Below are 103,804 nucleotides of genomic sequence, written 5' to 3'. Positions count from 1 at the left end.
TCTCTTTTCAGTACACTGAAGAAGTTCTCCATAGGTGCGTTGTCATAACAATTGCCTTTTCTCGACATGCTTTGAAAGATGTGATGTTCTTCCAGCATGGCTTGGTAGGCGGTCATTTGGTAGCCCCACCCGCGATCGGAGTGGAAGGTGCGGCGGTAGGGGCAGGTATCGGTGCGCTCGATGGCTTCTTCCAAGCTTCGTAGCATGGTGACCCCGTTGGGCTGATCGGAGAGGACGTAGCTTATGATTTCAGGATTGTACAGGTCCATGTATGGATCGAGATAGAGTTTCTTTGTTTGAAGTTTTCCCGTTTGATCTTCTTCGTAGTATTTGAATTCTGTGGTGTCGGTGGTTATTTTTTGGTAGGGGATGGAGGTATTGAAGCGTCGGTTGATTCGATTTTTCTTGATGTGACCGACAACGCCTTTGTACGAGTTGTATTTCTTGTATTTTCTTCCATAGGAGAGAACTTGAAGGCCCATAACTTGAATCAGTCGCGGAACTTTCTTTTTGTTCACGGACCAACCTCGATTCTTCAGCTCCAAGTGGATCCTTCGGTAGCCGTAGTCTTTGTGTTCATGCCGAATGGAGAGAATTTCATCTTTCAAGGCTTGGTCTTTGTCTTTTTCGCTCCACTTTTTCTGCCAGTACATAAAGGTGGATTTTGGAAAGTTGATGGCGGCAAGAATCTTGGTCAGTTGGAATTGTTCTCGGAGTTTGGCGACGATCCTCGCCTTTTGTTCATTGTTTCTTCCCTTTCCAAACTCCTTAACTGTTCCCAGAACATCTTTTGAATGGTGAGCTTTTCATTCTCTGCCTCTAGTTCTTTGATGCGGTTTTCTAATGCCTCCCGTGTGGATGCATCAAGAGGCTCCTTCTTAGTTGCAGACTTCGGTGGTTGATTACAGGCGTTTTTCTTTGTCACAGGTCTACCTCACTTATATGATCGCAGCCCCTCAATGCCCCTCTCTCGGTACTGCTTTCGCCAGTTGACGATCATGGACGGATTCGTCATACCGAGTTCAAAGGCCAATTATTGGTAGCTGCATTCGCTCGTTTCGTAGCGTGTAATGGCTTCTAACTCAAACTCTACACTGTACTCACGTTTATTTCTAGAGCGCATTAAACCTTCATCACCAAAATGCTTGTAATTGTTGACCCATTTCAAAATTTGTGAATTTTCGACATGGTACTTTGATTCTAAGGCATGGTAACTTGTCTTCCCGGACAAGTATTCCTCGACAATTTTCTTCTTCAATTCGTAACTGTATTTTGCCATTAAAAGACCCCCAAAGGTTGGATTTTTTGGTCCAACTTTCGGGGGTCAGTGCATTCGGGCCGTTTTTTTTTAAACATTTTGGGGAGGAGTTCACTATATTGAAAGAATAAAAAAGTTCTGTATTTGTCGAATCTATCCATGTATTTTCATGTTAAAAAAGAATGCCTAATTCATCAGGTTTAAATTTTTGAATATTTAGATTTTCGATAATAATAAGTTTGCTATTGATTAAACGATCACGATCAATTATAATATATTTAAAGATTGATCGTCGTCTACATGCTAGAATAGACAAATCATTGTAAAAAGTAAATTAGAAGCACTACGGTATAGTGCACGGAGGTTTTTTATGGATGGCACGAACGGCAAGAAAAAAGTGAAAGCAATAGGGCTTGAAACTTTCGTATTCCTCGTCATATTCATCGGTGGATTTGCCTTGATCGGTCGCAAAATGGGCGTCGGCATGATGTTCAAAACGATGATGGCAACGGCACACGATCTGCTACTATCGACTGTATTTTTAATTATGGCCATGGCGGTTTTAGCCGGCGCTATAAGCGGGGTTTTATCGGAGTTCGGCGCAATTGCTCTTATTAACAAGATCTTTGCTCCCCTCATGAAACCGATTTGGGGTCTGCCCGGCGCAAGTATTACCGGGGCAGTAGCGACATATTTATCGGATAATCCGGCGATCATATCTTTTGCTAAGGACAAGACGTTTACTCAGTACTTTAAGAAATACCAAGTACCGGCGCTCTGTAATTTAGGTACATCATTCGGGATGGGGCTTATCGTTACCACCTTTATGATTGCCCAAGGCACGGAATTTATCGTTCCCGCTATTATTGGGAATGTGGGCGCCATTATCGGCTCCGTCGTCAGTGTGCGTTTAATGATGGCGCAAACGAAAAAATACTACGGCGACAAAGCCGAAGAGCCTTATGATGAAAACATGGACGTGGATGATTTGGATTCCAAGAGCGAATTCCGTTACATCCGCGAAGGTAATCTTTTCCAAAGAACATTGGATGCTCTCCTCGAAGGGGGCAAGAACGGCGTTGAAATGGGTATGTCCATTATCCCCGGCGTTCTCATCGTATGTACTTTCGTCATGATGATTACCTTTGGCCCGGGCGAAAACGGCCAATATACGGGCGCCGCTTACGAAGGCGTTAAGTTCTTACCTTTTGTAGGTCAAAAGCTACAATTTATCTTCGAACCCTTATTCGGTTTCCATTCTCCCGAAGCCATTGCATTCCCCATTACGGCATTAGGTGCTGTTGGCGCAGCTATTTCCCTCGTTCCGAACTTTATCGAAACGGGCGCCGCACTTCCCAATGATATCGCCGTCTTTACGGCTATGGGTATGTGCTGGTCGGGCTACCTCAGTACCCACATCGGTATGATGGATGCTTTGGAATCTCGCCCCTTGGCAGGTAAAGCCATTTTATCTCACACCATCGGCGGTTTAATCGCAGGTGTATCGGCTCACTTGCTCTTTATGTTAATAGGATAAGAAAAGCGCAGCGAAGGCTGCGTTTTTTTATTGCCTCAGAATGGGAATGTGATAAACTTTCAGTAAACACATTTTATTTTTAGGAGGCTCCGTGAAATCATTACATCTTTTAAAATTACGTTCGTATCTCCTCGTCGCCCTCATCGCCCTTAGTCTTCGCCAAGTGGCAGGGCTCGCAGGCCTCGTCGGCGAGGTCACCGATTGGCAACAAGTGGCGGGAAGCGCCATTGCCGTCATCGGTTTTATCCTCTATCGCTACGAAATTCGAAAAGGCTATACGTACCAAAACAAAGGACCGGTCGGTTTGGGCGGGGTCATGGTAAACGGCGCAAGCGTCGTCGGTTTGTCCCTTCTTTTTTTCGGCGTCAGCTTTTTAAAGGGAATGTTCGTCATCGCTATTTTCGCCGTGGTGCTTTTTCTCTTACACGCTCTTATACGGGAAAAACGGGAAAAATAAAATGACCTTTTACAAGAAAGCTTCGTTCGTCGAGGCTTTTTTTATTCCGCGGAAATGTGCAAATGATAGCGAGGAATCTTAGGTCATGGTATAGTTAAGGTAATCACTTAACTTATGGAATTAGAAAGGATGCACCATGCACTATACAGGACAGACATTTCGCCCTCCCCGAGAGGCTTACAGCCCCTTGCTCGAGGTAACGGTGGGTTGTTCCCACAATAAATGTACCTATTGCTCGATGTATAAAGATGTATCGTTTCGCCGGGCGCCGAAAGAACAAATTCTCGCCGATCTTCAGGAGCTTTCTCAATTCAGCGATCGCATCGATCGGATTTTTCTCTTAAATGGCGACCCTTTTATTTTAGACACGAAGTATCTCTTACAGCTCGCCGATTGGATTCACGATTACTTGCCGCTCGTGGAAACCATTACGTGTTACGCGTCGATTTTCGATATTAAGGGCAAAAGTGTGGAGGATTTAAAGCGCCTTCGAAAAGCGGGGTATGATCAGCTTTACATCGGCATCGAAACGGCCCACGATCCGACATTAAAGCGCATTAAAAAGGGCTGTACTCAAGAAGACGAATACCGGGAACTGGCCAAGTTGGAAGAAGCCGACATTGATTGGATCTGCATGGTTATGACGGGTATTGCGGGGAAAGAATACAGCATGATTCACGCCGAAGAGACGGCGGCGCTTTTAAATAAACATCAGCCGCGAAGTGTGGCACCTCTTACTACATCCGTTCATCCGGGTACGGAATTGGAGCTGGAAATGATTCGCGGGGATTATATTCCCTTGACGGAAGGGGAAATTCTTCTGGAGGAAATTCACCTTTTGGAGCATTTGGAATTAAATGATCGGGCGCTTTTCTTCGGCGGCCACGCCTACAATATGGCGCCGGTGATCGGGCGTTTTTCGGAAAAAGAGGAGATGCTCGAAAAACTCCGCGCCGTCTATAACAGTATGAGCGAAGGGCAACGAAATGCGCGCTTACGCCGCACGGGGTATTAATGTGAAGCGACCACTTTTTGAACGGCTCACATCTTTTCGAGGGGATGCCAATTTCGCCATGCCCGGCCATAAAAATCGGGTGACCTTCGATTTCGATTGGCGAGAGGATTTGACGGAAATCGTCGGCGCCGACAATCTCCTGAACCCGGAGGATTGCATTAAAGCATCTCAGGAAGAGATGGCGAAAGCTTACGGCGTGGCGCAGACGGTGATGGTGCCGGCAGGCTCCACCACCGCCATTAAAATCGCCCTTTTCCTCGCTACGAATCCGGGGGATTGCGTACTCGTTCAGCGCAACAGCCATCTCTCCCTCTTTCACGGGGCGGTCAGTTTGGATTTGAAGCTTTCTTATTTAGACGGGGAAGTGGACGAGGCGACCGGGCTGTTTGCAGGTATTACGCCGGAATCCGTGGAAGAAGCCCTCGATAAAAACCCTCACGTCACCGCCGTGTTCTTGACGAGCCCCGATTATTTCGGCGGCATTTTGCCATTAAAGGCCATCGCCGACATTGTGGGGAAAAGAGGGAAGAAGTTAATCGTCGACGAGGCACACGGCGCCCATTTGCCATTCAGTGAACTTAGGGCGTTTTCCGCCGTGCACTATGCGGATTACATGGTGCAATCTCTCCACAAGACGGCGCCTGCTCTTACGGGAGCCGCCCTTCTCCATTTGAAAGAGGAAGAAAATAACCGACGTCTTTTAAAGGGGATGCAGCATTTTCTCTCCACATCGCCCTCTTATTTAACCATGCTGTCCTCGGAATTTGCCGTCGCCGCCATGGAAGGGGGCTACGACGATGAAAGGGTAAATCGTTGGCGGGAGGAGATTATCCAAAACGTCTCCGATCTTTACGTGCCGAATCGTAAGAGCGATGGATTGATAGCTCACGATCCCGGTAAACTTCTCTTTCATATGGCGGGGAGACGAGGGGATGAGGTCGTGGAATCGCTGGCGAAGAGAGGCGTTCACTTGGAAATGGGCGACCGCTACTACGCCCTCGCTATTCTATCGCCCTACAATACGGACGAGGATTTTCGAAAGCTCATGGGGAAATTAAAAGATTTGCCGACGGGTAAGGTGGAAAGTTTCCACATGAAGAAAATGCCTAAAGGGGAAGTCGTACTTTCACCGAGGGAGGCTTTTTTCAGCCCGACACGTTCTGTTTCCGTAAAAGAAAGTGTGGGATGTATTGCCGCCGACACGATTACGCCCTATCCGCCGGGCATACCTATTATTACCTATGGCGAGCGGATCACCTGCGACATTGCAGATTACATCGCCGACCATCCGGACGCCATAGGGATTTCCGACGGCATGATTACCGTCGTAAAGGAGGAATTATGAAGTATTACGTCATAGAAGGTAAGTTTAAGAATTTCCAATTTTCCCTGGAAGAGGAAGAAAACAAAGAATTGCGCACTGCATTTGAATCCTTTGTAAAAAAGGGAATGGATGAGGGGCATATTCTCATGATGGGCGGCCGCGCCCACGGCATTTTGGGCATTGGAAAAGGGGAACATCTGGACGATATGCTCCAAAAATTTGAAGGTGATCCTCTAACCCTTGCCGACGTCATCGAGTATCGCATGGTGGAAATGGAAGAGCCTGCCATTAGCGAGACGGCGGAAGAATTTTTCAAATAAAAAAGAGCGGATGTCCGCTCTTTTTTTGTGTGCTGTTAGTTGAATAATTCCTCCGCGTATCGTACCGATGCCATGGCATCTTTGCAGTAGCGATCGGCTTCGATTTCGTCGGCGTATTCCTTTGTGAGTACGGCGCCGCCAACCATAATTTTCGTATCCGGCGATTTTTCGTGAATCAAGCGGATGGTGGCTTCCATAAAGGGCACCGTCGTTGTCATAAGAGCCGAAAGGCCTACGAGTTTAACATCGTATTCGATGACTTTTTCCGCCACCGTATCGGGGCGCACATCTTTTCCCAAATCGATAATATCGAATCCGTAATTTTCCAGGAGGGCCTTGACGATGTTTTTGCCGATATCGTGAATATCGCCTTTTACCGTAGCGACGATGATACGGCCTTTATTTTCCGCGGCAGTTCCCTTTTCATCCATTCGCTTGCGAATGACGGTGAAGGCAGCGGCGGCGGCATCGGCGGCGCGCAAAAGCTGGGGAAGGAAGAGGGTCTTCGCTTCAAATTCTCTGCCCACTTTATCTAACGAGGGCACGAGGAAGTCGTTAATAATGTCGATAGGTTCCCGATGGGCGAGAAGACCGTCGGCGAGATCTTTCGCCTCTTTCGCCAAGCCTTTTTCGATGGCGTAAGAAAGGTCGTGTTCTCCTTCGGCGGCTTTTATTTCCGCTTCCTCTTCGGCGAAGGCTTGAATAAAATCGTTAAAATCGGGATCGTGTTCCAGAAGCGCCATGGACGATTTATAGGCTCGCTGCATGGCGGTGGAAGAGGGGTTGACGATGCCGGCGCTAAGTCCGGCGGCGAGGCACATGGCGTAGAAGTGGCCGTTAATGGCGTCGCGATTCGGGAGGCCGAAGGAAATATTGGAGACGCCCAGTGTGGAGTGAAGGCCCCGTTCTTTTAAACGGCGAAGGGTTTCGAGGACGACCGTAGCCCCGTTTTTTTGGCTGGAGATGGTCATGGCCAGGGGATCGAATAAGAAGTGTTCCTTGCTTAACCCGTAGCGCGCCCCTTCTTTTAAAATGGCGTCGACGATTTCCATACGCTTATCTACGGTCTTCGGGATGCCGTCATCGTCGAGCAAAAGGGCGACGCAGAGGGCGCCGTATTTTTTCGCAATGGGAAAGATGGCGTCCATAACGTCTTTTTTGCCGCTGACGGAATTTAAGAGGGGCCTGCCGTTATAAATTCTCGCGGCTTTTTCCATAGCGTCAACATTGGTGGTGTCGATTTGAAGGGGAAGGGATGTCACCCCCTGCAATTCGCGAATAAGATTGGGCAGCACTTCCGCTTCGTCGAGACCGGGGACGCCTACGTTGACGTCGAGAATGTGGGCGCCGTCTTCTTCCTCTTCCAAGGCGATGGCGAGGACGGCGGATGTGTGGCGATCTTTAAGGGCTTGTTGTAAGTATTTTTTTCCCGTAGGATTCAGTCGCTCGCCGATCATATAGGGCTTTTCGCCGATATCCACGATATGGGTGTAAGAAGAGGGCGCCGTGCGCAATCGGCCGCGAGGAGATGCAATGGGCATGTCTTTCGTTCGCTCCACGGTTTTTTCAATATAAGAGGGGAAAGTGCCGCAGCAACCGCCGATGATTTGCACGCCCGTTTCGGCGAAGGCGACCATGTACTCGGCGTAATCGTCGTCGTCGATGTCGTAAAAAGTTTTGCCGTCGCGCACGACAGGTAGGCCGGCGTTGGGGTTTGCAATAAGGGGAATGGTGGCGATTTCCGAAAGTTCCTTCATTAAGGGAAGGGTTTCCACCGGGCCGAAACTGCAGTTCATGCCCATGGCATCTGCGCCGAGAGAGGTGACCAGCTCCGCAAAGGCGTCGATGGAAGAGCCGGTGAGCATCCGCCCGTCTTCCTGAAAAGCACCCGTAACGAAAAGGGGAAGGTCGGCGTGTTCCTTGGCAGCCAACATGGCCGCCTTGATTTCGTAAGTATCGGACATGGTTTCGATGGTTATTAGATCGCAACCGGCGTCGCGCCCGGCGATGACGATTTCTTTGAAATAATCGTAGGCTTCTTCAAAAGCCAAATCGCCGACGGGAGCCAAAATTTTTCCGAGAGGGCCGATATCCAGAGAAACGTAGCCGTGGCCTTCCAAGGCGACGGCGCGCTTGGCGTTGTCGACGGCGGCGGTAACCACCTCGTTTACGCTGATGTTTTCGTCTTTAAATTTCAGTCGATTGGCGCCAAAGGTATTGGTCAAAATAATGTCGGCGCCCGCTTTTAAATAGGCGCGGTGCATGTCCACGATGAGATCGGGGGATCGGAGATTGAGCAGTTCGGGAATGTCGCCTGCTTCCAGCCCTTTATTTTGCAAGTACGTGCCGCAGCTGCCGTCGTAATACAGTCGTTTTGTTTTTAAATCCTGAAGTAGCGTCATCTTACCTCCTTTTGTCCAGGCCCATAATCGCCGTAATGGTCTTCGTGGGAATTAACATATTGCCGTCGGTTAAGGCGATGTGGATTTTTTTATCCGCTTTCAGCGTGCGAATCAAAGGCCATTGGTGTTCCAATCCGAAATCCGCAAAGCCGGTGGAAAAGCGGGGGTGCGTCGTCAAATCGTAGGGAGCTGCCGCCTCTTTTATTTCCCGGCAGTAGTCGTTGGCGTAGGACTCCAACATTTCCGTGGCACAAGCGTCGGTCATAAAGGCGTCGGTTTTGGAAAGCACGGTTAGCTTATTAATGAGACGATCCACGGCGGCACCTAATGTAATGGCAAAGAGGACGACGTACTCGCTGGTCTTTAAATTTTCAGCGAGCACCCGGCTTTCCGTTTGAAAACTGCCGAAATGAAGAATATTTCCTTCCCGACGAACGGGGCGAAGCTCCGCCGTCTTGGCAATGCGCGCCGTTTCCATAAGTCGCCGTAAATTTTGCTCCACATCCGCCTTCGTTTCTTCGTCGGGCTCGGAGCCTTCCAATCGTAAATAGCGGTAAATTTCCCGTCGCCTAAAGTCCTCAAAGGGAATGTCCGGCATGTAGTGAATGGCGGGGAAATCCATCATCTGAAGAGACTCCCGATATCATTTACGATGCGTTCGGGAATGGCGGGTTTGTTCATGGTGTAGACGTGGACACCGTCGATGCCGCGGGCGGCGAGATCCGCCATTTGATGTTCGGCAAAGGTAACGCCTGCATCGAACATGGCCTCTTTATTGTCGCCGAAGCGCGCCACCATATCCGTAAGGGTGCGGGGAAGTTTCGCGCCGCTTAAATCGGCGATCCGTCGAATTTGGCCGGCGGCGGTAATGGGCATAATGCCCGCGAGGATGGGCACGTCGATTCCCTTGGCCCTGGCGGCGTCCAAGAAGCGATAAAATACTTCGTTGTCGAAAAACATTTGAGTGGTTAAAAAGTCGGCGCCGGCATCGACTTTCTCCTTTAAGTAATCGAGTTCTTCTTCCATGGAAAGGGCGGGATTATTGCCCTCGGGGAAACAGGCACAGCCGATGGTAAAATCGCCGCGCTCTTTAAAATAGCGCACCATGTCCTTGGCATAGGGAAGGTAGGCGTATTCGCCGAGCTCCCTTTTGGAATCGCCGCCCAGCACCAAAATATTTTGAATGTTGGCCTCTTGAAGTTCCGCCAGGCGATCCTCCAGTTCCGACTTGGGAATGCCGGAGCAGGTTAAGTGAGCGATGGACGGCACGCCCATAATATGGTCGACGGCTTTTGCGATTTGCACCGTCTGATCGCCGCCGCTGCCGTCGGCCTTAAAAGTTACGGACATAAAGTCCGGTTCGTAACCTACCATGCGCGATGCGGCGGCCATAACGGATTTTAGCGTCATCCGCTCGTTGGGCGGGAATATTTCAAAGGATAATTTCGTATGGGAATGATCAAAATAATCTTGTATATGCACAGTTACCTCCATTGTGTCAAAAATAAATAATTTCCATTTTAACATTTTTTATGGGGTAAGTGTAGATTAGAAAAAATATACATGCGCTGAACGATGTAACTGATGACAAAGAGAGTGAGTTCCACAAAAAGTTTGGCAATACTCGGGTAATAGGCTAGGACTTTTCCGTAAAAATAAAGGAGAAGATTGTTCGCCGTTAAAAGAACTGCGACGAGGACGCCGTATTGCAGAGCGTCTCGGCGTAATGAATCTTTGGATTCAAAGACGAAATGGCGATTTAAATAAAAATTAAAACAGCAACTGATGATCCTCGCCGCCACATTGGAAAAGAAGAGGGGAGAAAAGGACGTAAGGGCCTTAATCGAAAAATAAAATAAATTAAAGAGGCCGTAATCCAATACGAAACTTAACATGCCGCTAAGGGCAAATAAAATGGCCTGGCCGTTGTCCAGTAGGGTGCGGAAAATACGCACGGAGTCCAGCACCGTATGGTAGTGGGAAGTGGAATTTTCCTCGTCTCTGTAAATGGTTTCGATGGGCTTTTGTACGATTTCTTTTTTTGCCTTAGCCCAAAGAAGGAGTTGCTTCATTTCGTACTCGTATCGCTCGCCGTCCACCTTCAGCATAAAGGGGATCGACTTGCGGGAAAAGGCGCGAAGGCCCGTCTGCGTATCCTCTAAATTTTTCACTCCCGTGAGGAATGCGAAAAACTTTGCCGTCATGCGGTTGCCGATTTTGGAACGCAGGGGCGTGTTTTCGGGAAAAGAGCGCACGCCTAAAATAAGAGCGTCGGGATGGGAATCCAACCCGTCTAACGTGCCGAGGGTATCGACCACTGTATGTTGGCCGTCGGCATCGGCTGTAACGATGCGCTCCACGTTCACCATGGAATGTAAAATGTAATCCATGGCGAATTTCATGGCGTAGCCTTTGCCCTGGTTTTCTTTGTAGGAAAGAAGGGTGATGCGAGGATCCAGTGCCTCGAATATGTTTCGGCAGGAGGGGGAAGATCCGTCATCGACGACGAGGACGTGAAGGCCTTCGTCTAAAAGGGATGTGGTAAAGATTAATAAACTTTCGTCAGGTTCAAAAGCGGGGATCATGACCAGATCCCCGTTCCGTGTTTTTTTATTCATAATGTCCTTTCGGAATTTCGGAAAAGTCCATAGGCAGGGTTTTCTTTAAAAAAGCCATGACATCCTCTCGGCGTTTACCCGTCAAGTGGATGGCGAGGCTGCCTGCCCCTTCTCGGCAAATATTTCCGTTTAATTTGCGCATAAGCTGGCGAATAGTGGCGGCGTTTCCGTCCAAAACCTCCACCCCTTTGGGCAGAAGATCTAAAAATAAATCGCGATACCAAATAAAGTGGGTGCATCCCAAGACCACGGCGCCGTAATCGTCGAGATCGAAAGAAGACAAAATAGCTTCTAAATCGGCGCGGACGTCGTCGGTGTCGAATTCCAAGCGCTCGGCGAAATCCACGAGATTGGGAAGGGGCAAAATATCCACGAGATGATCATTGTCGAAACGCTCCACTAGAGAATGAAGGCGCTGAGATCGGCTCGTGCCCTCCGTGGACAGGACGAGGATGCGTTTGTTTTCGCCGTCACGCTCGATGGCGGGTTTTACCGCCGGTTCCATGCCTATAATGGGAAGGCGATAGCGATGGCGCAAATAATCCGCCGCCGTCACCGTCGCCGTATTGCAGGCCAGGAGCACGGCCTTCGGGTGGTAGGGCGCGACAAATTCCATCATGTGATCTAAATAGCTTTTTATAGTATCGGGATCCTTGGGGCCGTAGGGCACGTGCAAGGTGTCGCCGTAATAAATAAAATGTTCGTGGGGCATGGCGTGGATGGCTTCGATAAGTGCTGTAATGCCGCCGAGGCCGGAATCGAAAACAACAATGCTTTCCATGGAAACACTTCCTTTCCGCTTTATTATATCAAAATTAAAATTCCCGGGTTGGCACATGGCCGATAAAGTGAGAAAAAGCAATATCATCGAAACAAATTATCTTGATACCTTGGGTCGCTTCGGACTGAACACCTTTAGGGATGTAACCAGACCAACCATTACCCTTGAAAGTATCCAAGAATATAATTTTTAAAACAAATAAGCCACGTTCTTTAAGAGCGTGGCTACATATTTTAATCATCTTATTAGTCATTGAAAAACATAAATAGACACTATGTATTTTGTGCCATTTACATCTTTAATACCCTTTGCATATCCATACTCATATGCGTTCTCGTCAAGCATATTCTCATTATGTCCCGGGGAAGACCTCCAACCATCAAAATCTTTTCCTTTATATTCTATCCATCCTTTGTAACGCATTAAGTTTTCTCCAAGGTTTTCATTAAGGTTTTTATCAGATACATGGTCAGGTTTGATGCCTTTTACATATCCATTTAATTCTTCCCTTACTCTTTCTTTTGCAATTTCATTTAGGCTTTCACTTTCAATTACTGGATTTAATCCCATAGAAACTCTGTAATTATTAAGGTCTACCTTAAATTCTTCTTGAAAACTACGTCTAAATTCAATTCCAAATTTATCTTTATTAGCTCTATCTTCTTTTTTTACCCATTTTGGAGTATTAATTTTTTCTTCTTTTTTATTATTTTCGACTTCTGAGGCTTTAGTCGTATTGGGATTTACATCAGGTTTTTCTAAACCTCTATTGATGATTACTTCATTATTTTTCCAATCAACATTATATCCTGTCGTTTCAGATAAGAATCTAATCGGCACATAAGTCCTACCATCATATACCTGTGAGGATACATCTAGTGAGCCATTTCTAATACCATTATTATCTGAAATAGAATATTTATTACTATTAATCTCTAATAAAACTAAATTCTTACCTGAACCAATTACAACTGCTCCATCTTTATATTTACTTCCCTTTTCAATATAGTTTACAGTATGCCCTAATTTTTCAGATACAAATCTAACAGGTACCATGGTTCTACTGGTTTTTGCATCCACATATGCTTTTCCCATATCTTCAGGAATTGTCTGAAGTTGACCATCTACTCTAATTCCCACATCTGTTCTTCCAATCCCTTTTGGTAACTTACCGGCTGCAAATACTGTATTAGAAATCATCATAGTTCCTAGAATTGAAACTAAGGTCACTTTCTGCAAAATTCTTTTTTTCATGCCTCACACTCCTAAATCTTGGTTTCAATAATCTCATCTTTATATTTTTAATATTACCATATCTTCAAGACTTATCTTAGGCTCTAAATGTAATTTTCAAGCCTAAATTTTTATTAAAATAGCTGAAAATACTCGTGACTTCAGTCGTGAGATGAATTAGATAAGATAGCAAACACATAAGGAAACTTGTATATAAATACGGAGACTTAAATTCCGTATTTATTTTAATGTTCAGTAATTTTTATATGCCATGCAGCCTATATAGGTAGAAAAATCAGTAATAATAGATAGTCTTTTCTCTATTTCTCATAGACAGTGAGGTTAGCCAGGTCATCTGGCAGATAGAAGAAAATTGAGTGTTAGAGAGCTAAGCTACATATATAACCATAACGTATTTAGAAAGGAGGTTGCTTCTCATGAATAAAGCTATTAAATATAGACTTTATTCAACAGCTGAACAAGAAATTATGTTTAATAAAACATTTGGCTGCTGTCGTAAACTTTGAAACTTCATGCTCACAGATAGAATAGAGCCTTCTCAAAAGATAGGTCAAGTTGAAAAGAAAACACCGGCCAAGTATAAAAAAGATTACCCCTTTTTGAAAGAGGTTGACTCTTTTGCACTATCCGAAAGCAAAAAGGGAACAAAAAAAGCCGCCCGTAGGCGGCAATTGTGGTGGAGATGAGGAGGATCGAACTCCTTACCTCTTGAATGCCATTCAAGCGCTCTCCCAAGTGAGCTACACCCCCACAAAATACTCTTCCAGTATATGAAAGTGTAATGGGAATGTCAAGGCATTATTTTATAATGGAGACGAGGGCATTGCTGCCAAAATCGGGCTTGTCCCGTCGATAGGAATGGTAACGGGGATCGGTAAAGGTGTCGGCGATGTTGACGGTGATGTGATCGTCGGGAACGCCCATTTGTTGCAGCATGCGAATATGGGTGAGCTTCATGTCGATATAATCGTGTTCTGCATCGGAATAGCGGATCACTTCCCGGTGAAAGGGGAAGGAGTCGCGCCAAGCTTCGCTCACTTCTTTGCCCACTTGAAAGCTTTCTCTGCCGATACAGGGGCCGATGTAGGCGTAAATATCTTTCGGCAAGGAGCCGTAACGTTCCCTCATCTTGTCGAGGGCAATTTGGGGAAGTTTTTTTACCGTAGGGCGCCAGCCGGAATGAATGCATGCCTGCACGCCTTTTATGGGATCGTAAAGGAGTACCGGCGTGCAATCGGAAATGCGGGAGACGAGGGCGATTCCTTTTTTCGATGTAATGAGGGCATCGGTATCGGGCACGATGGAAAAACCGAAATAATCTTCTTCTGCGTGGTCGTCGTCTAAGACTACGCAGTGATCGGAATGGGTTTGGTTCATAAAATAAACGCGAGAACTTTCTACATTTAAATGGTTTAAAAAGGAGTTTACATTTTCGTTCAGACCTTTTTCTCCCAGCGAGGCGCTGAAGTCATAGGGTCTTTTTGAAATGTCGAAACGTAAAGCCTTAAAATCTCTTATTTTCATGGTAGTTACTGCCTTTCCAACTCCATGTCCTTTCGTTATAATATGACGTGGAGGAATCGAATGAATAAACGCATGAGGAGACTGCTCCTCTTTTTATGTATTATAATCGCTCTGGCTTTCGGAATCAAAAAACTTTCCATTATAAGCTATCGGCCCGTTCTCGTATTCGACGAAAAGACGAAACACGATATTACGGACATGGCCGTTTTAAAGGGCGGAATTTTGGCGACCTTCGACGGCGACGCCTTGATTTTTAATAATGGAAGCGACAAAAAAATCGTAGACCGCATGGGGGAAGGGCAAAAGGCTTTTTTCGGAGAAAAGGATGCCATGCTCTACGACGAGAGTATAAAAAAAGTAACGGTGTTCAGCCCCGACGGAAAAGAACGCCAATCCTATTATATAGAAGGAGAACTTTTCCGCGCCGATGTGCAAAACGGCGTGCGGCTTTTTCATTGCCGCTACGACGATGGGGAAAAGCTCTTTATCGCAACGGACAGCGGAAGTTTAAATTCCGTTTTCGAGACGAAAAATTACATTTTAGATTTTAAATTTAAAGACGAAAAGCACTTTGTTATTACAGAGCTTTCCAATGCGGCCAACGGATACAAGACGACGGTTTATGTGGAAAACGGCAAGCGGGACAAGGAGCGAATGGAAAATACGGAATTTCCCATGGAAGTGGCCATGCGCATCGTGGAAGGTCGCTACCCGGTGATTGTCACGGAAAAGCACCTTTACGGCCTCGGAAAGGAATTGATGACGGAAAAGACGCCCATCCTTTCGGATGTTATTTATCACCGCAACAAGCTTTACACCCTTCACAGCGGCATTTTAAGTCGCCACGGAAGGGATTTAAAAGAAATCGATCGCCGCGTCATGGAAGGCAATGTGGATCACCTGGCATCTGTGGGAGAGGAACTTTTCGCCTACGGCAATCGGGAATTATTGGGTCGGGCGGATTCCGATCACCCTTACCATATTCGCTTCGGCGACAATCAGGAAAAAGTGCAGGTAAAAGACGGCTACATCGCCACTTACGGCCACAAGTATATCGCCCTTTACCAATTAAAACCCCGTCTCTTCCGATCCAAAACCATCGAAACATTAAAGAGTGAGGACTAATTGAGGTGAGGAATTGAAAGACATAAGGCAGCTTATGGAAGCTGTTCACGCTATTTTTTATAAATCAAACGGCAGGCTGAATCTGTTCGGCATGATCGTCGCAGGGATCGTGCTCTTTATTATCGCCCATCTTATTGTAGGCTCCGTGAGCCGCTTCGTGGCGAATTATGTAGAGCGCCACGAAATCAAAAACCCTAAGAATATGAATCAGCGCAGGGTCAAAACCATTACGAATATTTTGGGCAATCTTGCGAAATATGGCGTTTACCTTATCGCCCTCATGATCTTTTTCGATCTGTGCCGCATCAACACATCGACGATTCTCGCCACGGCGGGCATCGGCTCCATCGCCATCGCCATGGGCGCTCAGGTTATGATTCGGGATTTGATTACGGGATTTTTCATTATCTTCGACGACCAATACCGAGTCGGGGAGTACGTGGAGCTGGCGGGAGAAAGCGGTTACGTGGAAGCTTTAAACATTCGAACCACCGTCCTTAAAGATTTCGACGGATCCCGCCACATTATTCCCAATTCGGAAATTCGCATGGTTACCAATCGCGCGCGGGGAGCGAAGCGGGCGAAAGTCGTGGTGCCTGTCAATAAAAACGAAGATCCCGATCAGGTCATCGCCGCTTTTAAAGAGGCGGTTAAAAAAATCAAAGAGATCTACCCGGATTCCCGTACTGAAATTTGGGGAACCACGGATTTTATTCCGGGAGGCTATGAAATTACCGCCATCGCCTGGGGCGAGCCCTCTCTTAAATTCGATATGGAGTACGATCTCAGGAAATGTCTGATTCAGGCGATGAACGAACATAACATTCAAATGCCGTCGGTGCGTTACGAAAACGCACAAAAGGAGGTGGCCAATGGCTAGATTATTTTACGAAAAAGGAGACGTGGTCACCATGAAAAAAGGCCACCCCTGTGGAGAAAATCTATGGGAGATTTTAAGAACGGGCGTGGACATTAAATTGGAATGTACGGGCTGTAACCGCACCATTTGGATGACGCGCTTGGAATTTGAAAAGAGAGTACGTAAAATTCGGGAAGGGGACAAAATGGTATCCATCGTCCACCACAAACCGGAAGAATCCCATAGTCAAGAATAGTTTCAATGAAATAATGGCGATTTATTGCGATTTTTAAAACTATTTGATAAAATAGCAAGTTAGTGAAAGGAACGTGTATACAGATATGTCTCTATTAGATAAAGTGTTTGGCACTTATTCGGATCGCGAAATTAAAAAGATTCGCCCGACCATGGAAAAAGTATTGGCACTGGATGCCGATATGCAAAAATTAACCGACGAACAGTTAAAGAACAAAACAAAAGAATTTCAAGATCGCATCGCCGGCGGCGAATCCTTAGACGATCTATTGCCGGAAGCTTTTGCCGTCGTAAGAGAAGCGGCTTTCCGCGTTCTGGGCATGAAGCACTTCCCGGTGCAAGTTTTAGGTGGTATTATTCTTCACCAAGGCCGTATCGCCGAAATGAAAACCGGTGAAGGTAAAACCCTCGTGGCTACTTTGCCCGCTTATTTAAACGCTCTTGCAGGGAAGGGAACCCACGTCGTTACCGTCAACGATTACTTGGCGGAACGTGATAAATCCTGGATGGGTAAAGTTTATACTTTCTTAGGATTAACCGTAGGATGTATTCTCCACGATATGAGCCCGGAAGAACGTAAAGAAGCCTATGGTGCCGATATTACTTACGGTACCAATAATGAATTCGGTTTCGACTACTTACGGGATAACATGGTAGTTTACCAAGAAAATCAGGTTCAACGAGGCCTTTATTTCTGTATCGTCGACGAAGTGGACTCCATTTTAATCGACGAAGCCCGTACCCCTCTTATTATTTCGGGACAAGGCGATGAATCCACCGAACTCTACACCCAAGCGAAAAACTTCGTCGACACATTGAGCTTTAGAATTAAGGATCAAGCGGAAGAAGCGGAAGATCGCTTTAACCGCGAATTCCGCGACGAAACCGTAGATTATGTTATCGACGAAAAACAAAAGACCGCTACTCTTAGCGAAATCGGTACGAACAAGGCACAACAATATTTCGGTATCGAAAACTTAACGGATACGGACAATACGGAATTACTCCACCACATTCACCAAGCCCTTAAAGCCAAGGGTACCATGCATAAAGACATCGACTACGTTATTGAAGACGGCGAAATTATTATCGTCGACGAATTTACCGGTCGTTTAATGTATGGTCGTCGCTATTCCGACGGCTTGCACCAAGCCATCGAAGCGAAAGAAGGCATCGAAGTGCGCGCCGAATCCAAGACGCTCGCTACGGTAACCTTCCAAAACTTCTTCCGTATGTATAAAAAGCTCGCCGGTATGACCGGTACGGCCATGACGGAAGAATCGGAATTCCGCGAAATCTACAATATCGACGTCGTGGAAATTCCCACGAACAAACCTGTCATTCGTTTCGACGACAACGACGCCATCTACCGCTCGGAAGATGCCAAGTTTAAAGCCGTCGCCGACGAAATCGCCGAACGCCACGCCAAGGGTCAACCGATCCTCGTAGGTACGGTATCCATCGAAAAATCGGAAAAACTGTCTTCCTATTTGAAGAAGCGCGGTATTCCCCATAAGGTATTGAATGCGAAGCGCCACAGACAAGAGTCTGAAATCGTCGCACAAGCCGGCCGCTACGGAGCGGTTACCATCGCCACCAACATGGCAGGTCGTGGTACGGACATCGTCTTAGGCGGTAACCCGGAACACATGGCCAAGGAAAAGATGGAACGGGAAGGCTTTGAGCCGGACATGATCGAAGCGGCGGACAGCTACTACGATACGGACAATGAAGAAATTTTAAACGCGAGAGCTCGCTTTGCCGAACTTCGCGATGAACTTAAAAAAGAAACCGACGAAGAAAAAGTTAAGGTTATCGGCGCAGGCGGCCTCCACATTATCGGTACGGAACGCCACGAATCCCGTCGTATCGACAACCAATTGCGCGGCCGTTCCGGTCGTCAAGGGGACAAAGGTTCTACGAAATTCTATATTTCCGCCGACGACGATTTAATCCGCCTCTTCGCAGGGGATCGCTTTAAAAATGTTATGGAAGGCATCGATGCGCCGGAAGACGAGCCCATCGAAGCCCGCATTTTAACGAAACTTATCGAATCCGCTCAACGTAAGGTGGAAGGTAACAACTTCAGTATTCGTAAAAACGTCTTGCAATATGACGACGTTATGAACAAACAACGTGAAGTTATTTACACCGAACGTGAAAAGGTATTAAAGGGCAGCGATCTCCGTGACGACATTATGTCCATGATCACCGACCTTATCGACGATACCATTAACTTCAATGTTAAGATCGACGAAAAACACAATAAATACATCGATTACGAAGGAATCTACCACTTCGGCCGGGATACTATCGATTTCGATCAAAACTTCTTAGACGGCCACACGTCCGCCGACGCCGAGGAATTAAAACGCTTCATAAAAGAAGAAGCTAAGGCGAAATATGCGGAAAAAGAAGGGGAATTCGGCGACGACGCCTTCCGCGAAGTGGAACGTGTCGTACTCTTGAGAGTAGTTGACCAAAAATGGATGGATCATATCGACGCCATGGATCAATTGCGTCAAGGTATCGGTCTTCGTGCCGTCGGTCAAATCGATCCGGTGCGCGCTTATGCCGAAGAAGGTTTCGATATGTTTGAAGCCATGAACGAAAGCATTCGCGAAGAAACTGTTCGCCTCTTATTCCACGTTCAAAACCCCGAACGTATGGAACGTAAACAAGTGGCGCAAGAAGTACAAACGGTGAACCCGGATTCCGGCGTTCAAGAACCGGTACGTCGCACGAGCAAAAAAGTGGGACGAAACGATCCCTGCCCTTGTGGCAGCGGTAAAAAATACAAACACTGCCACGGGAAAAACGCGTAACCGTTGAGAAAGGATCCCTATGGAACAAAATTTATATTTGGATCGGGGGAGACTTGAAGAGGTCAAGGAACTCGTCCAACGCCTGGCGGAAAGCCTGGATATTGCGAGTTTAAAAGCAAACTATGCGGAGCTTACGGAAAAGACTATGGAGCCCGGTTTTTGGGATAATACGGAATCGGCTCAAAAGACGATCCGCGAGCAAAACAATATAAAATCTAAAACCGACGTCTACGACGAACTCATGGAAGCCATCGAGGAATCGGAAGTGGCGCTGGAACTTATGGAAGAGGAAGAGGACGAGGCTCTTTACGACAATCTGAAAAAGGATTTAGCCGCCATTGAAAAAAAGGCTCAGGAATTTAAAATCCAAACCCTTTTAAACGGCGAGTACGATATGAACAACGCCATCCTTTCCCTTCACGCCGGCGCCGGCGGCACGGAAGCCCAAGATTGGGCGAGCATGCTCCTGCGCATGTACACCCGTTACGCCGAGAGCAAAGGCTATTCCGTGGAAATTGTGGATCTTTTGAACGAAGACGAGGCGGGCATTAAATCGGCGACTATTCGCGTCACCGGTCCTCACGCCTATGGTTACTTGAAATCGGAAAAGGGCGTGCACCGATTGGTGCGTATTTCGCCCTTCGATGCGGCGAAAAAACGCCACACTTCTTTTACGTCGTTGGACGTCTATCCCGAACTGGACGACGATACAGAAGTGGAAATTAATTCCGAGGATATTAAGGTGGACACTTACAGGGCATCCGGTGCCGGCGGTCAACACGTCAACACCACCGATTCCGCCGTAAGAATTACTCATATTCCCACGGGCATCGTCGTGCAGTGTCAAAATGAGCGCAGCCAAATTCAAAATCGCGAACAGGCGATGAAGATGTTGCAGGCAAAACTTGTAGCGCTTAAAGAAGAAGAGAAAAAAGAAAAAATAGAAGACCTTGCAGGCAATTATTCTCAAATTGCCTGGGGATCTCAAATACGTTCCTATGTTTTCCACCCTTACACGATGGTGAAAGATCACAGAACCGGCGCGGAAGTCGGCGATGTCAGTCGCGTCATGGACGGCGACTTGGATCCCTTCATCAACGCGTACCTGGAAGAAAATGCAGAGGCATAATGTAAAAGGAGAGGGAGACCTCTCCTTTTTCGAATGGAGGCTTTATGAACATAGCGCATATCTTATCCCAAGAATTTAATACACCTGTCGATAAAATCGAAGCCACGCTGAAACTCTTGGAAGAAGGTAATACGGTGCCCTTTATTGCGCGGTACCGAAAAGAGGTTACGGGTAATTTGCAAGACGAGGTCTTGCGTAAAATGGAAAGCAGAAAAGGGGATTTGGAAAAGGTCGACGAGCGTCGCCAAACGGTGTTAAACACCATCGAGGGGCAAGGCAAATTAACCGACGAGCTGAAGAAAGAAATCGACAGCGCCGTGGATTTGCAAACCCTGGAAGATTTATATCGACCTTATAAACCGAAACGCCGCACCCGCGCCACGGATGCCGAAGAAAAGGGTTTGCGTCCCTTGGCGGAACAATTTATGGGCGAGGGGACTATGGACGAATTTTTACAAGCCGTAGACGCTTTCGAGGGTTTGCCGAAGGAAGAGATTTTAGAAGGCGTGTCGGACATTGTGGCGGAAGAAATGGCAAACGACGCCGGTGTGCGCAGACTGCTGAAAAGCTATATTCGTCGCCGTGGAAAATTAATTTCCGAAGCGGGGAAGGAGCCTAATCCCGATTACGCCATGTACGAAACTTTTTCCGCCCCCTTTAAGGATGTAAAAAATCACAATGTCCTCGCCATTAATCGGGGAGAAGGGGAAGGCGCTTTAAGGGTTAAAGTGGAATGCGACGAAGATACGCTGGTTTCCATGATGTGCCAAATTTTAAAGCCCGGTGGAGACAAGCGGGAGATGATGGAAGCTATTGCGCAAGATGCACTGACCCGCCTTCTGTTCCCCTCTTTAGAGCGTGAACTTCGCCGCGATTTAAAAGAGCAGGCGGAAGAATCGGCAATCGAGGTCTTTGCGGAGAATTTAAAACCCCTTCTCCTCTTACCGCCTCTCGGCCATAAAGTGGTTCTCGGCATCGACCCGGGCTATCGCACGGGCTGCAAGGTGGCGGTTGTGGACGAAAACGGAAAATTCCTCGACAACAGCGTCATTTATCCCGTGCCGCCGAAGCAACAAATCGCCGAAGCGAAAAAAATCATTACGAACCTCGCCGAAAAATACGGCGTGGAAGTTATCGCCATCGGGAGCGGCACAGCCAGTTACGAAACCGAACAATTCGTGGCGGAGCTTATTGCCGAAAAGCATTTAGATATATCCTACGCCATCGTCAATGAAGACGGCGCCAGCGTCTATTCCGCCTCGCCCTTGGGTATTGAAGAATTCCCGGATCTCGACGTTACGGTACGAGGCGCCATTTCCATCGCTCGCCGTTTACAAGATCCCTTGGCGGAACTCGTCAAAATCGAACCGCGCCACATCGGCGTCGGCCAATACCAACACGATCTCAACAAAAAAGCGTTGGACGATCGCCTGGAAGGTGTGGTAGAAAGCGCCGTAAATGAAGTGGGCGTGGACATTAACCTCGCATCCGTACCCTTGCTTTCCTTCGTCTCCGGCATTGCAAGCAACGTGGCGAAAAACATCGTCAGCTACCGGGAAGAAAACGGCGCCTTTACCGATCGTAAGCAATTTAAAAAAGTAAAGGGCCTCGGCGAAAAAGCCTTTAAGCAATCGGCGGGCTTTTTGCGCATTGCAAGCGGCGATAATGTGTTGGATCAAACCGGCGTTCACCCGGAATCCTATCCCATTGCCGAATTAATTATGCGTGAAGACGAACTTAATGATGACGAACGGAAACAATTGGAAGAAGCGGGAAGCTACACCGTGGAAGATATTCGCAACGAGTTGAAAAAACCGGGGCGCGATATTCGCGGCGGCAGCGACGATGTAGGCCTTCGCCGTACGGCTCTTACAATGGAAGAACTGACGCCGGGTCTGGAATTGGACGGCGTGGTGACCAACGTCGTGGACTTCGGCGCCTTTGTGGATATCGGCGTCAAAAAAGAAGGACTTCTTCACATTTCAAGAATATTAAAGCGCGGTCAGGGTAGTATTTATAATAAGCTGAAAGTCGGCGATCGCCTCAAAGTTCAAATTCTCGAGGTGGATAAAGAGAGAGGACGTATTTCCATCGATTATGCGCCGAAACAATCCTAAGGAGGAGCGATGAAACGGTTTGTAATTGCCTTCGACAATCAAGACCAGGTATACGACGCCTTGGACGCCACGGAAGATTTAGGTACGCGGGTCATTCCCTTGTTGCCTGAAATCCGCGAATCCTGCGGCTTGGCCTTAATGGGTAATATTGACGATGTAGATGAAGCGGTGAAGCGTTTAGACGAAGGTCGCCATCCCTATAACGGCGTCTATTTATATGAAAGGGAAGGCGGAAAACGAAAGGTGGAAGCACTATGATCTATTTAGATAACGGCGCCACGACGGCCATAAAGCCGAAAGCAGTTGCCGATGCTGTTTACCGCGCCATGACCGAAGGGTACGGCAATCCCGGACGGGGCAGCCATGCGTGGGCGCAAAATTCCTATCGCGTCCTTCGAAAGGCGAGAAAAAACATGGCGAAGCTTTTAGGAACGGAAGATTCCATCGCCCTGACAAGCGGCGTAACGGAAAGTTTAAACGTGGCGATTCACGGGCTTATTACGGAGAAGGATCACGTCATTACTTCCGTCGCCGAACACAATTCCGTGTTAAGACCCCTTTACGCTACGGGATGCGCCTTGGATTTTCTTCCATTGGATGAACATCTGGCACCCGACGTACGTCTGCTGGATAAAATGTTGAAGCCCAACACGAAAGCCGTCGTCATTACCCATGCCTCCAACGTGGTGGGGAGCATTACCGACATCGACGCCGTCATGGCTTTTGCAGAAGCCCACGATCTTTACGTCATCATCGACGGCGCGCAAGGGCTCGGACAAGTCCCCGTCAATTTTTCAGGAAGCCCAACGGATAAATTAATTTATTGCTTTGCCGGCCATAAATCCCTTTACGGCCCCATGGGTACCGGCGGATTTTTCTACGGAAAAGACGTTCACCCTGCGCCTCTCAAAGTCGGGGGAAGCGGCATCGAAAGTTTCAATCATCACATGCCCGATGAAAAACCCGTTCTTTGGGAAGCGGGAACGGCCAATGTCCACGGCTTTGCAGGCCTAGCCGCCGGCGCGGAATTCGTCATGGGGAAAGATTACTTCGAAAAGAAAGACCGCATTTTCCAAGCGCTCATCGACGGCTTGAGGAATTTGGAAGGCTATCGCATTTTCTATCCCGAGGAAAAAGGTACGAGCTGCGTGGGCATTTTAAAAGAGGGCATGAGCTCTCAGGAACTCGCCCTTTTATTGGAAGAAGAGGACATCGCCACTCGTCCGGGATACCATTGCGCGCCCCTTTTACACGAATACCTACACACAAAAGAGACGGGCATCTGTCGATTGTCCACCTCTTATTTCAACACGGAAGAGGAAATACAAACTGTGTTGGACGTATTAAAAACAATTGAATAAATGAACAGACTATGTTATACTACTTGTGTTAGAACTATTTATACGGTGGTTACCGTTTTTCGGTAGTTTTTATCTGATGCAGAGTATGCGATGAGTGTTCGAGGAGTGCCTGATGTGGGACATTTCGAGCCGTTAAGCATATTTGTTGGCTCAGAGTTTTTATAAGAAAAAATAATCTAAACAAAAAGCATCGACACCATCCGAAGATTGCGAAGTTAGGAGAACCTAAGACGGCAGTCTTTTTTTGGTTCCCTAATCGCCGATTAGGAGTGAAATCATGCTCAGTCATATGCTGAGACGTTTAGAGCTGACAAAAGAAGAATTTTTCAAGATTGTATTAGGCTGTGCCATTATGGCCTTCGGCGTAATCAATATCCACGAGCCTTCTCGTATTACGGAAGGCGGCGTGCTGGGTCTCGGCCTTTTACTTAAAAAAGTATTCGGCGTAAACCTTGCCTACGCATCGCCCGTGCTCGACGGTTTATGTTACGCCCTCGGATTTTCTATGCTCGGGAAGCGATTCCTGAAAAAATCCGGCGTGGCCACGATCGCCTTTGCCATACTGTACGCGATCTTCGATCGCATCGGTCCGGTCTTGCCGAATTTTTACGACGTGCCCTTTATTGCGGCCATTGCAGGCGGTATTTTTATCGGTTGCGGCTGCGGCATCGCCGTAACGGCAGGGGGATGCGCCGGGGGAGACGACGCCCTCGCCATGGTCATTTCCAAAAAAATGAAGTGGCCCATATCCCGCGCCTATTTGTTTACGGATTTCGTCGTCCTCGGGCTTTCCTTAAGTTATATTGCGCCGAGTCGTTTGATCTTTTCCTTTTTGACGACCATCGTATCGTCTTATTTGGTCGGACAATTCGAGCTCAAGATGAACAAGCCCGCATGGCAAGTAAGCCAAGGCTCAGTTGAAAAAAACGCATAATAATTAAACTAAGAATAGCGACATGAAAGCACAGGCTTTTATGTCGCTATTCTTAGTTTTCGGCAAAAGGAAAGATCCCCGTGAGCGGATCTTTTTTTAATAGGCGAAGGCTTCTTCTTTCGTCATCCAGAAATGAATGCCGCCGGTGGAATCCCTCCAGCGATCGGGATTAAAATTACCCGCATACATCATGGTGCGAGGTTTATAAATAAAATCCTCATCGATAAGGCTTACGGCGTCGCTGAAATGTTCTTTGCCCTCAAAATCTGTAATAGAGACTACATAGGCCTTATCGCAGCGGCAGGAATTCATGGTGGCGGAAGTGCGTGCCGCATCTTCGGGAATATAGAGCGTGACGAGGCGATGATTATAACATCGCTTGTAGCCGATAAAGGCGCCCTTTTCCGGGCAGTGGAGTCTGAAAAATTGCGTGTCCTCGTCAGTGATCACGTCGTCTAAAATCGACTCTTCCATGACCGCGCCGAAGAGATAGGCGCCGGAAAGATCGGCTCCTGTTAAATCGGCGTTCCTAAAATTCGCTTCTTTTAACAACGCGCCATTAAAATTAGCGCCGCGCAGGATGGCGTGATCGAACCATGCGTGGGAAAGATCGCTTCCGGAAAAGTCGGCGCCGGAAAGATCTCGATTGCAAAAATCGGTTCCCGTTAAGATTTGATTCGCGTAATTTTTTTCGTGAACGACCATAGTGATTCCCCCTTATGCTAAGTATACCACGGGCCATTCATTGCGTCAGGTGGGCGGTGATAGTATAATATACAGAAGTAATTACATTGGTCATCCTATATGACCGGGCATATCATCTATATGCGAGGAGGCATACATGTCAAAAAATTTTTACATCACAACACCGATTTATTATCCCAGCGGTAATCTTCATATCGGCCACACCTATTGCACCGTCGCCGTAGACGCCGTCAAACGCTACAAAACCCTACAAGGTTATAATGTTTTATTTACTACCGGCACCGACGAACACGGCCAAAAAATTCAAGATAAGGCCGCCGAAGAAGGAAAACAACCGCTTGAATACATCGACAAAATCGTAGACGATACGAAAGCCCTCTGGAAAACCATGGATATTCGCTACGATTCTTTTGTGCGCTCCACAGACAAAGTTCACGAAAAAAATGTGCAGGAGCTTTTTCAAAAGCTTTACGATAAAGGCGAAATCTACAAAGGGGAATACGAAGGCTATTACTGCAAACCCTGTGAATCTTTCTGGGCGGAATCCCAATTAGATGAAGATCACCATTGCCCCGATTGCGGCAGGGAAACCCATTTGCAACACGAAGAAAGCTACTTCTTCCGCCTTTCCAAATATAGAGATAGACTTCTCCAATATTACGAAGATCATCCGGAATTTATTCAACCGGCTTATCGCAAGAGCGAAATGATCAACTCCTTCCTGAAAGACGGATTGGACGATCTTTCCGTTACCCGCTCCTCTTTTGATTGGGGTGTTCCCGTGCCCTTCGATCCGAAACACATTGTCTATGTTTGGATCGACGCCCTTTCCTGCTACTTAACCGGCGCAGGTTACGGTACGGATATGGAAAAATTCAACGAATTCTGGCCTGCCGACGTCCATTTCGTAGGCAAGGAAATTATGCGTTTCCACACCATTATCTGGCCCGCTATGCTTATGGCATTGGATATGCCGTTGCCGAAACAAATCTTCGGCCACGGTTGGATTTTATTCGACAACGATAAAATGAGTAAATCCAAAGGCAATGTCATCTACCCCGAGCCCATTATCGACCTTTACGGCGTGGACGCATTGAAATACTTCTTACTGAGAGAATTTTCATTTGGCCACGATGGCAGCTTCAATGTTACGAGCTTTATGAAGCGTTTAAACTCCGATCTAGCCAACGACCTGGGAAATCTCGTATCCCGCACCGTGTCCATGATCGAAAAATACAACGACGGCATCGTTCCCGAAGCCAAGACGGAAACCGCCATCGACAAAGAGTTTAAGGCGTTGGCGACGAGTATTTGGGACGACGTGGAAAAGGAAATGGAAGGCTACCAATTCTCCACGGCCCTTCAAGCTATTTGGACGCTTATTCGCCGCTCCAATAAATACGTGGACGAAAACGAACCTTGGGTTCTCGCCAAAGGGGGAGACGAGGATAAAGAACGCCTCAACACCGTGCTTTATAATCTTGCCGAATCCCTTCGCATCGTCTCCATTTTGCTTTCCTTCTTTATGGAAAACACCGCCCTTTCCATTGCCGAACAAATCGGTGCATCGAAGGATTTCAAAGCGGAAGATGCTAAGAAATGGGGACTTTTGGGATCGGGCCACCACGTTGGGGAAAAACAAATTATTTTCCCGCGCCTCGACATTGAAAAAGAAACGGAACGCCTATGGGAAGCTACCGAAGCCTTGATCGCAAGCCGCAGCTCGGAAGCTCACGAAGAGGAAAAGCTCGAGCTGAAACCGGAAATTACCATCGACGACTTCGGCAAGCTGGACATTCGCGTCGCCACGATCGAATCGGTGGAAGATCACCCGAATGCCGATCGCCTCTATGTGCTGCATATTCAAATGGGCACGGAAAAGCGGGTCATCTGCTCGGGCATTAAAGAAAATTACACGAAAGAAGATTTGGAAGGAAAGCAAATCCTCGTCATCGCCAACTTAAAGCCCACGAAACTTCGCGGCGTCCTTTCCGAAGGCATGCTCCTCGCGGCGGAAGACGAAAACGGAAAACTTTCCCTTGCGACCACTATGGAAGAATTAGCTTCCGGCGCAACCATTAGCTAGGAGGATATATGATAGACGCTCACTCCCATTTGGAAAACGAAGCATTCGATGAGGACCGTGAAGCGATTATAGCCCGTATGGAAGACGACGGTCTCGATATCGTCGTCAATGTGGGCAGCGATATGGAAACGAGCCGCAAGGTCGTGGATCTTGCCGAAAACAACGAGCATCTTTACGCCGTCGTCGGCGTGCATCCCCAGGAAGCTGACGGCTACAGCGATGAAGCGGAAGAAGAGCTTATCGTCCTTTCAAAAAAGGACAAGGTCGTGGCCATCGGCGAAATCGGTCTGGATTATTATTACGAAAATTCCCCGAGAGAGGTACAGCGGGCGGTTTTTTTAAAACAAATGGATCTCGCCGTAAAAGTAGATCTTCCCATCGTCATTCACTCGCGGGATGCGGCGGAAGAAACCTACGACATCGTGGCAAACTTTTTGGAAGCGCACCCGAATTATCCCATTTTAATCCACTGTTTTTCCTATTCCTACGAAATGATGGAGCGTTTTATCGCCTTGGGATGTGTGATTTCATTAGGCGGCGTGACCACCTTCAAAAACGCCAAGACGCCGAAGCGCGTGGCGGCAGGCGTCCCCATAGATCACTTGCTTCTGGAGACGGACTGCCCCTATATGACGCCGACGCCTCACAGAGGAAAGCGCAACGAGCCGAAATATGTAAGGCTGGTGGCGGAAAATATCGCCGAGCTTAGGGGAATGGATGTGGAGGAATTAATTCGCCACACCGACGAAAACACGAAACGGTTTTACCGATGGATATGATTAAAGAAGTCATCGTCGTCGAGGGGAAAGACGATATTGCAAGAGTAAAGGCCGCCGTCAACTGCGACGTTATCGCCACGGGGGGCTTCGCCTTCGGTAAAAAGCTTTTAAAGGAACTGAAGGCCATCGAAGAGCGACGAGGCATTATTATCTTCACCGATCCCGATTATATGGGCAAGCAAATACGCCGTCGGTTGACCGAGGCGTTGGAAAGCCCGAAGCAGGCCTATCTTTCCCAGGAGAAGGCGACTCTCAAAGACAATATCGGCATCGAAAACGCCCTCCCCGAGGATATTCAACAAGCACTGGCCAAGGCAAAGCATATGCGCCAAAGCATGAGTACCACCTTTACCAAAGCGGATATGATTCGCTACGGCTTAATGGGTACGGCGGAGGCGGGGGAGAAGCGCGCCAAAATGGGCGAAGCCTTGGGCATCGGCCACGGCAACGGCAAGCAATTTTTGCGTCGCCTCAACAGTTTCAATATATCGGAAGAAGAATTTGAGCAAACTTACCGGGAGGTCTTTGGTGAATAAACGATTGTATAGCCCCGCCGTCATACGGGATATTCAGAAAAAATGGGGATTTCAATTTCAAAAATCACTGGGACAAAACTTTTTAATCGATGGCAACATCGTGCGGGGAATCGGCGATAGCGCCGATGTAAAAGAAGGGGACGTGGTACTTGAAATCGGCGCCGGCATCGGCACCCTTACAGAAGAACTGGCCCTTCGAGGCGCCCACGTCTTCTGCGTGGAAATCGACGAAAATCTCCGCCCCATTTTGGAAGAAACGTTAGCGCCTTACGACAAAGTGGAAATTTTTTATCGCGATGTGCTAAAAACCGATCTGAAAAAGGAACTGAGCGCTCGCTTTCCGGGGAAATCCGTAAAGGTTGTGGCGAATTTACCCTATTATGTGACCACGCCTATTTTAGTTCACCTTTTAGACGGCGAACTTCCCATCGAATCCATGCACATTATGGTACAAAAAGAAATGGCGACCCGCATGGCGGCGCCTCCGGGCAATAAGATGTACGGCTCCATTTCCGTGTTTTTACAAATGCGCGGCGATGTGAAGACCGCTCTCCACGTGCCGCGCACCTGCTTTATGCCTCAGCCTAAAGTCGACAGCGCCGTCCTCGCCGTTACAAACTTTACGGGAGAACACCCCGAAACTTTACGTCAGGCGGAAGCAGTCGTACGCGCCGCCTTTTCCAAACGTCGCAAGACCGTGCTGAACGCCCTTTCCACTTACGGCTTTGAGCTGGAAAAAGAGGACGTTCAAAAAGCACTGGTAGATTCAGGTATCGAGCCGACGCGCCGAGCGGAAACCATAACGGTGGAAGAATTTAGAGTGCTCGCCAAAAACTTTCCGAAAGTCACAAAGGAGCTGAAAGAGAATGACGGAAAACTTTAAAGACTTTGTCGAAAATGAAGCCTTAATCGACAATTTAAGTGGCATCTTCAAAGTCATGGCCGATCCCACTCGGCTAAAAATTCTCTACGCCCTTATGCTGGATACCTGCAATGTTTCAAAACTTGTAGAACTCCTGGGAATGAGCCAATCGTCCATATCCCATCAGCTCATTCTTTTAAAAGATGAGGGATTGATTCGATCTAAAAAAGAAGGACGTAAAGTGTATTATTCTCTGGACGATGAACACGTACGCACTCTTTTTTACATGGGCTACACTCACGCGGAACATAAAATTAATGAACATGATTAATCCGAAATCCGTCGGGTATCATTAGAACAAGAAAATTCACAAACTATTTGGGAGGAATGACAATGTCGAAAGTACAAGTTTATACCAGCAACACCTGCCCTTATTGCACCATGGCAAAAGATTATCTGAAAGATAAGGGCGTAGAATTCGAAGAAAAAAACGTACAAGAAGATCCCCAAGCCAGAGATGAATTGATCTCCAAAGGCTATACCGGCGTACCGGTCATCGTCATCGGCGAAGAAGAAATCGTCGGCTTCGATCCCGGAAAAATTGATGCGGCATTAAACTAAAAATGAGAGGCGCAAGCCTCTTTTTTTGTGTCCTTTTTACAAATGGTGAGGTATAGGAAAAGATAGTTTTACAGAAAAGTAAAATTTATTTTCCGTTTTATGTGAAAATGCCATGAAAAGCATTGAATCTTTTTCGGAAAGGTGTGATAATAATTATCATAGGTGGAATGAACAGATTGGTTTTCTTGTCCATTGCAATGCGTTATCAATTACATGGTAATTCGGAGATGAATTATCATTTAGAGCCTGCAGAAGAAGAGGGATTTCCGAAGGGTTCAAAAGAGCCACGAAGTATAAAAGTATGTAAATAACAAGGATTACAACGTGGCAATCTAAATATAACATCGTTTGGGAAATAAAACCGTGTTATATTTCAAAAACGTATTGATAATGATAAGAAAAAGGCGTATGCTAGATACAGTTAAAGTTTACATTGTTTTTACACGATTTTAAGGAGAGGTGTATAATTATGAACAAAAAATTATTAGGTATTGCAGGCGGAATGTTACTTGGCGTTATCGGAGAAAAGGTTTTAAAATCCGAAACCACGAAAAAAGCAGTTGTCGGTACTGTTTCCGGCGGCTTAAAAGTAAAAGAATGTGTCGACAAGACCATTGAAAAGGCAAAAGAAAACGCTGAAGACATTGTAGTCGAAGCAAAAATCAAAAATGCCGAAGAACAAAAAGCTAAAGAAGAAGCTGAAGCCGAAGTTGAAACAGTAGAAGACTTAGCTGAAGAAGCATCTAAATAAGCATGAAGTTTCAAATTGCCCACAGAGTACTCGGACGGACGCGGTTTTCGTCCGAGTATCGTTTTAATTACGAACGCGCCAACAATCTAAAGTATCTCATTGAATCCATCGACGGCGTTTATTACGCAAAAGTATCCACTTGCTCCGGCAGTGTGATCTTAGAGTACGAAGAGTATGCGCTCCCCTCGGTGTGTAAGTTGTTATTAAATACTACGCTCGTCGCCCTCGACGACGTAGTGATTGAAGATTCTTCCTACATTCCCTTGGAAGAAAGGGAACTTTTCCATATTATTCGCGACGCTTTCCAAGTGCGCTTTATTATGAAAAATTTCCTTCCCTGGCCTTTGGGACCGGCGGTTACCTTGATACGCGCAAGCCGCTTCTTCAAGGCGGGTCTCGTTGCGCTTTATAACCGCAAGCTGAACGTGGAAGTTCTCGATGCGACGGCGATCGGTATTTCCCTCGCCACCAATGACTTTGCAGCGGCATCGTCTATTATGTTCTTATTGAACTTAGGCGAAAAGCTGGAAGACTGGACGCTGAAAAAATCCCAAAGCGATTTGGCACGTACCTTAGAACTTAATATCGACAAAGTATTTGTCGTCGAAGGAAAAGAAAAGGTCCTGAAAGATTTAAGCGACGTCGCCATTGGCGATGTAGTAGAAGTCATGATGGGTACGACGATTCCCGTCGACGGAAAAGTTGTCAAAGGCATGGGCATGGTCAACCAATCCTCCTTTACCGGCGAAAGCGTTCCGGTGAAAAAGGAAGAAGGAAAAACCGTCTTTGCCGGTACAGTGCTTGAAGAGGGCATGATTCTTGTCAAAACCGAAAAGTTATACAATGAATCTCGCCTGAGCCATATTATTGAACTTATCGGCGAAAGCGAAAAGAACAAATCTTTGGCTCAAAAGAAAGCGGAAAACATGGCGGATTCGCTGGTTAAGTATTCTTTCTTAGGCGCCATTGTAAGCTATGCGTTGACACGCTCTATCGACAAGGCGAAGGCTTTCTTAATGGTCGATTTCTCCTGTGCACTCAAGCTGACGATCCCCATTGCGGTTATGAAGGCGATGAGTCAAGCGGGCGAAGAGGACGTCCTCGTTAAAGGCGGCAAGTATTTAGAAAACTTGGCACAAGCCGATACAATCGTCTTCGATAAGACGGGTACGTTGACGAAATCCACGCCGACGGTTGAAAAAGTTATCGCCTTCGACGGCCACACGGAAGACGGATGCTTGCGCATTGCCGCTTGCTTGGAAGAACACTTCCCCCATTCCATCGCCAACGCCGTCGTCGATGCGGCCATTCAAAAAGGTCTGCGTCACGACGAAATGCACTCGGAAACGGAATATATCGTAGCTCACGGTATTAAATCCAAGATTGAAGGCAAAGAAGCCCTCATCGGTTCCGCTCACTTTATTTTTGAAGACGAAGGCGTTCGTATTTCGGAAGAAAAAGAACAGCTCATTGAGGAATTAAAGGAAAATCACTCCTTGCTCTATTTGGCTTATGACAACGAGTTGATTGCCGTTCTCTGCATTAGCGATCCTCTACGGGAAGATGCGAAAGAAACCATCGATGCTCTCCGTGAACTTGGCTTTACCAATATCGCCATGCTCACCGGCGACGCCGAAAATTCCGCGCACTATGTAGCTCAACAATTGGATTTGGATTATTATCAATCTCAAGTTTTGCCGGAAGACAAGGCGAACTACGTAAAGGCGCAAAAAGAATTGGGTCGCAAGGTCGTCATGATCGGCGACGGCATTAACGATTCCGTAGCACTTTCCGGTGCCGATGTGGGAATTGCCATGCATAAAGGCGCCGACGTGGCCCGTGAAATTGCAGATATCGCCATCGGCAGCGACGATTTGCATTCCATCGTAAAAGTGGTACGCATTGCGAAAGAATTAGACGAAAGAGTGAAGACGGATTACCGAAAGATTATTTCTTTCAACTCCCTCTTAATCGCCCTCGGCTATTTCCAAGTCATTACCAATACCACGTCCAGCTTCCTGCACAACGGCTCCACTGTAGCCATTGCCCTGGACAATATGAAAGAATACGCGGTATAGAAAGGGAACTCCTTCGGGAGTTCTTTTTTTGTGCAATGAAACTTGCCGATTCGTGGAAAAATCGATAGAATAAAGTATCTTCGGCGAAAGGAGAAGGTATGGACGAGAAAAACAAAGAGATCGGGAATCAAATGGCCACCGTGTGCTTTGTCATTGGAATCGGTTGCGGTTATATTGCACTCACAATCATCGCTGTTTTAAAGGGGATAGAAAGCGCGCAGTTGGATCTATTATTTTTATGCGGTCTTTTGGGATCGAAAAGTTATCGTTTCAAGGTTAATTTTAATCGACGCAGTGTTTTTAAAAACGTGGGCTACGGCATCGTTATCGTCGCTTTTTTTATTTTATTGATCGCCAATCTTCAGAGTTTTGTGATCTCTTAAAGTTTCAATTACCAAAACTTTCCTAAGCCTCTCTAAAGTATGGTCTTCGATGATGGGCGATTGTCAGGGCTATGTTATAATGGGTTTGTAAAAAATGTAAATTAATTGGGAGGATATTATGAATAAAATGAAACGTTGGGCGACAACCGCCCTTGCTGTGGCCATGGTAGCCATTGCCGCCGTGCCGGTTTTTGCCGACGCGGTGGAAGGGGATGTTATTTTATCCCTGGGACAAAACTTAACGGATTCCCAAAGGGAAGAAATGAAAAAGCGTTTCGGCGCCAAGGAAGGGGATCAAATTATCGAGGTCACCAATGCGGAAGAGCATAAATACCTCGGCGAATTTGTGCCGGAAGCGAAGATCGGTTCCAAGGCTATTTCCAGTGCCAAAATCGAGTATACGAAACCGGGAAGCGGCATTCACGTAGAAACATCGGAACGCATTAAGTTCATTACCGACGATATGTATCGCCAAGCTTTGGAAACTGCAGGGGTTAAGGATGCGGATATTACAGTGGATTCTCCTGTGAATGTATCCGGTACGGCTGCTCTTACGGGCATTATGAAAGCCTACGAAGTTACCAGCGGCAAAAAAATAAGCGACTCCGTAAAAAAAGTCGCCAATCAGGAAATGGTCGTTACTTCGGATCTCGCCAACGATGTAGGGGCTGAAAAGGCCGCCGGCTTTGTCAAAGAAGTGAAAGAACAAGTCGCCGCCAATGCGCCGAAATCGCGGGAAGAAGTACAATCCATTATCGTGAACATTTCCAACGAATACAATTTAAACCTCAGCGAAAAACAAAAAGAGGATTTAACGGATTTCTTCGATCGCCTGCGTAAAACCGATATCGACTGGAACGGCATCGCCGACAAGGCGAAGGATGCCGCCAATCAGGCAAAGGATTATTTGGGAAGCGAAGAAGGCCAAAGTATGCTGATGTCCATTAAAAACGCCATCGGACGTTTAATCGATTGGATCGCCTCTTTGTTTAGATAAGCGCAACAAAAAAACTCGCCTTGCGGCGAGCTTTTTTTGTGCTTATTTTGCTTCGATGGTTTTGTGTAAAGAGTCCATCAATTCGTCGATGTCGAAGCCGTGAACGTAAGCAGCTTCTTCTAAAGATTCCATTTGGCTGGACGGGCAACCGACACAACCCATACCGAATTGCATTAAGGTACGAATGGCTTCGGGGTATTGTCTTACTAAATCGCCAATGAGCATATCTTTTGTAATCATCTATTGCCTCCTAATGGTTTAATGTCGCATAGTGCGAGTTCATTTTATCTTATTCTAACAGGGCTTGCAAGTTAGAGCAGGTTTTCTTTCAGGTAGTCGATAATATCGTCGGATTCGTAAAGCCAAGTGTCGCCGTAGTGTAAACAGGGAACTTGTTTTTGGCCGCCGCCTTCGACGAGTTCTTCTTTGTAAGCTTTATTTTCGTCGAGGAAACGGTATTCGATTTTGTCTTCCAAATCGTTCTTTTTGATGAAGCCGATTACTTTTTGGCAAAACGGGCAAGTAGTTAATGCATATAATTTATAATCCATGCTAGCCTCCTTAAGATTCATTCGTTAATTTTATTATACCCGTGAAAAGGAATTTAACACATTTCATGGGAATGATTCAAAAAAATCTAATCCTTTTCTAATGTGGATTTTTCAATGAATCCTTATGATATGATGGACGGGAGGTGAGGTTATGGATATTTTTAACACGATCGGGAAAAGCTTTGAAGATCTATCCAACCAAGTGCGTGATATTGGAAAACGCAGCATATACGAAGCGAAAGAAGCCTCCAAGGCAACGAAGATCAAGCTGCGAATTCATGAGCTGGAGCTTAAAATTCAAAGCGAGTTCACCCACTTAGGGGAAGTGTACTATATGGAAATGCGGGAGCAATCCCATTTAACGGATACGACCAGTTCCGAACTGCTCCTCGCCATTGACGAATTGCAAAAAGAAAAACAGGCGCTGGAAAATCGGGTGATTTCCAAAGGCATCGAGGGGGAAGGCTTCGTCTTTACCTGTCCTGATTGCCATACGGAAATTGCCGAAGGCACTAATTTTTGTCCTCATTGCGGGCGAAAAATCGAGACGGTGTCCTATATTCACGAAGATCCGGATTTTGTGGAATGTAATAATTGCCATTTCCAAGCGGACAAAGGCTCTACCTATTGCCCGCGTTGCGGATCGCCCCTGGAATAAAGGGAGGAAGGATCATGAAAAAAGATTTTACGGAAGAGGAACTGAGAGAAAAACTCGGCGACGCCGCCTATCATGTGGTACGGGAAGAGGGCACGGACCCGCCCTTTGCCCACCCTTACGATAAGCTTTTCGACGAGGGGATTTACGTCGACGTGGTGACGGGAGACGTGTTGTTTTTATCGAAAGATAAATTCGACGCCGGCTGCGGATGGCCCAGTTTTTCCCGTGTGGCGCCGGATGCTTCCGTTCAAGAAAAAACCGACGGTCGCTTCGGCATGATTCGCACGGAAGTGCGCACCGACACCACCCATTTAGGCCACGTATTTAACGACGGGCCGGCTTCTCTCGGCGGCTTGCGCTATTGCATTAACGGCAGCAGCATCGACTTTATACCGAAAGAGGAAATGGAATCGAGAGGCTACGGAAAGTGGCTTAAGGAATTGTAACGTTCTTGTCGTTTTAAATTGACCGTCTACAGAGTATAATGGAATGAGAAAATGTTATCTTAGAAAATAGGAGGAATTATGAAGAAAAAATTGATGGCACTTGCCCTCGCTTTTACGATGGTCCTCGGTACGGTTTCCGGGCCGATTCAAGTATTTGCAGAAGGTGCAAGCCAAGACACAAAAACCATCACCATCCTTCACACCAATGACGTACACGGTCATATTGTGCCGCAAGTCGGTAAAGACGGAAAACTGAAGGAAATCGGTTTTGCAAAAGTAAAAACCTATGCCGACAGCATTAAAAATGCGGTGTTACTCGACGCAGGGGATGTAAGCCACGGCACGGCACTTGCCGGCGTCAACAAGGGCAAAGATGTCATTAATCTTATGAAGGCCATGGGCTACAAGGCAATGGCTCCCGGTAACCACGACTTCAATTACGGTTACGATGCCCTCGTCGGCTTTAAAAATCAAGCCCTTCCCAAGGAAGGATCCAAAGAAGGCTTCGATATTTTAGCTGCCAATGTCATTCGTGCAACGGGTGGAAATGATTTTAAAGGCCAAACCATTATCGACGTGGACGGCGTAAAAGTCGGCGTATTCGGTTTAGCTACGGAAGAAACCAAGGTTAAATCCAATCCGAAAAACACGGAAAATGTTATGTTCCTAAACCCCATCGACGTAGCGCGCGCTCAAGTGCAATCGTTGAAAGATCAAAAAGTCGACGTTATCGTCATGCTTTGCCACATCGGCATCGATGATTCCACCCTTATTAAGTCCAGTGACATTGCAAAAGCAGTGGACGGCATCGACGTTATTATCGACGGACACTCCCACACGAGATTGGACAAAGGCCAAATGGTCAACAATACCCTTATTGCTCAAACGGGCAAATACATGGAAAACTTAGGCGAAGTCAACATTACACTTCGCGGCCACGATATTATTTCTAAAAATGCCGTATTGAAAAATGCCGCATTCTTTGAAAATGTTAAAGAAGATCCTGCTATTAAAGGCATGATCGACAAGGTATTGGCAGACAATAAAGATGCCCTGGAAAAAGTAGTAGGCAAGACTGCCGTAACTTTAGACGGGGAAAGAGAACACGTACGCGCATCCGAAACCAATTTCGGTAATTTAATGGCCGATGCTATGCGCGAAATCTCCGGCGCCGATGTAGCCTTTACAAACGGTGGCGGCATTCGTACGAGCATTCCCGCAGGGGACATTAGCATGACCCAATTATGGACGGCATTCCCCTTCGGCAACACCATTATGAAAATCGAACTTACGGGCGCCGATATTTTAGAAGCCCTCGAATTCGGCGTCGGCGATGCGCCGGCTCCCAACGGTAAATTCCCGCAAATTTCGGGCATGACCTTTAAATACGACGCAAAACAAAAAGTCGGCGAACGAGTCTTCGACGTTAAAATCGCCGGCAAGGCGTTGGATCCCAAGGCAAAATATACCTTGGCCACCAATGACTTTATGGCAAACGGCGGCGACGGCTACAAGAGCTTTGCCAAGGGCAAGAAAATCGCAGATTACGGTCTTTACACCGAAGTCCTCGAAAAATACCTTGCGACAAAAGGCACGGTAGATCCCAAGAAAGAAGATCGAATCGTTCCGGCGGCAAAACACGCCACTAAACCCGAAGAAAAACAACCGGCAGAAGGCTTTACCGATATTAAAGGTCACTGGGCTGAAAAAGTAATTAAATCCGTTACGGAAAAGAAACTTTTCGCCGGCATGACCGCCACCACTTTCGAACCGAACACCAAGATTTCCAGAGGTATGCTCGTCAGCGTTTTGGCGCGCCTGGAAGGACAAGACAAAAAACAAAAAGCTGTCCACCACTTTAAAGATGTTAAAGCAGGGGATTGGTACGAAAACAGCGTCATCTGGGCGCAAAAGAATAAGATCGTGGCAGGTTACGAAGACGGCACATTCAAACCGAATCAAGCCGTTAGCCGCGAAGAAATGGGCGCTATTTTAGGTCGCTATATCGAATCCAAGGGCATTCCCTTTACCCTCGATTTGAAAGCTCCCTTTGCCGATCAAAAACACATTAGTAAATGGGCTGAAAACGGCATCGACGTTACACGTCATGCCGGCGTCATGACCGGCCGCGACGGCAATATGTTTGCGCCGAAAGCTCACGCTACCCGTGCCGAACTTGCACAAGTTATGTTCAACTTGGAACGCCTCGTTTCCGCCAATAAAGATTTAAAACCGGTGGATCATAAAGAAGCCGCCAAACCCGGCGAAAAGGCTAAAGTTGAAAAGCACGAAAAAGCAAAAACTGAAAAACATGAAAAAGCCAAAGAAGGCAAACATGAAACATCCGCTAAAAAAGCGGCATAATGAAAGAGGAGTGAAATCACTCCTCTTTTTTGATTAGACCCTTGACCGTCTTAGAATTTTGCGGTATTATATAGCGTTACTTTCCTTGACAATTTAAATCGATCATTGTATACTTGTTATATAAGTGGATGAATGGGTAGAAGGGCGGTTCACATGACACAAGTAGATATGATCAAAAACGAATTGTCGGAACATATCGGCAAGCACGTGATCGTAAAAGCCAACAGAGGTCGAAAGCGAATTGTTACGCGAAAGGGAATTTTAAAGGCAGTTTACCCGTCGCTTTTTGTCGTGACGATTTCATCGGAAGGGCTGACGGATAGAAACATCTCCTTTACCTACTCCGATGTCTTAACCTCTACGGTAAAAATTGCCATTTTAGAAGAAGACGTAGATTCGTCTGATTTAAAAATTTCGTAATAGAGCTCCTTCAATGGAGCTTTTTTATTGGGAGGAATTATGCGCGCCTTTGCAAAAATCAATGTGGGCCTTTGGATTCGCTCGAAGCGGGAAGACGGATACCACACCATCGAAACTGTTTTTTTACCCGTCGATCTTTATGATGACCTTTCCGTTGAAAAATCCGATCATTTTTCCATCAGGGGCCCTCATTTCGGGAAAGACGACCTTATGGTAAAAGGCCATAGGTTTTTAGAAAAACGCTTTGGAAAACTTCCCGTTACCATTTCCATAGAAAAAAACATTCCCGTAGGCGCAGGCTTGGCCGGGGGAACGGCGGACGGCGCAGCTGTTATGCGCGATGTGCGCGATCTTTACAAACTGCCGGTAAACGACGACGAATTCATGGAGGCGAGTGTTTCCTTAGGCGCGGATTTCCCCTATTGCTTTTACAACAAGTCCGCCATCGGCAGGGGAATCGGCGACGAACTGGAAGGGGTGGAGATCCCTTCATATCCCGTCATCCTGTTAAATCCCGGTTTTTCCGTGTCCACGCCCGAAGCGTACAGCTTGTGGAAGACAAGGGGCGAGGGCAGTGCGGAGGAGACGGTGCGCATGCTTCAAGAGGGAAATCTTTCGGCGCTGAAAGAGGTTGTGGCCAACGATTTAATGGACGGGGTCGCCGCAAAACATCATGAGATTGCGGAGATGATCGACGCCCTTTACACAGCAGGCGCTCGATTTGCTCACATGACGGGATCGGGGCCAACGGTTTATGGATTTTTTGACAGCATACCGTCACGAGACGCGGCTTATGCTATACTGAAAGAGAAATATGAGACAGTCATCAAGACGAGAACGAGAACATCAGGAGAAGGGAATGGATAGACTGGGCATCGCCTTTCAAGATATTACCGGCGCATACGTGGCCTGCGCCATTCATAAAATGCGGCCTGCATTGAATATGACCCTTTTATTCGATCCGAAGGGTTCGGTGGAGGATTTTTTAGAGAAAACCGAGAATCGCATGGATCGCATGAAAATAAAACATTACTTCACCGTCCACCCTACAAAAACGGAAGGACGGCGGGATTATTTTCGCGTGGTGAACGGCGAGGGCTATGAGGGCCTTATGTTGGATACCGGCGCCCAGGGAATGGACACGTCTTTATTAAATTTTGCCATTTCCGACGGCCTTTTTCAGCGCAGCTTCGTCTTGGATATTTTGGATAATTACATGGAGCGAATACCGGAACATACTGAAAAAGTCGTTCTGGCGCTGCCCGGTTACAGTTACAGAGCCGATGATTTTCGCCGCGCTTTCGGCGAGAAACATATTTCCGTCGTTGATCCCTTATCCCTTTGGGTGGAAAGGGATATAAAAGACGAGGGGGATGGGGATTTACGATTTTATTGGACCGCTCGTGATTTTGAATTTGAGCGGTGCGTGGAGGAAATTTTCCAAGAGCCCGTACGCTTCAGAACCTATTACAATCATCCCTGGCTTCGAGGAGAAGTAAAAAAGAAAGAACGTTATTTACGCCGTAGGTGAAAAGCCTGCGGTTTTTTATTGCGCAAAAAACGGAGAAGCGTGTGAAAAAAGAAAATTCGCCATTATTTAATTGAACAATTAAACGAAAAAGTTCAGTGAATTTATAAAAGAACACCACTAACGAAAAAGAATGACGAAAAAGCGATGCGTAAGAATTATTTATTTTCATGAAAATAAAAGAAAAATATAGTGTTATATCCCGTAATAAGTAGTACGACAGAATAAAATATAGTATGACGGCACGATTTTTTAGAGAAAAATATTATTTTTTTCGTCATGCTATAATCATTGAAGCCAGCGGATTTCAGCATTGAAATATTAAAATGTTTAGAGGATAAAATAAATAAATTGAAAATTTCCCCTTTACATCCGGGAATTATTTTAATATAATTCTGGACAATACATCGCAAAGAGAAAGACGGGAATTAAGAAAAGCCCTCAGAGAGATCCGGTTTGGTGTGAAGGATTGGGTACTATTAATTTCGAATCACTTTCTCGCTTCGCATTCGAATTTAGTAAAATGCGACGTCCACGTCACGTTACAGACGAATGAGTGATCGGGCTTGCCCGATAATTAGGGTGGTACCGCGTCATCATCGTCCCTTGGGATGATGGTGGTGCGGTTTTTTTATTTAGAAAAAGGAGGAGATAAAGTGTTAAAGCGTTGTATTCAAAAAAGTTTTGTTTTTATTTTTTCTGAGATTATGAGCGGCGGCGATCCTGATGGTTAGCTGATGATGTTGTAAATAAAATGCAATATCGAAACCGGGCTTTCAGTCGATAAAGCCCCTTAGTTTACAAAAGATGGAGGTGGAATAGAGATGCAGTTAACAGGTGCAGAACTTCTTGTTCAGTGTTTAGTGGACCGCGACGTGGATGTGCTTTTTGGCTATCCCGGCGGTGCCGTGTTAGATATTTACGACGCTCTTTATGATCGAAAGGAGCTGAAGGTCATTCGAACCAGCCATGAGCAGGGAGCTACTCACGCTGCCGACGGCTACGCCCGTTCGACGGGAAAAACCGGCGTCGTTATTGCCACCAGTGGCCCGGGCGCTACGAATTTGGTAACGGGAATTGCCACAGCTTATATGGATTCCGTTCCCATGGTCTGTATCACGGGCAATGTAAGCCAAAATCTGGCGGGGCGAAATGCCTTTCAGGAAGTGGACATTGCGAGTATTACCCTTTCCGTCACGAAACACAATTTCGTCGTGCGAAAGGTTGAAGAATTACAAGACACTGTGACGCGGGCTTTTGCCATTGCCAATTCCGGCCGTAAGGGCCCGGTCCTCATCGATATACCGAAAGATGTTTTACAAGCATCCGTAAGCTATGACGCTCCGGCGGCCTGCGAGGTGGAAAGCCTTGAAAAAGTAGACGAGGCAGATCTCGACAGATTGGCCGAACTGATCCGCAAGGCGAAAAAGCCGGTGATCTACAGCGGCGGCGGGGTAACGGCATCTGAAAGTTTTCGCGAACTTAGAAAGCTCATCGATCGTTGCAAGATTCCGGCAGTTCACACGATTATGGGCATCGGGGTACTAGGTTATGAAGACGAATTAAACCTCGGCATGGTGGGCATGCACGGCAGAGTGTCGTCGAATATGGCCATCGACGAATGCGATCTTTTAATCGGCGTCGGCGTTCGTTTTTCCGATCGGGTGGCGTTGAACGCCAAACGGTTTGCGGCGAAAGCTACCGTCGTTCAAATGGATGTGGACCCAAGTGAAATTGCAAAAAATGTAGACGTGGATCTTTCCCTTTTAGGGGATTTAAAAGATGCCCTCAATCGTTTGGTCGAAAAATTGGAGCCCATGGAACATTGCGATTGGCGAAAGAAAATTCGAGAATTCAAAGAAGAAGATTATGTTCCCGAAAAAGAAGGTTTAAATCCCTACGCCATTATCGGCGACATACGAAAGGCCTTCGATGACGATCTCTTTTTTGTCACCGATGTGGGGCAAAATCAAATGTGGACGGCCCAATATTGCGGCCGCATGAAACCTCGCCGTTTTTTAACCAGCGGCGGTCTGGGAACCATGGGGTTCAGTTTGGGAGCGGGCATGGGCGCAGCCCTGGCGCACCCCGAGGAATCGGTAGTCGTCGTTACCGGCGACGGAGGATTTCACATGAATTTAAACGAGCTGGCCACATCCGTTCGCTACGGTTTAAATCTCACCGTCGTCGTAATGAACAACCAAAGCCTCGGCATGGTGCGTCAGTGGCAAACTCTTTTATACGACAAGCGTTATTCCGCAACCCATACGGATTTGGCGACGGACTACGTCAAACTCGCCGAAAGTTTCGGAGCCAAAGGTTACCGGGCGGAAACGAGAGAAAGTTTAACTCAGGCCCTCCTCAAGGCAAGAGAACATGGCGGCACGACGGTGATCGAGGTATTAGTCGATCCCGACGAAAAAGTGCTTCCCATGATTCCGCCGGGAGGAACGGTCGACGATCGAATCATGGAGTAGAGCAATGGAAAATAATCAATTAATAAAACTTAGACTGAGCAATAATGTTGGCAATTTAAACCGCGTCGTCGGCGTGCTTTCCAGAATCGGCTCCAAGATTACCTCCATGTCCTGCTACAGCAAGCCGGAGGACGATCAGTGTGTCGTCAATTTTTCCGCCGACATAGCGCCTCGCGATCGTCGCCTGGTCTATTACCAAATCAAAAATCTGCAAGATGTTTTAAGTGTGGAAATGGTGGAGAAGGATAGCAGCCTCGTAAGGGAAAGCGCCCTCGTGCGCATCCCGACATCGTATGCAACGGATGTGGCGCTACAAGATATTATGGACACCTACCGCATCCAAGTCGTCCACCGTTCAGGGAAAAGTTTAGTCCTGGAAGTGGTGGGCAGACCTGAAAAAATCGAAGGCTTCTTAGATGCCGTAAACGAATTTAGCCCATTGGAAGTACAAAGAGGCGGCGCCATCACCATGGACCGCGAAAGAAAGGATGATTAAAATGATAAACAAATTTTACGATAAAGACTGCGACAGAAAATACCTGGAAGGAAAAACAGTAGCGATCATGGGATTCGGCTCTCAAGGCCACGCCCACGCTTTAAACCTTAAAGAAAGCGGCGTCGACGTAGTAGTCGGCTTGAGAGAAAATTCCAAATCGAGAGACGTCGCAAAAGAACATGGATTAACTGTATTGACCGTATCGGAAGCGGCGGAACGCGCCGACGTCGTCATGATGCTCGTGCCCGATGAAGTGTCTGCCGATATTTACAATAGAGAAGTGGCGCCTTATATGACAAAGGGCAAAACCCTTATGTACGCCCACGGCTTTAACATCCACTACCATTTGGTCAATCCGCCGAAGGACGTCGACGTTTCCATGGTGGCGCCGAAAGGACCGGGCCACACGGTGCGGAGTCAATTTGTGGAAGACTTCGGCGTTCCCTCCCTCGTCGCCGTCTATCAAGACTATTCGGGACACGCAAAAGAAACGGCCCTCGCCTATGCATCGGCCCTCGGCGCAGGGAGAGCGGGCATATTGGAGACCAGCTTCAGAGAAGAAACGGAAACCGATCTTTTCGGCGAACAAGCTGTATTATGCGGCGGCATCACGGAATTGATGAAAGCGGGCTTCGAAACTTTGGTGGAAGCTGGATACGAACCTGAAATGGCATACTTTGAATGTATCCGCGAAATGAAACTTATCATCGATATGATCGTCGAAGGCGGATTTAAAAATATGCGCCACTCCATCTCCAACACCGCCGAATACGGTGATTACAGAGCGGGCAAGCGCGTGATCACAGAAGATGTTCGCAAAAATATGCGCTCGCTACTCGACGCTATCCAATCGGGAGAATTTGCCGGTGAATTTATGACGGAATTCTCTTCCGGACGCAAGATCCGTTTCCTCACGACGCGGGCAAGAGAAAATGAACATCTTTTAGAAAAGGTGGGCGCCGATCTTCGTTCCATGATGAAGAGGTCGTAACATGGAGCGCACCAGCGATCGCGTGCTTCGCGGCGTCAATCGGGCGCCGAACCGAAGTTTGTTTTACGCCTTAGGCTTTACCGACGCCCAACTTGAACGGCCCCTCGTCGGCGTCATCAGCGCCTACAGCGAAATGGTGCCGGGGCATACCCACTTAGATAAAGTAAGCGAGGCCGTAAAAGAAGGTATTTTAATGAACGGCGGCACGCCGATTTTAATCCCCTCCATCGGCGTTTGCGACGGCATCGCCATGGGCCACGAGGGCATGAAATATTCTCTTCCCTCCAGAGAATTGATCGCCGATTCCGTAGAAACCATGACCGTTGCTCACGCTTTAGATGCCCTGGTTCTCGTTCCCAATTGCGACAAAATCGTGCCCGGCATGATCATGGGCGCATTACGATTAAATCTTCCCACCGTCGTCGTAAGCGGAGGCCCTATGTTGGCGGGAAAGGGGAGAGAGGGAGAAGCCTCTCTTTCCAAAGTATTTGAAGCCGTAGGGAGCGTCAAAGGCGGCACCATGAGCGAAGAGGAATTGCGAGTGTTTGAAAAAAGCGCCTGCCCTTCCTGTGGATCCTGCGCCGGTATGTATACCGCCAATTCCATGAACTGTTTAAGTGAAGCCGTGGGCCTCGCCCTTCCCGGCAACGGCACGATTCCCGCGGTTTACGCCGAAAGACGGCGGCTGGCAAAGGAAAGCGGCTTTGCCGTCATGGAGCTTTTGAAAAAAGATGTGCGTATGGGCGATATCTTTAACGCGAAGGCCGTGGAAAACGCCATTACCTGTGATATGGCCCTAGGGTGTTCCACCAATACGGTATTGCATCTCCTGGCACTTGCCACGGAAGCGGGCATCGATGTGGATTTAAATCTTTTCAATACCATGAGCGAACGGGTGCCTAATCTTTGCCATCTCGCACCGGCAGGTCATCATCACATGGAAGATCTTTACCGCGCCGGCGGCATACGAGCCGTACAAAAGGAGCTCGCGAAAAAGAACTTGCTTCATTTAGATGTTATGACGGTTACCGGTCGCAATCTCGGTGACGTCATCGAAAGCGGCGAGAACCTCAATCCCGACGTTATTCGCCCTATCGCATCGCCTTATTCGGAAGTAGGCGGCTTGGCCATTTTATTCGGCAATCTTGCGCCTAAAGGTTGCGTCGTCAAGCGAAGTGCCGTCAGCAATAAAATGCTGACCCATAAAGGTCCTGCCCGCGTCTTCGATTCGGAAGACGAGGCCATCGAGGCGATTTATGGGGGCGACATCCGAAAAGGGGATGTGGTCGTCATTCGCTACGAAGGCCCGAAGGGCGGGCCGGGTATGCGGGAAATGTTAAATCCCACATCGGCCCTTGCGGGTATGGGGCTCGATGAATCGGTGGCATTAATTACCGACGGTCGTTTTTCAGGCGCTTCCCGCGGCGCCTCCATCGGCCACGTGTCTCCGGAAGCGGCTCTGGGCGGCATCATCGCCTTGGTAGAAGAAGGGGATTTAATCGAAATCGACATTCCCAATTACAGTATTCACTTGGTCGTAGATGATGACGAACTCGAAGCACGACGCGAAAAATTTCAACCGAAAGAGCTGAGCCCCGTTAAAGGGTGGTTGAAACGCTATCGCGGCCTCGTCACCACATCGGACAAGGGAGCAGTTCTCGATATGTATGAATAGATAGAATGAGAAAAAGGTCTGCGTCACGGACGTAGACCTTTTCTCTGCGCAAAAAAAGAGCGGCTATGCCGCTCCCTTTTTATATGTAACCATGCACCCGACGTTGCATTTAATCTCCACACGTTACCGAAATAGTTAACTCAGAGAAGGCTAATCTGCGTCACATAGACTGACTTACTTAGTGCTGCTTCCGTCAAGACCTGACACGGTTCGCAAGGGTCTATTGCGCAGGACCTGCTCATCAACATCACTTGTTTCGGGCAGACTGCAAAAAAATAAATGCTATGCCGGGAATTCAATCTTGCTATAGCGGACTGCAAGTTACAGGGAACCGCTAACTCCCCATCTAGCATGGCAAACTTTTCCTGGCGGAGAGAGGGGGATTCGAACCCCCGATACGCTATTAACGTATACCCGCTTTCCAGGCGAGCGCCTTAAACCAACTCAACCATCTCTCCATTGGATTACAGTATATAATTATATGGAAGGTGGCGTGTTTTGTCAAGGGTGATCGCTCAAAAAGATTTACCAGTCGCCGCGAATGGAAATGGCGCCGGCTGTAAGGGTCATGTGAGAACCGCCGACTTTCACGACGAGTCCGCCGTCGTCGTCGATGTTTTCCACCGTGCCCGTGTATTCGATATCTTTTTTAGAGAAGGATACGGTCTTGCCGATGGTTAAATTGTATTTTCTGTAATCGTCCAGGATTTCTTTTTTCGGGCGGGTGCACCAAGAATAGAGGGCATTTATAAAATCAGCCGCCAATTGATTGCGCGAAAGTTTGCTTTCGCCGATGGATCCGGCATTTAACAGCTCTTTTTTATCGAATGTTTCCCTGGATGTGTCGGTATTAATGCCGACGCCCACCACATAACGCGGCGAAGAGGATGAGAAATTAGCTTCCGTTAAGATGCCGACGATTTTTTTATGGTCTAAGTAAAGGTCGTTGACCCATTTGATTAAGACGGGCTTTTCAGTTTGCTTACCGATGGCTTCCCGTGCGGCGACGGCAGCGATGATCGTCAACAGTTCCGGGGTAAAATCATCCGATCCTTTTAAAATAGTGGAAAGGTAGAGGCCGCTACCGAAGGGGGAGAGGAAAGATTTCCCCACCCTTCCCTTGCCGGCGGTTTGTTCTTCCGCCACCATAAAGGAGAAAGAGGGAAGGGGGTTTTCGTCGTCTCGGCGAAAGATTTCGTCATTGGTGGAGTCGACGGATTGCTCCACGAGCACGTCGATATCTTTAAGTTCCTTCATTAAATATGAGGTGATTTTTTCTTTTGCGAGAGGTTCGTAATCTCGGTTTAAGCGATAGCCCCGATTGGTAACCGCTTCAATATGAAAGCCCGCTTTTCGCAAATCGCGAATGGATTGCCACACGGCGGCGCGAGTAATGTGGAGGGTTTCGGCCAGTTCCTCACCGGAGAGGAAATCATCGGCTTCCTGTAGTTGTTTTAAAATGTAGTCTTTATTTTTCATTATGCCATCCCCGGATAATCTAATTGACGAAGTGCTTCGAATAAAATAATGTTCACGGATACGGAAAGGTTTAAACTTCTGCCGAAATCTTTCAGCATGGGAATGCGAATGGCGTGGTCGTAATTCGCCTTAATCAGCTCCTCGGGAAGCCCCTTCGTTTCTTTTCCGAAGACGAGAAAATCCCCGTCTTGAAATTCCACGTCGCAGTAGCGTTTTTCCGCTTTCGTGCTGGCGAAGAAGAAGCGGTGATCTTTGTATTCCTCAAACACTTCGTCGATGCTGTCGTGGTAGTGAATGTCCACGAGATGCCAATAATCCAATCCGCTGCGTTTTAAATATTTGTCGTCGGTTGAAAAGCCGAGGGGGCGCACCAAGTGGAGCACGCTCTTCGTAAGGCCGCAGCTTCTGGCGATGGCGCCGGTGTTGTGGGGAATTTCAGGTTCTACTAAACAAATATGCAATGTCATACTGACCTCCAAAAGTCTTTTATTTTATCCGCCATTTCCTCGGGGGAGCGGACGGTTTGTATGTGCCATTCACGGGGCAAGAGGGCGCATATATCCTTTCGGGCGAAGCGATCGTCTAAGAGGAGAAGCTGTCCTCTATCCTTTTCCGTGCGAATAATGCGACCGGCGGCCTGCACCACTTTCGTAATGCCGGGATAAAGATAGGCGTAGGCGTAGCCGTCTTTTCCCATGTCGTTAAAGCGATTTTTAATCAGCTCCCGCTCCGGGGAAAGGCCCGGAAGGGAGAGGGTTAATATGCTTACGCCATGAAGTGCATCTCCTGCGAGATCGATCCCCTCGGAAAAAGCACCGCCCATGACGGCGTAGCCGTGGACGGTTTCGTCGCCGAAAAATCGCCCGATGAAATCCTGCCGATCCCTTTCGGTCATGGACCGTTCCTGATCCAGGCGATAGGGATCTTTTATTCCCTCGAGGACCTGATCTTTGTAGGCGTAAGAGGGGAAGAAATGGATTAAATTTCCCTCGGATCTTTCGGAAAATGTACGCAGGTAATCCTGCACCAAAGGCAGTGTCTTTTCTCTGTCGCGGTATTTTGTGGAAACCGAGGGCGGGTGCAGGACGAGGAGATGATCGGGGTCGAAGGGCGAGGGCAATATCAAGTGGTGCGCTTCTTCGCCGCCACCTAAAATATCTTTATGGTAACTCATGGGCGAAAGAGTGGCGGAAAAGTAGACGACACCACCGAAGAGATTTTTCCGCTCCCATAAAACTTGAGAGGGATCCAAACAGAGAATGGAAAGGGTGCCGTTTTCAGGCACGAAATAAGTAAAGCGCCTTTGATTGTAGTAAAGGTTTCGATTCTGCCAATCTAAAATGGCGAAGTAAAGGTTCATCCATTCATCCGGCGGCTCTTCCGTGGCGCGGGCCAATACTTTCGCCATGGCCTCTTCCAAATCGTCGAGAGCATTGTGAAAAACATCGGGCAAATCGGCCAGGGGAAGAGGTGCGGTATTCGTCAGCTCCTGAAAAACACGTCGGAAAGCTTTCGCCTCTCGCTTAACCACCTTGTCCTTAAAGGTAACGTCGTCTATCAGGCGAAGGGAAAGCTCGGCGGAATACATATCCCGGGCGCGATCAATTAAATTGTGGGACTCGTCGATTAAAAGAGTGGTGGCCTTCGTGCGATCTCTATCTTCCATGAGCCGCTCCAAATACGTTTTCGGGTGGAAGATGTAATTGTAATCGCCTACCATGATCTGCGCAAAATTGCTTAGATCCAGCCCGAACTCGAAGGGGCAGAGTGTGTGCTTTTCGCTGTATGCTCGAATCGTATCGCCGTCGAAAATATCTTCGTGATCGTATATGGCGAGGATGCCGCCGAGCAGGCGATCGTAATGGCCCTTGGCATAGGGGCAAGCTTCCGGCCGGCAGTCCAGGGAATCGTTGAGGCACGCCTTTTCCTTCGCCACCAGCTCCACAGATTTCATACGGAGGCCATGGGTTTTTAAAAAAGCGAGGGTTTCCACGGCCACGGTTTTTTGCGTGGAACGACCGGTGGCGTAGAAAATTTCTTCCGTCATTCCTTCGCCGATGCCCTTAATGGCGGGGAAGAGAGCGGCCAGGGTTTTGCCGATGCCCGTCGGCGCCTGAATGAAAATAGTTTCTTTCGCCTGCACCATATTATACACTGAAACCGCCATATCACGTTGTCCGGGGCGAAAATCGCCGTAGGGAAAGGCGAGGGATTTGGCGGAGGATGTCATGATCTCTTGAAACGATTCCAAACGGCTTTGGATTTTCACGAGTCGCTCCATGACGTCGTTCATAAACTCCGCGAGCTCTTCGCGCGTCAACACTTTTTCGTAGCGAAACACGCTTTCGTCTTCCACTCGAATATAGGTTAAGCGGAGGGTTACCTCGTCGAGATCCCGTTGTTGGGCATAGAGGTAGCCATAGCATTTCAACTGCGCCCAGTGAAGGGAATTGGGTCGTTCATCGATGGCTTCTTTCGTGTAAATAGTAGATTTAATTTCGTCGAGGATGTGGCGTTCTCTATTGATGCCGTCGATGCGGCCCTCTAAAAAAATAGAGGTTTCGCCGTAATGTACCTCGCCTGAAATGGTGACTTCCGATTCGAAGCCGTCTGTATATTGATTTTGTAATTTCTGATGGAGCCGAATGCCTTCCAGGGCGCGACGATTGGAAAAGAGTCCGTTGTCGATGTCGCCGCTGCGCATGGTAAATTCCACGAGCTTTCGAACCGACCAGCGATTGTTCATAGGATCACCCCCTCTATTATACACGAGGTATATAAAAACATGTGGCCATGCTATAATAAGGTAATCGGAGGTTGCCATGGACATTCAGAAAAGACAAAAATTAATTCAATATGGAAAGAAAATGGTGGAAAACAATCTAACGTTTAGCACGGGAGGAAATCTTTCCATCCGAATCGACGACCGCAGTTTTTTGATTACGCCGTCGGGCATGGCATATGAATCGTTAAAAGAGCGGGATCTCGTGGTAATGACGTCCGAAGGCGAAATACTAAAAGGCGATCGAAAGCCTTCGTCGGAATGGCATATGCACGGGGCTATTTACAATGCCCGGCCGGAGATTAAAGTCTTGATCCATACCCATTCGCCCTATGTAAGCGTAGTGTCCTCACTGGGAGAAGAGTTGCCGCCCATTAGTTATTTAATCGCATCGGCGGGCACCCGTATCGTTCCCTTTGCGCGGTACGAAACCTTCGGCACGAAAGAACTGGGCGAGGCGGCGGTAGAGGCTATGGGCGATTGCAAAGCGGTTATGCTGGCAAACCACGGGCTCATTGCCGGAGGGGATACGTTGGCGCAGGCTTTCAGCTTGGCACAGGAAATTGAATTTTGTGCCTTCATGTACGTCACCGCCCTTTCCACGGGAAAGAAGATAAACTTTATTCCCGATGACAAAATGGACGAGGTCATCGAAAAATTTAAAGGCTACGGCCAGTAGAGATATTTTTTTGTGGAAAAAGTAAGTGGTTCGATTGTGGCATCAAATATTCATTTACTGAAACGTCGGAGATATAAGTATATAAAAAGGTCGCTTTCTCTGAATAAAGTTATAACATAGCGCCTATCGAGCTGAGTGGAGATGACCCAAAAGAGGTGGCGCTAGTTGAAGCTGTGAAGGAAAGTATCCAAATCGCTCAGAAAAATTATGATAAAACCATTCACACGAAGTATTTTTATCCTTTTATTTCAGATTCTTCTTTTATGAAAGTAGATGATGATGAAGAAGGACTCTCAGCACTTAGAAAAACATGCCGGCATGGGGAACTAAATATGAGCACCCTACAGAAGCTGTAAGAACAATCGATGTTCCCGTAGTCAATATAGGAACAGTCGGCTATGACGGGCATAAGGTAACGGAAAGAGTAGATATGGATTATACTTTTCGCGTTGTCCCGGAGATGGTCTATGGAACGGTAAAAAAATTTTGGGATAGAACAATTGAAATAAGATACGTTTTATGATGAGGGAATATCAGCTACCAATACCAAAAAGCGTGATGGTTTTAAGCGAATGGTAAAAGATGCCCTTGATGGAAGTAAGTTAGAATTAAATAGACAGAAAAGCAGAAAGGCACTTCACAAAAATTGGTGAGGTGTCTTTTTGTGATTTATAGGTAGCATATGGGATAGTATAATATTAATATGAATTAGAATTAATAGGATGAATCCTATAAAATTTGTACGAGTATTCTCGGGTAAGAAAATAAATATTCCTCTATACTAAAATAAACCGAAAGAAGGGAGGTAAATAAAATGAATATTATAAAAGCATTTAACGATACGATTGATTATATTGAAACTGTTCTTGATGATGAAATAGATGAAAAGAAGGTAACTCACTTATCTGGATATTCTTATTCTATGTTTAGTCGCTTGTTTTCTATCTTAACTGAAATCACTCTTTCAGAATATTTAAGAAGTAGAAGATTAACAGAAGCTGCAATTTCATTAAGAGATACAGATGAAAAATTATAGATATTGCATTTAAGTTTAGATATGAGTCATCAGATTCATTTGGAACAGCATTTAAGAATTTTCATGGATATACCCCTTCAGAGGTTAGGAATGGTAAACCATTTAAACTAGTTTCACGAGTGCAATTAGCATTAAGTGTAAGAGGAGGAAGAAGTATGAATATTAAAATTCAAAAGAAAAAAGCATTTGCAGTTGCAGGTGTAAATGAACAAAATATCAATTCATCATTGTGTCCAACTATTTGGGATAAACTATATAAAAAATATAGTCATGATGAATTAGCAATCCTTGGAGAAGGAGAAAGCGTAGGTATGTGCCATGATGTAGAAAGTCCGAATACAATAAATTATATGGCGGGCTACATCATTACGGATGTAGATAAAGCAAGAAATATGGGCTTAGATGTTTTGGAAGTCGAAGAGGCAGAATATGCCATTGTTGAGTTAACAGGATGCGTTCCAGAGTGTATTCACAAGGGCTGGAAATATGTGATGGAAGTATTTTTCCCAGAGCATGGATATGTTCATTCAGGAAAACCTGACTTTGAATATTATTATGAAGGTGATATGGATAGTCCTGACTACAGAATGGAGTTATGGATTCCAATAGTTAAGTCATAAATCACAGCTTTATAAAATGATATGCTCATTTTAGACGGTAGCGATACCGTCTTTTTCTATGCCTGAAATGAAAAGTTTCAGGGTTTAGAGGAATAGTTTAGGAGTTCAAAGGCAAAGTTTGATTGTATCAAAGACGGTAATATACTAGAAGAGTCTCGAACAATAGCAAGGCTAATTGGCATCGGTAATATAGTTGTTAACGCACAAAGGCCTTATACCCTGCACGACAGATGTACATGAGATTCTTGAAATGGATTCAATTCTTTCTAACTTCTAAATCACGCTGTTTTAAAAATGTCAACCATTGCAGTATCACATCTAAAGCCAGTTTGGCATTTCCTAAATTGCAATGATTTCCCGCATTTTCTTTTTCAGTAAAAAGGCGAAATGTGATAGAGTTCGCATTGGTAAGTGCGTTGATTTCTTTACCAATCATTCGGTAATCAACTAAGTGGTCTTTGTTGGCACCAAGAATCAATACATCTTGTTTAATCATGGAGGCCACATCCATAATCTGATATTTACTCACTTTCTTCAGATAATCATAAATGCTGTCAGCTCCATAGGCGTACATTCCATGATTGACACCCCATTGAAATAATGCGTCATTCTTCCTTATCAATTTCACCATGCAAAGAATAGGGCTGAGAACGATGCTGAGATTATGTTTCAACATAAACCTAACGATACCGGCTACCTTTTTTGGTATTTGGTCGAGAACCACGTCAAGAAAGTCCGGAATAACAGACCAAGATACAGCCCTTGTAATTCTCTTGTCAAATGCAGCAGCACGCAGGGCCAGCATAGCTCCCAAAGAAACACCAATAATAATGACGTCATTCAAGTGAAAGAAATCTAATATTGCTTTAACTGGACGTTCCCAAGCATATGTAAAGTGTTTCCCTTGAACACGAAGAACGTTGCCTTGTCCAGGACCTTCAAAAAGATATACATCATACCCTTGTTCAGAAAGATACAACATCGGCAAAAACATTTCCTCAAAGCATGAATCGTTACCACCGTGTAAAAGAATGGTGTCCTTACATTGTTTTTGAGCTTTTGCAACCATGATTGGCAGCATAACATCTTCATATGGAACTTGAATTTTCTGGACACGTCCCTCATCGAAATAAGAATGGTAATACTCATAAAACAGTTCCGTGGCTTTTATATAGTATTCCTTGTTGCCAGGATCTCTATCAAAAAATTCGCTCATCCGGTAATATGCAATTGCCTGAGGGATTCTGTTTTGAGAGAGTGCATGATCCCCAAGATAAATCATTTCCTGCTTCCAGCTTGTGCTGTCTGTAATCTTTTTGGCAGCCTGCATCACATCGTTTAAATCCCCGCCATCCCAAAGAATGACGCGGTTAAGCTGAAAGTTAAAATTAGGATCAGGATTTAGGTGATACATACCTTCTTTAAATTCCAACTCCATGCAAAAGACCTCCTTAAAAATTTGCTATTTGTGGGTAATTAAACTTCCCACTTCTTGATAAAAGTTTCAAACGATTTCATACATCTATGCAAAACAGCCACCATTAAGAGCATCAAAATAGCGCCTACTACATAACTCATCCATAATTGAGCTGTGGTAAAAGAAAGGAATTTATTTGAAACCCAAAGGATATAAAAGCAAAACGGAAGGAACGGGACTGCGGTGACCACTCCGGGTACATAGGCTTTAAATTTCAACGCCAACATACAATGCACAATTAGGTGAATGGTAAATCCAAAAAATAATCCCAGCCACAAAAAGTACCAATCAAAGATACAAGAAGAGAGGGATAAAGCTGAAATAATGAAAAATTCAATCAATACACCAATGGAAAATGACGGGGTGCTTCCCAAATCGGCAAATGGAATCTTCTTCGTTTTTGTTGTTTGTATTTTTCTTTTATATTTCCGTTTCCATGCCTCCACAAAAATAATCTCCTCGAAGTCATGCAGCATAAAAATAACCGGGAACAGCCAAACAATCGTATTTATTGTATTCATAAAATTGAGCCTCCTCCATCTGTCTCACTTGTGTCACCTTCTGATTTACAGTACAATCAAAAAGATATGATTGTCAATGGAAGCAGTTCAAGTGCTACAATCCCGAAAAAGTGTGACAGGAGGAACAAAATGAGTTTGGTAGAAAAGGAAAAGAATCCCATCGCTGAGCAATCCCGTCAATGGTTGATGCAGTCCTTGTTGGATCTTATGAGCCAAAAAGACTACGCTCGTATTACCGTAACAGAAATCGCCGAACATGCGCTTTTATCAAGGAGAACTTTTTATAGGATCTTTGATTCGAAGGAGCAGGTATTACAGCAATACTTCTTAGAAAGATGTGAGGACTACATTACTTATTTTCAAAAAGACAGGCACTATACACTGGAGCAGATTGTGGAAGTGTTTTTTACCTTTTGGGAGAAACAGATCGACTTTTTGCGTCTTTTGCAGCGGAATCATCTGTTCTATTATCTGCTGGAAGAATTCAACCAGGCCTTACCTGTGATTCATGATACCGTTCGTGGAAATCAAAATTTGTACGACAGCATCTTTGAAAAGAAAGCTGCACTGCTTGTCAGTGCCGGTGCACTTTGGAATCTTCTTTCCGAATGGATGCAAATGGAAAATCGTCCGTCTCCAAAAGAAATATCTAAAATGATGCTACAAATAATTGCATCTAATTCTTGAAAAGCACCCTGGTATTTTTAAATCATGCGTAAGAGCTACCACCCTTTCCACACGTTTCTGCGTCATCTTCCACTGTGCTGAAAGTGATTTTTTCAATTCCTCCTGCATTTCCATAAAGGTAGTGCAGCGTGTGCCCAATTCATTAACTGTATCACAATGAATCTCAAAATAGTAAATACCGGCAAGCAATGCTCAAGGATAGCCACGGATCTCTTGCGCAGCCATTGTTCCAGCAGCTTGATGATGGTTTCCTCCATGCGCTTGGGGGTATAGCTTTTGGGGAAATACTTCCGCAAGGTATCGGAAGAAAAGGTCACTTTGTCCAGATCGCTTATCTTTTCCTCCGACATAAACGACAGCTTGGATTCGCTGGGGAGTTTCCCATCCCGGCTAAACTTTTTAATGCACTGGGCCTGAGAGAGAAGGGGGTGGCCTGCTTATAATCTATCGCGACTAAAAGTACCTGCTGTTCCTCTGGTTTGAGAAAAGACAGCTCATAGGCCGGATTAAAGGCGATTTTCTTCTCGTCCCCCATGTTCAATAATTCGGGAATTAACTCAGTTAGGCGAATGTATTTTTGAATCTGAGTTTCACACTGAAGCAGCTGTTCCAGCCCCTTGGCGGCTAAGTACTCGGCCTGGACGGGGATTATGATCCTGCCCGCGGCGGCAAGGGCGTTCACCAGAGACACCACCATACCGGACAACTGAATATCCGCTGGCATCAGGTCCACGCCCTCCGGGTGGTGCAGGATACCTTCGCCGGGCAAAGGGGCTGATCTGTCTGGATACGGCCCATGGCGTCCGAGAGGGTGAAGGGTAATTTATCTGGCTGGGAGTTGCCTAGACTGATGGTAAGGCTGCCCTGTGGGTCCTCGTCAATGAGAAGCACCTTCTTTTCGGCCTGCGCCAGCCCGAACCGTAGAGCGAATCGAGTAGGTGGAATACTTACTCGATTTTTTTTAAGACTAATAAAATGTATCAAAAACTTTCAATCTTTTCGTCAAGGGGTGTATAATAGGAAGGAAATTGTTAAAAACAGGCGAGCGCTCCTCATATATTCTACGGGATGTTCGTTATCTACATATTTTTGCGCTTTGATAGGAGAGAAACTCTATGTGGAAAAAGAAAATAATGCCGAAGCTCCTTTTATTGCTGGGCATTAATCTGTTATTTTATTTTACGACGTTTATTTATAAAGTGGCGGAGCCTATGTCGCTTCCTATTTATGTCTTAATCCTCAGTCCCATTCTGACGACGATTTTCGACGCATCTCTCTACTTCCTCTTCCCGAAGAAATTGTATCGCGCAGTTCTATTGATCTTCACGACGCTTTTGAAAGTATCTCTTTCGGTTTTCTATAAAGAATTCGGAAACTTCGATATTTTTTCCAGAAGCGGACAAGCCGGGGAGTTGAAGGGCGTCATTCCCGTCATCTTACACGATATAAACTTTTTAATGGTCCTTATGCTCGCCCTGATGGCATGGGGACTTTGGAGACTTTATAAGGCGCAAAAACTGTTGCCCTTTAATAAGAATCGCGCCATTCTTTCCGTGGCGACCATGGCCATTTTGACCGCCGTTCCCGTCGCTACGTCGGCTCATACTCTCGGCGTGGAAATGTACTCCACGGTGTTGACCGGCAAATTAGTGCAAAAGATTAATACGGAAAAACTTTACGACCCGGCGGTCATCAAACAAATTAAAGAGCGCTACCAGTATCCCGATATTAAAACCAATCGCTTTACGGGCATTGCCAAGGGAAAGAATGTCCTCTTTATTCAATGCGAAAGCTTGCAAAACACCTTCGTCAATCGAAAGTACAACGGACAGGAAATTACGCCTTTTCTCAATCAGTTGATTAAGCAAAAAGGTACTATTTACTTTGACGATTATTTCGAGCTTTTAGGGCTTGGCAACACGTCGGATGCGGAATTTGTTTCCATGAATGGCGTATACGCTTCGGCAAAAGGGCAAGCCTACGATTTATTCGATCGCACGAAACTTTACGGCATGCCCCAGGTCGCGGAAAAGCACGGTTACGATACCCTGGCTTTTCACGGAAACAGCGGCAGTTATTACGATCGGGACAAACACTATCCGGCTCTCGGCTTTAACGGCATTTATCTCGGAGAAAATCTGGTGCAGGATGAAGTTATTAATATGGGCCTTTCCGACGGCAGTTTGTTCCGTCAAATGGCGCCTATTCTCGCAAAGAGCAATGCCGACGGCAAAAACTTTTTCGCCCTCGCCGTCACCCTTACGACCCACACGCCTTTCGTCATGCCGGAAAATTTAAAAACCATTGAGCCGAAGCCCGGCGACGAAAACGACTTCGTCTACAACTACGCCAATTGCGCCCGTTACACCGACGACAGTTTAAAGGCCCTTTTCCAAGATCTGGCGGCTCGCGGCATTTTGCAAAATACGGTGGTGGCCATTTACGGCGACCACCACGCCATGACGATCAAAAACCCCGAACGGTTTAACTCCATGACAAAGTGGCTCGGCAGAGAAATCGACTACGACGAAATGATGAACATTCCCCTCGTCATTACCGTTCCCGGACTCCAAGAAAATGTGCAACGGAAAAACATCGGCAGTCAGGTCGACCTTTATCCCACGATTTTAAACTTGTTGGGCTGGGACAGAAGCAAGCTGCCTATTATGGGGATCGACCTTTTAAATGACGATAAGGAAACGGAAAACAACGTCGTATTCCCTCAAACCCACTTGCTCAAGGGAAGTTTTATTACGAAAGATCGTCTATTTGAAGTCAGTCGCGACAATATTTTCGAACACTCTCGCCTTATCGATCGCAAAACCCGCAAAGAACGACCTGTAAAAGAAGCGGCGACACTTTATCAACGGGCGACGCTTACATTGGATTACGCATACCGCCTCATGCGGGATAATCGGCTAATGGATTTGATCGAATCGAAAAATGACGATCTTCCCCAGGAAAAAACCATTATGCATGGCGGCGGTGAGTTGGACACCAATGTGGTAACCAATATGATGACGGCGGTGGAAAATTCCTACGCCCGCGGCAAGCGGATTATGGAGATCGACTTTTCGAAAACCACCGACGGACATTATATCGGCCTTCACGGCTGGGACGGCTCCATCGAACGTTATTTCCCTCAAAGAGAGGGGAAGGGGCAAGAGCCTATTTCCCACGAAGAGTTTATGGCCATGGAAGAAAAACACGGCTGGCAACAGCTGGATCTCTATCACCTCGTTTTATGGATGGAAGAACATCCCGACGTCTACATCGTGACGGATATTAAAAAAGACAATATAGAGTTTTTAAGCTACATCGCCCAGAATTTCGCCGGTATGCGCGGGCGATTCATTCCCCAAATTTATCGCCGCGACGAATACGATCAGGCGAGAGCGTTGGGGTTCCACAACATTATCTACACGCTCTATCAATCGGAAGATAATGTGGATGATGTCATCGATTTTGTGAACACCCATCCCCTTTACGGCGTCACCATTTCCGATAAAAAGTTTAAGTCGGGACGCTGGAAGGAACTTTTAAAGACGAAAAAACCCGTCTTTGTCCATACGATCAACGACGAAAAACGGGCGAAGGAACTTTTAGATCAAGGCGTATCCGCCATTTATACCGACAGCTTGTAAATGTGAGCATAGAAAAAGCCTGCTTTAACGAAAAGTTAAAACAGGCTTTTGTCTATTTACAAGCGAGAACGCCGGCTAAACAACCGTCGGCTACAGCCGTGGCGACTTGTTTAACCGCTTTTTTACGAATATCGCCGGCGAAATACAGTCCGTCGGTTTTCGATTGAATATCGTCTACGACGAATCCGTCTTCGACGGTGGTGTACGACGCAACCAAATCGGTGTTGCCGACTTGGCCGATTTGAACATAAATTTCAACGCCGTCGCCTTCGATGACGTCGCCGTTATCGAGAAGGACTTTCGTGCACTTGCCGTCTTTCATTTCCACATCCTTTAAGCTGCAAGCGGTGTGGACGTGAATCGTGTCTGCCGCCTCGATTTGTCGCTTAAATTCATCGATGCACATGAGCTTGTCTTGCATTTGCACGATGTGAACTTCTTTGGCGAACTTCGCGATGTAGAGAGCTTCTTTGCAGGCGCCGTCGCTGCCGCCGTTGACGACAACGGTTTTGCCTTTTACGCTGTCTTCGTGTCCGAAGGCCCAGTGTTTAGTAAGGTCTTCGGCGATGGGAAGTTCTTTCAGTTTGACGCCGGTGGCGCAAATTACTTTTTTAGCGGTATACTCGTTTTTATCTGTCACCACGAGAAAACCGTCGTCTGTAGTTTTTAATGTTTTGGCCACCTCGATGGCGTAGGGAATTTCAGAACTATTTAATTGATCGATTAATTTTTGCTTGAAGCTTGGGCCGGTTTCGTCTTTTCCCACCGTAGCGTAATGGCTGACTTTGGAAACATGGCCGATGAGGCCGCCGATAGCTTCTTTTTCAAGTAGGAGAATGTTCTTGCCACGAGCTTTCGCATACAATGCGGCGCTGACGCCGGCAGGACCTCCACCAATAATAATAATATCTAGCATTTTGTTACCTCCAGGGATTATTATGTTCCCTTTTTTTCAAAAAATCAATTTTTTCAGAAAATAATTTTAAAAATTTTTGTAATTTTTAGAATGAGCAGGGAACAAGGGAAAAAGGGACAAAAAGTTGGCGCGACGAATAGGAATTAAACAGGACGATGATTTTGTCAAAAACAATAGTAGAAGAACGCCGCTGTTGATGATACGATCTATTAGAATCCATTATAATTAAAGGGAAACGGAAACTAATCCGAGACTATTTTTAATTGAAGGAGTCGAGATGTTCGAAGTACCGAAAAAAGCAAAACGGAAAGTGCGCATCGCCAAAGTTATTTTAATGAAGCACTGGCCGAAAGAAGTAAGTGCTCATCTTAAAGATGTGTTTAATGCCGAAGTGGACCGCGTGGTTTTAAAAGGTGAACTGACAAAACGCACCACCGGCCTCCCGGCTACGGAAAATGTACATACGATTTACATCGTGCAGGTAGAATTAAACGGCAGGGAATTTAATCGGGAGATGCTCCTATCCGTTTCCCGCGCTCTCGATGCCCACGTGCTATTCCTCCTACACTATGGCGAAATGTATCTTCCGGCAGTGGTCGACGAAGTTCTGTACGTCGGGCAGTGGACGGAAGAGGATCGACTTCCCATTCAATTGGAAGGGGACAATTTGGAGTCTTTATGGCGCCATATGGTGGAGCAAGTCCGGGGAAACGGGCCGAGAGAATAGAAAAGGAAGCACAAAAAAAGCACCCGATGCCGGGTGCTCTTCTATTTTACTTAAGTTCCAATGCATTTTCCCAGAGGCCGTGGATATTGCACATGCTGAGTGCAAAGACGGTACCGGGTTTTTCGGTTTTGAAGGTGGTGTGAACGTGGGGTACGGTAAAGACATCGCTTTCGCCGTGGTTATTAAATTCGTAGCTTCCAACTTCAACGGGTGCAGCTCCGCCTTCGGGAAGGAAGAAAACTTTAATCCAGGAAATGTGATGTTCCAAAGTGTTGGGGTGTTCGATTTCAGAACCAACGGAAACTTTTACTTTTGCCACGCCGCCTTCGAGCTTTGCTTCGATTTCGGGAACGTGTTTTTCATTTTTCCAATCACCGGATTTAACGGTTTGAGTTAATAAAGACATAAGTGAACCTCCATATATTCATAGTTTTGTTTTCCACTAAAAGATATACCCAAATTAGAGAAATTATCACATATTAAAAAAATAAAATAGCGTAAAGGCGACGAATCTTTAGCGATGTTAATTTACAGATTTTTCTAGTATACTGTTAACGAGAGGTGGTCTATGATTAATTTTGAAGCGACGGCAAATGTCGGCATGGAAGCGGTTTTAAAACGTGAAATTCAAGCATTGGGTTTAGAAGATATTCGCGTAGTAGACGGTTTGGTTTCCATGTCGGGAAAAATGGAAGATATGGCGCGATTAAATTTACATTTGCGCACGGCGGAAAGGGTGCATTGGGTGCTGAAGCGTTTCCGCGCAACGACGTTTACGGAACTTTTCGACGGCGTTTACGATCTTCCCTGGCCAGACATTATGCCGAAGACGGCGAATTTTATAACGGAAGCGAAGAGCAAAAAATCTGCGCTCTTTTCCCTTTCGGACATTCAACGCATTAGCGAAAAGGCCATCGTCAACAAAATGCAGACTCGTTACAAGACCGAGTGGTTTCAAAAAAACGGCGCCCGTTACCGCATCGGCATCCGCATTATTGAGGACATCGCCACAGTCTATATCGATACTTCCGGCGACGGATTGCACGATCGCGGATACCGCCAACGTTCGGTAAAGGCGCCCCTTACGGAAACATTGGCTTCCGGCCTCGTGCAGCTCAGTTTTTGGAATAAAAATCGTATGCTCGTAGATCCCTTCTGCGGCAGCGGTACCATTTTAATCGAAGCCATTATGCTCGCCAGAAACATTGCGCCGGGTCTTAATCGCCGTTTCGATTTCGAATATTGGAATATGGAAAGCGCCCAAGCCAAAGACATGCGCAAAAAAGCTTTCGCCATGATTGATTACGACAGCGAATTGGAAATTTTCGGGTTCGATATCGATCCTAAGGCCATCGAAGCGACGCGAATTAATCTCGACGGATTGGGGCTGGCCGACGACGTGCGCTTAATCGAAAAGGGCGTGGCCCACTTAGATTTAGGCGGAGAGTACGGCATTATTATTACGAATCCCCCTTACGGTAAACGTATTGAGGATAGAGAATCGGTAAAAGAAATTAACCGCGCCCTCGGCGATTTGGCGCGGAGCCTTCCCACGTGGAGCGAGTACATTATTACCGCTGACGAGGGATTTGAAAGAGGCTTCGGCAAACGAGCCGATCGTAAACGCAAGTTATTTAACGGAAGTATTCGCACAGATTACTATCAATACTACGGTCCGAGACCGTAAGACAGGTGTGGTGGCATGGCTGAACATAATTTATTGAACAACCGAATAGAAATGGCCTTGCTCGATACGATTTCCGATTTAATTCGGGTCGTCAATGAGGACAATCAGGTGGTTTATTATAATCAGGCCATGCGTCTTGCCCTGGAAGATCAAATGTACCACGCGTACGATTCCGACGACTACGGATTTTTTGATTTTCGCATGACGGCCCGTTGCCTCGCCGGAGGGGAAACCATACAGCGGGAAACCTATGTAGGGGATGTGTATTATTCCGTCAAGACCAATCCCATTCGAGGACACGACGGCAGAATCATCGGTGCCGTGGAAGTGTACCGGGACAAAGGCGTGGAAAAGAAACTTCAGATCGAGCTCGTGGAAAAAAACCGCTCCTTTACGGAAGAGCAAGTGAACGCCTCGGCGATTCAACGCTCCCTCTTGCCGCCGAAAGGGTTTATGCGCGCCCTCTTTATGGATTACTACTACAGACCGGCGGAACTTTTAAGCGGCGACTTCTTCGATGTCATGCAAATCGACGACGACCACGTGGCGTTTTACATCGCCGATGCCGTAGGTCACGGATTTTCTTCCTCTATGACCACGGTGTTTATTTCCCAAACCATGCGCAACATGGCGCCGGAACTCCTCGTCGATCCTACGGTAGCGATGTTGGAGTTGGTTCATCGGTTCCGCGAATTAAATTTACCGGACACCATGTACTTCACCATGTTTTTAGGCGTGTACTCCCTAAAAAAACGGAAACTTACCTACGTCAATGCCGGCCACGATTGCCCGCCGCTCATCAAGCGGGAAGGCAATGTGCGCCTTTTAATGAATGCGGGCTTTCCCGTAACGCCCCTTGTGGAGGCGAGCTTTTACGAATGCCGTTCGGAATATATACAACGAGGCGACGAGCTTCTCCTTTATACCGACGGCATGACGGAATGTCGTTCCGGAGACGGCGAGCAATTCGGGGTGGACGGCTTAAAGAAATGTTTCGCCGAAGTGGGAGAAAATCCCTTGACGGATATTACGGATAGGCTCGAGAAATTCGTGCAATCGGAAATCGTCGACGACATGACCTGTCTTTATTTGAAAATGCTATAGTCAACAATCCGGCATCGAAAGATCGTCGGATTTTTTAATATTATTTATGATAATTACTTGAATCTTAGTATGAGTTGTGATACTATATTTAATTTTCTAAAAATATGATATAATACAGAAGGACGCAGTCGTTTTAAAAAAGGGGGAGTATATGTTTGAAATAGGAGATAAGATCGTCTACCCGATTCACGGCGCAGGTGTCATCGTCGACATTAAAAACAAAGTGATTTTGGGCGAGAAAAAAGAATACTTCGTCTTAAAGATTCCCGTAAACGAGATGAAAGTATTAGTACCCATCGGCAGTATGGACAGTGTCGGCATTCGGGAAATTAAAACCCCCGAGGAAATGGATCGCGTGCTCGATGTTTTAAAAGACACGACCATTGAAAAAATGCCCAATAACTGGAACCGTCGTTACCGCTTCCATCAAGACAAGATTAAAACCGGCGATTTAGAAGAAATCGCAAAGGTAATTAAAAATCTCGAGTGTCTGGATCGGGAAAAGGCGCTTTCCACCGGGGAACGTAAGATTTTAAATAATGCACGGCAAATTATTTTATCGGAAATGGTATTGGTTTACGATAAAACATACGATGAAGTTGTAGAAATCGTCGACAAGACCATGGAAGAAGGTTGCCTGCAGGGGGTTAAAGGGGAAGAATAAGAAAGGAGCATGCGTATCAAATCCGATCGCATTGTCCATGTGATCTTCCGCATTTTATTTACGCTTTTAGGCGTAGCGGTAGGTCGTATGGTTCTCGCATTTTTACCCGGCCTCGATGCCATGACGTCGATCCATCGTTGGATACCGACGCGCTATTTACCCATTCCCGTACTTATTATTTTTGCCATTATTTTTTTCATTTTGGGTAAATACGCTTTTGCTTTTTTAAAGCAATTAATTTCATTGATCGAGTCGGATATGAAAGATTTACCTGCCGGGGATATTCTTTGGGGATTTCTCGGCCTCGTTTTAGGAATATTTGTGGCTTTTCTCGTGTCTATTCCCGTGTATCGCTTCAATATTCCTTACGTCAGCAGTTTTGTTTCCCTCCTTATTTATGCCGTTTTAGGTATTTTAGGGATACGGGTCATGCTGACTAAGCGTGAAGAATTCGCCACGGGGCTCCGCGCTTTATTTACACAAAATCGCGGGGAGTGGCGCAGCCGTCTCGGCGATAAGCGAACGGCGCCGTCGAAAATTTTAGATACGTCGGTTATTATTGACGGCAGAATCGTGGATATTATCGATTTGGGCTTTATCGAAGAGCCTATCGTCGTGCCCACCTTCGTGCTCGCCGAACTTCAGGGCATCGCCGATTCGCCCAACGGTATGAGCCGCGCAAAAGGGCGCAAGGGGTTGGACAGCTTAAAGGCCTTGCAAGATGAGGGCAAGCGAAAGATTAACGTCGTGGAAAAAAACTACGACGATCTCCACGAAGTAGACGATATGCTCATGCGTTTTGCAAAAGAGAGCAAAGGCATCATCGTCACCAACGATTTTAATTTAAATAAAGTGGCGGAAGTGCAGGGCATCAAAGTGCTAAACATTAACGCCTTGGCCAATGCCATGAAGCCTGTCTTTGTCAACGGCGAGCGCATTAATGTCTTCGTCGTCAAGCCCGGAAGCCAGGACAAACAGGGCCTCGGCTACTTAGATGACGGCACCATGATCGTCGTCGAAAACGGAATCGATTATTTGGGCGAGACCATCGATTGTGTGGTAACGTCTATGTTACAAACATCCGCGGGAAAAATGATTTTTGCAAAACCTGTGGAATAAACTATTGCCATTATTTTATTCATCAAAAAAGCACCTACTACTCTTGTAGTAGGTGCTCTCTTTTTATTTAAGTTTAAATAAGTGGTGAACTTTTTTTCCTTTACGAACGTGTACGCCTTTTTCCAACGCTTCTTTCGAAACGATTTGATCATGGGCTTCGGCTTTTTCGTCGTCGATGGAAACGCCGCCTTGTTTAATAAGACGTCTGCCTTCGCTGGTGGAAGCGATTAAATCGCCCTTTAAGAGAAGATCTACGACGGTAATGCCGCCTGTAACATCGTCGGCGTCTAATTCGGTGGTGGGCATATTTTCCGTAGCGCCGCTGCCGCCGAAGAGGACGCGGGAAGCTTCCAATTGTTCGTCGGCAATGTCTTTGCCGTGAACTTCCGCGGTGATTTCCCAAGCCAAGCGTTCCTTCGCCTTATTCAGTTCTTGTCCTTCAAGTTTTGCGTATTCGGCGATTTCGTCGTCGCTGACGTCAGTTAAGAGTTTCATAAATTTAATGACGTCGCGGTCGTCGGTGTTACGCAGGTATTGGAACATGTCGTGTGGCGGCGTCTTGTTCGGATCGAGGAAGATGGCGCCTTTCATCGACTTGCCCATTTTTTGTCCGTCGGCAGTGGAAAGCAATTTGAACGTCATGGAGTAGACTTTTCCATTTTCCAGTTTGCGCACTAAATCGTAGCCGCCGAGCATATTGCTCCATTGATCGCTGCCTCCTAATTGCAATTGGCAATCGTATTTTTTGTAGAGCACGAGGAAGTCGTAGGATTGCATGAGCATGTAGCCCATTTCAAAGAAAGTAAGCCCTTGATCCAAACGATTAGCGTAAGCGTCGAGTTTTAACATTTGGTTTACGGAGAAGTGCACGCCGATATTGCGCATAAAATCCAGGTAACCTAAATCCAAAAGCCAGTCGCCGTTATTGGCGATAATGGCTTTTCCGTCGTTGTAATCGATGAAATGGGAAAGTTGTTTTTGGAAACAGTCGATATTGTGGGCGATGTCTTCTTTGGTCAACATTTTACGCATATCCGTACGGCCCGAAGGGTCGCCGATAAGGGTGGTGCCGCCGCCGAAAAGAGTGATCGGTCTGTGACCTGCTCTTTGGAAGTGTTGAAGCACTTTAACTTGTAAATAATGGCCTAGAGTTAAAGAGTCGGCAGTCGCGTCGAAACCGATATAGAACGTAATCGGCCCTTCTGCCAAACGTTCTTTCAGTTCTTCCGGGAAAGTTACTTGATCGATGTAACCTCTTCGTTCTAATAGGTCAAATACATTTTCAGTCATAATGCCTCCTTTTTAAGCACAAAAAAAGACTTTGCGAAAGGGCGTCGTGTAACGCGGTACCACCTTTCTTCGCATAAAGCCTTAAGAAAATATTATACTCCGGCGTTGTAATTTTGAGGACGCCTTCATCGTATATGTTAAATTTGTTCTCCATTCTATCTTGATTGAAAAGACTTGTCAAGAAAATTTTCAATGTTTTTAAAATATCTGTGCTATGATAAAAATAGGAGGCGCATATGATAGGAATCGATATGGTTTACATTCCCCGCATTGCGGAAGCATTGGCGCGGAGAGAAGAAAAGTTTTTAGAGAAAATATTAAGCGGCGACGACATTAACAATTTGAAAAACAGAACGCCGGAACATATTGCCGGTATTTTTGCCGCAAAGGAAGCTATGGGAAAAGCACTGGGCGAGGGAATTTTTTCTACCGGGCTTAAACACCTGCACGTCGGGAAAAATAATGCGGGGAAACCCTACGGATTTTATAAAAATACATATTTTCATCTTTCCATTAGCCACGAAAAGGATTATGCTATAAGTATAGCTCAGATAGTGAGTAAACATTATCCTTACGAAACTTTCTCCCTCGATCCCCAATGGGTTCGTCTTCTTCCTAAAATGAAAAGAGACGACCACAAGGGAAGTCGGGGAAAGGCGGCGATTATCGGTGGAAGCCCGGGAATGTACGGGTCGGTGGATTTGGCAACTCGCGCCCTTTTAAGAAGCGGCACCGGTTTGGCGTACGCCCTTCTTCCCGAAGAATCCGTCGCTTCCTTTGCCCTCCGCGCCATGGAAGTAATCGTGAAAAACAGGGAGGATCTTTCCCTTTTAGACGATATGAAGGCCGTGGCCATTGGGCCCGGCATGGGACGAGACGAAAAAAGTTTCGATCTTTTCAAAAAAGTTTATTCCACGGAAAGCAAACCTCTCGTCGTGGACGCCGACGGCCTCTTTCACTTATCGCACTATAACAAACGTCGAGATCATATGATTTTAACGCCCCACGAAGGGGAGATGGCGCGGCTAATTCGTCGCGATGTAAAGTGGGTTCATGAAAATCGAGTGGAAGCGGCGAAAATGTGCCAATCCCTTTACGGCGGCGTCGTCGTGTTAAAGGGAAACGATACGGTCGTAACCGATGGGAAGAGAGTGTATCTTAACCCTACGGGAAATGCCGGCATGGCAACGGCGGGTAGCGGCGATGTGCTGACGGGCATTATCACGTCTTTTTTGGCCCAAGGTTTGGATTATTTTCATGCCGCCGGCTTAGGGGTATATGTTCACGGAATGAGCGGAGACATAGGCGTTTTACATAAAAGCCGCCACGGCCTTATCGCCTCCGACTTAATCGAGTATCTTCCCGACGTTTTTCTTTTAATGGAAAAATTTGAAGGGCATCTGAGCTACTGAAGCAATAGCTTTACTTATGACAACTAAATAGAAAGGGTGTGATCCATGATTATAAAACGAGGAGACATCTTTTATGCTGATCTTTCGCCGGTTGTCGGTTCGGAACAGGGCGGGGTGCGTCCGGTGGTTATTTTACAAAATGACGTAGGGAATAAATATTCCCCCACTACCATCGTCGCCGCCATTACGAGCCAAATGAACAAGACGAAATTGCCGACCCACGTCAAGGTCAAGGCGGCGACCAACGACTTGCCGAAAAATTCGGTTATCTTGCTCGAGCAGGTTCGAACCATCGACAAAAAACGGCTCCGAGAAAAAATCGGAAAGTTCAGTTCGAAAATCATGGAGGATATTGACGAAGCAATTAAAATAAGTTTCGGATTATAGTACATAACGGCGATAGGCGCGAGGTTTTTCTCGCGCTTATCGTCGTTTTCATTGGTGTCCACCATTGGATGTTGTATAATAGAAATTGTGAATATTTCTAGTTGAGAAAGGATGAGACTGTGAGAAGCAAATGGAAAAAATGCGGCCCTGCTTTGGCGTTGGCCCTCGTCGTCGGCGCAGCTTTGCCTGCTTTTGCAAATAACGGCGACCCACTGGTTTCCTTAAGTTATCTAAATAAACGTTTAGAACAAATCGAAAGTAAATTAAACGGAGCGGCTCCTGCCCAGGGCGGTGCGGCCAATTTGGAAGTTGTGAATTTACAATCGGGCGACGTTTTGATCGTGGCGCAAGGCACGGAAATGATTCCCCGTACAGGTTCTTTAACCGCCATCGCCGGTGCCAGCGGCGGACTTAGCGATATTACCGAAGGCGCCAATCTCGATCAGGATAAAAAAGCGCCCTTAGACCATTTACTTATCGCACCGAGAAGTGACGGTCGAGGTTTAAAAGCGAGGACGGATGCCATCGTCATGGTGCGCGGAAGCTATCGTGTGGATAAATAGTGGGAGCAGACGATGAAAATTCTTCATCTTATTAGCGGCGGCGATACCGGCGGGGCAAAGACCCATATTTATACTTTGCTGAAAGGTCTGGAAGAATATTCCGACGTCAGCATGGTGTGCTTTACCCCCGGCCCCTTTCTCGACGGAGCAAGGGCATTGGGAATCGACGCCCGTCTTGTGGAGCAACAAAACCGCTTCGATATGGGGGCTTTAAAAGAAGTGGTGGCCATGATCCGCAGGGAAAAATTCGATCTCGTGCACTGTCACGGTGCCCGAGCCAATTTTAATGCCCTCTACTTGCGGCGTCGCGTGGATATCCCCATGGTGACGACGCTGCATAGTGATTACTTATTGGATTTTAAAGACAATTTTATTAAAGATAAGGTATTTACACCTTTAAATCGCTACGCCTTGAAACGCTTCCCGTACTATATTGCCATTACGGAGCGGTTTAAAAATATGCTTATTGAGCGGGGGTTTCCTTCGGATCGCATCTTTGTCGTCTATAATGGCATCGATATGAAAAAGGAAGAGCGCCACGTGGATCGAGATGCTTTTCTCGCACGTTACGGGCTGGAAAAATTTAAGGATCGTATGCTCTTTGCCACCGCCGCACGGTTGGATCTCGTAAAAGATCATCGCACCCTTTTAGCCGCCATCGATAAGGGGCGGGAAAATTTAAAGGGCGCCCACTTTTTAATCGCAGGGGAGGGAGCCGACGGCGCGTATTTAAAACAATATGTAGCCGAACACGGTTTAGAAGATTTGGTGACCTTCTTAGGTCAGGTAGACGATCCCTTCAGCTTATACTATGCATCGGAAGTTAATGTTCTAACCTCCGTTTCAGAAAGTTTCCCCTATGCCTTACTGGAAGGGGCAAAGGCGAAGATTCCTTTTATCGCTACAGATGTGGGGGGAATCGGGGAAATGGCGGGAGATGCCGCCTTTACCTTTGAGCCTAAGGATGTAGAGGGGCTGTCGCAAAAGCTGATCTATGCCCTCAAGCATCGGGACGAAATGAAATCCCGCGGCGAATCCCTCAATGCATTTGTAAACGAACATTTTTCGGAACACGCCATGGCAAAAAGCCATGTCTCAATTTATAAACACATTCTCGAAAGGAGATAGCATGATCGATCGTAAAGGAAGACTCTTCGGCAAGATCAATATTATCGATTTATTGTTTTTGCTGATTTTAATCGTGGCCGTCGTAGGAGGTTTCTCCCGGATGCGCCATTCGCCGGTGGCAATCGAAAAGACATCCAAAGGAAAAGTAACCCTTCTCGTAGAAGAGGTTCGTATGCCGTCGGTGGAAAACATTATGGAAGGCTCCGAACTTTATTCCTTTGAAAAGGGAAGCTATTTTGGAAAGGTCAGCGCGAAAAAAGTAGTGCCCTTCGAAGATGCTACGGAATATAAAGGCCAATGGATTAATGCGCCGGTACCCGACAAATATTCCGTTTATGTGGACGTAGACGTGGACATTGCCGAAAACGACAGAGCCTATTTAATTAGCGGCGACGAAGTGCGCGTCGGCGGGGAATATCGCTTAAAATCGAAAACCTGCACCTTTAACGGTATTTGCGTCGGCATCGCCGTCACCGGGGAGTAACGTATGCTTAGTTCCAGTGTGCTGATTCAATTCCTTTACCGTGTCTTAAAGATATTGGAACGCTGGTACGGGGGCAGTCTTTTTCACCGTGTGGTGGCGGGATTTTTAAACGGCCTGGCGATCGCTTATAGGGGAAGTTTTCTCCATCGCATTTTTTACGGATTAATGAACAGTTTCGATCGTTCCGTTTTCTTTAAATGTTTTCGCTTTTTATTCCGCCTCATGAATACGGTGGCGGAATGGATGCGTATTCGCTTGGAAAACGTCGCATCGGGATCCAAACTTATTAACGGCATGGCGCGGTTTCAAACCCTACAGGGCGCTTTGCAAACCGTTGGCATGATCTCCGTCGGATTCGGTTTTTCCCTATTGGTGATCGGTATTTTAAAAAGGGAAGTACCCCTTTGGATAGGGATCCCCTTTTTAGTGATCGGCTTTTTATCCGGATTCCTTTCCCGGAATACGGACGAGAAGCTTCGCAGTTCACGGGGCATGGCGATGGTAAAAGGTGCGGCGAGCTTATTAGTTCATGACGAGGAGGCGACATCGTGGAACGAAAACTAAAATTAAATCCCCTCCTCCTCTTCGCCGTAGGCTTTGTGATCGGCGGCGCTGCCTTGTATTTTAAACTGTCCTTTACCATCGGCCTTTGGGCCGCACTTTTCGGCATCGCCGTATTATTTGAAAATCCCATGGCCGGCATTATCGGCGCCGCTTTCGGTTACATTTTTTTACCGGATACCCTGTGTTTAGCCCTTCTTTACGGCATTTTCGGTCTCTATCTTTTGAGAAAGATCTTCTTAAAAAATCGGCCCTTACAAATTGAAGGGCAGGAGACCATGATCTACGTATACTTTTTAATGCTCGCAGTTCAAACTTTTACGTCTATGATCGTGGCAGGGTCTATACGGGATTTCGCCATTCATACCGGCGGGCTCATGCTCTTTATGATGATCGTCAACGAATCCTACGACGAAAAGCGGCTGCATAAAATCATTACCGCCGTCGTCGTCGCCACGACGATTTTAGCCCTTATCGGCATCGTTCAATACATTGTGGGCGTCGATATAAAAGAAGGCTGGCTCGATGAAAAATTCAACACGGATATTCGGGCGCGCGTCTATTCTATTTTCGGAAACCCCAATATTTTTGCGGAATACCTGGTGATGACCATGCCGCTTACCGTCGGGGTCTTGTGGTCTTCCAAGCGAGACGGGGTGCGCATCAGCTTCTTAGCTATGTTTGCGGTGCAATTGGCCGCCCTGTTCATGACCATGAGCCGCGGTGGCTGGCTGGGGCTTGCCCTTTCCCTGTTGATTTTTATCGTCATCGTACGAAAAGAACTGCTCCTTCTCGCCATTCCCATGGCAGGTGCGGCGGTTTACATTATTCCACAAACCTTTATCGCCCGATTCATGACCATATTTAATATGAACGAATCCTCGGCGTCTTATCGCCTTCAAATTTGGAAAGTGGCGATCAGGATTATAAAAGATAATTTCCTCTTAGGCCTGGGCTTAGGATATATGCCCTTTAAGCGTACCTTTGAGCGGTATTTATCGACTTTGGGTATTTTCCACGCCCACAATACCTTTATCGAAATCTTCGCGGAAATGGGCGTGTTGGGATTTTTCTTCTTTGTATTGTTCGTCATCGCCATTTTCGTCGCCCTCTTCCGCTATCCCATTAAGAGCGAAGACCGGTACATGCGAACCATGGGGGCGGCGATGGTAGCGTCCTTTTCCGGGATGCTGTTCCACGGAATGTTTGAAAATATTTTTTACATGACGAAAATTACGACGACTTTTTATCTCCTTCTCGGCATTGCATTTTCTCTTGCGAGAATGTGCAGACGGCGAAAGGGTTTGGAACTTATGAAAGAAAGGACGGGTGTTTATGGCGAAGAAAGTATTATTTAGCGGCTATTACGGCTTCGACAACAGCGGCGACGACGCCATTTTGCACGCCATCGTAAACGACATCCGCGCCATCGATCCGACGATTCAGTTAAACGTCCTTTCCTACGATCCGGCGCGAACGAGACGACTTTACAATGTGAACGCCACCCAGCGTTTCCATTACGGCTCGGTCAAAAAGGCGCTTAAATCCGCCGATCTTCTGATTAGCGGGGGTGGGTCTTTACTTCAAGATGAAACATCGTCCCGTTCCCTTTATTACTATCTCGGCGTTATGGCCTTGGCAAAACGAATGAAGAAAAAAATCTACGTTTATGCCAACGGCGTGGGCCCTATTCATAAAACCGTTAATCGAAAACTCACCGCAAAAGTTTTAAACGGCGTGGACTTTATTACCCTTCGAGACGACGATTCTCTCGAGGTATTGCGGGATATCGGCGTCACGAAACCTGAAATGGAAGTTACCGCCGATCCCGTTTACGGCATCGAAGGTATCGGCGAAGGGGCGGCTCGCGCCCTTTTAAGGGAAGAGCGTATCCCCGTGGATCGCCGCTTTTTGGGCGTCGCCGTACGCCAATGGAAGAAGGCGCCTGCCCTTGCAAAAAAAATGGCCTATGTGGCGGATCGCGTTTACGAAGAATGTGGCATCGACACACTTTTTACGCCTTTACATTATCCGGAAGATAAACATTTCGCCGACAGCATCAAGGCGGCCATGGTACACAAAGAGCACGGCCACGTGTTGGCGGGAAATTACGCCGTGGAAGAAATGGAAGGCATTATCGGTCTATGCGATGTCATGATCGCCATGCGGCTCCACGCATTGATTTATGCCGTCACATCCAAGACGCCGGTGGTGGGCGTGGTGTACGACCCGAAAGTAAAATCCCAATTAGAAGCTTTGGGCATTCCTTCGGATATTGAGTCGGAAGGAATGGATGAGAAAAAACTTTTAAACGCCGTCGTCGCCACCTTTAACGACGGAGACGGTGCGCGGAAAAAGTTGACGCTCATGCACGATGATCTGCGGGAAAAGAGTAGGAGGAATGTTCATCATGTCTTCGAACTCTTGGAAAAGTAGAGAGAAAATTAAAATCTTCAACACCGTCGTGGATAATATTTCCTTCGACGAAGGGAAGGCAATTTTAAGAGAAATGCTCGGGGAGGAAAGACTCCACACCCTCTTCACCCCCAATACGGAAATCGTCATGGCGTGTCGCGACGATGAGCAACTGGCGGAAGCGATTAATTCCGCCGACCTCGTCGTAGCCGACGGCATCGGCCTTATTATGGGATCCAAGATGAAGCAACATCCCCTGAGAGAGCGGGTAACGGGCTTCGATCTTTCCATGGCCATGTTGGAACTGGCGAAAGAAGAAGACAAGAAAGTATTTTTCTTAGGCGCCGAACCCGGCGTAGGAGAAAAGGCGAGAGAAGAAGTGGAGGCTGTTTACGGCAAGATTGTGGCCGGCGTGCATCACGGTTATTTTAAAGGCGCTCATCGAGGATTCGAGAACCACGAAGAGGAAAAGGCAGTGATCGACGCCATCAACGTATCGGAAGCGGACATTTTATTTGTAGGCCTCGGCTTTCCCAAACAGGAACAGTTTATCTTGAATAATCGGGAGAAATTTTCCCATTTGAAAATCGCCATCGGAAACGGCGGCGTCTTAGATGTATTAGCCGGAAAGGCGAAACGTGCGCCGGATATTTTCATTAAGTTAAACTTAGAATGGTTTTATCGCTTATTAAAAAACCCGTCTCGATTACGGAGACAGCTCGTCATTCCCAAATTTTTATGGACAGTATGGCGCGACGGCCAATCGGTTTCCGTCGTGAAGACGACCAAAGGAGGATCTCATGCAAACTAAAAAGCAATTAGCGGTTAACACTTTACGCGCCCTTTCCATCGATCAAATCGATGCAGCCAACTCCGGACACCCGGGTTTGCCACTGGGTGCGGCACCTATGGCGTGGGCCCTTTGGTCGGGAGCCTTACAATTTGAAAAATCGGATCGAAACTGGGTAAATCGAGATCGTTTTATTTTAAGTGCCGGCCACGGAAGTGCCTTATTATATTCACTTTTCCACGTTTTCGGCCTCGGCCTCGAAGCGGAGGATCTAAAAAATTTCAGACAATTACATTCTAAAACGCCGGGGCATCCGGAATACGGCCACACCGATTGGGTGGAAACGACGACGGGTCCTTTAGGTGCCGGCATTTCCACAGCTGTAGGCTTTGCCATGGCGGAAACGCGATTGGCCGCTCTCTATAACGAAGAAGGCATGAATCTCATCGATCACCATACTTACGTTCTTTGCGGCGACGGAGATTTAATGGAAGGCATCAGCAACGAAGCCTCCTCCATTGCCGGCACGCTGGAACTGGGAAAATTGATCGTCCTTTACGATTCCAATAATATTACCATCGAAGGGGATACTTCCCTTTCCTTTAAGGAGAGCATTGCCGATCGTTACCGCGCATTAGGTTGGCAAGTGCTGACGGTGGAAGACGGCACCGACGTAGACGCCATTTCAAAGGCCATTGAAGAGGCGAAAGAGGAAACGAAGAAGCCGACGATGATCGAAATTAAAACGGTCATCGGGTACGGTTCTCCTCTCGCAGGAAATGCCGGCGTTCACGGCGCACCCTTGGGAGAAGAGAAAAACCTGGCGACGAAAAAAGCCTTGGGCTACGATGTAGCGCCTTTTACGGTGTCCGACGAAGTAAAAGAATACGTGAACGAGATTCTCGCCGAGAAAAAGAAAAACTACGACGCGTGGAAAGAAATGGAAGGGCGCTACAAAGAAAGCTATCCCGAAAAATATAAAGCTTTCATCGCCCATTACGATACAGAAGCGCAAGATCTTTCCTTTATGGACGAGGAAAGCTTCTGGAAGCCTGTGGAAAAAGACATGGCGACGCGCGCAAGCTCCCACGAAATATTGCAACGGGTAGCAGCAGGTATGGGCAACTTATTCGGCGGTAGTGCCGACTTGGCGCCCTCCAACAAGAGCGACATAAAAGGCGCCGGCCAATATAGCGTGAAAAATCGCGAAGGCGCCAATATTAATTTCGGCGTGCGGGAACATGCCATGGCCGCCATCGTCAACGGTATTTATTTACACGGCGGATTCCGTTCGTACGGCGCTACTTTCCTCGTCTTCAGCGACTACATGAAGCCACAAATTCGCCTGGCCGCTTTAATGGGTCTTCCCGTATCCTATATTTTGACCCACGACAGCATCGGCGTCGGCGAAGACGGGCCGACACACCAACCTATCGAACACTTAACCATGCTTCGCAGTATTCCCAACGCCATTACCATCCGCCCGGCGGATTCCACGGAAGTGGCGGCGGCGTGGTACACGGCCATGCATTCCAAAGACAAGCCCGTATCCTTAATTTTGACTCGTCAAACCGTGCCTGAACTCGATGGAAGTTCGAAAGACGCTTTAAAAGGCGGCTATATTCTTAAAAAAGAAGAGGCGAAACTCGAACTCATCCTCATTGCATCGGGTAGTGAAGTGCAATTGGCGTTGGATGCGGCAAAAGCCATTGAAACGGAATCCTTTGGCGTTCGCGTCGTCAGTATGCCCTCTCAGGAATTATTTGAACTGCAATCGAAGGATTACAAAGAAGCCGTTCTTCCAAAAGATGTTCGCCACCGCGTGGCCATGGAAGCGGGCGCGACTATGAGCTGGTACCGCTACGTGGGCCTCGACGGAATGGTTCTCGGCATCGACACTTTCGGCGCCAGCGGCAATGCGAAAGAAGTTTTTGAAACCTTCGGTTTGACGACTGAAGGCGTTACGATAGCTATAAAAGAGTATTTAAATCGCCGATGAAAAAATGGATTTTTCCCACGGTAGCGCTCTTTTTTCTCACGGCTTGTAGCGGCAAAACAGTTTATCGCGACGGCGTGTTTCGCGGCGAGGCAATGGGCTATTCAAAAGAGACGCCTATAAAAGTGGAAGTTACTGTCGCCGGCGGAAACATGGTGTCGGTGGAAGTGGTGGACCACGGCGAATATGTAGAACAAGTGCCACAAGTACAGGAAGCATTAAATACCTTGCCCGGCGCCATGGTGAAGAAAAATACCACGTACATCGATTCCATAGCAGGGGCTACGGAAACTTCGAAAGGCATTAAAGATGCCGTTGAAAAAGCTTTGGAACGAGCAAAATAAAAAGCCCAGCCTGAGGGTGAGCTCGAGATAACCTCCGGAAACGGGGGTTATTTTTTTATTTGCTTGGTTTCGAAGGAAATACTTCGCCGGATTCAAAGGGAAATTTTAATACCGGTGAGGTTATGAATCCAGTAATTTCTGTAAAATGGCGATGCTGTCGGAAACGCATTTCGGGCAATTTTCGGCGATGGAGCCGCTTTCGTAAGCTTTCGCGAGTTCGCCGGGTTTGGAAAAGTCGTAGCCTAAAATCTCTCTGCATTGTGTGGAGCGATGTTTTTCTTTAAAGGCTTTGTCGAAGGAAGCGACTTTTTCGCTTAAATATGTTTCGTCGTCGCCGTATTTCAGCCCGAGCACCATGGTGGCGGCGCTAACGCAACCGCAGGTTTCGCCGCTGTATCTTGCGCCGCCGAAGGGAGCGGCCATGCGGTCGGTGATGTCCTCGCTCAAACCGAATTCTTTTCCGAAAGCACCCAGTACGTTTTGCGCGCAGTTTTTTTCTTTAGATGTCATGGGGAAGCCTCCTAAAGGCCAGCACATTTTTCATGTACTCTGTAGACGGCGCCTCGTTTACACCTAAGAAAGCGGAGAGGATATTGACGATGTGATCCATGTTGTATCGCTGAAAGGCGATGGAGCAGCTGGCGCAATAAGTCCAGATTTCGCCGTAGGTTTCGTGGAGGGCTTGGAATTTTTTCTCTACTTCTTCCGCTACTTCAGGAGTATGTTTTCCGCCACCGCCGAGGCCGCAGCAGTGAATTTTATTATATTCCTTGTGATAGCTTTTTAAATGGGGCTCGATGTATTTAAAAAACTCCAGATGTTCCCGATCGCCGCAGGGAATATAGAGAGGGATATTTTCTTGGGGCAGTTCGTTTAAAAGCCCGCGCTCGTGTAAATACTCAAAAATGGAGATAACCTCGATGTCGCTCCGCCCTTTCATCATATTGTAGCAATTGGGGCAGCAGCAAATAAGGCGCTCGATGCCGCGATCCTTTACGTGATCGAAAATAGAATCGTTTGAAAGTTCGACTCCCGTTTGAGCCACCGGCTTTTTACAACAATCGACGGAAAAATCAATTCCGTCTTCCCTGCAAATCCCAATAAGCTTTTTGCAAGTTTCCGGAAACTGCCCGGGGTAGTTGCAGCCGAGATAGAGTAGACTCTTCGTGTTTTTTTTCTGAACATTGCGCAGAAGATAGGGATTTTTTTGCAGACGAACTTTAAGGCTCGGGAGGGGCTTGTTTTTTCTGTGTTCCATGGCGATACCGCGCCCCGAAATATTCTTGGGGCAAGTGCGTTTGCAATTATCGCAGAGGTAACATTCCCCTTTCAGTTCGGGCCGCGTGGCAAATTCGGACAGGTCCATATCGTAGTGTGCTAAAAAAGGGCAGACCTTTTTGCATTTGCCGCAGTGGATGCAGGAATCCAATGCGTATGAGATCATAATGAACTCCTTTCCTTAATATTCTTTCGCTAAAATCGCAGGATCCACGCCTTTGCGGAAGGCGCGTTGCAAGCGTTGCATATGAAAAATCGTGTGCCAAATGCCGTTCTCTTCAAAGCGTCTGGCGTCTGTAAAGAGTGTGTTTTTTAAAAGGGCGGGCTTGTAGCCTTTTTCTTTTAATCGAATGGAAAGATCGTAATCTTCCATAAGAGGAATATGGCGAAAGCCGCCGATGTCGTCGTAAAGCGCTCGGCGAATAAAAATACCCTGATCGCCGAAAGCGATGTGGCGAAAGCGCACGCGGTTATCGGAATTAAAAGCGACGATGCGCATCATGGCTTTCTTCGAGCGGAAGCGCAGCTTGAAACAGCCCCACTCCGCCCGGCTCTCTTCGATGGATCGAAGGGCGGTTTTTTCGGGGAAGGTGTCTCCGTGTAAAAACCAAAGCACATCCCCTTTTGTCTGTTCTACGGCCAGATCCATTTGTGCGCCGCGGCCCTTCGCCTTTTGGATCTTAGGGTAGCGAATGCGCTCAAAACTTCCGTCGGTAGAGCCGCCGTCTGTAAAGAGAATTTCCCTTTCGCCCTCCAGAGCATCTAAGGCTTTTTGCAGTCGATCAATGTTTTTGATTTCGTTGTAACAGGGGATGATGATACTAATCATTCCGATGCCTCTTATTATAAATCTTCAGGAGAATGAGGGATAGCGCCGTTAAAAGTAAGAGGAAGAAAATCGCCAGCTTAAATTCCGGTGTGCTCGGATCGTGGATTTGCTCTCCTAAATAAATAAAGGCGAAGATCCCCGGCGTAATGCCCACTAAACTTAACACAAAGTAGGGCAGGAATTGAATCTGTAAAATACCCGCCATGTAGTTAATGAGATTGTAAGAGACCAGGGGAATCAATCGGAAGATAAAAAATACGCCTTGACTCGTGCCCGAGGGATGAAAGAAAATCTTCTTGATTTTATCGTTGCTCTTTTTTTCCACCAATTCGCTAATCGGTTTCCGCGCCAGTTTCGCCGCAAGGTAATACATTATGACAATATTCACCGCGCAGCCGATAAGCGTATAGACGACGCCCATGGTCGTTCCGAAAATATAGCCGCTGGGTACGACGAGAAGGGGAACGGGAAATAGAAAAATAGGAAGCGTCGCCCAAAGCAAGATGTAAATGGCAGGCGCCCAAAGTCCGGCGTCGTTTAAAATCGATTGAATCCGTTCTTCCGTAAAATAGTCCTTAATATACTTAAAGGCGACAAAAAAGATTGCCGCCAAAAGTATAGCCGTAAGAATTTTAATCCATTTGGTTTGCTTTTTTGTTGCGTCTGTCATTGTAAACCTTCTTGCCTACAAAAATGGCAATGGAGAGGGCAAATAGAATAAGCAAGCCCATCATTAGTTTTTGTGCGCCGCCTGTAAGGGTACCGCCTACATAGGAATAGACGATGGTCGCCGGAAGTTGACCGAGGCCTGTGGCGACGAAAAATGCGAGGAAGCTCATGCCCGTTAAACCGGCGGCGTAGCTAACCAAGTCGAAACTCATAAAGGGGAGGAGGCGGGCGATTAAGATGGCGTATTTTCCGTAATTTTCGAAAAATTTATCTACGGTTTCGAGCATACCTTTGCCGGTAAATTTTTCGGCGACGTCCCGCCCTAAAATTCTGGAAATATAAAAGCAAAGGGCGGCACCTGCCATGGCGGAAGACCAGGAGAGAATGGCGCCGTTAACCCAGCCGAAAATGGCGGAGTTTGCCAGGGTAATAAAAAATGCGGGAATCGGCGAAATAATGGATTGGAGGACCATTAGAAGGAAGGATACGATGACGGCGTAGACGCCGAAGCTGCGAATGTAGGCGGCGATACCGTCGATGCCTTCGGTTGTGAGGACGCGTATGGCGCGGTTAATTCCCTGATTTACCGAGGGAACGAAAAAATAGACGAGTAAGCAGGCGATAATTATGCCTATGGTTATGATCTTTTTGTTTAGCTTCATAATGTCTCCTTTACGTTATTGGAAATGAAATGAAAGAATGGCATCATAATCGTCGGATGGAGTAGTCCCGATGTATTGTTAGGATCTCTTTTAAATACCTTTAACTCTTTTCCGTCGTTGCTGCAAAACAGAAAACACGTTTCATTTTCCGAAAAAGATGCAATGGGGCATTCCAAAACTTCCGCGGCAAGGTCGCTAATATCGTCGATGTCGCGAATGGTGTCGAGAAGGGCGACGGATTTGCCTTGGGCTTTCGCTTTTTTTACGGTGTTTTCCAGTACATCCTCTTGGCTGTACGTGATCCCCGAAAAAATATCTACGAAATGCGTCATGCCGACGAGGCCGTAGCCGCCGTCGTGGGCAGGACCCAAGACGATGTCCTTTTTTTCCAAAGCGCGGAGAGCATCTGCAATGTAATCTTCGTCGACGCCCATTAAATCCGAGCCGATTAAAAGGGCAGGGCCATGGGGTAATTCCCGTTGCAGGGAGCGAGCCATTTTATCCCCGAGATCGCGTCCTTCCTGTAAAAAGGAAGGCACATTTTTTGCGGGAACCTTGCCGTCGTAGTGGATGACGAGGCGAAAAGGGGTGTTCGCCAAAGTACCATACATTTTTTCGTAGAGATAGGCGACAATGGCATCGACTTTTTCGTCGGGAACATCTTTGCGGAGCCTCGTCTTTCCGTGGCCGGGCTCCGGCGTGCGGGAGAAAAAGATAATGGTATTCATAAAAGTCTCCACAAGAAAAAGGCCTTGTCATTTGACAAGGCACTTTTTAATTTACTTTAATTCAAAGCCGTCAAATTCTTTGGTACCGTCCAAAGAGTTGGTTGCTTCGTGACCTTTTTCAGTTAACTTGGAAGCAATTTCCCAGGAGCGGTTGCCGGAGTAGCAGTAGGTTAAGAACGGTTTGTCGGTGGGAAGTTCGCTGTATTTTGCGTCGAATTCGTCGACTAAAACATTGATAGCGCCGTCTACGTGGCTCTTTTCGAAATCTTTAGCGTCACGAGCGTCGATGATGGTGTATTTGCCGGATTTAGCAAGTTCAACGAATTCAGCGCCGCGAACGTTGGTAACTTTCGTCATGGTCGTGTAGTCGAATTTCTTAACGCCTTCTGCGTTTTTAACGTTTTTGAAGCCGTTGTCTACTAAGATCTTAGCAGCTTCGCCGCTCTTCTTGCCGGAGTTGCAAATGGTAATAACTTCAGCATCTTTTAAATCTTCAATTTTAGAAAGATCTTGTTCAAAAGTATCGAGGGGCATGTTAATAGCATATTTAACGTGGCCTTCGTTGTATTCTTCGGGGCTGCGAACGTCGATAACGGTGACATTTTCTTTAGCCTTGTTATCTTCCATAATTTTGTCGAGTTCTTCACCCTTCATTTCGCCGACTTCAGCTGCAGGTGCTTTTTCCTTGTCTGCATTAGCGTTTGCGTTTGCAGCAGCGTTGTTTTGTGCAGCATTGTTTGCCGGTGCATTTTCAGCTTTCGGACCACAAGCTGTAAGACCTGCGGAAAGTACGAGGGCAAGAGCCACGATATTCAGTTTTTTGTTCATTTAAATTTCCTCCTTGAACTATAAATAACACTACTAGTATTTTAACAAATATTTCACCTTCATCCGGGACAAATTCCCGTTTTTCCATTGTATTTTACAATGGAAAACATAGCTACATAGAGGAAATCTATATGGGTTTTAATCGCTTCGGATGGCGTCCAATGCCGAAAGATTCATGGCGCGTTTTGCCGGGAAATAGCCTGCGGCGACGCCGACCAAAGTGGAGAAGATGAGGGCGACGAGAATAAGCCAGAAGGGGATGTAGGAAAGTTTAATCGCTTCTTCCGCACCCTGTGCTTGCGCAAACCGATTGCCTATGGCGTTAAATCCTGCGCTCATCATAAGACTCAATGTGACGCCGATGACGCCGCCTATAAAACCGATAAGCGCCGCCTCCGTTAAAAAGAGTTTTTGAATATCCTGAATAGAGGCGCCGATAACTTTCATGACGCCGATTTCTTTTGTACGTTCGTAAATGGACATGATCATCGTGTTGGCGATACCGATGGCAGCGACGATAAAGGAAATGGAACCGATGCCGGCGAAGATGGCGTTGACGATGGCCATGCCGCGATTCATGCTCTTAATGGCTTCCAGCAAACCGGAAGGTTCGTAGCCTAAATCCTTAATGGCATCGGTAACGTCTTCTGCATTTTCCGTATCGTCGATGCGAACTTGTACCGTCGGGTAGCTACCCTTATCCGGCGCGGGAAGGTTTAAGGTCTCCGCCAATTTTTTATAACCGTCTATGGTCATAAATGCGCCGTTATCGTATTGGGATTTTTTCGTCTTTTTTAAGACGCCCGCTACTTTTAAATCCGTCGACTTGCCATTGGTTGATGGCGTTTCCGACGGCCCGCCGAACCCCATATCCGGCATATCGGAAGAGGTTACGCTTAATGTTTTTCCCGCCGCCTCGAACAGGGGAGGTGCGTCGTCTTTATTATCGGCGTCCATTTCCGTATCGGTAACCTTTGGATCGTAAAAGCTATCGACCATTTCACTTCCGAATATGAGTTGCCCCTCGCCGTTTCCGTGAAAGAGGCTGCCTTTATCCGTGTGCCAATTTAAAGTCGAGTAGGTTTCCTTGTTCATGGCGGTAATGGACAAAAAGTCACCGGTATAGTTTCTGTACTTTGCCGAAATAGTGGCGTTATAGACCGGCGTAACGTCGATGACGTGGGGAATTTTTTTGAAATCCTGAATGGAGCGATCGGTAATTTTTTTAGGCGTCTTCTTACTTTTTCCGCCGGGTTGTGTACTGTTTTCCGAAACCTGAATGTTGAGAACATCGCCGAAGCCTTCCATCATACGGCGATTGTTCTCCGTAATGCCGTAGCCGAAGCTCATCATTAAAATAATGGAGACACATCCGATGACTACGCCGAGAAGGGTAAGGCCTGTACGGAGTTTTCTGGCGAGGAGATTGCGCCTCGCCATATCCAATAAATCTCTAAAGCTCATTAGACCATCAAATCCTCGTCGCTCGACTCTTTTTGTTTCCGTTTTTTATAGACGTAAAATCCAACGCCGCCGCCAATGGCCGCCAGTGAGAAGAGACCGAGGGGAATGGCCCATGCCGGGCGCTTGTTTTCATTTTCGTCTTCTTCGTCTCCATTACCTACGCCGTCGGAGACATTGACGACGAAAGGCTTAATAAATTCCTGACGTTTTCCCGTAGAATCGTCGTAGGAAATGACGATCTCGCCTTTTTGCTCACCTTTTTCTCTCGGCGTAATGTTGACGTCGTAGGTTTCGGCGCTGGAAGGTGCGACGCTTCCTGCAAAGTAGGTATTGGTGTCGGCATCGAAGTTGCCGCGCAGCTTCACCATGACATTGGCCAGAACGGATTTGCCCGTGTTGAAAAATTCAAAAGACAAGGGCATTTCTTCGCCGACGAAGCCTTCTTTATCCACTTTTAAATCGCCGGGTTCCAATACGGAGCTTTGTACCACGGGAATGCCGATGACTTCCGTGGACGTATAAGGATTGCCGTTACCGTCTTCATATTCGAAGGTGGCGGTAATGGAATAGGTTTTTGCCGCCGTATCAGGTGCAGTGGTTAACGTAATTTCTTTCTCGGCACTGTGGCGAGGTTTAATGGATTCGATGTGGAAGGTATTGCTGCTTCCCACGGGAATAAAGGCGCTGCCGCCATCGCCTCCGCCGGATGATGCAGCAGCTGCAGCGGCTGCGGCAGCTCCGTCACCGGAAGACGATCCGGAAGGAAGACTTACAGGTTCAGCGGCATCGGCTGAAAGAGCGACGCGAATATTGCGCACTTGTTTTTTTCGATTGGTGTTGAAAATTTTGAAGTAGAGGGTAAAAGGTTCGCCGGCTTTTGCCGTTTCAGGATCCATGGTGTAGCTGTCGATAACGATTTTCGGCGTATTGGCGCCGGTAGCAGGTTGCCCCGAGGGCGCGCCGCCTGATCCCGTTACGGGGAGAGAGGGGCCGAGATCCCCCATGTCGCCGCCGGAAAAACCGCCCATGCCGGATCCGCCTCCCAGTGAGGAGTGAGAGGAGCTGCCGGCATCGGAAACTTCGGAACCGTTGCCGCCTCTGGAAATAACGGTCACGATTTGGGTGGACTCGCGTATTTCACCATTAGTAGCGTCCACGTAAGTAGCGGTTAATTTAATGGGATAATTTTTTGTTTTGGCATTGGATGTAAGGCGGAAATTAAAGGTATAGGTTTCTTTTTGTTTCGGCGCGAAATACTGCGCATTGACGGTGCTCGTCGATTTCGGCACGAGGGCGTCCAAGTCCTGGGATTCGGCGCGAATCAAAATATTTTTAGTCGGAGCCGCTCCGTTGTTTACGATGGAAAAACGAATAGGAATGTCTTTTCCCGGGGATGCGGCTTCCGGCCAGGAGACATCGCAAAATTCTAAAAGGGACATAGGGGCATGGCTGCCTTGGGTAATTTTGGCAGGGGGCATACCTCCCGAATTTTGAGTCGCCTGTACGAATCCGCCTACATTGGCAAGGCACAAAGCGCCTGCGGTGACTAACAATACTTTTGATCTCATCTTCTTCATAGTTTCTCCTAACTATTTTAATGGTCTGCAAGCTTTAATTGCTCGGCCTGCTCTTTTACCATTTGCGTTTCATCTCGAATAATAATGCCGTCCCTCAGCTCCACGACGCGGTTGGCGTATACTGCCGTTTCCAAATCGTGGGTGACGATAATGAGAGTTTGTTTGTGCTCTTTGGCGAGATCGCACATCATCTCCATAATCTCCACCGACGTAGCGGTATCTAAATTTCCCGTAGGTTCGTCAGCGAAGAGAATCGGCGGCGCGTCCACAAAGGCTCTTGCAATGGAAACCCGTTGCTGTTGACCGCCGCTCATTTCCATAGGTTTGTGTTCGAGGCGATCGCCAAGGCCGACGCGGGTTAAAATCTCGCGGGCTTTTTCTTCCCGTTCCGCCTTGCCGACGCCTTTAAAAATTAAACCTAAACTCACATTTTCAGTGGCGGTAAGGGTAGGAATTAAATTATAAGATTGAAAGACGAAGCCCACGTTTAACTGACGAAATTTCGTGAGCCGTTCTTCTGAAAGTTTTTCCATATGTACTTTTCCGTTAATGACGATCTCGCCTTTCGTAGGTTTGTCGAGACCGGCCATTAAATTAAGCAAAGTGGATTTTCCGCTGCCCGATGTACCGAGTAGGCAGAGTATTTCTTCCCGCTCAATATCTAAATTGACGCCGCGAAGAGCATAGACTTTTTCATTTCCCATGCGGTACACGCGGTATAAATCCCGTATACTGATAAATGACACGAAATCATCACATCCTTTTTGCCATAATATCATAAAATAGGTTTAGGAAAGTTTAAGATCTATTCCCAATAAAAGTTACAAAACAGTATATAACAGTGAGTTAAAAAATAGAAAGGGAAAAAATGGAAGGTGAAAAGCCGAAGAAATTTATTACCGCAGATTTTGAGCGCAAAAAACGCCGCCTATTCGGCGAAACTATTTTCGGCGAATCCAAGACGGCGGATCATTTAAAAGCGGCGATTGAAAAAATGTTGGAACACGACGGGGAAGTTTTAGTCACGCGTTTAAGTGAGGAACGGTTTAATGGATTGGGAGACATTAAAAACCTTTTAGATTACGATCCCCTTTCAAAAACAGCCATGGCGAAAAAAGAAAAAACCGCCATTGGGAAAGTGGCCGTGGTAACGGCGGGAACATCGGACGTCCCGGTGGCGGAAGAATGTGTGCGTACTTTGAATTATTTCGGTATCGGCACCGAAACCGTTTACGATGTGGGCGTGGCGGGCATTCATCGCTTGTTCCATAAACTGGATCTATTACATCAGGCCGACAGTATCGTCGTGTGCGCCGGCATGGACGGGGCACTTCCATCGGTCGTGGCGGGCCTCGTGTCATCTCCCGTTATCGCCGTGCCGACCTCGGTAGGTTACGGCGCCGCTTTTGGAGGCGTTGCGCCTTTACTTTCCATGCTCAATTCTTGCGCCGAGGGGGTGGCGGTAGTGAACATCGACAACGGGTACGGCGCCGCCTATATGGCAGGGCAGATGGTCATGAAAATTTACGAAAAAACCAAATAATCCTTTTCCGATAAAAAGGCGTGTACGGGCAAATCGTATTCGTCGCGAGGCACGCTTTTTACGAGCTGATTGTGAAATCCTACGCCAAGGCGATAGCCCGCGTGGGTGGCAAAAAAACGGTCGTAATAGCCGCCGCCGTATCCCATGCGGTAACCTTCCTCGTCGAAGGCGAGGCCCGGCGTAATAATGAGATCGACACTTTCTCGGTGTCGGTCTCTTATTTTTTCGGTGGGCAATTCTAAAATGCCGAGAGCATTCCGTTCCAATTCGTCTAAACTTTCGATCTCCGTCATGATCATGGGCTCGTGCTTCGGAGCGAGAGGGACGTAAACCTTTTTCTCTCTTAACATTTTCGGAATCCAACGAATGGTTTCCACTTCGCTTCCCATGGAGACGAAGATAAAAACGGAACGGCTTTTTTTATAAATGGGAAGAGATTGTAGTCGCGAAAAAATTTCGTCCGAGGCTTTTTTTCGAATATCGGGGGAGATTTCATTACGGGCGAGTTTTAAATTATTACGAATAGAAGTCTTTTTCACAATGCAGACCCTCCAAGGTTTCATATTTTTGTAACTTATACTATAATAAATGAGATAATTATAAGGAATGAGGTGGACCGTTGATAACATTTCGCAACGTCTTTAAAGAGTACAGTAACGGCGTACAAGCGTTGAAAGACGTCAATTTAGAAATACCTTACGGCGAATTTGTCTTTATCGTAGGCGCTTCGGGCGCGGGGAAAAGTTCGCTGATCAAGTTATTAATCTGTGAAGAAAAAGTAACCCGTGGTCACATCTTTGTCAACGAAAAAGACATTACGGAGCTGGCTCCTTGGTATATACCCAAATTACGTCGTCGTGTCGGCGTAGTCTTTCAAGATTTCCGCCTTTTGCAAAAAAAGACGGCCTACGAAAATGTGGCGTACGCCCTTGAAATCGTAGGGGAAAGCGGACGCACTATTAAAAAAAGAGTGCCTGAGGTTTTGGAACTGGTAGGATTGAGCGACAAACAAAACAGTTACCCCGGCGAACTTTCCGGCGGGGAAGGACAAAGGCTCGCCATTGCGAGGGCCATCGTCAATCGTCCGCCGGTTCTCGTATGCGACGAGCCCACGGGCAATTTGGATTTCGAGACGGCCATGACCATTATGCAAACTTTAAAGCGCATTAACGAAGACGGCGCCACGGTCATTATGGCGACCCACGCGCGTAATATTGTAAACCACATGAACCGACGCGTCATCACCTTAGACGACGGTCGCGTGATCAGCGATGTCAATGTGGGAGGTTACGATGCGATTCATTAGGCAATTCGGCAACAACATAAAAGAAGCCTTCCAAGGCATCGCCCGTAACAAAGGCATGAGTTTACTTTCCATTATTTCCACAACGGCTGTACTCGTCCTTTTCGGTGTCGTGTTGCTCTTGGTTTTAAACATGACGGGTCTCGTCAACGAGACGGAAAAGAAAGTGGACAAGGTAGTGGTCTATCTTACCGATAGCGCCACGGAAGAAAATGTACGGGAAATTATTTCCGCAGCTGAAGCTACGGGCTACGTAAAAGATACGTCTTTTACCTCGAAAGAACAGGCGTGGGAAGATTTTTCCAAAAATCTCGAACTTTCGAACGATTCGTATTTTCTCGACGGCATGGATGAGAATCCCTTGCCTGCATCGATTTCACTTCAGCTTTCCAACATTAAGGAAGCTAAGACTGTGGCTCATTCGGTACAGGGAATGGCCGGAGTGTATCAAGTCGATTACTTAAATGAACTTATCGGAAAAATCGTACAATTAAACGATTGGGTTCGGACACTCGGCGTCGTCGTTGTGACGATTCTGATCATTATCGCCATTGTGCTTATTTACAACACGGTGAAGTCCACGATTTCCAATCGCAGCCACGAAATTCAAATTATGAAATATATCGGTGCCAGCAACGGATATATTCGCAGGCCTCTCCTTATGGAAGGGCTGGTCTTCGGATTGGTGGCAGGGGCCATCGCCTTGGCGTTAGTTTATTTCGGATATAGGGGAATTTACGGTCTCTTCGATGAACGATTGGATATTCTCATGGGCATGAAACTTATTCAGCCCCGTTTAATTTTAAAAGATATGGCGATCATCTTCGTATGCATCGGCGTAGGCGTCGGTTTGCTCGGTAGCTCCCTTTCCTTGGGTCGTTACCTCGACGTGTAGTAGAGTTTCAATAGGAGGTAGGTTTTAGATGAACCACAAAAAGCAGCTATCGGCAGCATTGGCGATTCTAATGCTAAGTTCACAGCCGGTGTTGGCGACGAATTTACAGGCGGAAAAGGCGAAAGCGGTAGAACGCCGCAACGCCGTGCATTCGAAAATGAGTGGAACTCAATCGAAAATTTCCTCGGCGCGCAACCAAGCGGCCGGTGTGGAAGCGGAAATTCGTGCTTTAGATGAAAAAATCACCGCCGTGAACGTGACATTGGATCAATTAAATGGTGAAATGCAACGGTTGCAAGTGGAAATCCAAAAGACAAAGGCGGAACTTGAAGCGGCAAGAGAAGAATTGGCGGAAAAGAAGGATTTCTACGCCAAACGACTTCGCGCCATGTACATCGCCAACGACAGAGGGTATCTGGATATTCTCCTCGATTCGGCCGATGCGGAATCCCTTATCGGCAATATGCGCATGATTCGTTCCATCGCCAAAAGTGATAGAGATTTAGTTGAAGAAATTGCGCAAAAAGTAAACGAAATTGAGACGAAAAAAGCCCAATTAGATCAACAGGAAAAAGCATTGGCGGCCAAGCAAGCGCAAGTACGTCAACAACGGGCCAATCTCGAGGCGGCAAACGCCAAGAAGACTGCGTACATGAATTCCCTCATGAGCAATATCAGCGCATACGAGGCGCAATATGATGAAATGCTCAGAGAATCCGGCGTGATCGAATCGCAAATCCAAAATCTGGAGCTTTCCATTCAAAAAGCGAAACAAGCGGAAGCGGCGCGCATCGCTCGCCAACGAGAAGCGGCACGCCAAGCGCAAATGCAAAGGGATAAGGCATCCCCTCGCACATCCGTCAGCAGAAAATCGTCGAGCGTATCTTCTTATCGCGCAGACGATATAATGACAAGCAGCGCCAAGGCCACACCTGAAGCTAAAAAAGGTGAACTATATTGGCCGGTACCCGGTCATCATCGCATTACATCGCCTTTCGGCTATCGTATTCACCCGATTTTAGGCTATAAAAAATTCCACACCGGCATCGACATTAGCGGGGCCAACGGAACGCCTGTGGTGGCGGCTGCATCCGGTACCGTCATCGCCTCTCGCTTTATGGGAGGATACGGCAACTGCATTATGGTAGACCACGGATCGAAAGTGACAGTTTACGGTCACCTTTCCGGCCGTGCCGTAAGCGTAGGCCAAAGCGTAAGCGGCGGCCAAACCATTGGTTATATCGGAAGTACCGGCATGAGTACCGGGCCTCACCTTCACTTCGAAGTGCGCGTCAACGGATCGGTACAAAATCCTCTTAACTATTTATAAACATAAGCATGACATCATAAGGAATCTTCACGCCGAAGATTCCTTATTTCCATAGGAGACAAAATGAAGAAAAAACAAATCGCCCTGGTTTTAGCCCTTTTAATCATTACCAATGTGGCTTCGGCGGTGCTCGCCGTTCAATACGTTACGGGAGATGCCAAAGAGGCGGCGGCTACGAAAATGCTGGAGTATTTCCTGAAGAAAAATTATCTCCGCTCCAAAGACATTACGGAGGAGGACTTTGTAATCGGCCGTCGAAAGGGTACGGTGGAGGCGTTAAACGATCCTTACAGCCAATACTTTACCCCCGATGAATACAAGCGTTTTGTAGAATCCACTACCGGCGAATTTTTCGGCATCGGCGTTCAAATCGGCGCCGTTGCCGATTCGAAACTTATCACGGTGATTGCGCCGATTAAGGGAAGCCCTGCTGAAAAAGCGGGCATCGAATCGGGAGATAAAATCGTCTCCGTGGACGGAGAAGAGTACACCGCCGATGAAATGGAAGAGGCGGTAAAACATATTAAAGGCGATAAGGGTACGAAGGTAACCTTAGGCATTATGAAAAAAGACGGCGGCGAAGTAAAAGATGTGGAAGTTGTTCGCGACGAAATTCACGTAGAATCTGTGGTGACGGGCTCTATCGGCGACATCGCCTATATCGGACTGACTCAATTTGAAGACGACACGGTAAAAGATTTCGCCAAGGCCTTAAAAGCGGCCAAAAATAAAAAAGGCTTGATCTTAGATCTTCGCGGCAATCCCGGCGGTATTTTAGAAGCGGCAGTGGGCGTAAGCGATATGCTCCTTCCGAAAGCCGACATCGTGAGCGCAAAGGACAATAAGGGAAAAGAAGTATTCCATTACACATCCGACGAAAAAGAATGGACGAAACCTGTGGTAGTTTTAATTAACAGAGGCAGCGCCTCCGCATCGGAAATTGTCGCAGGCGCCATAAAAGACAATAAGCGGGGCGACTTGATCGGAGAAAAATCGTACGGAAAAGGCGTCGTACAAACTCTCGTGCCCTTGCCGGACGGCGGCGGTATAAAGCTTACGACCAGTGAATATTTTACGCCGGCAGGGGTAAGTATTCATGAGAAAGGGATCGAACCTACTATTCCGGTCGAGTTGCCTAAAAACATCAAGGGCATCGGCTTGGAATATCAACATCAGGATACACAACTGAAAAAAGCAGTTGAAGTCATAGAAAAGAGCGGTCGTTAAGATCGCTCTTTTCGTGCAGGAGGCAGTATGGATTTTAAAATACATTCGGATTATAAACCTACCGGGGATCAGCCAAAGGCCATCGACGCACTGGCCGAGGGAATCCGATCGGGTATGCACCATCAAACCCTTCTCGGCGTAACCGGAAGTGGCAAAACTTTTACCATGGCCAATTTAATCGAAAAAGTGCAGAAGCCGACGTTGGTCATCGCCCATAATAAGACGTTGGCCTACCAATTGGCATCGGAGTTTCGCGAATTTTTCCCGGAAAACGCCGTGGAATATTTCGTGTCCTACTACGATTACTATCAACCGGAAGCTTACGTTCCCGGAACAGATACGTTTATCGCCAAAGATGCCAGCATTAACGATGAAATCGACAAGCTTCGCCACTCCGCTACGATGGCTCTCTTCGAGCGGCGAGACGTGATCATCGTGGCGTCCGTTAGTTGTATTTACGGTTTGGGCGACCCCATCGACTATAAAAACCTCGTGGTCAGTTTGCGACCCGGCATGGTATGGGATCGAAACGAGCTCATGAGCAAGCTCGTGGACATTCAATATGTGCGAAACGACATCGATTTTTCCCGCGGCACTTTTCGCGTACGAGGCGATGTTCTGGAGATTTTTCCCGCAGGAAATTCGGAAAAAACCATACGTGTGGAATTTTTCGGCGACGAAATCGATCAAATTGCGGAAGTAGACGCCGTGACGGGGCGAGTGGAAAGCTACAGAAATCACGTTTCCATTTTTCCGGCCTCTCACTTTGCGACCCAACCTGAAAAGGTGGAGCGCGGGGTAAAAGCCATTCGGAAAGAATTGGAAGAGCGGCTCTTTACGTTGCGCGATCAGGAAAAATTATTGGAAGCTCAGCGTCTCGAGCAGCGCACTAATTACGATGTGGAAATGCTGGAAGAAATGGGCTTTTGCTCCGGCATCGAAAACTACACTCAGCCCTTGAGCGGAAGGCCCAGGGGAAGCAGACCTTATACTTTAATCGACTATTTCCCCGATGATTTTATGACGATCATCGACGAATCCCACGCTACCGTGCCTCAAATTCGCGGCATGTTTAACGGGGATAGGGCGCGCAAGCAAACCCTTGTTGATTACGGTTTTCGTCTACCTTCGGCACTGGATAATCGCCCTCTTCGTTTTGAGGAATTTGAAAGTATGCAAAATCAAGTGGTTTATGTATCGGCGACCCCCGGGCCTTACGAAGAAGAACATGAAGAGCAGCGCGTAGAGCAAATTATTCGCCCCACAGGACTCGTTGATCCGAAGATTACCGTGGTGCCGACGAAAAATCAAATCGACCACTTGACGGAACAAATTAACGGCGTTAAAGAAAAAGGCATGCGCACCTTGGTGACGACACTGACCAAACGGATGGCGGAAGATTTGACGAAATACTTTAAAGAAATCGGCTATAAAGTGGCCTATCTTCATTCCGACGTACAGACCATCGAGCGGATGGAAATTATTCGCGATCTTCGCTTGGGGAAATACGACGTACTCGTAGGGATCAACCTTCTGCGGGAAGGGCTGGATATTCCCGAAGTAGGACTCGTGGCAATTTTAGATGCGGATAAAGAGGGCTTCTTGCGTTCGGAAACCTCCCTCATTCAAACGGCCGGCCGCGCCGCGCGAAATGCCGAGGGCTACGTCATCATGTATGCCGACACCATTACCGGCTCCATGCAACGTACCATCGACGAAACCGAGCGACGCCGGAAAATTCAAATGGCCTACAATAAAGAACACGGCATTACACCGAAATCCATTACCAAAGGCATTCGCGACGTCATCGAAAATACCATGGCCGCCGAAGAAGAAACGGAGTTTGGAGAAGAATTTTCCATCGACGACATCGTCGCCATGTTGCAAAATTTGGAAACGGAAATGTTCAAGGCGGCGGAAAAACTGGATTTCGAGCGCGCCGCCAATATTCGCGATCAAATTGCGGAATTAAAAGAGCAATATAAAATTAAAGACTAGAAAGGAACCGGATGAATCATACATTAGAACACGCCATTCATATTCACGGAGCACGTCAACATAATTTGAAAAATTTAGACGTGTACATTCCGAGAAATAAAATGACCGTCATCACCGGTCTTTCGGGATCGGGGAAAAGCTCCCTCGCTTTCGACACCATTTACGCCGAAGGTCAGCGGCGCTATGTGGAAAGTCTTTCCTCTTACGCCCGTCAATTTTTAGGACAGATGGACAAGCCTGATGTGGACTATATCGAGGGAATGAGCCCGGCCATCGCCATCGATCAAAAGACCACGTCGAAAAATCCCCGCTCCACAGTGGGGACGGTAACGGAAGTTTACGACTACATCCGTTTACTTTACGCTCGAGTGGCAAAGCCTTATTGCCCTGTATGCGGACGTCAAATCGAAGCTTATGCGGAAGATCAAATCGTGGACAAGATACTGGAAATGGAAGAGGGCACCCGATTCCAGCTTTTGGCCCCGGTCGTGCGTCAACGAAAAGGGCAGCATAAAAAGCTCCTGGAGAATATTCGCAAAGAAGGCTACTTGCGCATGATCATCGACGGGGAAATGCGCCACGCCGACGAGGACATTGAGCTGGATAAGAACAAAGTTCACGATATTTTAATTGTCGTGGACCGAATCATTATTCGCGAAGGGATCGAAACCCGTTTAACGGACAGCATCGAAACGGCGCTGGAAATTTCGGGCTCTACGGTGATCGTAGATACATTGGACGGGGAATACAAACTTTACTCCACAAGTTATGCCTGCCCCGAACACGATATATCCATTGAACCTGCAACGCCACGTTCTTTCTCCTTTAACACGCCCATGGGCGCGTGCCCTACGTGTAAAGGCTTGGGAAGCAGTAGACGGGCAGATCCCTCTCTCATCATCCCCAATAAAGAGCTTTCCATCGACGAGGGCGCCATTTCCTGCTACGGCACCTCCGACGGAACTTATTATAAGGAAATTATCAACCAAATTGCGGCGCGCCACCATTTTTCCACGAAAGAACCCATAAAAAATGCGCCTAAAGAAATGATCGACGAGTTGATGAACGGCACCAAAAAGCCTCTAAAATTTACCTTTCATTCCCATTTTAGCGGAGCGAAAGAATACAATGGTCATTTCGAGGGGATTTTGGAAAATCTGAACCGTCGTTACACTGAAAGTGGCAGCGATCGCACCATGGAACGTATCGAACCGTTTATGGCGGACATTCCCTGCCCCGAATGTCACGGAGCCCGGTTAAAAATGGAATCCCTCGTCTTTAAACTGGGGGGAAAAAACATTTACGAATCCACACAACTTGCCGTAGTCGATGCCATCGACTTTTTCGACGGGTTGGAACTTAGCGAAATGGAACAAAACATCGCCCGTCAAATTTTAAAAGAAATCCACGAGCGGCTATCCTTTTTAATTCAAGTGGGCCTCGGTTATTTAACATTAGCGCGAATGGCGGGTACCCTCTCAGGCGGCGAAGCACAGCGCATTCGACTGGCTACGCAAATCGGCAGCGCCCTCGTCGGTGTCACCTATGTTCTGGACGAGCCCTCCATCGGTTTGCATCAAAAAGACAACGCCATGTTGTTAAAATCTCTCCGCAATTTAACGGAGATCGGCAACACCCTTATCGTCGTAGAACACGATGAGGAAACCATGCGCGAAGCCGACGAAATCTTAGACATCGGGCCGGGCGCCGGTGTTCACGGGGGACACATTGTCGCCCAAGGGCCTTACGACGAAATCATTAAAAACGAAGCGTCCATTACGGGGCAATACCTTTCGGGGAAAAAGAAAATTGAAATCCCCGAAGCGCGTCGCCCCTACACCGACGAAACTCTCGTGATTAAAGGCGCGGCGCAAAACAATCTGAAAAATGTGGACGTGGAATTTCCGCTCCATCAATTTATTTGCGTTACCGGCGTATCGGGATCGGGAAAGAGTTCCCTCGTCAACGAAATTCTCAAAAAAGCCGTGGAGCAAAAAGTAAATCGCAACAAAGTGCGTCCGGGAAAATATAAATCCATCGAAGGCTTGGAGTATGTCGATAAAATCGTCTCCATCGATCAAAGCCCCATCGGCAGAACGCCAAGATCCAATCCGGCAACCTATACCGGCACCTTCGATTTAATTCGCGACGTGTTCGCGCAAACCAACGAAGCGAAAATCAGGGGCTACGAAAAGGGTAGATTCTCCTTTAATGTAAAGGGCGGCCGCTGCGAAGCTTGTAAAGGCGACGGCATTTTAAAAGTGGAAATGCACTTTCTCCCCGACGTCTACGTGCCCTGCGAAGTTTGCGACGGCAAGCGCTACAATCGGGAAACCCTGCAGGTGAAATTCAAAGGCAAAAACATTTCAGATGTTTTGGATATGACGGTGGATCAGGCGGCGGAATTCTTCGAAAACCATCCGCGGATTTTACGGAAAATTACCACTCTCCAACACGTGGGACTCGGCTATATTAAGCTCGGTCAACCCTCCACACAGCTTTCCGGCGGGGAAGCTCAACGCATTAAACTCGCCACCGAACTTTCCAAACGGGGAACGGGCAATACGCTCTATATTTTAGATGAGCCCACAACGGGTCTGCACACGGAAGATATTCGCAAGCTCATTCACGTGCTCCAGGAATTGGCCGATCGGGAAAATACCGTCGTCGTCATCGAGCACAATTTGGATGTCATTAAAGTGGCAGATCACATTATCGACTTGGGACCCGACGGAGGCGACGGCGGCGGCACTGTCGTCGCCACGGGAAGACCTGAAGAAGTGGCGAAAGTAAAGGGAAGTTATACGGGAGAATATTTGAAGAAAATGTTAAAGGTATAGCGAGAAACACCGTTTCTCGTTTTCCCGCCGATTTTCTTGTAGATTTTAGCGTGCTATAGTATAATTTCAAAAAAGAAAAACACAGAAGGAGGTCTTAATCTTGAATACAGCAAAATTTTTCGAGAGCCGTCGGATTGAATGCAAGTATCTGGCAAATAGTGCAAATACATCCGGCTCCATGAGACATAAGCAATCCTAGAGAAAGACAATGTATTCGAGATTGAAGGGAGATCATGATGAAAAAAACAAGTTTACTCACATTATTGGCCATGGTCATGGCATTTGCATTGGTCGGTTGCGGATCCGGTGCCAAAAATGGTGAAAATGTAGCAAACAATTCGGAGAAAAAAGAAGCGGCTCAAGTAAGCCAAGAAGATATGGACGCCGCCGTTAAAGAAATTAAGGAAAAAGGTAAATTGGTTATGGCGACCAGCGCCGACTATCCTCCTTACGAATGGCACTTAATGAAAGACGGAAAAGATGAAATCGTCGGCTTCGACGTGGAAATCGCCAAAGCCATCGCCCAAGAAATGGGCGTTGAATTGGAAGTTAAAGACTTAGACTTCGACGGCATTATTCCGAGCATCGCCTCCGGTCAAGCGGACATCGGTATTGCCGGTATGTCGGCTACGCCAGAACGTGAAGAAGCGGTTAATTTCTCCATTCCTTATTTTGAAAATGAACAAGTCGTGCTCGTCCGCAAAGAAGACGCCGACAAGTACAAAAAAGTGGAAGACTTCGCCGGCAAAGTTGTCGGTGCGCAAACAGGTTCTGTTCAAGAATCTACTGTTCGCGAAAACTTCCCGAAAGATGTGGAATTAAAGAGCCTTTCCAAATTAAACAATTTGGCAATGGAAGTTAAGAATAAAACGGCCGATGCCCTCGTTATTTCCAAGAGCTCCGGTGCACAATACGATAAACAATTCCCCGAACTCGTCGCCATCGATCCCGGCGTACCGGCAGAACCGGGCGTATGCGTTACGATGAAAAAAGGCAACGATGCCTTAACCGCCTATGTCAACCAAGTCCTTAAAAAACTTATCGACGAAGGCAAGATTAAAGAATGGATCGGCGAATACGAAAAAATTGCCGACGAATCGGTAGGCGAATAATAAATAGTATGTAAACTGTTCGAATGATAGAGAAGAAACTGTTTCCTCGTGAAACAGTTTTTTCTATCGAGGAGGAATAATGAACTTAATGAAATCCTGGATGGCCTTTTTGAACAAATACGGTTCGTCATATGTCGACGGAACTCTCGTTACATTAAAGCTATCCTTCTTAGGCGTACTTTTCGGTTTTATCTTGGGCATTTTAATCGTGCTCCTGCGCCGATCCAAATTAAAACCGCTGCAAGCCATTGCTAAACTTTATGTACAAATTTTCCGCGGCACGCCTTTACTCGTACAAGTCCTAATAGCTTATTACGGATTTGCATCCGTGATCCCCGATCAATATGCATCGTTGAAAAATCCATTTGTTCTAAGCTTAATCGCCGTATGTATGAACTCTTCCGCCTATGTATCGGAGATTATTCGCGGGGGGATCAATGCGGTGGATAAGGGTCAGGGAGAAGCGGCGGCATCTTTAGGTATGAAAAAGGGACAAATTATGCGCTACATTATTTTGCCCCAAGCCATTAAAACCGTACTTCCGGCGCTATGCAACGAGTTCGTTACATTAATTAAAGAATCGGCCATCGTCGCTTTCGTCGGCATCGGCGATTTGATGTATCAGGCTAAAACCGCACAAGGAAGCAGCTTGAAGCCCTTTATGCCTTACATTACGGCGGCACTTATTTACTTGATTCTCGTAACGGGCCTTTCCAAGGTCATCGGTCTATTTGAAAAGAGGTTAGCAAACAGTGATTCGCATTCATAATCTTACAAAAAGTTTCGGCGACAACCACGTACTAAAAGGTATTTCCACAGAAATCGGAGACGGAGAAGTCGTTGTGGTGATCGGTCCCTCCGGATCAGGGAAATCTACCTTTTTACGTTGTTTGAATCGTTTGGAAGAAGCGGACGGCGGCGAAATCATTTTTGAAGGCGTGGACGTCAATAACAAAGATACGAATATTGAAAAAGTGCGGGAAGATATGGGCATGGTATTCCAATCCTTTAATCTCTTTCCCCACAAAACCGTTTTGGAAAATATCACCATGGCACCCGTTCTCGTAAAAGGAGAAGACAAAAGCCAAGCGGAAGAAAAAGCGATGAAGCTTTTGGAACGTGTCGGCCTTGCCGATAAGCGGGACGCCTATCCCAATCAACTTTCCGGCGGCCAAAAGCAACGTATCGCCATCGTGCGTGCCCTCGCCATGAATCCCTCGGTTATGCTCTTCGATGAGCCCACATCGGCCCTCGACCCTGAAATGGTTGGCGAAGTGTTGGATGTTATGCAACAACTTGCCAAAGACGGCATGACCATGGTGGTCGTTACCCACGAAATGGGTTTCGCACGAGAAGTGGGCGATCGCATTCTCTTCCTCGACGAAGGTCTGCTCGTGGAAGAGGGAACCCCCGACGAAGTATTCAATCATCCGAAAGAAGAAAGAACACAATCATTCTTAAATAAAGTGTTATAAGAGAGCCAAACCACGGGAACGATCCCGTGGTTTTATAATGCCCAAAATTAGGAAGGGTGTCTTCAGCAAATCGAGAGGCCGTCGTTTGAATAGGGTGAAATTTCAGTGAGAGCCAATTGAGGAAAAAATAAAAATAAATTGGGAACTAATATCTAAAACTATAAAGTAAATGTTATAAACCGTTATATCCAATAGAATACACACGAAACAACGTAAAACATACACGATAGCATAAACAAAAATACACAATTTGTAAAAAAAGATTTTCCATTTTGCGATTTTTTATTTGAGAATCTATTTCAGAACAGAATCAATGTGTTCATTTTATGAAGAGAGGTGGAAAGTTTTAAGAATCCGCAGTTGGATGACAGGGGAATATTGTATCCGTTAAAATATAAAAAAAATAATAGGAGGACCTATGATAAAACATTACAAAGTCAATCGAACGCTCGCTTTGGCGTTAAGCCTTGCGACTGCATCCGTATCATTGTCTAATACTTTAGCCTATGCTGCGGATCAAAGTGGAGCCATTGAAAAAGGAAATGTAGAAACGCAGGCCCAAGAAAACGTATCGTATTTCCGCAAGTTACCTGCTATCGGCGATACGACATTGCACATCAACACGCAAAAATTAAAAGATGAGAATAAACTTGCCATTGGCGACAGACTACAAATGAAGCTTATTACCGGCAGCGAAACGTATAAAAAGATTTTAGTGGACTCTGTAAAAGAAGGGGACATTAAAGATGATTATACTACTGAGCAAATAATGGGTCCGGGCGGACGACCGCTGATTCCCTTTAGAGAATTTAGTGCCGGCGATGTCGTCGAGCTTTATGTTGTAAGAGGCGCTCAAGAAACGAAGGTTGGCAATGTTACGGTTAAAGGGGAGAAAAGCTTAACCCCCATTGTGGAACAGACGAAAGATAAAATCATGATGTCGTCCAAGATGACGGGCTCAATCAAAATGTTTCTCCGTACGAAGAAGGATAATCAATGGAAGATCTTTGATTTAGCCAAAGAAAATAAGCCCAATGCGATTTCCTATGATTTTCCTATGGAGAAATTGAGGGAAACGTATGGTGCAAGTGTTGGCGATGAATTCGTCGTCGTCCATCAAGAAGCGAACAAGGGCAAAACCATTAGCAAGAAAATGGTTCTTAAAGATACTTATGACGCGCCGAATGTGGAATTTAAGGAAAGAGCCAATAAGGACGAGTCGGCAAGCTACACGATTTCTCTGCCCGACAATCCGAACCTCGATCCCACGCCGATCCAAAACCATTTGCCGAAGCTGAAGGTGGTCAAAGGAAACGAAACAAAGACCTTTACCCTCAACAAGGCGTCAATGCCCCAAGAACTTAAAGCAGTTATGGGCGGTGTCACTTACGCCATCCCGAAAGATACGCCGAACAATACGACGTTCGAATTTTCTCAAGAAGGAGAGAACTTTAATTCCTCTAAACCTGTAACCATGACCTATAAAGTGGATATGAAAAAGGCGAATGAACTTATGGCGGAACTTAATAGCTATCCCGAGGATAAAAAAGAAAGCTTTAAAGAACCTATTTTCACCATTAAGGGCAAACTTCAGAAAGAAGATAGAACACAGCAAGAAGTAGACCAAGCTGTGCAAGCATTGGACTCAATTATATTACAGCAACTTAGAGATAGCTTGAGTTCTAAACGGCAAGAAGCCATCAAAACTATCGAAGCTTTACAATATCTCGATAAAAAGAAAAAGACGACTTATCAAGCTCAAGTTACAGGCGCGAAATCGGAAAAAGATATTGCCGGTATTGTAGAGAAGGCAAAAGCTGAGGATAAACAAGCGGAAAATGCAAAGAACGCTGAACTTCAAGGGAAGAAAGATGCCGCAATCAAAAAGATTAAGGAAGAATACACTTTCTTAACGGGAACGTATGAAGCTTATAAGACGGAGATCATCAAAAAGATTCAGGATGCCCCGACGATTCCCGAAGTGGAAACTTTCCTACAAGAAGCGGAAGCTAAGAACCAAGAGGCGAAAAAGGCTCAGTTTGAGCAATTCCGTAAGAGCACGCTGGAACAAATTAAGGCATTAGAAAATCTTTCGGATCAAGAACAGCGTGATGCTGAACAGGAATTGAATGCTGCCAATGATGTACAAAGCATTGTCGCTATTTCTCAGAAATATCGAAACCTTAATACAGAAAATGGCGTTAAGAAAAATTTAGGAACTTTAAAAGAAGATTACAAGAAGAAGCTTAAAGACCTAAAAGACCTTACGGAAGAAGAAAGAAAAGGCTACGAAAGTGAGATAGAGCAAGCGGCTACGGGAAATCAAATAGTAAGTATTTACCAAAGGGCTCAAGATAAGAATATAGCGAACAACAAAGCCAAGGCTCAAGAAGCTGAAGAAGCGGCGAAGGCACTCGAAGAGCAGAGAAAAGTAGCGCTCGAAAAGATTAAAGCGCTACCGGGCTTAACGAACGAGCATTTCACTCAAGCTGAGAATGAGTTAAAATCTGCGCCCGACAAGATGAAAATTGACGAGATCGTCAACAAGTACACAACGTTAAGTGAAGATACTATGAAGAAGAAAGATCTCGACGCTGCCAAGAAAGAGTATATAGGCAAGTTGGAGACTCTTACTTTATTAAGTTCCAATGATAAACAGCGGTTTACGAAAGAAATTCAAGAAGCCGGCACTCTCGAACTCGTAAAAGAAGCATTTGACGGTGCAGTTCAGGTTAATTTGAGCAAGGCCAAAGCCGCAGCCAATGAAAAGCTTACGAAATTGGAAAATTTAAGCGAGAGTGAAATTGACGCAGCTATACAAGAAATTATGGCGACAAAAGCACTCGGCGAGATCGAACCTATTGTAGAAAAATACAAAAAGCTCGATCAAGAAAAAGCCATGGCAAAAGCGCAACTTGAAGCTGCTCGCAAAGAAGCGATCGCCGCTGTGAATAAGCTTGCTCACTTGAAGCAGGATGAGATGGCGAAATTTGAAGAGAGCATTAAGAAGGCAACCAGTGCGAATGAAATTAACGACATTAAACAGCAAGCCATTCGTAAAAATGACGAAAATTTAGCTGAAAAGAATAAGGCCCAAACGTTGGAAGTGGCTAAAAAAGAGTTGGGGAAACTTGTTGAGGAAGCAAAAGCTATTAAGCTCTCCCAAGATTCAAAATTGAAGCAAAAAGTTGAGGATACTTTAAAAGCGGCCGAAGAAGCACTTAAAGGGCAATCTCTCGATGCTATGAATGGGGCGATCCAAGACGTAAAACGGGTAATGGAGGAAGTAAAGAAAGAACAAGAGCAGGCTCCCGCGCCGAAGGATCCGAAGGAACCGAGCCCATCGGAGCCGTCCCCCGCGCCGAACAATCCATTGGCACCCAAGCCCTCTAAACCGGCTCCAAGTCCGAGTAATCCGGCACAACCGAGTCCTTCTAAACCGACAGTTCCAAGTCCTTCGAAACCGAAACCGTCGGTAGAGCCGAAGGAAAAAGAAAAACCGGCTCCAAGAGGGAAATGGTTCAACTTTACTTTCCAAAAAACAACCCCATCAAAACCCCATACAGCAAAAACGGAAAACAGTGGAAATCAAGCGAAGACCTACGCGGATATTCAAAATCACTGGGCAAAAGAAGCTATCAATTACAGCCTGGAGAGCAGACTCTTCGACGATATTGTAAAAGGCAATCGCTTTGAACCGAACAAAGCCATGACGCGTGCCGAATTTATTGCCATTTTAGGTAGATTTGAAAAAGTAAATGAATTTACCGCCAATATAAGTTTTCAAGACATTGATATGAACGCATACTACGGTAAATACGTGAACTGGGCAAAAAATGCGGGCCTTGTTTACGGAATGGATGCGGCCAATTTTGCGCCGAACAAAACCATTTCGAGAGAAGAAATGGCGACCATACTTTACCGTTACAAACAAATGAAAAAAATAAACTTCGAAGGCGAAGCGAAACAATATAAAGATGGAAATAAAATTCCTAAATGGGCAAAAGAAGCCGTACAGGAACTTTCCAAATCCAAAATCCTTAACGGCATGGACGATGGAACCTTCCAAGGGAAAAAACAACTTTCGAGAGCGGAAATTGCCCAAATCGTGTACAACATTAATAAAATAAAATAAGAAGCTGCACTGACCCTCAAAAGTTGGACCAAGAAATCCAACCTTTGGGGTCTTTTAATGGCAAAATACAATTATGAATTTAAGAAGAAATTCGTCGAGGAATACTTGTCCGGGAAGTCAATCTATCTCGTTTTAGAGGATAAATATCAAATCAATGAATCACTGATCAGACGCTGGGTTAATAATTACAGACATTTTGGTGATAAAGGGTTAATGCGTTCTAGAAATAAACGTGAGTACTTAAGTTAGATGCCATTACACGCTACGAAACGAGCGAATGCAGCTACCGGCAATTGGCCCTCGAACTTGGTTTGGCGAATCCAACCAAGATCGCTAACTGGTGCAGACAGTACCGAGAGGAGGGCATTGAGGGGCTGCAATCACATAAGTGAGGGAGACCTGTGACAAAGAAAAACGATCGCCATCAAACACCACAGACGTCAAAGAAAAGCGAACCCCTTGATGTACCCATGTGGGAGGTATTGGAAAATCACATCAAAGAATTAGAAGCGGAAAATGAAAAGCTCACCATTCAAAAGATGTTCTGGGAACAGCTAAGGAGTTTGGAGAGGGAAGAAGCAATGAACAAAAGGCGAGGATTGTCGCCAAACTCCGAGAGCAATTCCAACTAAGAAAGATTCTTGCCGCCATCAACTTTCCCAAATCCACCTTCATATACTGGCAGAAAAAAGTGGGGCGAAGACGATAAGAGTCAACCTAACGGCGCTATTGTCTCAAAAAGCTTCGGAGAAGCTTTCAAACAAACCTATGCCCGCACCTATCGCCGTACCTTCCGCTCCGACCGCGGTTGCGGCTACCAAATGACCGCATATCAGGGCATGTTAGAAGGACACCACATCTTCCAAAGCATGTCGAGAAAAGGCAACTGCTACGACAACG

The 103,804-nt window shown here is 46.7% G+C and carries 106 protein-coding genes, 2 tRNA genes, 1 other RNA gene, 1 pseudogene and 1 other annotated feature; of the genes and pseudogenes, 72 read left to right on the top strand and 38 right to left on the bottom strand.

Annotation, left to right across the window (positions count from 1 at the left end):
• From HMPREF1863_RS06380 to HMPREF1863_RS09150, 3 genes are all read right to left on the bottom strand, one after another.
• Positions 1 to 782: IS3 family transposase (locus tag HMPREF1863_RS06380; RefSeq protein ID WP_198142728.1), on the bottom strand; the 782-nt coding region annotated here is incomplete at its 3' end.
• On the bottom strand, positions 695 to 925 hold the full coding sequence (locus tag HMPREF1863_RS09155) for a hypothetical protein (RefSeq protein WP_068368779.1): 231 nt from the start codon (positions 923 to 925) through the stop codon (positions 695 to 697). The genes HMPREF1863_RS06380 and HMPREF1863_RS09155, both read right to left, overlap by 88 nt.
• Before the next feature lie 108 nt (positions 926 to 1,033).
• On the bottom strand, positions 1,034 to 1,279 hold the full coding sequence (locus HMPREF1863_RS09150; RefSeq protein ID WP_068368776.1) for a helix-turn-helix domain-containing protein: 246 nt from the start codon (positions 1,277 to 1,279) through the stop codon (positions 1,034 to 1,036).
• Between the two features lie 349 nt (positions 1,280 to 1,628).
• Here HMPREF1863_RS09150 and HMPREF1863_RS06365 point away from each other — a divergent pair, with 349 nt between their 5' ends.
• The 5 genes from HMPREF1863_RS06365 (at position 1,629) to HMPREF1863_RS06345 (ending at position 5,911) form a co-directional block, all read left to right on the top strand.
• On the top strand, positions 1,629 to 2,795 hold the full coding sequence (locus HMPREF1863_RS06365; protein WP_068368773.1) for a CD0519/CD1768 family membrane protein: 1,167 nt from the start codon (positions 1,629 to 1,631) through the stop codon (positions 2,793 to 2,795).
• A 91-nt stretch (positions 2,796 to 2,886) separates the two neighbouring features.
• Complete coding sequence (locus HMPREF1863_RS06360) at positions 2,887 to 3,252, top strand: hypothetical protein (RefSeq protein ID WP_068368770.1); 366 nt, start codon at positions 2,887 to 2,889, stop codon at positions 3,250 to 3,252.
• Between the two features lie 136 nt (positions 3,253 to 3,388).
• Positions 3,389 to 4,267: a radical SAM protein gene (locus HMPREF1863_RS06355; RefSeq protein WP_068368768.1), complete on the top strand. Its 879-nt coding sequence runs from the start codon at positions 3,389 to 3,391 to the stop codon at positions 4,265 to 4,267.
• A gap of 1 nt (position 4,268) precedes the next feature.
• Entirely contained in the window at positions 4,269 to 5,612 is a 1,344-nt protein-coding gene (locus HMPREF1863_RS06350; RefSeq protein WP_198142722.1) for an aminotransferase class I/II-fold pyridoxal phosphate-dependent enzyme, read from the top strand.
• Positions 5,609 to 5,911, top strand: a complete 303-nt coding sequence (locus tag HMPREF1863_RS06345; RefSeq protein ID WP_068368761.1) for a hypothetical protein — start codon at positions 5,609 to 5,611, stop codon at positions 5,909 to 5,911. Before HMPREF1863_RS06350 ends, HMPREF1863_RS06345 begins: the two co-directional genes overlap by 4 nt.
• Before the next feature lie 35 nt (positions 5,912 to 5,946).
• Here the strand turns inward: HMPREF1863_RS06345 and HMPREF1863_RS06340 are convergent, their stop codons facing one another.
• The 7 genes from HMPREF1863_RS06340 to HMPREF1863_RS06310 are packed head-to-tail and all read right to left on the bottom strand — an operon-like array spanning position 5,947 to position 12,966.
• Positions 5,947 to 8,313: a homocysteine S-methyltransferase family protein gene (locus tag HMPREF1863_RS06340; RefSeq protein WP_068368759.1), complete on the bottom strand. Its 2,367-nt coding sequence runs from the start codon at positions 8,311 to 8,313 to the stop codon at positions 5,947 to 5,949.
• A 1-nt stretch (position 8,314) separates the two neighbouring features.
• Positions 8,315 to 8,938, bottom strand: a complete 624-nt coding sequence (locus HMPREF1863_RS06335; protein ID WP_068368756.1) for a hypothetical protein — start codon at positions 8,936 to 8,938, stop codon at positions 8,315 to 8,317.
• Positions 8,935 to 9,795, bottom strand: a complete 861-nt coding sequence (locus HMPREF1863_RS06330) for a methylenetetrahydrofolate reductase (protein WP_068368753.1) — start codon at positions 9,793 to 9,795, stop codon at positions 8,935 to 8,937. The genes HMPREF1863_RS06335 and HMPREF1863_RS06330 overlap by 4 nt, the downstream gene beginning before the upstream one ends.
• 38 nt (positions 9,796 to 9,833) lie before the next feature.
• Positions 9,834 to 10,931 carry a bifunctional glycosyltransferase family 2/GtrA family protein gene (locus tag HMPREF1863_RS06325; protein WP_068368750.1) on the bottom strand — a complete coding sequence of 366 codons (1,098 nt, stop codon included), beginning with the start codon at positions 10,929 to 10,931 and terminating at the stop codon, positions 9,834 to 9,836.
• Positions 10,924 to 11,712 carry a glutamate racemase gene (murI, locus tag HMPREF1863_RS06320; protein WP_068368747.1) on the bottom strand — a complete coding sequence of 263 codons (789 nt, stop codon included), beginning with the start codon at positions 11,710 to 11,712 and terminating at the stop codon, positions 10,924 to 10,926. Before murI ends, HMPREF1863_RS06325 begins: the two co-directional genes overlap by 8 nt.
• Positions 11,713 to 11,746: 34 nt before the next feature.
• A complete protein-coding gene (locus HMPREF1863_RS09255; RefSeq protein WP_198142721.1) occupies positions 11,747 to 11,965 on the bottom strand; it encodes a hypothetical protein in 219 nt (72 codons plus the stop codon).
• The gene (locus tag HMPREF1863_RS06310) at positions 11,962 to 12,966 is read right to left on the bottom strand and encodes a stalk domain-containing protein (protein ID WP_068368740.1); all 1,005 of its coding nucleotides are present in this window, start codon (positions 12,964 to 12,966) and stop codon (positions 11,962 to 11,964) included. The genes HMPREF1863_RS09255 and HMPREF1863_RS06310 overlap by 4 nt, the downstream gene beginning before the upstream one ends.
• 416 nt (positions 12,967 to 13,382) lie before the next feature.
• Here HMPREF1863_RS06310 and HMPREF1863_RS09495 point away from each other — a divergent pair, with 416 nt between their 5' ends.
• Positions 13,383 to 13,472, top strand: coding sequence for a helix-turn-helix domain-containing protein (locus HMPREF1863_RS09495; RefSeq protein WP_083508546.1), 90 nt, complete (start codon positions 13,383 to 13,385; stop codon positions 13,470 to 13,472).
• A 168-nt stretch (positions 13,473 to 13,640) separates the two neighbouring features.
• Here the strand turns inward: HMPREF1863_RS09495 and HMPREF1863_RS06305 are convergent.
• Positions 13,641 to 13,716, bottom strand: a tRNA-Ala gene (locus tag HMPREF1863_RS06305).
• Between the two features lie 48 nt (positions 13,717 to 13,764).
• Positions 13,765 to 14,490, bottom strand: coding sequence for a purine nucleoside phosphorylase YfiH/LACC1 family protein (locus tag HMPREF1863_RS06300; protein WP_068368737.1), 726 nt, complete (start codon positions 14,488 to 14,490; stop codon positions 13,765 to 13,767).
• Between the two features lie 60 nt (positions 14,491 to 14,550).
• Between HMPREF1863_RS06300 and HMPREF1863_RS06295 the strand changes: the two genes are divergently transcribed.
• The 9 genes from HMPREF1863_RS06295 (at position 14,551) to HMPREF1863_RS06255 (ending at position 25,095) form a co-directional block, all read left to right on the top strand.
• Positions 14,551 to 15,615, top strand: a complete 1,065-nt coding sequence (locus HMPREF1863_RS06295; RefSeq protein ID WP_068368734.1) for a hypothetical protein — start codon at positions 14,551 to 14,553, stop codon at positions 15,613 to 15,615.
• 13 nt (positions 15,616 to 15,628) lie between these two features.
• Positions 15,629 to 16,495 carry a mechanosensitive ion channel family protein gene (locus tag HMPREF1863_RS06290; protein WP_068368732.1) on the top strand — a complete coding sequence of 289 codons (867 nt, stop codon included), beginning with the start codon at positions 15,629 to 15,631 and terminating at the stop codon, positions 16,493 to 16,495.
• Positions 16,488 to 16,730 (top strand): DUF951 domain-containing protein, encoded by a 243-nt coding sequence (locus tag HMPREF1863_RS06285; protein WP_068368729.1) that lies wholly within the window; start codon positions 16,488 to 16,490, stop codon positions 16,728 to 16,730. The genes HMPREF1863_RS06290 and HMPREF1863_RS06285 overlap by 8 nt, the downstream gene beginning before the upstream one ends.
• 85 nt (positions 16,731 to 16,815) lie before the next feature.
• Positions 16,816 to 19,554 (top strand): preprotein translocase subunit SecA, encoded by a 2,739-nt coding sequence (gene secA, locus HMPREF1863_RS06280; RefSeq protein ID WP_068368726.1) that lies wholly within the window; start codon positions 16,816 to 16,818, stop codon positions 19,552 to 19,554.
• 19 nt (positions 19,555 to 19,573) lie between these two features.
• The gene (gene prfB / locus HMPREF1863_RS06275; protein ID WP_068368724.1) at positions 19,574 to 20,683 is read left to right on the top strand and encodes a peptide chain release factor 2; all 1,110 of its coding nucleotides are present in this window, start codon (positions 19,574 to 19,576) and stop codon (positions 20,681 to 20,683) included.
• A 44-nt stretch (positions 20,684 to 20,727) separates the two neighbouring features.
• Positions 20,728 to 22,800 carry a helix-hairpin-helix domain-containing protein gene (locus HMPREF1863_RS06270; RefSeq protein WP_068368721.1) on the top strand — a complete coding sequence of 691 codons (2,073 nt, stop codon included), beginning with the start codon at positions 20,728 to 20,730 and terminating at the stop codon, positions 22,798 to 22,800.
• Between the two features lie 9 nt (positions 22,801 to 22,809).
• Entirely contained in the window at positions 22,810 to 23,058 is a 249-nt protein-coding gene (locus HMPREF1863_RS06265; protein ID WP_068368718.1) for a putative Se/S carrier-like protein, read from the top strand.
• Positions 23,055 to 24,161 (top strand): aminotransferase class V-fold PLP-dependent enzyme, encoded by a 1,107-nt coding sequence (locus HMPREF1863_RS06260; RefSeq protein WP_068368715.1) that lies wholly within the window; start codon positions 23,055 to 23,057, stop codon positions 24,159 to 24,161. Before HMPREF1863_RS06265 ends, HMPREF1863_RS06260 begins: the two co-directional genes overlap by 4 nt.
• A 277-nt stretch (positions 24,162 to 24,438) precedes the next feature.
• Positions 24,439 to 25,095, top strand: a complete 657-nt coding sequence (locus tag HMPREF1863_RS06255; RefSeq protein ID WP_068368712.1) for a DUF6198 family protein — start codon at positions 24,439 to 24,441, stop codon at positions 25,093 to 25,095.
• A gap of 96 nt (positions 25,096 to 25,191) precedes the next feature.
• On the opposite strand, the gene HMPREF1863_RS06250 is transcribed toward HMPREF1863_RS06255, so the two are convergent.
• Positions 25,192 to 25,800 carry a pentapeptide repeat-containing protein gene (locus HMPREF1863_RS06250; RefSeq protein ID WP_068368709.1) on the bottom strand — a complete coding sequence of 203 codons (609 nt, stop codon included), beginning with the start codon at positions 25,798 to 25,800 and terminating at the stop codon, positions 25,192 to 25,194.
• A 136-nt stretch (positions 25,801 to 25,936) separates the two neighbouring features.
• Here HMPREF1863_RS06250 and metG point away from each other — a divergent pair, with 136 nt between their 5' ends.
• From metG to HMPREF1863_RS06200, 10 genes are all read left to right on the top strand, one after another.
• Positions 25,937 to 27,886, top strand: coding sequence for a methionine--tRNA ligase (gene metG, locus HMPREF1863_RS06245; protein ID WP_068368706.1), 1,950 nt, complete (start codon positions 25,937 to 25,939; stop codon positions 27,884 to 27,886).
• 8 nt (positions 27,887 to 27,894) lie between these two features.
• Positions 27,895 to 28,665, top strand: a complete 771-nt coding sequence (locus HMPREF1863_RS06240; RefSeq protein WP_068368703.1) for a TatD family hydrolase — start codon at positions 27,895 to 27,897, stop codon at positions 28,663 to 28,665.
• The gene (gene rnmV, locus HMPREF1863_RS06235; RefSeq protein WP_068369019.1) at positions 28,662 to 29,201 is read left to right on the top strand and encodes a ribonuclease M5; all 540 of its coding nucleotides are present in this window, start codon (positions 28,662 to 28,664) and stop codon (positions 29,199 to 29,201) included. Before HMPREF1863_RS06240 ends, rnmV begins: the two co-directional genes overlap by 4 nt.
• Positions 29,194 to 30,084 (top strand): 16S rRNA (adenine(1518)-N(6)/adenine(1519)-N(6))-dimethyltransferase RsmA, encoded by an 891-nt coding sequence (rsmA, locus tag HMPREF1863_RS06230; protein ID WP_321164849.1) that lies wholly within the window; start codon positions 29,194 to 29,196, stop codon positions 30,082 to 30,084. The genes rnmV and rsmA overlap by 8 nt, the downstream gene beginning before the upstream one ends.
• Entirely contained in the window at positions 30,068 to 30,394 is a 327-nt protein-coding gene (locus HMPREF1863_RS06225) for an ArsR/SmtB family transcription factor (protein WP_068368698.1), read from the top strand. The genes rsmA and HMPREF1863_RS06225 overlap by 17 nt, the downstream gene beginning before the upstream one ends.
• Positions 30,395 to 30,456: 62 nt before the next feature.
• On the top strand, positions 30,457 to 30,684 hold the full coding sequence (locus HMPREF1863_RS06220) for a glutaredoxin family protein (protein ID WP_068368695.1): 228 nt from the start codon (positions 30,457 to 30,459) through the stop codon (positions 30,682 to 30,684).
• Positions 30,685 to 31,153: 469 nt separating this feature from the next.
• Positions 31,154 to 31,435 (top strand): DUF6110 family protein, encoded by a 282-nt coding sequence (locus HMPREF1863_RS06215; RefSeq protein ID WP_232300135.1) that lies wholly within the window; start codon positions 31,154 to 31,156, stop codon positions 31,433 to 31,435.
• Between the two features lie 2 nt (positions 31,436 to 31,437).
• Complete coding sequence (locus tag HMPREF1863_RS06210; protein WP_068368693.1) at positions 31,438 to 33,513, top strand: heavy metal translocating P-type ATPase; 2,076 nt, start codon at positions 31,438 to 31,440, stop codon at positions 33,511 to 33,513.
• Between the two features lie 98 nt (positions 33,514 to 33,611).
• Positions 33,612 to 33,896, top strand: coding sequence for a hypothetical protein (locus HMPREF1863_RS06205; protein ID WP_068368689.1), 285 nt, complete (start codon positions 33,612 to 33,614; stop codon positions 33,894 to 33,896).
• Between the two features lie 118 nt (positions 33,897 to 34,014).
• Positions 34,015 to 34,893 (top strand): DUF1002 domain-containing protein, encoded by an 879-nt coding sequence (locus tag HMPREF1863_RS06200; RefSeq protein ID WP_083508545.1) that lies wholly within the window; start codon positions 34,015 to 34,017, stop codon positions 34,891 to 34,893.
• 42 nt (positions 34,894 to 34,935) lie between these two features.
• Here HMPREF1863_RS06200 and HMPREF1863_RS06195 read toward each other — a convergent pair whose 3' ends face one another.
• Both HMPREF1863_RS06195 and HMPREF1863_RS06190 read right to left on the bottom strand, forming a co-directional pair.
• Positions 34,936 to 35,133, bottom strand: a complete 198-nt coding sequence (locus HMPREF1863_RS06195) for a DUF1858 domain-containing protein (RefSeq protein WP_068368686.1) — start codon at positions 35,131 to 35,133, stop codon at positions 34,936 to 34,938.
• A 71-nt stretch (positions 35,134 to 35,204) separates the two neighbouring features.
• A complete protein-coding gene (locus HMPREF1863_RS06190; protein ID WP_068368683.1) occupies positions 35,205 to 35,444 on the bottom strand; it encodes a glutaredoxin family protein in 240 nt (79 codons plus the stop codon).
• 151 nt (positions 35,445 to 35,595) lie between these two features.
• Here HMPREF1863_RS06190 and HMPREF1863_RS06185 point away from each other — a divergent pair, with 151 nt between their 5' ends.
• The 10 genes from HMPREF1863_RS06185 to ilvD all read left to right on the top strand — a co-directional run bounded on the left by HMPREF1863_RS06185 (position 35,596) and on the right by ilvD (position 46,499).
• Positions 35,596 to 36,102, top strand: a complete 507-nt coding sequence (locus HMPREF1863_RS06185; protein ID WP_068368679.1) for a zinc ribbon domain-containing protein — start codon at positions 35,596 to 35,598, stop codon at positions 36,100 to 36,102.
• Between the two features lie 14 nt (positions 36,103 to 36,116).
• The gene (msrB, locus tag HMPREF1863_RS06180) at positions 36,117 to 36,548 is read left to right on the top strand and encodes a peptide-methionine (R)-S-oxide reductase MsrB (protein WP_068368676.1); all 432 of its coding nucleotides are present in this window, start codon (positions 36,117 to 36,119) and stop codon (positions 36,546 to 36,548) included.
• A gap of 78 nt (positions 36,549 to 36,626) precedes the next feature.
• Positions 36,627 to 38,912, top strand: a complete 2,286-nt coding sequence (locus tag HMPREF1863_RS06175; protein ID WP_068368673.1) for a 5'-nucleotidase C-terminal domain-containing protein — start codon at positions 36,627 to 36,629, stop codon at positions 38,910 to 38,912.
• A 153-nt stretch (positions 38,913 to 39,065) separates the two neighbouring features.
• The gene (locus HMPREF1863_RS06170) at positions 39,066 to 39,332 is read left to right on the top strand and encodes a Veg family protein (RefSeq protein ID WP_068368671.1); all 267 of its coding nucleotides are present in this window, start codon (positions 39,066 to 39,068) and stop codon (positions 39,330 to 39,332) included.
• A 39-nt stretch (positions 39,333 to 39,371) separates the two neighbouring features.
• A complete protein-coding gene (gene ispE, locus HMPREF1863_RS06165; protein ID WP_068368668.1) occupies positions 39,372 to 40,199 on the top strand; it encodes a 4-(cytidine 5'-diphospho)-2-C-methyl-D-erythritol kinase in 828 nt (275 codons plus the stop codon).
• Entirely contained in the window at positions 40,192 to 40,863 is a 672-nt protein-coding gene (locus tag HMPREF1863_RS06160) for a hypothetical protein (RefSeq protein WP_068368665.1), read from the top strand. The genes ispE and HMPREF1863_RS06160 overlap by 8 nt, the downstream gene beginning before the upstream one ends.
• A 400-nt stretch (positions 40,864 to 41,263) precedes the next feature.
• Positions 41,264 to 41,470 (top strand) — a binding site (T-box leader).
• A gap of 214 nt (positions 41,471 to 41,684) precedes the next feature.
• Positions 41,685 to 43,337, top strand: a complete 1,653-nt coding sequence (ilvB, locus tag HMPREF1863_RS06155) for a biosynthetic-type acetolactate synthase large subunit (protein WP_068368662.1) — start codon at positions 41,685 to 41,687, stop codon at positions 43,335 to 43,337.
• Between the two features lie 4 nt (positions 43,338 to 43,341).
• Entirely contained in the window at positions 43,342 to 43,833 is a 492-nt protein-coding gene (gene ilvN, locus HMPREF1863_RS06150) for an acetolactate synthase small subunit (RefSeq protein WP_068368659.1), read from the top strand.
• Between the two features lies 1 nt (position 43,834).
• Positions 43,835 to 44,824, top strand: a complete 990-nt coding sequence (gene ilvC, locus HMPREF1863_RS06145; protein WP_068368656.1) for a ketol-acid reductoisomerase — start codon at positions 43,835 to 43,837, stop codon at positions 44,822 to 44,824.
• 1 nt (position 44,825) lies between these two features.
• A complete protein-coding gene (gene ilvD / locus HMPREF1863_RS06140) occupies positions 44,826 to 46,499 on the top strand; it encodes a dihydroxy-acid dehydratase (RefSeq protein WP_068368653.1) in 1,674 nt (557 codons plus the stop codon).
• An 89-nt stretch (positions 46,500 to 46,588) separates the two neighbouring features.
• Here ilvD and ffs read toward each other — a convergent pair.
• From ffs to HMPREF1863_RS06115, 5 genes are all read right to left on the bottom strand, one after another.
• Positions 46,589 to 46,854: signal recognition particle sRNA large type (gene ffs, locus HMPREF1863_RS06135), an RNA gene on the bottom strand.
• Between the two features lie 11 nt (positions 46,855 to 46,865).
• Positions 46,866 to 46,957, bottom strand: a tRNA-Ser gene (locus HMPREF1863_RS06130).
• 67 nt (positions 46,958 to 47,024) lie between these two features.
• Complete coding sequence (locus HMPREF1863_RS06125) at positions 47,025 to 47,978, bottom strand: biotin--[acetyl-CoA-carboxylase] ligase (protein ID WP_068368650.1); 954 nt, start codon at positions 47,976 to 47,978, stop codon at positions 47,025 to 47,027.
• Positions 47,978 to 48,445 carry a tRNA (cytidine(34)-2'-O)-methyltransferase gene (locus tag HMPREF1863_RS06120; protein WP_068368648.1) on the bottom strand — a complete coding sequence of 156 codons (468 nt, stop codon included), beginning with the start codon at positions 48,443 to 48,445 and terminating at the stop codon, positions 47,978 to 47,980. Before HMPREF1863_RS06120 ends, HMPREF1863_RS06125 begins: the two co-directional genes overlap by 1 nt.
• Positions 48,442 to 50,724 carry a helicase C-terminal domain-containing protein gene (locus tag HMPREF1863_RS06115; RefSeq protein ID WP_068368645.1) on the bottom strand — a complete coding sequence of 761 codons (2,283 nt, stop codon included), beginning with the start codon at positions 50,722 to 50,724 and terminating at the stop codon, positions 48,442 to 48,444. Before HMPREF1863_RS06115 ends, HMPREF1863_RS06120 begins: the two co-directional genes overlap by 4 nt.
• Before the next feature lie 76 nt (positions 50,725 to 50,800).
• Here HMPREF1863_RS06115 and HMPREF1863_RS06110 point away from each other — a divergent pair, with 76 nt between their 5' ends.
• The 4 genes from HMPREF1863_RS06110 to HMPREF1863_RS09370 all read left to right on the top strand — a co-directional run bounded on the left by HMPREF1863_RS06110 (position 50,801) and on the right by HMPREF1863_RS09370 (position 53,095).
• Entirely contained in the window at positions 50,801 to 51,439 is a 639-nt protein-coding gene (locus tag HMPREF1863_RS06110) for a class II aldolase/adducin family protein (RefSeq protein ID WP_068368641.1), read from the top strand.
• A 155-nt stretch (positions 51,440 to 51,594) separates the two neighbouring features.
• Positions 51,595 to 51,795, top strand: coding sequence for a hypothetical protein (locus HMPREF1863_RS09145; RefSeq protein WP_157065095.1), 201 nt, complete (start codon positions 51,595 to 51,597; stop codon positions 51,793 to 51,795).
• 458 nt (positions 51,796 to 52,253) lie between these two features.
• Positions 52,254 to 52,475 (top strand): hypothetical protein, encoded by a 222-nt coding sequence (locus HMPREF1863_RS09375; protein ID WP_232300134.1) that lies wholly within the window; start codon positions 52,254 to 52,256, stop codon positions 52,473 to 52,475.
• A gap of 155 nt (positions 52,476 to 52,630) precedes the next feature.
• Positions 52,631 to 53,095, top strand: a complete 465-nt coding sequence (locus HMPREF1863_RS09370) for a GyrI-like domain-containing protein (protein ID WP_232300133.1) — start codon at positions 52,631 to 52,633, stop codon at positions 53,093 to 53,095.
• Between the two features lie 256 nt (positions 53,096 to 53,351).
• Here HMPREF1863_RS09370 and HMPREF1863_RS06095 read toward each other — a convergent pair whose 3' ends face one another.
• Positions 53,352 to 54,533 carry an alpha/beta hydrolase gene (locus HMPREF1863_RS06095; protein ID WP_068368634.1) on the bottom strand — a complete coding sequence of 394 codons (1,182 nt, stop codon included), beginning with the start codon at positions 54,531 to 54,533 and terminating at the stop codon, positions 53,352 to 53,354.
• 38 nt (positions 54,534 to 54,571) lie between these two features.
• Complete coding sequence (locus HMPREF1863_RS06090) at positions 54,572 to 55,093, bottom strand: HXXEE domain-containing protein (protein WP_068368631.1); 522 nt, start codon at positions 55,091 to 55,093, stop codon at positions 54,572 to 54,574.
• A gap of 129 nt (positions 55,094 to 55,222) precedes the next feature.
• On the opposite strand from HMPREF1863_RS06090, the gene HMPREF1863_RS06085 reads away from it, so the two are divergent.
• The gene (locus tag HMPREF1863_RS06085; protein ID WP_068368627.1) at positions 55,223 to 55,780 is read left to right on the top strand and encodes a TetR/AcrR family transcriptional regulator; all 558 of its coding nucleotides are present in this window, start codon (positions 55,223 to 55,225) and stop codon (positions 55,778 to 55,780) included.
• A gap of 92 nt (positions 55,781 to 55,872) precedes the next feature.
• On the opposite strand, the gene HMPREF1863_RS09530 is transcribed toward HMPREF1863_RS06085, so the two are convergent.
• Positions 55,873 to 56,130: a hypothetical protein gene (locus HMPREF1863_RS09530; RefSeq protein ID WP_232300132.1), complete on the bottom strand. Its 258-nt coding sequence runs from the start codon at positions 56,128 to 56,130 to the stop codon at positions 55,873 to 55,875.
• The gene (locus HMPREF1863_RS09525) at positions 56,112 to 56,549 is read right to left on the bottom strand and encodes a ParA family protein (protein WP_456297572.1); all 438 of its coding nucleotides are present in this window, start codon (positions 56,547 to 56,549) and stop codon (positions 56,112 to 56,114) included. The genes HMPREF1863_RS09530 and HMPREF1863_RS09525 overlap by 19 nt, the downstream gene beginning before the upstream one ends.
• A 346-nt stretch (positions 56,550 to 56,895) precedes the next feature.
• Here HMPREF1863_RS09525 and HMPREF1863_RS06075 point away from each other — a divergent pair, with 346 nt between their 5' ends.
• Entirely contained in the window at positions 56,896 to 59,424 is a 2,529-nt protein-coding gene (locus HMPREF1863_RS06075) for a sulfatase-like hydrolase/transferase (RefSeq protein ID WP_068368623.1), read from the top strand.
• A 52-nt stretch (positions 59,425 to 59,476) separates the two neighbouring features.
• Here HMPREF1863_RS06075 and HMPREF1863_RS06070 read toward each other — a convergent pair whose 3' ends face one another.
• A complete protein-coding gene (locus HMPREF1863_RS06070; protein ID WP_068368619.1) occupies positions 59,477 to 60,340 on the bottom strand; it encodes an NAD(P)/FAD-dependent oxidoreductase in 864 nt (287 codons plus the stop codon).
• 277 nt (positions 60,341 to 60,617) lie between these two features.
• On the opposite strand from HMPREF1863_RS06070, the gene HMPREF1863_RS06065 reads away from it, so the two are divergent.
• Positions 60,618 to 61,067, top strand: coding sequence for a DUF4391 domain-containing protein (locus HMPREF1863_RS06065; RefSeq protein WP_068368616.1), 450 nt, complete (start codon positions 60,618 to 60,620; stop codon positions 61,065 to 61,067).
• Positions 61,068 to 61,113: 46 nt separating this feature from the next.
• Here HMPREF1863_RS06065 and HMPREF1863_RS06060 read toward each other — a convergent pair whose 3' ends face one another.
• Positions 61,114 to 61,473, bottom strand: coding sequence for a desulfoferrodoxin family protein (locus HMPREF1863_RS06060; protein ID WP_068368613.1), 360 nt, complete (start codon positions 61,471 to 61,473; stop codon positions 61,114 to 61,116).
• Between the two features lie 162 nt (positions 61,474 to 61,635).
• Here HMPREF1863_RS06060 and HMPREF1863_RS06055 point away from each other — a divergent pair, with 162 nt between their 5' ends.
• The 4 genes from HMPREF1863_RS06055 to HMPREF1863_RS06040 all read left to right on the top strand — a co-directional run bounded on the left by HMPREF1863_RS06055 (position 61,636) and on the right by HMPREF1863_RS06040 (position 65,641).
• Positions 61,636 to 62,754: a THUMP domain-containing class I SAM-dependent RNA methyltransferase gene (locus HMPREF1863_RS06055; protein WP_068368610.1), complete on the top strand. Its 1,119-nt coding sequence runs from the start codon at positions 61,636 to 61,638 to the stop codon at positions 62,752 to 62,754.
• 15 nt (positions 62,755 to 62,769) lie between these two features.
• Positions 62,770 to 63,858: a SpoIIE family protein phosphatase gene (locus HMPREF1863_RS06050; protein ID WP_068368607.1), complete on the top strand. Its 1,089-nt coding sequence runs from the start codon at positions 62,770 to 62,772 to the stop codon at positions 63,856 to 63,858.
• Positions 63,859 to 64,009: 151 nt separating this feature from the next.
• Positions 64,010 to 64,522 (top strand): CarD family transcriptional regulator, encoded by a 513-nt coding sequence (locus HMPREF1863_RS06045; protein WP_068368602.1) that lies wholly within the window; start codon positions 64,010 to 64,012, stop codon positions 64,520 to 64,522.
• 9 nt (positions 64,523 to 64,531) lie between these two features.
• Complete coding sequence (locus HMPREF1863_RS06040; RefSeq protein ID WP_068368599.1) at positions 64,532 to 65,641, top strand: PIN/TRAM domain-containing protein; 1,110 nt, start codon at positions 64,532 to 64,534, stop codon at positions 65,639 to 65,641.
• A gap of 63 nt (positions 65,642 to 65,704) precedes the next feature.
• On the opposite strand, the gene tyrS is transcribed toward HMPREF1863_RS06040, so the two are convergent.
• Positions 65,705 to 66,931 carry a tyrosine--tRNA ligase gene (tyrS, locus tag HMPREF1863_RS06035; RefSeq protein ID WP_068368596.1) on the bottom strand — a complete coding sequence of 409 codons (1,227 nt, stop codon included), beginning with the start codon at positions 66,929 to 66,931 and terminating at the stop codon, positions 65,705 to 65,707.
• A 236-nt stretch (positions 66,932 to 67,167) separates the two neighbouring features.
• Between tyrS and HMPREF1863_RS06030 the strand changes: the two genes are divergently transcribed.
• The 11 genes from HMPREF1863_RS06030 to HMPREF1863_RS05980 all read left to right on the top strand — a co-directional run bounded on the left by HMPREF1863_RS06030 (position 67,168) and on the right by HMPREF1863_RS05980 (position 77,011).
• The gene (locus HMPREF1863_RS06030; protein ID WP_068368593.1) at positions 67,168 to 68,343 is read left to right on the top strand and encodes an NAD(P)H-hydrate dehydratase; all 1,176 of its coding nucleotides are present in this window, start codon (positions 67,168 to 67,170) and stop codon (positions 68,341 to 68,343) included.
• 45 nt (positions 68,344 to 68,388) lie between these two features.
• The gene (locus HMPREF1863_RS06025; RefSeq protein WP_068368590.1) at positions 68,389 to 68,730 is read left to right on the top strand and encodes a type II toxin-antitoxin system PemK/MazF family toxin; all 342 of its coding nucleotides are present in this window, start codon (positions 68,389 to 68,391) and stop codon (positions 68,728 to 68,730) included.
• A gap of 119 nt (positions 68,731 to 68,849) precedes the next feature.
• Positions 68,850 to 69,293 carry a hypothetical protein gene (locus HMPREF1863_RS06020; protein ID WP_068368587.1) on the top strand — a complete coding sequence of 148 codons (444 nt, stop codon included), beginning with the start codon at positions 68,850 to 68,852 and terminating at the stop codon, positions 69,291 to 69,293.
• Between the two features lie 12 nt (positions 69,294 to 69,305).
• Positions 69,306 to 70,421: a glycosyltransferase gene (locus HMPREF1863_RS06015; protein WP_068368583.1), complete on the top strand. Its 1,116-nt coding sequence runs from the start codon at positions 69,306 to 69,308 to the stop codon at positions 70,419 to 70,421.
• Between the two features lies 1 nt (position 70,422).
• Complete coding sequence (locus HMPREF1863_RS06010; protein WP_068368580.1) at positions 70,423 to 70,905, top strand: DUF4330 domain-containing protein; 483 nt, start codon at positions 70,423 to 70,425, stop codon at positions 70,903 to 70,905.
• A gap of 3 nt (positions 70,906 to 70,908) precedes the next feature.
• Positions 70,909 to 71,469, top strand: coding sequence for a hypothetical protein (locus HMPREF1863_RS06005; protein WP_068368577.1), 561 nt, complete (start codon positions 70,909 to 70,911; stop codon positions 71,467 to 71,469).
• Entirely contained in the window at positions 71,454 to 72,824 is a 1,371-nt protein-coding gene (locus HMPREF1863_RS06000) for an O-antigen ligase family protein (protein WP_068368575.1), read from the top strand. The genes HMPREF1863_RS06005 and HMPREF1863_RS06000 overlap by 16 nt, the downstream gene beginning before the upstream one ends.
• Positions 72,802 to 73,902, top strand: a complete 1,101-nt coding sequence (gene csaB, locus HMPREF1863_RS05995) for a polysaccharide pyruvyl transferase CsaB (RefSeq protein ID WP_068368572.1) — start codon at positions 72,802 to 72,804, stop codon at positions 73,900 to 73,902. Before HMPREF1863_RS06000 ends, csaB begins: the two co-directional genes overlap by 23 nt.
• Positions 73,877 to 74,692: a WecB/TagA/CpsF family glycosyltransferase gene (locus HMPREF1863_RS05990; RefSeq protein ID WP_068368569.1), complete on the top strand. Its 816-nt coding sequence runs from the start codon at positions 73,877 to 73,879 to the stop codon at positions 74,690 to 74,692. Before csaB ends, HMPREF1863_RS05990 begins: the two co-directional genes overlap by 26 nt.
• Positions 74,682 to 76,670 carry a transketolase gene (gene tkt / locus HMPREF1863_RS05985; RefSeq protein ID WP_068368566.1) on the top strand — a complete coding sequence of 663 codons (1,989 nt, stop codon included), beginning with the start codon at positions 74,682 to 74,684 and terminating at the stop codon, positions 76,668 to 76,670. The genes HMPREF1863_RS05990 and tkt overlap by 11 nt, the downstream gene beginning before the upstream one ends.
• Positions 76,667 to 77,011 carry an FMN-binding protein gene (locus HMPREF1863_RS05980; RefSeq protein WP_068368563.1) on the top strand — a complete coding sequence of 115 codons (345 nt, stop codon included), beginning with the start codon at positions 76,667 to 76,669 and terminating at the stop codon, positions 77,009 to 77,011. The genes tkt and HMPREF1863_RS05980 overlap by 4 nt, the downstream gene beginning before the upstream one ends.
• Positions 77,012 to 77,131: 120 nt before the next feature.
• On the opposite strand, the gene HMPREF1863_RS05975 is transcribed toward HMPREF1863_RS05980, so the two are convergent.
• The 10 genes from HMPREF1863_RS05975 to HMPREF1863_RS05930 form a co-directional block, all read right to left on the bottom strand.
• Positions 77,132 to 77,521, bottom strand: coding sequence for a C-GCAxxG-C-C family protein (locus HMPREF1863_RS05975; protein WP_068368560.1), 390 nt, complete (start codon positions 77,519 to 77,521; stop codon positions 77,132 to 77,134).
• Positions 77,511 to 78,455 carry a 4Fe-4S dicluster domain-containing protein gene (locus tag HMPREF1863_RS09135; protein ID WP_068368557.1) on the bottom strand — a complete coding sequence of 315 codons (945 nt, stop codon included), beginning with the start codon at positions 78,453 to 78,455 and terminating at the stop codon, positions 77,511 to 77,513. The genes HMPREF1863_RS05975 and HMPREF1863_RS09135 overlap by 11 nt, the downstream gene beginning before the upstream one ends.
• A gap of 15 nt (positions 78,456 to 78,470) precedes the next feature.
• Positions 78,471 to 79,118 (bottom strand): TIGR04283 family arsenosugar biosynthesis glycosyltransferase, encoded by a 648-nt coding sequence (locus HMPREF1863_RS05965; protein ID WP_068368554.1) that lies wholly within the window; start codon positions 79,116 to 79,118, stop codon positions 78,471 to 78,473.
• The gene (locus HMPREF1863_RS05960; protein ID WP_068368550.1) at positions 79,111 to 79,788 is read right to left on the bottom strand and encodes a TVP38/TMEM64 family protein; all 678 of its coding nucleotides are present in this window, start codon (positions 79,786 to 79,788) and stop codon (positions 79,111 to 79,113) included. The genes HMPREF1863_RS05965 and HMPREF1863_RS05960 overlap by 8 nt, the downstream gene beginning before the upstream one ends.
• Positions 79,751 to 80,449 (bottom strand): TVP38/TMEM64 family protein, encoded by a 699-nt coding sequence (locus HMPREF1863_RS05955; RefSeq protein WP_068368547.1) that lies wholly within the window; start codon positions 80,447 to 80,449, stop codon positions 79,751 to 79,753. The genes HMPREF1863_RS05960 and HMPREF1863_RS05955 overlap by 38 nt, the downstream gene beginning before the upstream one ends.
• Positions 80,446 to 81,177, bottom strand: coding sequence for a TIGR04282 family arsenosugar biosynthesis glycosyltransferase (locus HMPREF1863_RS05950; RefSeq protein ID WP_068368544.1), 732 nt, complete (start codon positions 81,175 to 81,177; stop codon positions 80,446 to 80,448). The genes HMPREF1863_RS05955 and HMPREF1863_RS05950 overlap by 4 nt, the downstream gene beginning before the upstream one ends.
• Before the next feature lie 51 nt (positions 81,178 to 81,228).
• Entirely contained in the window at positions 81,229 to 82,005 is a 777-nt protein-coding gene (locus tag HMPREF1863_RS05945) for a rhodanese-like domain-containing protein (RefSeq protein WP_068368542.1), read from the bottom strand.
• A gap of 138 nt (positions 82,006 to 82,143) precedes the next feature.
• Entirely contained in the window at positions 82,144 to 83,469 is a 1,326-nt protein-coding gene (locus tag HMPREF1863_RS05940) for an ABC transporter permease (protein WP_068368539.1), read from the bottom strand.
• Positions 83,469 to 85,046 carry a COG1361 S-layer family protein gene (locus HMPREF1863_RS05935; RefSeq protein WP_068368536.1) on the bottom strand — a complete coding sequence of 526 codons (1,578 nt, stop codon included), beginning with the start codon at positions 85,044 to 85,046 and terminating at the stop codon, positions 83,469 to 83,471. The genes HMPREF1863_RS05940 and HMPREF1863_RS05935 overlap by 1 nt, the downstream gene beginning before the upstream one ends.
• A 17-nt stretch (positions 85,047 to 85,063) precedes the next feature.
• Complete coding sequence (locus HMPREF1863_RS05930) at positions 85,064 to 85,792, bottom strand: ABC transporter ATP-binding protein (protein WP_198142727.1); 729 nt, start codon at positions 85,790 to 85,792, stop codon at positions 85,064 to 85,066.
• 122 nt (positions 85,793 to 85,914) lie between these two features.
• On the opposite strand from HMPREF1863_RS05930, the gene larB reads away from it, so the two are divergent.
• Entirely contained in the window at positions 85,915 to 86,589 is a 675-nt protein-coding gene (gene larB, locus HMPREF1863_RS05925; RefSeq protein WP_068368529.1) for a nickel pincer cofactor biosynthesis protein LarB, read from the top strand.
• On the opposite strand, the gene HMPREF1863_RS05920 is transcribed toward larB, so the two are convergent.
• Positions 86,571 to 87,128, bottom strand: coding sequence for a 5-formyltetrahydrofolate cyclo-ligase (locus HMPREF1863_RS05920; RefSeq protein WP_068368526.1), 558 nt, complete (start codon positions 87,126 to 87,128; stop codon positions 86,571 to 86,573). The two genes, larB and HMPREF1863_RS05920, sit on opposite strands and share 19 nt — an antisense overlap.
• Before the next feature lie 80 nt (positions 87,129 to 87,208).
• On the opposite strand from HMPREF1863_RS05920, the gene ftsE reads away from it, so the two are divergent.
• From ftsE to HMPREF1863_RS09480, 14 genes and pseudogenes are all read left to right on the top strand, one after another.
• Complete coding sequence (gene ftsE, locus HMPREF1863_RS05915) at positions 87,209 to 87,895, top strand: cell division ATP-binding protein FtsE (RefSeq protein WP_068368523.1); 687 nt, start codon at positions 87,209 to 87,211, stop codon at positions 87,893 to 87,895.
• Positions 87,882 to 88,787, top strand: a complete 906-nt coding sequence (ftsX, locus tag HMPREF1863_RS05910) for a permease-like cell division protein FtsX (RefSeq protein ID WP_068368520.1) — start codon at positions 87,882 to 87,884, stop codon at positions 88,785 to 88,787. The genes ftsE and ftsX overlap by 14 nt, the downstream gene beginning before the upstream one ends.
• A gap of 28 nt (positions 88,788 to 88,815) precedes the next feature.
• Positions 88,816 to 90,117, top strand: a complete 1,302-nt coding sequence (locus tag HMPREF1863_RS05905) for a murein hydrolase activator EnvC family protein (protein ID WP_068368517.1) — start codon at positions 88,816 to 88,818, stop codon at positions 90,115 to 90,117.
• 63 nt (positions 90,118 to 90,180) lie between these two features.
• Positions 90,181 to 91,344: a S41 family peptidase gene (locus HMPREF1863_RS05900; protein ID WP_068368514.1), complete on the top strand. Its 1,164-nt coding sequence runs from the start codon at positions 90,181 to 90,183 to the stop codon at positions 91,342 to 91,344.
• Between the two features lie 27 nt (positions 91,345 to 91,371).
• Positions 91,372 to 93,342 (top strand): excinuclease ABC subunit UvrB, encoded by a 1,971-nt coding sequence (uvrB, locus tag HMPREF1863_RS05895; protein WP_068368511.1) that lies wholly within the window; start codon positions 91,372 to 91,374, stop codon positions 93,340 to 93,342.
• An 11-nt stretch (positions 93,343 to 93,353) separates the two neighbouring features.
• Positions 93,354 to 96,182, top strand: coding sequence for an excinuclease ABC subunit UvrA (gene uvrA / locus HMPREF1863_RS05890; RefSeq protein WP_068368509.1), 2,829 nt, complete (start codon positions 93,354 to 93,356; stop codon positions 96,180 to 96,182).
• 233 nt (positions 96,183 to 96,415) lie between these two features.
• Complete coding sequence (locus HMPREF1863_RS05885) at positions 96,416 to 97,294, top strand: transporter substrate-binding domain-containing protein (RefSeq protein WP_083508538.1); 879 nt, start codon at positions 96,416 to 96,418, stop codon at positions 97,292 to 97,294.
• Between the two features lie 79 nt (positions 97,295 to 97,373).
• The gene (locus tag HMPREF1863_RS05880) at positions 97,374 to 98,063 is read left to right on the top strand and encodes an amino acid ABC transporter permease (protein ID WP_068368503.1); all 690 of its coding nucleotides are present in this window, start codon (positions 97,374 to 97,376) and stop codon (positions 98,061 to 98,063) included.
• Positions 98,047 to 98,769 carry an amino acid ABC transporter ATP-binding protein gene (locus HMPREF1863_RS05875; protein ID WP_068368501.1) on the top strand — a complete coding sequence of 241 codons (723 nt, stop codon included), beginning with the start codon at positions 98,047 to 98,049 and terminating at the stop codon, positions 98,767 to 98,769. The genes HMPREF1863_RS05880 and HMPREF1863_RS05875 overlap by 17 nt, the downstream gene beginning before the upstream one ends.
• A 418-nt stretch (positions 98,770 to 99,187) precedes the next feature.
• Positions 99,188 to 102,904 (top strand): S-layer homology domain-containing protein, encoded by a 3,717-nt coding sequence (locus HMPREF1863_RS05870; protein ID WP_068368498.1) that lies wholly within the window; start codon positions 99,188 to 99,190, stop codon positions 102,902 to 102,904.
• A 57-nt stretch (positions 102,905 to 102,961) separates the two neighbouring features.
• Entirely contained in the window at positions 102,962 to 103,153 is a 192-nt protein-coding gene (locus HMPREF1863_RS09490; RefSeq protein ID WP_068368494.1) for a helix-turn-helix domain-containing protein, read from the top strand.
• 5 nt (positions 103,154 to 103,158) lie between these two features.
• Positions 103,159 to 103,296 (top strand): helix-turn-helix domain-containing protein, encoded by a 138-nt coding sequence (locus HMPREF1863_RS09485; protein WP_157065097.1) that lies wholly within the window; start codon positions 103,159 to 103,161, stop codon positions 103,294 to 103,296.
• Between the two features lie 9 nt (positions 103,297 to 103,305).
• On the top strand, positions 103,306 to 103,536 hold the full coding sequence (locus HMPREF1863_RS09125) for a hypothetical protein (RefSeq protein ID WP_068368490.1): 231 nt from the start codon (positions 103,306 to 103,308) through the stop codon (positions 103,534 to 103,536).
• Positions 103,537 to 103,545: 9 nt separating this feature from the next.
• Positions 103,546 to 103,804: pseudogene (locus HMPREF1863_RS09480) on the top strand (hypothetical protein); the annotation flags it as partial.

The organism is Aedoeadaptatus coxii (assembly GCF_001553115.1).
Lineage (GTDB): Bacteria > Bacillota > Clostridia > Tissierellales > Peptoniphilaceae > Aedoeadaptatus > Aedoeadaptatus coxii.
Note: the sequence above shows the minus strand (reverse complement) of the source record. Positions and strands in the feature narration are given on the sequence as shown.

Bases quoted from the DNA above. Each gene is read 5' to 3' on its own strand.
- HMPREF1863_RS06195 (WP_068368686.1), bottom strand. From the start codon at position 35,133: ATGATTACAAAAGATATGCTCATTGGCGATTTAGTAAGACAATACCCC.
- HMPREF1863_RS06090 (WP_068368631.1), bottom strand. From the start codon at position 55,093: ATGAATACAATAAATACGATTGTTTGGCTGTTCCCGGTTATTTTTATG.
- ilvN (WP_068368659.1), top strand. From the start codon at position 43,342: ATGGAAAATAATCAATTAATAAAACTTAGACTGAGCAATAATGTTGGC.
- ilvD (WP_068368653.1), top strand. From the start codon at position 44,826: ATGGAGCGCACCAGCGATCGCGTGCTTCGCGGCGTCAATCGGGCGCCG.
- HMPREF1863_RS06060 (WP_068368613.1), bottom strand. From the start codon at position 61,473: ATGTCTTTATTAACTCAAACCGTTAAATCCGGTGATTGGAAAAATGAA.
- HMPREF1863_RS06340 (WP_068368759.1), bottom strand. From the start codon at position 8,313: ATGACGCTACTTCAGGATTTAAAAACAAAACGACTGTATTACGACGGC.
- HMPREF1863_RS09135 (WP_068368557.1), bottom strand. From the start codon at position 78,455: ATGATCTCATACGCATTGGATTCCTGCATCCACTGCGGCAAATGCAAA.
- HMPREF1863_RS05960 (WP_068368550.1), bottom strand. From the start codon at position 79,788: ATGACAGACGCAACAAAAAAGCAAACCAAATGGATTAAAATTCTTACG.
- HMPREF1863_RS09490 (WP_068368494.1), top strand. From the start codon at position 102,962: ATGGCAAAATACAATTATGAATTTAAGAAGAAATTCGTCGAGGAATAC.
- HMPREF1863_RS06345 (WP_068368761.1), top strand. From the start codon at position 5,609: ATGAAGTATTACGTCATAGAAGGTAAGTTTAAGAATTTCCAATTTTCC.
- HMPREF1863_RS06190 (WP_068368683.1), bottom strand. From the start codon at position 35,444: ATGGATTATAAATTATATGCATTAACTACTTGCCCGTTTTGCCAAAAA.
- HMPREF1863_RS05980 (WP_068368563.1), top strand. From the start codon at position 76,667: ATGAAAAAATGGATTTTTCCCACGGTAGCGCTCTTTTTTCTCACGGCT.
- HMPREF1863_RS06260 (WP_068368715.1), top strand. From the start codon at position 23,055: ATGATCTATTTAGATAACGGCGCCACGACGGCCATAAAGCCGAAAGCA.
- HMPREF1863_RS06175 (WP_068368673.1), top strand. From the start codon at position 36,627: ATGAAGAAAAAATTGATGGCACTTGCCCTCGCTTTTACGATGGTCCTC.
- murI (WP_068368747.1), bottom strand. From the start codon at position 11,712: ATGGAAAGCATTGTTGTTTTCGATTCCGGCCTCGGCGGCATTACAGCA.
- HMPREF1863_RS05950 (WP_068368544.1), bottom strand. From the start codon at position 81,177: ATGAATACCATTATCTTTTTCTCCCGCACGCCGGAGCCCGGCCACGGA.
- HMPREF1863_RS05945 (WP_068368542.1), bottom strand. From the start codon at position 82,005: ATGAACAAAAAACTGAATATCGTGGCTCTTGCCCTCGTACTTTCCGCA.
- HMPREF1863_RS05905 (WP_068368517.1), top strand. From the start codon at position 88,816: ATGAACCACAAAAAGCAGCTATCGGCAGCATTGGCGATTCTAATGCTA.
- uvrA (WP_068368509.1), top strand. From the start codon at position 93,354: ATGAATCATACATTAGAACACGCCATTCATATTCACGGAGCACGTCAA.
- HMPREF1863_RS06075 (WP_068368623.1), top strand. From the start codon at position 56,896: ATGTGGAAAAAGAAAATAATGCCGAAGCTCCTTTTATTGCTGGGCATT.
- HMPREF1863_RS09370 (WP_232300133.1), top strand. From the start codon at position 52,631: ATGAATATTAAAATTCAAAAGAAAAAAGCATTTGCAGTTGCAGGTGTA.
- HMPREF1863_RS05990 (WP_068368569.1), top strand. From the start codon at position 73,877: ATGTCTTCGAACTCTTGGAAAAGTAGAGAGAAAATTAAAATCTTCAAC.
- HMPREF1863_RS05955 (WP_068368547.1), bottom strand. From the start codon at position 80,449: ATGAAGCTAAACAAAAAGATCATAACCATAGGCATAATTATCGCCTGC.
- HMPREF1863_RS06030 (WP_068368593.1), top strand. From the start codon at position 67,168: ATGATAGGAATCGATATGGTTTACATTCCCCGCATTGCGGAAGCATTG.
- HMPREF1863_RS09375 (WP_232300134.1), top strand. From the start codon at position 52,254: ATGAATATTATAAAAGCATTTAACGATACGATTGATTATATTGAAACT.
- HMPREF1863_RS09530 (WP_232300132.1), bottom strand. From the start codon at position 56,130: ATGTCGGAGGAAAAGATAAGCGATCTGGACAAAGTGACCTTTTCTTCC.
- HMPREF1863_RS06005 (WP_068368577.1), top strand. From the start codon at position 70,909: ATGCTTAGTTCCAGTGTGCTGATTCAATTCCTTTACCGTGTCTTAAAG.
- HMPREF1863_RS06210 (WP_068368693.1), top strand. From the start codon at position 31,438: ATGAAGTTTCAAATTGCCCACAGAGTACTCGGACGGACGCGGTTTTCG.
- HMPREF1863_RS06010 (WP_068368580.1), top strand. From the start codon at position 70,423: ATGATCGATCGTAAAGGAAGACTCTTCGGCAAGATCAATATTATCGAT.
- HMPREF1863_RS06045 (WP_068368602.1), top strand. From the start codon at position 64,010: ATGTTTGAAATAGGAGATAAGATCGTCTACCCGATTCACGGCGCAGGT.
- tkt (WP_068368566.1), top strand. From the start codon at position 74,682: ATGCAAACTAAAAAGCAATTAGCGGTTAACACTTTACGCGCCCTTTCC.
- HMPREF1863_RS06250 (WP_068368709.1), bottom strand. From the start codon at position 25,800: ATGGTCGTTCACGAAAAAAATTACGCGAATCAAATCTTAACGGGAACC.
- HMPREF1863_RS06040 (WP_068368599.1), top strand. From the start codon at position 64,532: ATGCGTATCAAATCCGATCGCATTGTCCATGTGATCTTCCGCATTTTA.
- ilvC (WP_068368656.1), top strand. From the start codon at position 43,835: ATGATAAACAAATTTTACGATAAAGACTGCGACAGAAAATACCTGGAA.
- HMPREF1863_RS06365 (WP_068368773.1), top strand. From the start codon at position 1,629: ATGGATGGCACGAACGGCAAGAAAAAAGTGAAAGCAATAGGGCTTGAA.
- HMPREF1863_RS09150 (WP_068368776.1), bottom strand. From the start codon at position 1,279: ATGGCAAAATACAGTTACGAATTGAAGAAGAAAATTGTCGAGGAATAC.
- uvrB (WP_068368511.1), top strand. From the start codon at position 91,372: ATGGATTTTAAAATACATTCGGATTATAAACCTACCGGGGATCAGCCA.
- HMPREF1863_RS06185 (WP_068368679.1), top strand. From the start codon at position 35,596: ATGGATATTTTTAACACGATCGGGAAAAGCTTTGAAGATCTATCCAAC.
- metG (WP_068368706.1), top strand. From the start codon at position 25,937: ATGTCAAAAAATTTTTACATCACAACACCGATTTATTATCCCAGCGGT.
- HMPREF1863_RS06085 (WP_068368627.1), top strand. From the start codon at position 55,223: ATGAGTTTGGTAGAAAAGGAAAAGAATCCCATCGCTGAGCAATCCCGT.
- HMPREF1863_RS06355 (WP_068368768.1), top strand. From the start codon at position 3,389: ATGCACTATACAGGACAGACATTTCGCCCTCCCCGAGAGGCTTACAGC.
- HMPREF1863_RS06115 (WP_068368645.1), bottom strand. From the start codon at position 50,724: ATGAACAATCGCTGGTCGGTTCGAAAGCTCGTGGAATTTACCATGCGC.
- ftsX (WP_068368520.1), top strand. From the start codon at position 87,882: ATGCGATTCATTAGGCAATTCGGCAACAACATAAAAGAAGCCTTCCAA.
- HMPREF1863_RS06025 (WP_068368590.1), top strand. From the start codon at position 68,389: ATGATTATAAAACGAGGAGACATCTTTTATGCTGATCTTTCGCCGGTT.
- msrB (WP_068368676.1), top strand. From the start codon at position 36,117: ATGAAAAAAGATTTTACGGAAGAGGAACTGAGAGAAAAACTCGGCGAC.
- HMPREF1863_RS05940 (WP_068368539.1), bottom strand. From the start codon at position 83,469: ATGAGCTTTAGAGATTTATTGGATATGGCGAGGCGCAATCTCCTCGCC.
- HMPREF1863_RS05885 (WP_083508538.1), top strand. From the start codon at position 96,416: ATGATGAAAAAAACAAGTTTACTCACATTATTGGCCATGGTCATGGCA.
- csaB (WP_068368572.1), top strand. From the start codon at position 72,802: ATGGCGAAGAAAGTATTATTTAGCGGCTATTACGGCTTCGACAACAGC.
- HMPREF1863_RS06300 (WP_068368737.1), bottom strand. From the start codon at position 14,490: ATGAAAATAAGAGATTTTAAGGCTTTACGTTTCGACATTTCAAAAAGA.
- HMPREF1863_RS06265 (WP_068368718.1), top strand. From the start codon at position 22,810: ATGAAACGGTTTGTAATTGCCTTCGACAATCAAGACCAGGTATACGAC.
- HMPREF1863_RS06015 (WP_068368583.1), top strand. From the start codon at position 69,306: ATGAAAATTCTTCATCTTATTAGCGGCGGCGATACCGGCGGGGCAAAG.
- HMPREF1863_RS06270 (WP_068368721.1), top strand. From the start codon at position 20,728: ATGAACATAGCGCATATCTTATCCCAAGAATTTAATACACCTGTCGAT.
- HMPREF1863_RS09255 (WP_198142721.1), bottom strand. From the start codon at position 11,965: ATGACTAATAAGATGATTAAAATATGTAGCCACGCTCTTAAAGAACGT.
- HMPREF1863_RS05965 (WP_068368554.1), bottom strand. From the start codon at position 79,118: ATGATTAGTATCATCATCCCCTGTTACAACGAAATCAAAAACATTGAT.
- HMPREF1863_RS06285 (WP_068368729.1), top strand. From the start codon at position 16,488: ATGGCTAGATTATTTTACGAAAAAGGAGACGTGGTCACCATGAAAAAA.
- HMPREF1863_RS06055 (WP_068368610.1), top strand. From the start codon at position 61,636: ATGATTAATTTTGAAGCGACGGCAAATGTCGGCATGGAAGCGGTTTTA.
- HMPREF1863_RS06160 (WP_068368665.1), top strand. From the start codon at position 40,192: ATGGATAGACTGGGCATCGCCTTTCAAGATATTACCGGCGCATACGTG.
- HMPREF1863_RS06325 (WP_068368750.1), bottom strand. From the start codon at position 10,931: ATGAATAAAAAAACACGGAACGGGGATCTGGTCATGATCCCCGCTTTT.
- ilvB (WP_068368662.1), top strand. From the start codon at position 41,685: ATGCAGTTAACAGGTGCAGAACTTCTTGTTCAGTGTTTAGTGGACCGC.
- HMPREF1863_RS06240 (WP_068368703.1), top strand. From the start codon at position 27,895: ATGATAGACGCTCACTCCCATTTGGAAAACGAAGCATTCGATGAGGAC.
- HMPREF1863_RS05870 (WP_068368498.1), top strand. From the start codon at position 99,188: ATGATAAAACATTACAAAGTCAATCGAACGCTCGCTTTGGCGTTAAGC.
- HMPREF1863_RS05935 (WP_068368536.1), bottom strand. From the start codon at position 85,046: ATGAAGAAGATGAGATCAAAAGTATTGTTAGTCACCGCAGGCGCTTTG.
- HMPREF1863_RS06310 (WP_068368740.1), bottom strand. From the start codon at position 12,966: ATGAAAAAAAGAATTTTGCAGAAAGTGACCTTAGTTTCAATTCTAGGA.
- HMPREF1863_RS06065 (WP_068368616.1), top strand. From the start codon at position 60,618: ATGTTCGAAGTACCGAAAAAAGCAAAACGGAAAGTGCGCATCGCCAAA.
- HMPREF1863_RS06200 (WP_083508545.1), top strand. From the start codon at position 34,015: ATGAATAAAATGAAACGTTGGGCGACAACCGCCCTTGCTGTGGCCATG.
- prfB (WP_068368724.1), top strand. From the start codon at position 19,574: ATGGAACAAAATTTATATTTGGATCGGGGGAGACTTGAAGAGGTCAAG.
- HMPREF1863_RS06255 (WP_068368712.1), top strand. From the start codon at position 24,439: ATGCTCAGTCATATGCTGAGACGTTTAGAGCTGACAAAAGAAGAATTT.
- HMPREF1863_RS05975 (WP_068368560.1), bottom strand. From the start codon at position 77,521: ATGACATCTAAAGAAAAAAACTGCGCGCAAAACGTACTGGGTGCTTTC.
- tyrS (WP_068368596.1), bottom strand. From the start codon at position 66,931: ATGACTGAAAATGTATTTGACCTATTAGAACGAAGAGGTTACATCGAT.
- HMPREF1863_RS06205 (WP_068368689.1), top strand. From the start codon at position 33,612: ATGGACGAGAAAAACAAAGAGATCGGGAATCAAATGGCCACCGTGTGC.
- HMPREF1863_RS06120 (WP_068368648.1), bottom strand. From the start codon at position 48,445: ATGACATTGCATATTTGTTTAGTAGAACCTGAAATTCCCCACAACACC.
- HMPREF1863_RS05900 (WP_068368514.1), top strand. From the start codon at position 90,181: ATGAAGAAAAAACAAATCGCCCTGGTTTTAGCCCTTTTAATCATTACC.
- HMPREF1863_RS06170 (WP_068368671.1), top strand. From the start codon at position 39,066: ATGACACAAGTAGATATGATCAAAAACGAATTGTCGGAACATATCGGC.
- HMPREF1863_RS06050 (WP_068368607.1), top strand. From the start codon at position 62,770: ATGGCTGAACATAATTTATTGAACAACCGAATAGAAATGGCCTTGCTC.
- ispE (WP_068368668.1), top strand. From the start codon at position 39,372: ATGCGCGCCTTTGCAAAAATCAATGTGGGCCTTTGGATTCGCTCGAAG.
- HMPREF1863_RS06220 (WP_068368695.1), top strand. From the start codon at position 30,457: ATGTCGAAAGTACAAGTTTATACCAGCAACACCTGCCCTTATTGCACC.
- HMPREF1863_RS05880 (WP_068368503.1), top strand. From the start codon at position 97,374: ATGAACTTAATGAAATCCTGGATGGCCTTTTTGAACAAATACGGTTCG.
- larB (WP_068368529.1), top strand. From the start codon at position 85,915: ATGGAAGGTGAAAAGCCGAAGAAATTTATTACCGCAGATTTTGAGCGC.
- secA (WP_068368726.1), top strand. From the start codon at position 16,816: ATGTCTCTATTAGATAAAGTGTTTGGCACTTATTCGGATCGCGAAATT.
- HMPREF1863_RS06225 (WP_068368698.1), top strand. From the start codon at position 30,068: ATGACGGAAAACTTTAAAGACTTTGTCGAAAATGAAGCCTTAATCGAC.
- HMPREF1863_RS06110 (WP_068368641.1), top strand. From the start codon at position 50,801: ATGGACATTCAGAAAAGACAAAAATTAATTCAATATGGAAAGAAAATG.
- HMPREF1863_RS09495 (WP_083508546.1), top strand. From the start codon at position 13,383: ATGAATAAAGCTATTAAATATAGACTTTATTCAACAGCTGAACAAGAA.
- HMPREF1863_RS06125 (WP_068368650.1), bottom strand. From the start codon at position 47,978: ATGAAAAATAAAGACTACATTTTAAAACAACTACAGGAAGCCGATGAT.
- HMPREF1863_RS06215 (WP_232300135.1), top strand. From the start codon at position 31,154: ATGAACAAAAAATTATTAGGTATTGCAGGCGGAATGTTACTTGGCGTT.
- HMPREF1863_RS06335 (WP_068368756.1), bottom strand. From the start codon at position 8,938: ATGATGGATTTCCCCGCCATTCACTACATGCCGGACATTCCCTTTGAG.
- HMPREF1863_RS06295 (WP_068368734.1), top strand. From the start codon at position 14,551: ATGAATAAACGCATGAGGAGACTGCTCCTCTTTTTATGTATTATAATC.
- rnmV (WP_068369019.1), top strand. From the start codon at position 28,662: ATGATTAAAGAAGTCATCGTCGTCGAGGGGAAAGACGATATTGCAAGA.
- HMPREF1863_RS06070 (WP_068368619.1), bottom strand. From the start codon at position 60,340: ATGCTAGATATTATTATTATTGGTGGAGGTCCTGCCGGCGTCAGCGCC.
- HMPREF1863_RS06095 (WP_068368634.1), bottom strand. From the start codon at position 54,533: ATGGAGTTGGAATTTAAAGAAGGTATGTATCACCTAAATCCTGATCCT.